Consider the following 115,343-nt stretch of genomic DNA (forward strand, 5'->3'; position numbering starts at 1 on the left):
CCGACGCGCTGGAGCTGGCCGTGGCCGAGCACGGGCAGTCCGCGGACGCGTACCACGTGGTCACGTACCCGCAGCTGGTCGAGATCTGGCCGGATCCGACGCTGCGCCTGGCGATCGACCCGAACCTGCCGATCGGCGCGTTCCTGAACATCGACGACATCGCCACCGGCGCCGACCTGCTGACCGCCGCGGAGCTCGGCGTGGCGTTCACGCCGTCCAACCCGGTGGAGGAGTTGTTGGCCGAGGCCGCGGCGGCGGGGGACTCCTCCGGCTTCCTCGACGCCCTGGTCGCCTCCGTCGTGCTGCTGCCGATCTCGCGGCCGCTGTCCGGGGTCGAGGACATCGAGAGCCCCGGGTTCCCCTGGCGGGACCTGCCCGGCGCGGCGGAGCCGACCATCGCGGTGTTCACCTCGCCGGAGCGGCTCGCGGAGGCATGGCCGGACGTGCCGCCATCGGCACCCGTCCCGGTGGTGCGGCTCGCGGACGCGTGGCCCGACGCGCGTTACCGCCTGGTCGTGAACCCGGGCTCGGTCCTCGAGGCGACCTTCGCGGGGGACGAGCTGCGGGGCCTCGTCGACTGGGGCCAGGACATGCTGAGCCGGTACGACGAGTCCCGGGCCTCCGTCCCACGGGCCGTGGAGCGGGCCGCCCCGCCCCTGGTCATGCTGCAGAAGGTGCTGGCACACGGCGAGGCGGACCACTACGTGCGCGGCGGAAGACACACGGTCACGGGTTTCGTGTATCCGTACGACCCGGTCGGGCGCGCGACCCCCGCGGGGCTGTACGCGGCGCTCGACCTCGGGCCGGACGACGGCTTCGACCCGGCCGATCCCGAGGTGCACCTGTTGCGCTGGCCGGCGCACCGCCCGGAGCTGTACCGGCTCGCCGTCGGCGGACCCGACGAGGCGACCCGGGCCGCGAACGACGGCTGGATGATCGAGCCGGCCCCGTTCCGTGGTGGCGGCGCGACCTCCGCCGGGGTCCCGCAGCTCAAGGCGGACAGCGTCGCGGTGCCGCACGACGCCGTGCTGGTCCGGCTCGGCGCCGACGGGGAGGAGCGTCTGGTGGCCAGCTACGACGCCGACCACGGCGCCTGGGTGCCGGTCGCGACCGTGGACCTGCGTTCCGCGCTGGTGGGGCCATGATCATCAATGGGTACCTGGCGAGGCTGGGTACGGCCGAGTACGAGGCCAGCCCCGACGGTGAGCGACTCGTGCGGCTGTACGCGGACGGGCCGGCTCCGGGATTCGAGCGGATCGCCCCGGACCGGTACCGCAGGCTGGTGCTGGTCGGCGACCTGGACTGGTTCGGTTACGCCCGGACCGTGGCGACGTGGCGGGAGCTGCCGGTGCTGGTTCTGGCGGAGGACAACGAGGACATGACCGTCGAGTATCTCGGCGGGATCGGGCCACTGGCGGTCGCGGCGGGGTTCACCCGGGTCGAGCCTGGGGTGTACCAGGGGGTCGTTCCCCGCTCCGAGGTCACGGATCAGCGGCAGGTCCGTACCTCCTGATCGGGCGGTGGTCCGGACTTGCGGGCCTTGGGTATCGTCAAAAAGCGTACGCCAACCGGCGTGGCCGGTCATCGGCGTCCAGGTGGGCGGTGGACGAGAGGAGAGCGCGGCATGGACAGGGAACGGCCGAACTTCTCCGGCCTCTACGACATGATGAGCGACCTGCGCAAGTCCCTCGGCGCCATCAACGACACCCATCGGCGGATGGCCGAGGTGTCCGCGGTCGCCTGGTCTGACGACCGCATGATCAAGGCCGTGGTCGGCCCCCGGGGGCACCTGATCAGCCTCGAGATCGACCCGCGGATCTACCGCAAACCGAACTCCACCGCGCTGGCGGCGACCATCGTGGCCACGGTGCGTCAGGCGGTGGAGGAAGCACTGGCCAAGACCCAGGAGATCGTCGACGCCGCGGTGCCGGTCGAGTTCCGGGCGAAGAAGGCCGGCGACATGCCGATGATGGACTTCATTCGCGCGCACGACGCGGATCTACCGAAGATCGTGGAGGGGGACCATGGGGACGTACGTTGAGATCACCGGTGACCCGGACGAGGTGCGGGGTCGCGGCCTGAACATGAAGGCGGCCGGCGAGACCTTCCACGCCACCGCCCAGGGGCTGATCGGTGACATCGAGGCGGCCGAGGGCTCGGCGCCGTGGGGCAACGACAAGTTCGGCCAGGAGTTCCTGAAGACCTACCACAAGGACTACGACGGCAAGACCTTCAACGACATCGTGAAGTCCACGCTGACGGAGACCGGGCCGAAGATCTCCTCGACGGGCCAGGCCATCGCCACCGCGATGAGTGACTACCAGTTCACCGACGCGTTGGGGCAGAGCGACATCAGCAAGTCCGTCAAGGAATAGCCTCATCGACCGCCGGCCGGGTCAGACCCGGCCGGCGTAGCCGTCGGCACCACAGGGGAGGAGGGTCGCGCGTTGGGTCTCAAGGACTGGCTGTTCGACTTCCTCGAATTCTTCAGGGAGCTGGAGGAGTGGCTGCCGGGGATCATGGGGGACGTCCTCGAGTTCCTGGTCGAGATCCCCGAGGGCGACGAGGAGAAGCTCTACACCCTGGCCGACCACTACGCCAAGGTCGCCGAGCACTACTACCAGCACATCGACGAGCTCGCCCCGCTCCTCAACGACATCTCCATGTGGGGCGGCGACGGCGCCGCCATGGCCGCGTACGAGCAGCTGAACGCCCACATCGAGGAGCTCGGCACCAACGGCGAGACCGCGGGCAACATGTCCGAAGCCGTGCAGACCAACGCGCTGAGCATCGAGACGACGAAGTGGATGGCGCTGGCCAGCATCGCGATGCTCGCCATGGGGCTGTACACGCTCATCGCGGCGGCGTTCGTGTCCTTCGGCGGCTCGCTGTCGGGCGCCCCTGCCCTCGTCTTCGCGGCGCGGCAGGCGATCAAGACCGCGGCGGAGGAGCTGCTCAACACGCTTCGCCAGCAGGGTCTCAAGGCGCTGCTGAAGAAGATCGCCGAGAAGATCGCCGAGACGGTCGGCACGAAGCTGGTCAACCCGCTGACCAACGCGGCCCGCAATGCCGCCGCCAACACCGTGCGGAAGCTGACCACCAAGGAAGGGCTGAAGCTCCTCGGCAAGGATCTGGGGCTCACGGCCCTCCGCCAAGGCAAGGGTTTCGTCAGTTTCACCCTCAAGCAGGAACTGGCCATCAAGGCGATCGAGACCCTCGAGGGCCACGATCCGAAGTGGTCCATGGAGGAGCTGGGCAAGCTGGCGTTCAGCAGCTTCCTGACCGGGGCGCTCGGCGCGCCGTTCGCTCTGGGTGGCAAGCGTGGTCTGTTTCGCGAGGCCGGCGCGATGGGGCTCGGCCAGGCGGGCTCCAACCTCGTCACGATGGGCATCGACGCCGGTCTGACGAAGTGGAAGGGCGAGAAGTGGGCCGCGGAGCACGGCTTCGGCACCAAGAGCATGTGGGACGGAGTCGGCCAGGCCGCCCTGTTCGGCGGGGTCATGGGCGGAATGGGCTCGATGGAGGGGAAGCTTGGCGGGGGCCATGCGGTCGATCCCGCAGCCAGCCACCTGAATGAACCCGCAGCCGGTCACCTGAGTGACCCCGCTGCCCGTCATCTGAACGACCCGGCGGGGCATGGCCTGGACAGCGCGGGGCGAGACACCGCCGGGCGTGAGGCCGGGGCCCACCGCGGCGTCGAGGCCCCGGGGCTCGTCCAGGACGGGGCGCGGCCGGGTGAGCAGGGCGGTTCGCGCGGCTCGGAGCGCGGCGGCGCCCAGCAGGAGCGCGGAACCAGCGACCGGCAGACCTCGTCCCGTACCGACCGCAAGGGCAACGAGAGCAAGGAGACCACCCCGGTCGCCGAGCACCCGACGGGCGAGCGGCCCGTCGAGCACGCGACGCACGAGACCGGGGAGCCCGCGCACACCGGCACCGAACGCGAGCAGACCGGCCACGAGCCGGCGACCTCGCAGCACGAGCCCGCCGCCAGGCACGAGCCCACGACCAGCCACGAGCAGCAGGGTCCCGGCGACGGCCCGCCGAACCGCCGGGTCGAGCAGGCCCCCCCGGTCGAGCACACTGCGCCGGCCGAGCGGCCCCCGGTGGAGCACTCCCCGACGACGGAGCACAACCCGCCCGCCGAGCGGACCCCCGTGGCAGAGCACGGCCCCGCCGCTGAGCACACCACGCCGGGCGAGCGGGCCACGGGCCCCGAACACACCACGCCCGGCGAGCGCGCGCCCGGCTCCGAGCACACGCCGCCGGCGGAGCACAGCCCCGTCGAGCACCCGACGGGTCGGGAGGGCGGGCCCGAGCACCACGCGTCCGAGCCGGGCGGCAGCCGTACCGAGCGCTCCGAGACCCCGGCCGAGCACCGCGAGCCCGTCATTCCCGAGCAGGTCGCGCCGGTCGGCGAGCGGCCGAGCGCCGAGCGCCCCGCCGAGCCACAGTCCCGGGCCGCCGAGCGGCAGCAGCGGCTCGGGGAGAAGCGCAACGAGGAGACCGAACCGGTCGAGCACCCGGTGATCGAGCCGGACAGCCTCAGCCACTCCCCGACCCGCGTCGAGCCCGAGACCGGTCACCGGGAGGTCGCGCCGGACAACGTCCGCAAGGGCCTCGAGGCGGCACCGGAGAAGCCCTCGCCGTCGGCGGAGCGCGTCAGGTCCACCCTGGACGAGCACTTCGGCGAGCCCCCCGGCCCCGAAGGGCCCCGGGGGATGCGCCCCGAGGAGATCGGGGGGAAGCTTGACGGGCTGCGCGAGGGCGTCCGCGAGGAGCGGGTCACAGCCTCGGAGCTGGAGGGCTTCCAGGGCCACGACGCCGAGGCTCCCCGGGTGCGCGAGATCAAGAGCTCGCTCAACGACGTCGTCGACTCGCTCAAGGAACACCAGCGTCACGAGAGCTGGTCATTCGAGTCGTTCAAGAACGGCAACCTCACGGTCAGCATCCATGGCAAAGGCCCCGAGGGCGAGCATTTCACCAAGAAGGTGGTCTTCGAGATCAGGGTCGGCGAGGTGGCGGAGGGGGCCGTCGCCGAGACCGGGCAGCCGCGGGACAACGCCAAGACCGGACGTACCCACTTCGACGTCAAGGTCTCCGATCGGATCGGTGTGACCGGTGACGCCCTCCAGCGGGTGGTCGGGCGTGCCGTCAGCCATGAGATCTCGGAGAACCTGCACAAGGAATTCGGCGTCAACCACCCCTTCGGCGAAGGCGGCGGCGACGGGCTCAGCTCCCATCAGCACGGTCGGCTCGCAGAGGAGCGGTATCTGCTGTCGGAGCGTGCGCACGCGGACCCGGCGGTCGAATCCGGTCGAGTCTCCGACATCAACCGCGAGCTCGACCAGCTGCACAGCCACATGCTCGACGAGCAGGGGCGCGCGCCACACGATCCGGTGCACACGGATCCGGTGCCCGGGCATCACGACGTGTCGGGATTGCCGCCGGAGCACCAGGCCAGCGCCCACCACGCGCTCAACGAGACCAACACCCCGCTGGAGCAGCACGGCGAGCGAGCGTCCCGGCTCGACGTCACCGACCCGGAGCACGTCCGCGTCGGGCACGACGGGCTGGTCAGTCACGTCAAGGTCGGCGACACCTGGAAGCCGGTCGGCGAGCATGTCTCCGACGTGGCCAAGGACCACAGCTCGCAGTACCGCGAGCTCAAGAACGCCGGGCACCCGGACTTCCTGGAGAAGCCGGTCGGCCCCTGTGTCTCGGTTGCTGTGGACACCCGGACAGGGCATGTGATCGAGGGCACGAACAAGCTGGGCGTGCCGGAGTCGGAGCTGCACCCGAAGCTCCAGGAGCGCATCAACGAGCTGAACGCCGAGAAGAACAAGCCCGAGAACGCCGAGAAGTGGAAGGACCAGAACCTCTTCCTCAACGAGCCGGGTAGCCATGCAGAGATCCAGGCGGTCAACAAGCTCCTGTGGCTGCGGGAGCTCGAAGGCATTCCGATCACGGAGCACACCTTCAAGGAACTCGTTGTCGACAACCGCAGTCCCTGGCAGAAGGCCTCGGAGTTCCCCGAAGGCGTGGCCAAGGACGGCGAGGTGCCGATGGCATGCTGCGCGCACTGCAGTCACATCATCAGTGACGTTCCCTCGCGGACCGGCCAGTTCACCCAGCCGGTGAAGCCCGGGGAGTTCGGCGTCCGCGAGGTGCGGCTGCCCAACGGCGAAGTCGTGCACATCGACTACCGGTCCGAATACGGCAACCACCCGTTCGAGCCCGGCGACACCGGTGGAGGGCACGAGCCCACTCACCGCTCCGAGCCGACGCACGACATCAACGCCACCGAGGTGGAGCACACCACCTTCCGTGCCGAGGGCCGCGAGCCGGGCAGGGCGGACCTGTCCCATCAGGAGATCGCCGACGCCGTCCGTTCCCTGCACACGGAAGACCTCGGGCACCGGGTCGCGGACCTGGAAGTCACCGTCGACGCGCACGGCGAGGTGCGGGTCGAGATGCGGCTGTCCGACGGCCGGGCGGTCGACGTGTCCGTCCGGATCGTCGACGAGCTGCCCCGGGCCGACCAGGTGGCGCACACCGAGATCCGTGGGGACCACGCCACGGTCGAGCTGAACCGCAGGATCGCACCCGAGCACGTCGCGCGGGCGTTGGGCCACGAGCTGGCCGAGGTGTCCCACACCGAACAGCCCAGTCGGCTGAGCCGCCGACTGGATCCTGAGGGTCAGCACGCGCCGTCGGACGCGCTGCGGCGCGGGCCGGCCAACGAGGCGGTCCGGGACGGGCGACTCAGCCCGCATGACCACGGCCGGCTGGCTGAGTTGCGGATCCTCGCCCGGGAGCATGCGGAGCTGCCGCCGGGGGAACGCGCGCGGGTCGAGCGGGAGATCTCCGGTCTCGTCGATCACCTGGGGCTGTCGGACGCGCCCAGCGAGCACTGGCGCGGCCTGGCCGACGGGGTCGAGGCCAGGCGGGAGCTGCTGCCCGAGGACGTCCGGCGGGTGCTCGACGACCTGCCCGGGGTGCACGACCGCGCGGCCACCCACCCGAACGGCGAGCCGCGGCTCGCGTTCGACACGCACGGCACGCCGCGCGCCGAGGCGATGCCCGAGCATCCCAACGAGGAGTTCGTCCGGTTGCGGGAGCGCTGCGACGAGATCGCCGCCGAGCAGCGCGCGATGGCCGAGTCGCTGATCGACCGGGAGCCGCCGGGGCCGCCGAGGGTCGACGGGAAGTACTGGTTCGCGCGGGTGTACGAGCACGTCACCACCCACGAGTCGCGCATGATCGACGAGGGTCGCTACGAGTACCCGATCATGAAGATGCAGGAGGTCGAGGCCTTCCACCAGACGTACAAGATGAATCTCGAGGCGTGGCGCGACGGCCGGTTCGGCGAGGTGGAGCCCAACTGGCACCGGGCGTTCGGGATCGCCGAGCGCGCCGAGACCATCCCGCACGGTCTGCAGTCCTTCGAGGTCCTGCACGAGCTGCTGCCGGCGATGCACGCCCACATCCGGTTCGACCTGGCCCGGGCCATCGCGGCGGTCTACCACGAGAACTACGCCGGCAAGGTCCCGCTGGAGACCTTCCGCGAGGACTTCGACCGGATGCAGCCCGTCTTCGACCAGGCGAGCCTCGACCTGCTGCCGGAGATCCGGTCCCGGACGATGGTGATCGACCCGGGTCGGTACGAGATCATGCAGCAGATCGGCATGAAGGGCATCTTCAACGTGCCGGCCGAGCGCGCCCGGACGTGGGAGAAGGCCGAGGAGATCGCCGTCGCGTACGGCGAGGGCGTCACCGACCCGGTCGCGATCCAGCGCCGGCTGGAGAACTACCGCGACGCGAACCACCTGTTCACCGGCCGCAACGACTTCAAGCTGTTCGGCAAGGAGGTCACCGACTACGACTGGGGCCACCAGCCCCGGGCGGGTTCCGAGCTGGCCGGACACGACCGGCCGCCGACCGGTGGCGACTACATCACCTCCAACGAGATGCCGGGGTACTCGGGGCACGGCGGCCCCTACCACCCGGCGGAGGTGCGCGGCGCCATCGAGCACGTCGCCGGGCGGCTCGGCGGCGAGCACGGGGCGCACGGGTTCCGGTCGGTGGAGTTCCACCCGGACGCGTACCAACCGCACCGCGGCACCCTGATCGTCGAGCCACACAAGGGGGCCCCGCGGGTCTTCGAGGTGACGATCGACCGGGTGCCGGACGGCACGATGGCCACCACCCACCCGCCGTTGGAGCGCGGCGGCCCGCACCGGATCACGGTGTCCGCCGAGATTCCGGCGACCGGTCGCGAGCTCGAGCACATCGTCGGCCGGGCTGTCAGCCACGAGATCGCCGAGACGATGCGCGAGTCGAGGGGACCGGTCTCGCGACTGCTGGACGTGGTGCGCCGCGGGAGCGTCGGCGACGCGCTGTCGCCCGACGCCGACCCGGCGGCGAGGCGGTTGAGCGCGCACGACCACGGCCACCTGGCCGAGCTGCGGTTCCTGTCCGAGGAGCGGATGCGGGCCCCGCTCGGCGAGCACGGCCCGATCGATGCCCGGCTGCGGCACCTGATGAACGACATGGGCCTGTCGGGTCACGGCCGCGAGGTCGAGCACCGGCTCGCCATCGTCGACCGGCACCTGACCCCGGAGGCCCGGGCGACCCTCGACCGGCTCCGGACCGACGCGGGCTGGCAGCACCAGCCGCCGTGGCACCAGCAGAACAGCTGGGGCGGCGCGCACACCCCGCCGGCGCACGAGCCCAACGGTTGGCACGGCCAGGAACGGTTCGGCCCCGACGGGTTCGGTCCCGAGCGCGGGGCGGAGCGGTTCGGCCCCGACCGGTTCGGGCCTGACCGTGGTCCCGGCCGGTTCGGGTCCGAGGGCTTCGGACACGAGCGCGGCCCTGGCCGGTTCGGCGCTGAGCACGGTTCCGGCCGGTTCGGCGCCGAGCACAAGTCGGGTCGGTTCGGGTCGGAGATGTCCGAGCACCTCGGCCGGGAGCACGGCGATCCGCACTCCGACCGGGTCGCCCTCGACCACGAGCCGTCCGGCCACCAGGCGCCCGTGCACGAGCCGGTGCGCGAGCCGTCGTGGGCCACCGAGGAGCACCGTCCCCGGCTGAGCGACATGGTCCCGCGCACCGAGCGCGAGGCCGGGGCCTGGAAGCCGGCAGTGGAGCGGGCCATCGCCAAGGAGCTGGAGGATCGCGACTTCGCCGGCCTGCGGGTGAAGTTCCGCGAGGCCGACGTCCACTCGTCGCGGGTCACCGTGTACATGGACGTGTTCCACCCGGACCGGGCGGAACCGGTCGGATCCATCACGCGCGAGCTGATCCGCGACGGGAACGTCGTCGAGGCCCAGCACGTGACCCTGAAGCTGGATGCGAACGTGCGGGGGGCCGGGTTCGCCCGCGCCTTCAACGACCACCTGGAGAACTGGTACGTCGAGTCGGGTGTCGAGCGGATCAGCCTGCGCGCCGCCATGAACGTCGGCGGGTACGCGTGGGCCCGCGAAGGTTACACCTGGGATCCGCGGTTCGGCGATCAGAACGCGCGCACCTGCCTGAGCCGCCTCGGCAAGGAACGCAACGCGGTGCAGGCGGACCTGGAGGGGCTGGTCTCCGGGCTCGGTGCCGGCGACACCGCCGGGGTCGAGCGGATCGTCGCACGGCACGGCGGGGAGGACCCGGCAGCCGTGGTCGCGAAGCTGCGCTCGCAGGTCAGGGCCGCCGACGAGCTGATCGCCCGGTCCAGGGCGACGTCGTTCGGATCGAAGGACTTCCCCACGCCGTACGAGATCAGCCAGTGCGGTCGCGCGGGGGAGCACGGCGTCGACGCGACCTGGGTCGGCAAGAAGGCCATGCTCGGCGCGGACTGGCGCGGGGTGAAGACCCCGGAGCCCCGGCCCGAGGCGCCGCGGATCACCGAGGTCGAGGCCGCGCCGCACGACGTCGAGTCGCGGCGCGCCGACGACGTCCGGCCGACGGTGCCCGAGCAGCGGGGCCCGCCGGCGGATCACCGCCTGCCCACGGACCCGGTGCGGGACGGGCACACCTCCGCCCCGCGCGACGAGACGCACGCGGCGTCGTCCGGGCGCGACGAGACGCACGCGTCCGTCGGGCGCGACGAGGCCCGTCCGACCGGCACCGACACGCCCGCCCCTGAGCACCCCGATCCTGAGCACCCCGATCCTGAGCACCCCGGCCCTGAGCGCCCCGGTCCCGAGCATCCCGGCTCGGACCACGATGCCGGCGGGCCGCACGGCGAACCGCGCCCGACCGACGGTGGCCCCGACCTGCGGCACTCGGCGCTCGGCCACGAGCTCGGCGGCGCGTATCTGCATGACGCCGACCCGGCGCGCACAGCCTCGGCCATCGAGAGCATTCTCGGCGACCGGGAGCTGCTGCCGCCGGACATGGCCGTGAGCCCCTCGGGGCATGAGGCCTGGGTCGCGCGGCCGGACGGTGGGGCGTATCCGGTCCGGTTCGAGACCGTGCCGGTGCACCCGGGCCACGCGGTGATGGTGGACGCGCACTCGTACCATCCGACGACCGCGGTGCGGTACCACGCCGATCACGCGGTGCTCTACGTCTCCGAGAACGCGTCTCCCGACCACATCCGGCAGGGCGTGTCCGGCACGCTCACCGAGATCGACGTGCAGGTCAAGCGCCAGTTGTCCGGAGAACGGCTGGACACGACCTCGAAGCTGGTCGAGAACTCGCGGCTGGACCCGGCCGTCGAGCACCGGCTGGCCGAGGAGCGCGCCGGCACGTCGTCGTCGACGCACACCCCGGACCGGGTCGAGCTGACCCCGAAGGACGCCGGGCGGGTGGCCACGATGCGGACCCTGGCGCACGATCTGGCCCGGGCCGAGAGTTCCGGCGACGTGGCCCGGGCGCAGCAGCTGCGGGCGGACGCGGTGGGCAGGGCCATCGCCTACGGTCTGGGCGAGCGCAACGGGGAGCCGGTGCACCGCCTCGGGGACAACCAGCCGGCCTCGCCGAAAGAGGCGGCCGACTGGCGTAGGGAGACTCTGAAGAGCGAGCTCGGAGCCGAGCACGCCCGTGTGGCCGACATCCTCGACACCGATGCGGGGCACCGGTGGGCCGACTCGATCCAGGAACTCCGGACGGAGGACCGGCAAGCCCTGCGGACCGGGGTCGAGCGGATGATCGAGGACCGGAACGCCGCCGACGCGGTGATCACCCGGCAGGTCGCGGAGGCGCTGGACGCCGGTACCCCTCATGTGTTTGATCGGTTGATCCTGGGGAACGGCTGGGCCGCGACCCTCGACTTCGTCCACCACGGGCCGACCGGCGGCGGTGAGCTGCCGCGGGTGATGAGCATCGGCGACCATGCCGAGCCGTGGCTGCCGCGGGGCGACCTGAAGTTGGGGCAGGTTCCCGGCGAGTTGGAGCTCCCCGGCATGCCGTTCCAACCGGGTCACTTCGCCGAACCGGGAACCGACTTCCTCCGCGCCGACCACTTCGGGCTGGCGGTCGGCGCCGCCCGGGCCATGTCCGACATGCCGACGTACCACGGCAACGCGCAGAGCGTCGTGGCCAGGCCGGAGGGACACGCGCCCGGTTGGCCCGACGGTGCCCAGTACAGAGTGACGGTCGACGGTCGAACGATGTACACGGCGGCCGTGGACGTGACCACCGGCCCGGGCCAGCCCCGGGTGGTGTCCTACGCCGAGAACCACGTCCCCCCGCGGATCATCGACCCGGGCAGCGGGTTCAGCGTGGAGGAATACACCTCGAAGCCGAAATTCTTCGACCGCGATCAGCAATCCGTGCCGTTCGAGCAGGTGCCGAAGGAGGCGCTGACCCAGTTCGATCTCAACGACAACGGCGCGGCCGGGAGGACCGGGCCGTTGGTGGCGGACCGGCAGGGCAGGCTGACCGACCCGCGGATCATCGACGTCCCCAGTGGCGTGACCGTCGACGGCAACACCCATCAGGTGTACGACCGCGACGGCCACCTCATCGACCGCGGCAGCGTCGACCCTGACGTGTTGGACCGGCTGGGCTTCCGGCCGGACGGCACCTTCGTCGACCCCAGACTCGTGGTGCACCCCTCGGGAACGGCGATGCACCCCGTCACCGGCGAGGTGCTGCGGGTCGAGGTGGACCCGGCCACCGGCAGGGTGCTGCGGATCACCGAGACGGGCGTCGACCAGGCGCGGGTGCACCCCGACGTGCTCCGTGAGCTGACGAACGAGGCCAGCACCCGGCAGGTGCAGTTCGGCGGGCAGAACCTCGCGAGCGACTACCGGCCGGGGGAGCGGGTCGTCGTCTACGGTGCCGGGGCTTCCGGGGCCTGGGACGTCGAGCAGGCCGCGCGTGCGTCGGCCATGCACGGTGATGCTGTTCCCGACCCGGGGAAGAGCAGTTGGATCGCCCGCCCCAACGAGAATGCGGGTGACCTGCACGATGTCCGTCAGCAGTTCGAGAACTCCGGTGGCTACAACCGGCGCAACACGCTGCCCGGGCTCGGAGCGTTCTCCGAGCACGCGTCACAGTACGTCGAGCGGCAACTGGGTACCCTGACGTCGGTGATGGCCACCACCGACGGGAAGTTCCGCATCACGTTCGAAGAGGGCCTGCCCGAGGTGTACGACCGCGTGGTGTTCTCCATCGGTCAGGAACCCACCTACCCGGGTGGCCCGGCAGACCTGGTCAGAGGGCACGATCTGCACCCGCTGTACGGCCCGGGCGGCGAGGTCAACGGGCTGCACGACGCGTCCGGTGGGCTCCGGGTGCTCGGTGCGGCCAGCACGCCCAATCCGGTGACGGGGAACGTGGTGCCCGCATTGCGGGACGTGGTGCGGGGCCTGGTCGGCGACCAGGCGGGTGCGCTGCCGCACGACTCGCAGAACATCCCGCCGAGTATCCGGCACACGGCGGGCCGGATCGTGCAGGCGAACATGCCGTTCGACGGCTTCGTCCCGAAGTCCGTCGCGGACCCGTTCGGACGCCTGGCCCCGGAGCAGTTACATGCCGCCGAGGGTCTGGCTGCGGCGGAGGGGGCGACCGTGCGCGGGCTGCCCGAGCTGCGCGACGCCAGCGGGTTGGGCCTGGTCAGACTCGGGCCGTCCGACCCCGGAACGGTGACGATGCTGCGTGAGTTGCCCAAGGGTGACCTTGCGGGCCAGGTCAGCGCAGTCGGACGTGCCTATACCAAGGCGGTCGAGGCCGAAGTGGGCGCAATCGTGTTCGATGGACGTCAGGCCGGGTTGACCGCAGCTCAGGCGTGGGCCGTGATGCACCAGCTACCGGGCGGTGCACACTCGGATGCGACGGTGAAGTTCATCCTGCGCGACGGTACGGTCGTGGCCGGCTCGGACCTCATGCCGGACGGCAGATAAGTGGTGGGTCCGTCATACGCACGGGAAGGCGGCACGTGAAGAACCAGGCAGACATCATCCTGCGGTCGGGGACGCCGGCCTACAGCGTCGCCACCAGGCTGAGAGACGAGCTCGGGTTCGCGTGGCGCCGCGACGCCGGCAGGCATCTGTTCCTGGAGCGGCGGGCGTTCACCGATCCCTCGATCACGGTCGGAATCGGCATGGCGGACTACCGGTGGGAGATGGACGGCCTGGATCTGGGATACGACATCCTCATCTGGGTCAATGTGCGCGGTGTGCGTGGCGAGCGGGAGGATGCCGAGGCCGAGGCCTTGTTCGCGGAGATGTGTCATTGCCTCGGCTACCCGGCCGTGCTGAGCGACGAGGGAACGCCGCTCCTCGCCTGGTCGCCCGAGCAGGGTGCGCGCCGGTTCCCACCCGGCACCAGCGGCACGGAACGCGACCGCGATCTGTGGGCGGACTACGCCTACCCGCAGGTGCCGGCCGAGGTGCGGATCGCCGACGGCGACGTGCTCGGCCAGTTGTACGCCCGGATCCTGGCCGACCCGGACTCCGACGACCTGCGGCTGGCCTACGCCGACGCGGTCGCCGACGAGCTCCCCGACTACGCGGAGCTGATCCGCCTACAGGTGGAGTACACCGTGCTGCGCCGGGCGGGTGACCCGATCGATCAGGACCGGTGGCAGCGGATGCGCCAACTGGAGCGGGCGGTGCAGGGCGATATCGCGCCCAGGAACGGCACCCCGTTGCCGAGACCGGGTCAGATGGGCGAGAACCGGCAGGTCAAGCGGGGCTTCATCGAGCTCGTCGCCGTGGATGCCGACTTCTTCTTCCGGAACGCGGATCGGATGATCGCCGGCATCCCGCTGCGAGGGGTGTACCTGTCGGGCATCACCGAGGAGAACGTCGGCAGGCTGGCCGCGATACCCCAACTATCCCGGTTGCGCGGATTGGCGCTGTGGGGCTGCCCGATCGGCGACGCGGGCCTGCGGACGTTCCTGTCCTCGCCGTACCTGACCCGGCTGCGGTGGCTGAACCTGGAGAAGACCGGCATCACGGTCGCCGGGGTCGAGGCGTTGGCCGCGAGCGAGGCGCTGCCGGAGCTGGGCTACGTGACACTGGACCGGGATCTGAACGTGAACCCGGAGCTGCACTTCGACTGGGCCGACACCTTCGCGGACCTCTCGGAGTCGCACCTGGGCCAGCAGTTGGCCCGGCGCTACGACCGGGCATGGCTGCGGTGGCGACCCAAGTACTACGACTCGCTCGGCTGGGATCCCCGGTTCGACGAGGTGTGAGCAGGTTCGGGGTGCGGATTGAGGCACATGAACCTCTTGCGGCATTGGGCTAGGGTGGCCCCGTGACAGTTTCGTACGCCCGCAGCAGCGAAGAGGCCCATATCTACATGGACCTGCACCCGTGCGCCTGCGGCGAGGTCCGCTTCGCGCGGGACTCGGCTCTGCTGGCCGGCGACGCCGGAACGCTGCGCCGGTACACGGGGGCGTGCTCGGGTTGCGGGCGTAACCGCGACTTCATGTTCCGCTGGCCGACGGGTCCGCAGCCCCGGATCGAGGGCGGCCGGATCTGGATCGGCGGCGACCAGCCCTCGGAGCTGGTCGACGCCGGCCAGTGGCTGCTGATCGCCGACTCGGCGGCCGAGCGGAGCGCCCCGCGCGGTGAGCCCGGTGACCGGGCCCGGGCCGTCGAGTTGCTGGACTACGCGCAGGCGGCCGTCGGCGAGGCGGCGAAGTTCGTCCCGCAGGGCGCTGACGCCGTGCCGGGCTCGGCCTGCTGGACCGAGATGGGCCGGCGGCTCTTCGACGCCCGGCCCGACCGGTTCCTGCTGTCGGGGCTCGGGGTGCTCCAGGAGCGCTACCGGCAGGAGTGGGCGCAGGCGGTGGGCGGCGACACGCCCCGCCCGGCGGAGCAGCCCGCGTCGCAGCCGGCGCATGAGGTCACCTTCTTCGCCTGGCTGCCGCCCGGCGGCAACGTGACGGAGCCGCGGGCGGTGCTGCGTCGGCTGTCCGATCCCAGCGGTCCGGTGGACGAGGCGCTGGGTCCCGACGGCGAATGGCAGTCCAGCGACATCCACGCCCGGGTCGAAAGGGGCGACCTGCCCGGCACCGTGACCGTGATCGCCGAGGTCTGGGCGAAGACCCTGGTCGACGAGGCCCGGGCGGACCATCGCCTGCTGCAGGACGCGCTGCGTCGCCAGGCCGAGGGCGGTGTCGCGCTCCGCCTGGCCGGGGTCGGGGCCCACCCGGGTCGGATCGATGATCCGTGGGACGCCGACGAGCGGAGGTCGATCGTGGCCTATCTCCGGGAGGCCCCGTCGTTTCGCACCGCGGCCGGCGAGCTGATGCGTACCGATGGAATGTGGGTGTGGTCCGAACCCGTCGCCGACGCCGCCGAGTTTGACGACGTGGCCCCCGAACCGGAATTCCTGTACCACATCCGGCAGCGCCGGTGCCAGTTCCCGGCCCAGCTGGAACCCGGGGTGTTCGACCGTGCGGCGCGCCTCGCGAAGGCTGGTCCGGATGGGACGGACGATCGGGTCCGCGAGACGGCCGCGCCCGGACAGGCGACGCCGCCGACCCAGGAGGAGCGGCTCCGGGCGCTGTCAGCATGGCACGCCGAGTGGTCCCGCCGGCATGGCGGCAGCACGCCTTTCCGGCCCGAGAACCACCCGGACGACGCCGACTACGCGCTGCACCACGTGGACATAGAGGCCAGCGGGGAAGCCGAGTGGGAGTTCACGAGGCGGGCCCGGGAGATCATGGGCCTGGATCCCGACACCGGTCGCCGGGTCGCGGACTGACGTATCATCGGCCGATGACGACCTTGGAAACGCTGCGCAGTGCGGTCGCCGCCGCCCGGGCGGGTGACCTCGCGACCGTGTCCGCCCTGGTGGACTGGGGTGTCTCCGGGGCCGGGCTGATCGCCGCCGCAGTGTCCGAGCTGCGCCCCGAGATCCGGCAGCGGTCGGCCTCCAGCGGGCTTGGCGAGATCGACAGGGCCGTGCTCGGCGATCCCGAGATCACGGAAGTGATGGTCCGTCCGTTCGCGGCGCGGCTGGCGATGACCAGGGATATCCGGCCGGCGTCCCCGGAGGTCCGCGAGACGCTGATCGCGGCGCTCCGGGTCCGCGAGGACCTGCCGCCGGAGCTGAGCCCGGAGCAGGTGGTCCGGCTGGCGGAGTTCCGGGCGCAGGTCGAGGCGATCGAGGACGTGTTCGTGCTCGTCATTGACGCCGAGGAGCTGCCGATCGCGGTCACGCCCCGCAACACCATCGCGTTCCCGGCCGGCGACGAGCGGATGACCGGCGAATGGTGACCGGATCGGACGAGTGTGACCCCTGCGAGAACTGGAGCTGAATCCGCGATGAGCCTGCTGCTGGCGCGTACGAACGCCGAGGCCCACCTGTACATGGAACTGCAGCCGTGCGGGACGTGCGGGGCGACGGAGTTCCATCCCCGCAGCTCGGTGGTCATGGCGGAGGGTGACCTCGCGAGCCGGTACCACGGGGCCTGCCCGAACTGCGGGACCGAGCGGGAGTACACGTTCCGCATCCCTGAGGACATCATCTTCCCCGAGGCCGACCGGGTGCGTTTCGGCGCCGACGAGCCGTCCGAGCTGCTCGACCCGGGCGACTGGCTGTGGGTGGCCGACCTCTACACCCGACACACGCCGGCCGACCCCGGTGGCCTGCCGGACGCCGACCGGGCACGCTTCGGCCGGGATCTGGCCACCGCCGTCGCCGCGATCGAGGAGGTGCTGAAGTTCGTGCCCGCCGGGGCGGACCAGGTGCCGCCGGAGGCGTTCTTCAGTGAGCGGGGCCGCGAGGTGTACGCGACCGAGCCCGGCCGGTTTCGCGCCGCCCGACTGAAGGCGGTCGAGTACGCGTACCGGGAGCTGGCCGAGGGCTTCCTCGGCTGAGCCGGGAGAGTGGCGGACCCGAGCACTGGCCGCCAACGACAGCCGGGCCACGCGACGAACGAAGCCAGGGCCGTGGAAACGAACAAGGGGCCGGGACCGTCAACCGGTCCCGGCCCCTCGCGAGCGTCGAGGCTAGTGCCCGAAACGCCCGGCGGCGGCCTGGTCAGCCGCCTGCATGTTCACTGCCGCGTTACCAACCGAACTCGACAGTCGCCGCAGCGTCGCGGCCATCGCGTCGGCCTGCTGGTGCCAGCGCTGACTGGCGCCGGTGAAGGCCTCCGCACCCTTACCGGACCAGCCGTTGGCCAGCAGGTTGCGGAACACCTTGTCGGTGTCCTCCAGCGTCTGGTTCATATCGCGGACGAACGTCTCGATCTGCCCGGAGACAGAGTCGATGGTGCCGAAATCGTAGACAAGCGCGCCGTCAGTCATAGGTGACTACTCCTTGGATGGTGCTAATCGGATCGCGGCTCAGTGACCGCGGAGCTGGTTTCCGATACCGGCGTAGCCGGCACCGTGCTCCTGCGCCACCTTCTGGATCTCGTTGGCGGCGTCCTCGTCGGTGGTGCCGAAGTGCCGGTTCGCACCGTGCACGTTCTCGGCCATCTCGTTCAGGGCCTTGAGCAGCTGCGTCAGCTCCTGGCCGAGCTCCCCGGTGACGTTCTGGAACGTCGAGCCGGCGCCTCCCTGGAAGCCCTTGGCCTGCGTCTCGATCTCGTACAGCAGGCGCGTGAGGTTCAGGGAGATGGTCTCGCCCGCGTTCGTTGCCGCGTTGCCGGCGTCCGTGAGCATCTGCGGTGTTACCTGAGTCAAGGTCGAATCCACCCCGCTTCTTTCATCCTGGCCCCCGCTGTAGCGAGGACAATCCTGTCGGCACGGCTCCGGTGGTGGATGACCGCGTCCAAAACCGAATGTAACCCCCTCGCGCAAGTGCTTCCACACGCGAGTTTTCTCAGCTGCCGCCCGGCTGGTTCCTGGCGACCGGGGTGAGCGCGTCGACGGGGTCGAGTGCCGGGCCTGCCGGGATCCGGTTCACCAGGCTCGCGGGCATCGGCACCGCGTCACCGGGCGCGTAGCCGAGCATGCCGAGCACGGCGTCGCTCACCGGGTACCGCACGCCGAAGTCGGTGACGACGCTGTAGGCGCCCGTGGTGGCCGACGGTGAACCGAGGGCCCGGACGAGGGCACCGCGACCGGCGGGCACGACGACCCGGTCGGCGAGGCTGGCACCCTGGGGCGAGGCCGAGCCGGTCGGGGTGCCCGGTCCGAGGTCCGCGAAGGCACCACCCACGGTGATCGCGGGTGCGGCCTTCGGATCGCCCGACTGCGCGCACACCCGCTCGGTGGCCGCAGGGGTGATCAACGGCTTGGGCGTCTGCGGGGGCAGCGCCGCGTCGCCGGCCGCCGGCCGGGCCAGCTTGCCGCTCTGCTTGGCCGCCGTCGCGTCGGCGACCGTGATGGTCTCCCCGTCGGGCGAGCCGGAGATCGCCCCGGTGCCGACGGCCAGGTCCTTCTGCAGCTCGCTGATCACGGCCAGTCCGTCGTCGAGCACCAGGTAGTACTGGGTGCCGGTGCCGGTGCGGGCCACGAGGAGGTTGCCGTTCTTCCGGGACGGCACGGCGGCCGAGCGTTCGCCCTTGCGGTCGACCGTGATCGGGCCGATGTCGGGGCCGGCCGCGAGGCCGTTGATCCAGGCTGCGCCGACGTCGACCGGGGTGACCTCGCCGAACAGCGCGAGGACGGCCTCCTTGGTGAGGATCTGGTACCGGAAGCTGTGCCACACCAGGTACGTCGTCTTGGCCTTGGCGTCGCGGACCAGCATGGCGCCGTTCTCGCCGACCGGACGCCCGCCGGTCACCGCGCGCCCCAGGACCAGGCTGGTCGTGGTGATGGCCTGGTTCGCGTCATCCTGGCCGGGCGCCGAGCACAGGGTCCACGGGGCCCCGATCAGGCCCCTGCGCTCCGGCAGGGAGGTGGGGGCGCCGACGATGCCCCGCATGATCCCGCGCGGCACGTCCCGCAGTGACGCCGCCGGCACCCGGAAGACGGTCGGTGGCTGTTTCGCGGAGGCCAGCAACGCCGACGTGTAGTTGAGCATCGGGTGCAGCGCGCCCATCCGGTAGAGGTAGGGGGCACCGGTCTCCTTCTCGACCACGACCGCCCCGTCGGTCTGCCAGCTGCCGCTGCCGACCTTGGCGAGCAGCCCGACCACGCCGAACCCGACGGCCAGCAGCACAGCGATCATCACACCGGCGAAGACCGCGCCGGTGCCGCGCCGGAGCGGGGCCTGCGCCGGGTCGGTCTCGCGCATCACGAGCGCGGAGATCACCCGCTGGAGCAGGAACTGGTACGACTGCAGCTGGTCGCGCCTGGATGCCATCGGGGCCGCCTAGCCGAACGAGGCGAAGAGGCCCTGGACGGCGGTGTACACGCCGAGCACCCCGCACGCCAGAGGGACGAGCGCCATGATCGCCAACACGTCGAAGGTGTCGGCGAGCCGCCCGATGTAGGGGGAGGGGGCGCGCTTGCTGTACACGAGGCCCCCGGTGAGCACCACGCCCGCGATCACGGCCAGCGTCAACGGCCCGAACAGCATGAGCAGGGCGTTGTCGACCGCGAACGCGAAGGCGAGGGTCAGCATCGCGACCCCGACCAGTCCCGAGACGATCAGCGGCACGCGGTGCCGGGCGGTCGGGAACAGCCGGGCCCGGAGCAGGAGGGCGGCCACCGCTGTCGCCACCAGGCACACCCCGGTCACGCCGCCGCTGGTGGCCAGGAAGGCCATCGCGATCGCGGACACCACCGCGGTACCCGTCAGAAGTCCGGTCAGGGTCTCGTCGGCGCGCACGACCGAGGCGTATACCTGCGAACGGGGCGGCACCGGCTTGTCGACGAGCATCTCCTCGGGCCGGCTTGGCAGCTCGGGCACCGGCAGCCGGCCCATCCGGATCGACAGCAGCGGGTACGCCGGCAGCAGCCCGATCGCGAGCGTGGCCGCCACGGCTGCACCACCGGCAGCGGACTGTCCGGTGTAGCCCGCGAGGCCGGCGACGGCCCCCGACAAGCCGGTCATCGCGCCGGCCACGAACACCCGGGTGCCGCCGCCGACGCCGAAGTAGCCGATCAGGGCCACGGCGAACAACGTGATCGAGGCGACCAGGAGATGCGGGACCCCCAGGCCGGTCAGCTTCACGTCGTCGGGCGCGGCGACGAAGAGGCCGCCCGCGAACGCGTATACCAGGGCCACCCCGCCGAGCAGGGTGCCGGCCGCCACGTCCGCCATCGCGCGGGCGGTGACGATGCCGGCCACCAGGAGGACGGTCGCCATGGACAACGCGATCACGCCGGGCACGGTCCAACTCGGACCCGTCACGACGAGTAGGGCCAGGCCGGCCAGCAGCAGGGTCGCCGTGGCGGCCAGGGCGCACGCCCGGGTCGCCGCGCCGCTCCACGACCGGCCGAACCGCCGGGCGCCGCTGGCGACGACCTCGACCACGTCGTCGTACTCGGGCTCGGGCCAGTCCGCGCGGCGCGGGGCGAGGTGCAGCACCTCGCCGTCCCGCACGCCCTGCGCGGACAGGTTGCGCTCGGTCTCCAGCACGGCACCGGTGGTCCGGCGGAGCATCCAGCCGCCGTGCAGCTCGCCCTCGTCGGCCGCGCCCTCGCCGGCGTGCCGGAGCACGGACGGCAGAAGCTCACCGACCGGGACATTTTCGGGCAGGGCAATGTCAATTCGACGTTTTGGTGATGCGACCGTCACCCGGGCAAGACCCAGGGAACCCGGAGTCGTCACGGGTGGCCACCTCCGCTGAGTCCACGAAACACGGCTCAACCTAACATAGGCGTGCTTCACGGCCGGTCCGCCGGCCAATGGGCCTCCCTGGTTAGGATGGCCCTCATTCGAGGCGTAGTGGACATGGGGGTGGGCGAGTGGGCCTGGTGATCGTCCGACGGCCTCCCCGACGCCCAGCGCCGGAATTGCCCAGCGGTGAGGTGGTTCTCGACCCGCCGCCGGAGGCACCTCCCGTCGCCAGCAAGGGCTGGCAGAAGATGCTCACCATCCTGCCGATGGCAGCGGGTACCGCCGCGATGGGGCTCATGATGGGCTCGTCCGGCCGAGCCGGCCCGATGATGTACGTCGCGGGTGGAATGTACGGCGTGTCCATGTTCGGCATGATCGCAGCCCAGTTCATGGGCCAGGGCGGACAGAGCAAGAGCGACATGGTCGAGGCTCGCCGGCAGTACATGCGGCGGCTGAGCGCGCTACGGGCCCAGATCCGCGGCACGCTGCGTCAGCAGCACGAGGCGTTGTTCTACCGGCACCCGGACCCCGGCTCGCTGTGGTCGACGGTCAGCAGCCACCGGCTGTGGGAGCGCCGGCGCGGCGACGGCGACTTCGGGGTCCTCCGGATCGGTAAGGGCCCCCAGGAGATCGCCACTCCGCTGATCCCCCCGCAGACCCGCCCCGTCGACGAGCTCGAGCCACTGTGCGCCGCGGCGCTGCGCAAGTTCGTCACCTCGTACTCCGTGGTCCAGGATCTCCCGGTCGCGATGGCCCTGCGCGATTTCTCCCATGTGTACGTCCGGGGCGAGGGCGACGCGCCCCGTGCCCTGGTCCGCGCGCTGCTGGCCCAGTTGGCCACGTTCCACGCCCCCGACGACGCGCTCGTCGGGCTGTGCGTGACCGACGTGGACCGCCCGCACTGGGAGTGGGCCAAGTGGCTGCCGCACGCCCTGCATCCGACGAAGCTCGACGACGTCGGGCCGGTCCGGATGGTGGCCTCCGGCATCACCGCCCTGGAGGCGATGCTCGACGACCAGCTGACCAGCAGGACCCGGTTCGGCACCAGCAGCTCCGCCGCGCTCGGGCCGCACCTCGTGATCGTGATCGACGGCGGCAGTACGGCCGGTTCCGACCACCTGATGACGGAGGGCGGGGTCGACGGCGTCACCATCATCGACCTGTCCAATCCCCCGCCCCGGCTGCTGGACGAGACGACAGTGGTGCTCGACATCGACGCCGCGGGCCGGATCTTCGGCTCCACGATGGACGGTCAGTCGGACATCGGTACCGCCGACGGTCTGAGCCTGTCCGACTCCGAGGTCCTGATTCGCGAGCTCGCCCCGCTGCGGCTGTCGGCGGCGTCGCACAACGACGCGCCGCTGGCCGCCGACAACAGTCTTGCCGAGCTGCTCGGCCTCGGTGACCCGCACGAGTTCGACCTCGACGACGCCTGGGCGAGCCGCCCGAACCGCGACCGGCTCCGGGTGCCGATCGGCCTGAGCCCCGACGGCCGCCCGATCGAGCTGGACCTCAAGGAGTCCGCCCAGGACGGCATGGGCCCGCACGGTCTGCTGGTCGGCGCGACCGGTTCCGGCAAGTCCGAGCTGCTGCGGACGCTGGTGCTGGCCCTCGCCGTCACGCACAGCTCCGAGATCCTCAACTTCGTGCTCGTCGACTTCAAGGGTGGCGCGACGTTCACCACCCTGGACCGGCTGCCGCACACCAGCGCGGTGATCACCAACCTGGAGGACGAGCTCCCGCTCGTCGACCGGATGCGCGACGCGATCGGCGGCGAGCTCATGCGCCGACAGGAGCTGTTGCGCGCCGCCGGTAACTACGCCTCGCAGCGCGACTACGAGCGGGCCCGGGCCGCCGGCGTACCCCTCGCGCCGTTGCCGTCCCTGATGATCATCTGTGACGAGTTCAGCGAGCTGCTGACGGCCCGACCCGACTTCATCGACCTGTTCGTGCAGATCGGTCGGATCGGACGGTCGATCGGCGTCCACCTGCTGCTGGCCTCCCAGCGGCTGGAGGAGGGCCGGCTCCGCGGCCTGGAGACCCACCTGTCCTACCGGGTCGGTCTGCGGACCTTCTCGTCCATGGAGAGCCGGGCCGTCCTCGGCGTGGCCGACGCCTACGAGCTGCCCCGCGCGCCAGGACACGGCTACCTCAAGGCCGGCACCGAGGACCTGACCCGCTTCCGCGCCGCGTACGTGTCCGGCGTGTACCGCCGGGGCGAGTCCGGCGGGGCGAAGCGTGCCGGCGGGTACCTGGACGCGGTCCGTCCGTACAGCACCTACTACCTCACCCCCCGGGTCACCGAGCAGCCGGACGAGCCGGTGGTTGAGGTCGACGAGGAGGCGATCGGCGACACCCTGCTGGACGTCGTGGTCGGCCGGCTGGAGAACCACGGGCCGCCCGCGCACCAGGTCTGGCTGCCGCCGCTGCGCGAGGCGCCGACCCTCGACCAGCTGCTGCCGAGGCTCGTCGTGGACCCCGCGCGGGGCCTGACCACCAGCCACTCGCAGCTGCTGGGCGCGCTGCGGGGCGTCGTCGGCGTGATCGACCGGCCGGCGGAGCAGCGCCGGGACCTGATGTGGATGGATCTGTCGGCCTCGGCCGGCAACCTCGTCGTGGTCGGTGGGCCGCAGAGCGGCAAGAGCACCCTGCTGCGCACCCTGATCGGCAGCCTCGCCCTGAGCCACACCCCGCGCGAGGCCCAGTTCTACTGCCTGGACTTCGGCGGCGGCTCCCTGGTCAGCCTGCGCGACCTGCCGCACGTCGGCGCGGTCGCCACCCGGCGCGACCTCGACCTGGTCCGCCGCACGATCGCGGAGATCCAGGCGCTGCTGGCCGAGCGGGAGCAGCGGTTCGCGGCGCTCGGGGTGGACAGCATCACCACGTACCGGCGGCGGCGGGCCAACGGCGAGTTCGCCGACGACCCGTTCGGCGACGTCTTCCTCGTGGTGGACGGCTGGGGCTCGGTCCGCTCGGACTTCGAGGACCTCGAGCCGCAGCTCGCCGAGATCGTCAGCCGGGGCCTCGGCTTCGGCGTGCACGTGCTGGCCAGCGCCGCCCGGTGGATGGAGATCAGGCCGGCGGTCCGGGACATGTTCGGGTCGCGGCTGGAGCTGCGCCTGGGCGACCCGAGCGACTCCGTGCTCAACCGGCGGGTCGCGGTCAACGTCCCCGAGCGCACCCCGGGCCGGGGTCTCACCCCCGACGGCATGCACTTCCTCGCCGGCCTGCCCCGGGTCGACGGCCGGTCCGACGCCGGGAGCCTGGGTGAGGGCGTCGCGGCGTTCACCCAGCTCGTGGCCAGCTCGTGGCACGGCGCGCCCGCACCCCGGGTCCGGCTGCTGCCGGAGGAGTTGCCGTACTCGGCGCTACCCGCTCCGGTACCGGGAAACCGTGCCATTCCCATCGGTATCGCCGAGACCGACCTGCGGCCCGTCTACCTGGACTTCGACGCCGACCCGCACTTCCTGCTGTTCGGTGACCTGGAGACCGGCAAGAGCGCGTTCCTGCGGGGGCTGGCGCGCGGCATCGCCGAGCGGTACAGCCCGGCTCAGGCCCGGATCATGGCGATCGACTACCGGCGCAGCCTGCTCGGCAGCGTCAACCAGGACCACCTGCTCGGCTACGGGACCTCGGCGCAGGTCACCACCGAGCTGGTCTCCCAGGTCGTCCAGGTGATGCGCGAACGGCTGCCCGGGCCGGACGTCACCGCCGAGCAGTTGCGGTCGCGGAGCTGGTGGAGCGGGCCGGAGCTGTTCATCCTCGTCGACGACTACGACCTGGTCGCCAACGGGCCGGGCGGACCGCTCGCCCCGCTGCTGGAGTTCCTGGCGCAGGGCCGCGACATCGGGCTGCACCTCGTCCTGGCCCGCCGTGCCGGTGGCGCGTCGCGGTCGCTGTACGACCCGCTGATCGCGCGGATCCGGGAGCTGGCCTCCCCGGGCGTGGCGATGTCCGCGCCCCGGGACGAGGGCGTGCTGCTCGGCAACATCAAGTCCTCGACGATGCCGGCCGGGCGCGGCTGGTTGGTCAGCAGGCGGAACGGGGCCCAGCTGGTCCAGCTCGCGTGGCTGCCGCCGACCCTCTAAAGAGATCTTCGGGCGGTTGCGCGGGGGTATTACTGTCGTAGCGAGGAGTTGTCGCGCGCGTCCGAGCGGGGGCGCCTACCGGAGACGAACGGGGGAGGTCCCATGAGACCCGACGAAGGCGACGGCGGCCCGGTCCGCCCCAAGCTGTTCGACGGTGAGTCCGAGCTGAAGACCAGCCCCGAAGGGCTCACGGACTACGCCGGCAACATCTTCAAGATCTTCATGAATTTCAGTACGGAGTCCGTCAAGGCCTTCGCCCACCTGCCCATGGTGCAGTCGAAGGCGCTGGTCGCGTTCCGGGGCGAGGCGGGCACGTTCGCCGAGGGCAAGATGGCGAACCAGATGATGCACAAGCGCGTCCTGGAGTTCCAGCGGTTCTTCGCCGACGTGGGCGTCGGGCTGGAGGCCATCGCCTTCGCCTCGCAGGCGGTCGGCGACGCCTACGGCGGCACGGACTCCGACAACGCCGCGACTCTGGGTGACATCTCCTTTGCCTTCGGCGATCGTGGGGCCACCCAGCCGAAGGGCTTCAAGGACGACATGTTCAGCAAGGACTACAAGACGATCGAGGACCAGCGGGCCGCCGCCATGGCCTCGGGCGGGACCTACACCGCGGCGATGGGCGGGCTGTACGGCGACTTCAAGGGCTCGCAGGCCTCCGACCCGCACGCGCCCGAGACGTACCGCTACCCGGACGGCAGCTACGTCCTGGTCCAGACCACGCGGACGCAGACGCCCTACGGCTATGTCGACACGACCACCCGCACGGTGTACGACAAGGACAACAAGCAGCTGGCCTCGCAGTCCTCGCAGGACTTCCACGGCGACAACACCGTGACCACCAAGCAGGGCGCCGTCACGGAGACCACCGTGACGCACACCAACCCCGACGGCAGCGTCACCTACACCACCACCCATGAGGTGAACGGCCAACAGAGCGCTCCTCGAACGACGACGGTGTACCCCAACCAGCACAACGACGCCGCCGGGAGCCAGGGGCCGGTGGAGGTCCAGGAGAAGGTGCTGGACAGCCACGGTGACGACTACCACGAGCGGCTGTACGGCAAGAGCTACTGACGGGGAGAGGATCAGCGATGGGTTACGGGGACAATCCCAGTCAGTACTACGGCTACAGCCCCGGCGGCAACGAGGAGCTGCAGAGGAATCGGCGGCTGGCGCGACACACCGGTGACGACGTCGACCACTACACCCCGGACAGCTCCGGCGACGAGTACGCGGCCACACCCAAGATCGATCACGGTCACATGCGCTCGGACGACTACGAGGGCATGAGCAAGATCGCGGGCAACAGCATCGAGAAGATCTACAAGCGGGTGATGGCCCAGGACTCCGGTGGGGTCCGTGAGGCCGCCTGGCAGTGGTCCGATGTCGAGGATCTCATCGATCACCTGTCAACCCAGATCCGCACCCAGACCGACACCCTCCGCGCGGGCAACGGGGCGGAGCATCCGGGTTGGCACTCGCCCGGCGCCGACGCGTTCCTCGCCCGGGGGCCGGGTGCCACCCTGATGTCGCTCAACGACTGGCACGACGCGGCGCGCAACAACTTCCTGGGCATGCTCTCCCTGGCCGGGAAGATCGACGAGTTCCAGGGCAAGATGCAGACGCTGTTCGACAGGTACAAGGCGGCGATAGTCAACGACTCCAAGTTGTTCTTCGCCAACGGCATGAACAGCTTTGAGGGCAGCCCGCAACCGCCGTCCGACTACACGAAGGTCGACGTCGCCGCGTGCCAGAGAGCGTTGACTGCCAGCAATAACTGGGCCGTGAAGGACAAGTACATCAGTTTCATGAGGGACACGGAGTTGCGGTTCACGGTCATGGCCCAGGACCTCGAGTACGAGATGGGCCAGGGCTACTGGCAGGTGATGAACAACGACCTGCGCGGCGGCACGGCGACGGTGTACGAGGGGCCCAACAACGCCGTGCGCACAGCCAACATGCCGGGGCAGAAGCTGATGACCCTCAGCGTCCCCTCGAGGCCGGGTGGGCCGCCGGGGTCGCAGTTCAACCATCAACCTCCGAGCCCGACGAAGGCGCCCGTCAAGCCGCCGCCGCAGGTCAAGCCGGACCTAGCCCATCCGCCGAGTGTCGGGGATCCCACGAAGCTGCCCGATCCCAACAAGCTCCACGATCTGGACCAGTTGCGCGACCCCAGTAAGGTGCTCGACCCGTCCAAGCTCCACGATCCGGGCAAGCTCCCGGGGATCGGTGAGCTGCCGGTGCAACCCCCGGGGCTGGGGCTGGACCAGCCCTCATTGAGCCTCGCCGGTGGTCGGCAGACGCCCACGGTGAAGTCGGGCCTGCTTGGCAGGACGCCGAGCGTGTCGGCGCCGCCCGAGGCGCCCGGGCTGGGTCGGAGCCTGTCGCAGACCTCCGGGGGCGCGCCGAGCGTGCCGCCGGCTATGGCCAAGGGCGGCGCGAAGGTGTCGCGGCCCACCGGTCCGCAGGACGCCGCGCGGCAGCAGGCGAACGGGCCGGGAATGCCGCCGTCCTCGGTCCTCGGGAAGTCCGGTCGCACCAAGCCGGGTCAGCCCGCCGCGCCGGAGGGGCCGGAAGGCCGGTCGCCGGGCGCGACGCCGAAGGGGACCACGCCGTCGGTGCTGGGCGGCCGCAGGTCGGGGGCGCGGGTCGGCCAGGACCAGACGGGCACCCCGGGATCGACCCGGCCGGGGACCAGCCCGTCGGTGCTGGGAAAGAACCGCGACCGCGACCGGCAGGGGTCGTCCGGCGGGCCGGGGGCGCCGCTGGAGGACGTGTTCCTGCGGCCCGTGACCGAGGCGGGTGCCACCGCCCCGGTGTTGCGGCGGTCCGGTGCGGTCGGCCGGCTGGTCGCCGACCTCGGCGAGGTGCCCGAGGGCCTGCGGGCCAGCAGGCCGGTCGTGAACAGTCCGGCGGAGCTGGCCGCGCGCAAGAGCGCGGCACAGGCCAGCCGGGAGGAACGGGACCGTCAGTCCCGTGACGATGACTACGACGCGATCCAGTCCATGCTCAGCGGTGAGACGCCCTGGACAGTGGAGACCCCTGGCGGTGCGGTCATCGCCAACACGCCGCATCCGGCGCCGGTGCCAACGCACGAGCCGAAGCCGGTGCTCGGCGGGCACTAGGCGTGATCGGGGCCGCCGGTGGGCGGCCCCGTGCGGCCCCTTGTCCTGCCATGCCGCAACGCTGCCGGGCTGTTGCTGTGCCACCGCCTTGCCGTGCCGTCGTCTGCAGGGGACGGATCGGGCCGGGGCGGCTGCCGGGTGCCTCTGAGCCCGTTGCGCGGTGCCCCAAGCCCGGGTCGTGACCGCATCCGGAGTGGATGGCTTTGCCGACGCGCCACCCCACCGAACAGTGCCGACACCCAGGCAGTCACCTCACGCGCGCGACGGCGTCAGCCCCAGGTGCTGGCGCTCCAGGTTCGTCGGCGTGACCCACACGTACCGGTCGGCGCCGCCGCCCACCAGCGCCAACATGTCGCCATGCAGTCGCTCCAACCACCCGGCGGACCGGGGATCCAGGCGCAGGATCGACGTGATCGCCTGCGCCTCCGTGCCGGACAGCCGGCTCATCATCACCAGGTTCGACGCCTGCACGGCGGGGAAGCCGCGGACGGAGAGCTGCGGTAGCACGGTGAGCTGGGTCTGCCATGGGCCGAGGCTCGGCGGGACGACGGTGCCGGCGTCGCCGAGTTCGTACACCAGGAGGGCCGGGGTCTGGGCGGTGCCCTGCACCTCCACCGGCTGTGCCGTGGGCAGGACGGCGAGCCGGTCGTTGTGCCCGGTGGCCCACTGGGCCAGGGCCTGCCAGGGGCCCGGGGTGTGGGTGAACACCACGACCCTGGCTCCCAGGGCCAGCGCCCGGAACACGAGCAGCTTGGTCGACCACGGCTGATCGCCGACGAGGGACACCCGGGTCGGCTCCGGCCGGAACATCCGGATCGACACGGGGGCGCGGTTGCGGTCATTCCCGAGGAGCAGGCCAGCTCCGGCGACGGGCACCCGGATCATGTCCAGGGCCTCCTCTGAGGCGATGTGCGCGCCGATCCGCAGGGGTGGCAGGGCCGGCGTCGCGCTGCCCTCCAGCTCCTGTGCGTCGCCGGGGGACTGGCGGGTGTAGACGGTGCCGCGGCTGACCGCGGCGGTGGGGGTGGTGTAGGCCGCCGCGGCCGCGGCCTGGGCGGCGTTGATCGCCGCGGCGCTGGCGGTGGCGGCCGCGGCGGTGGCTCCGGTGGTCGCCGCCGGACGGGCGACCACGCCACGACCGGCGTCCGGGGCGATCACGCCACGACCGGCTTCGGAGGCGACCACGGCCGAGCCGGCCGCATTGTGCCCCCCGATCCCCGGATCCGGAGCGGGAGCCGCCGCGCGGGCGCCGAAGACCGGCAGGACGGTGCCCATGCCGTGCGAGCCCGGATCGGCGAGCTCGTCCGGGTGCTGCTGGCCGTCGGCCTCCGGCCCCGGGCGGGCCGAGCCGTAGACGCTCATCGGGCACCTCCACCGGTCGGCGCGGAGGCGTACACCGCCGAGGCGTGCTCGCCGTCGAGCCGGAACAGTCGGCCGCCGGCCTGACTGGCGGCGGCCTGCACCGCCTGGGTCGCCTCGGCGAGCCGGGGCTCAGGGTTCGCGACCCGGACCAGGCAGCGGATGTCGATCCCCTCCTCTGTGGGCTGGAGGATGGTGGCCACGCTGGTCAGCGCCGCCGGGCTGGCGGCCATGCTGTCGAGCAGGGGCCCGATCTGGGTCGTCTGTGGCCAGTCGCGCAGCCAGAAGCAGGCGTGCGCGAGGCCCGCCGAATGCCAGGACTGCCACTGCTCCTGGGGCCGGGGGACGCCGGTGTCGTGGGCCGGGGGCTCCAGGTCCAGGGAGCGGACCATGGCGTCGAGCAGCCCGTCGGAGTCCAGGACCCGGTAGGGCACGCCGGAGCGCCGCAGCGCCTTGCCGACCCGGCGGACCAGGGCGAGGAGCAGCGCCACGGTCTCGTCGCCGCCGGCGGGGCCGTCGGTGGCCTCAGCGAGGAGCCGCGCGTCGAGTCGGACGGTCACCCAGCAGTTGCGGTCGGCGGGCACCCGCCCGAGGGTCTCGGTGAGTTCCCGGTAGGACTGGCTGGCGGGGCTGTGCCCCGGCAGGCCGCTGCTGGGGGTCGGCACGCTGTGGGTGACGACCTGGATGACGCCGCCCGGCTGCTCGGCCCCGGACAGCGCCCGGGCCAGGCTCGCCAGCGGCATGGTGGCCTGAGAGTCGCCGCGCATCCCACTGTCGGGCGTGGCGGTGATGACGGCGAACCAGCCGGAGCCGTCGTGGGCCACGCCGACCGGGCTGCCGGCGCTGTCGGGCACGGTGCGCACGGTCAGGTCGGGGACGAGCCCCGACAGGGCGGCCAGCCGCCGGTCCGGGGACGGGTGGGCGACGCTGGTCCGCCGCTTGCGGAGCTGCCAGCGCAGCCGCAGCCGCTCGGTCCACCAGCGGCCCTGTGACCGGCCGAACAGCACGACGAGCGCCACGGTGGCGACGGTGGCGCTGGCGAGGCCGACGATCAGGTTGTGCGTGAGAAGGACGAGGACGGTGGCCCCGACGACCTCCATGGCCAACAGCTGCAGCAGGCTCACCGGCCCGACATAGCCCGGCCGGCGTCGCGGGACGATGAATGGCGCGCCGGGTGTGGCCGACGGGACGGCTCCGACCCGACCCACGGCGCGCGTCTGGGGCGGCGCATCGGTCATGCCAGCAGCCTCCCTAAGCTCGGTCCGATGTCCAGCGGGAATGGGCGACACCGCTGTGCGGCAATCATGATAGGAGCCCGTGTCACTGTCACCCTATACGGACCGGATCTCGCCCGATGGTCCCTGATTCGGGGATGCGGGGAGCGATCCCGGCAATCCAGATATTCCACTGAAATCCAACCGCGACACGACCTTGACGGGTACCGGCTCAGCGGGGCCCCAACAGCAACCGGGTGGCCCCGTTCAGCGCGATCAGGCTCGACAGCCGGTCCCGGCTGGCGATCACGGTGAGGCTGCCCGGGTTGCTGGGCAGTAGCGGGCGCACCTGGTCGGGGTGCGAGGCGTTGTCCAGGACCAGGAGGACCCGCCGGTCGCCGACCAGGCTGCGGTACAGGTCGACGGCCTCGTCCACCCCGTCGGGGAGCGCGTCCCCGGCGACGCCCAGGCCTGCGAGGAGCGCACGGAGCGCCGCGATCGGCGACAGGCAGGCCCCGGGCCCGGCGTCTGGAACGGTGCTGCCCTGACCCCCGGCACGCGGCGCCGTGGCGGCCGGCGCGGACAGGTCCAGGAACAGTTGGCCGTCCGGGAATCTGGCCCGCACCCGGTGGGCCCAGTGCACGGCCAGCGCCGTCTTCCCCACGCCCCGGTCCCCGCTGATCACGACCGACGGCGGCCCGGCCTGCCCCGGCCCCGGGAGCAGCCCGTCGAGGAACTCCAGCTCCTCGCGCCGCCCGGCGAACCCCGGCTTCTCCGGCGGCAACTGGGCCGGAACGGTGCGCGGCACGGGCGCCCTGGCCGGGTCGAGCGCGGGGTCGCGGCGCACGATCCGCTGGTACAGCTCGTCGAGTTCGGCGCGCGGGTCCAGTCCGGTGGCGTCGACGAGCAGCCGGCGAGCGCGCTCGTACACGGCGAGGGCGTCGGTGCGGCGGCCGGCGCGGTAGAGGGCGAGCAGGTGCAGTTCGACGAGGCGTTCCCGGAGCGGGTGCACCCTGACCAGGGACTCCAGTTCGCCGAGCAGGCCGTCGTGGCCGCCGAGCGCGAGGTCGGCCTCGATCCGCAGTTCGGTGGCCGACAGGTTCAGCTCCTCCAGGCCCCGGCCGTACGCCGCCCGGATCCGGGGCGTGGTCAGCTCGCCGAGCGGCCGGCCCCGCCACAGCGCGAGGGCCGGGCCGAGCAGCCCGCGCCGGACGGCCGGGTCGGTGGCCTCGTGGCCCCGCCGGCACAGGTCCCGGAACCGGTGCGCGTCGACCCGGGCCGGATCGCCCTCCAGCGCGTACCCGCCGCTGCGGGTGACCAGCCGGAACCCGCGACGCTCGGCGTCCACGGCCGCCAGCCCGGTCCGCAGCCGGGACACGTGCACGTGCAGCGCGGCCCGGGCGCTGGCCGGCGCGTCCTCGCCCCACAGCAGGTCGATCATGCGGTCGATGCTCAGCGCGGCGTTGAGGTTGAGGAGGAGGAGGCCGAGCAGACAGCGTTCCATCCGGCGCCGGCCGAGGTCCACGGGCAGGCCGTCCACGAGCACGTCCACGCCGCCGAGCACCCGGAACTCCATTGCTGTGAGGCTAGTACCCGTGATCTTGTCTCGTGAGGTGGGCGGTTGCTCCGTGGGCGGTTCGGGCTAGGGTGAGGGAATGTCCGGGACCCAGGCCCTGCCCGCCGAGGCGACAGAAGTCGAAGAGGTCTTCGAGGCCGATCGCCCGTGGATCACGGTGGTGCACAACGACCCCGTCAACCTCATGAGTTACGTGACGTGGGTGTTCCAGAAGCTGTTCGGCTACTCGAAGGAGAAGGCCGAGAAGCTGATGCTCGACGTGCACCACAAGGGCCGCGCCGTCGTCTCGCACGGCGCCCGGGAGCGGATGGAGTTCGACGCCACCCGGCTGCACGGCTACGGACTCTGGGCGACGGTGGAGAAATCATGACATTCTACCGCAAAGGCGACGAGATCGTGGCGACCTTCCGCCCCGAGGAGATCGACGTCCTCCGGATGGTGGTCACCCAGGTCTCCGAGCTGGTCACCGAGGGGCTGCGGGCCGACCCGGTGTTCGAGCGGCTGTTCCCCGACATCTACCAGGACAACCCGGTCGCGGCGGCCGAGCTGCGCCGGTACACGGAAGATGATCTGAAGCAGGCGAAGGTCGACGCCGCCGCCGTCGTGCTCGACACCCTCGACGAGCACACCACGCTCACCGTCGAGCAGGCCGACGCCTGGCTGCGGGCCGTCAACGACGTGCGGCTGGCGCTCGGCACCCGGCTGGAGATCGGCGACGACTTCGACATCGAGGAGGAGTACGAGGACGCCGACGACGAGCGCGGCCTCCAGATCTCCGTCTACGGCTACCTGTCCTACCTCCAGGAGTCGCTGATCGACTCGCTCACGTAGGTGGGGCCCGCTGAGGGCGACGATGCGTGCGTTGTCGGCACGCCTGAATACGACACCGGTATTCAGGCGCACCTCCGCCTTCGCCTGCCCGCCCTCAGCGGGCCAAGACGTCAGATCAAGAGCGAAGCATCGCCGGGTCGGCCGCGTGACCCATGCCATGGAGACCTCCGGGGCTCCGAGCCGGTACGATGTGCGCGTGCTGACCATCGACCGTGCGATCGCCGACGCGATCGTCGCCCACGCGCGCCGGGACCACCCGGACGAGGCGTGCGGTGTCGTGGCAGGCCCGGCCGGATCGGACAAACCGCTCAGGCACATCCCGATGGCGAACGCGGAACGGTCCACGACCTTCTACCGCTTCGACTCGATGGAGCAGCTCCGGGTGTGGCGCGAGATGGACGACCTGGACGAGGAGCCGGTCGTCATCTACCACTCGCACACCGCCACCGAGGCCTACCCGTCGCGCACCGACATCAACCTCGCCGCCGAGCCGGGCGCCCACTACGTGCTCGTCTCCACCCGGGCGGACGACGAGACGGAGCTGCGGTCGTTCCGCATCGTTGACCAGCAGGTCACCGAGGAACCGATCCAGGTCGTCGATTCCGACGCGGTGCAGACGTACATGTTCGGGCAGACGCCGACGACGGTGGTCTACGACTGTTAAGAGACGGCTTGTCTCCAGTCCCTGATCAACCCTCGTTCACAGGAGTAGTCCGACCATGGCAATCGAAGTCCGCATCCCCACCATCCTGCGGTCCTACACCGGCGGCGCCAAGGCCGTCGAAGGCGCGGGCACCACGCTCGCCGAGCTGCTCACCGACCTCGACGGCCAGTACAACGGCCTGCGCGGCCGGCTGATCACCGACGACGGCGGCCTGCACCGGTTCGTCAACATCTACGTCAACGACGAGGACGTCCGGTTCACCGGCTCCCTGGAGACCAAGGTCGCCGACGGCGACTCGGTCACCATCCTGCCGGCCGTGGCCGGTGGGGCGTTCGGGTTCGCGGCGCTGGCGGCGCTCGGGTGGACCGGTGGTGCCGATCTGGCGCTGCGCGGTCAGGTTCTCGCGGCGCACTAGCTCGTCGCCGGCCGTTCCGGGGCCGGGACTCATCTCCCGGCCGTTCCGGTTCGGGACTCTTCTTCCGGCGTTCCGGGGCCGGAGCTCTTCTCGTGGCTTCGGGCGGGGCGCGCCAGCGCCCCGCCCGAAGCACCCACCTCACAGAGGAACCTGTCATGGCGAGATACGACTCGCTGCTGGCCGCCTGCGGGGACACGCCGCTCGTCGGGTTGCCCCGACTGTCGCCGTCCCCCCAGGTGCGGCTGTGGGCCAAGCTCGAGGACCGCAACCCCACCGGCAGCATCAAGGACCGCGCGGCCCTGCACATGGTGCGCGCGGCCGAGGAGTCCGGCCGGCTCAAGCCCGGCGACACCCTGTTGGAACCCACCAGCGGCAACACCGGCGTCGCGTTGGCCATGGTCGCCAAGCTCCGGGGGTACCGGCTGGTCTGCGTTCTTCCCGAGAACGTCTCCCCGGAGCGGGTCGCCCTGCTCCGGATGTACGGCGCCGAGATCATCTTCTCGCCGGCCGCCGGGGGCTCCAACCAGGCCGTCGCCAAGGCCAAGATCCTCGCCGGGGAGCACCCCGACTGGGTGATGCTCTTCCAGTACGGCAACGAGGCCAACGCCCGCGCGCACTACGAGACCACCGGCCCGGAGATCCTCCGCGACCTGCCCACCATCACGCACCTCGTCGCCGGGCTCGGCACGACGGGCACCCTGATGGGCATCGGCCGCTACCTGCGGGAGAAGGTCGACGGCATCCAGATCATCGCCGCCGAGCCCCGGTACGGCGAGCTGGTCTACGGCCTGCGCAACATCGACGAGGGCTACGTCCCCGAGCTGTACGACGCCTCCGTGCTCACCCGCCGGTTCTCCGTAGGCACCCAGGACGCCGTCCTGCGCACCCGCCAGCTCGTCGAGGTCGAGGGGCTGTTCGTCGGCTTCTCCACCGGGGCGGTGCTGCACGCGGCGCTCGCCGTCGCCCACGAGGCGGCCAAAGCCGGCCAGGAGGCCGACGTGGCGTTCATCGTGGCCGACGGCGGCTGGAAGTACCTGTCCACGGGTGCGTACGCCGGCACGCTCGCTGAGGCGGAAGCCGCCCTGGAGGGCCAGCTCTGGGCCTGACGCCCAACCACGGGCGTCCGGCCCAGCCAGGGGCCTGACGCCCGGGGCTGGGCCGCCGCGCGCCGGATCAGGGACGCTTCGTACCCGAAAAAGGGTTTCAGGCCGAAGCGGTGAGGATCGCGCCCACGATCAGGGTCAGGGTGCCGGCACCCAGGACCGCCCAGGGGATCAGCGCCCGGTTCACGGTCACGAATCCGGCGACGGTGAACCCCATCCCCAGGATCCCGACCAGGATGATCACCGGCTCGAACCAGCCGGGCGCGCCGGCGATGATCCGGACCAGCGCCGCCAGCCCCACCACGATCCCGCCCAGCGCCAGCACGAACGCCCAGACGGACACGGCGGCCAGGATCCGCTGCGGCGGAGGTGCGGAGAAGTCCCGCGCCCCACGGCGGCCCTCGCTGCCCACCGCGAGGGCGAGCCGGGTCCGGAACGAGGCGTTCGGGTCCACGGCCGGGGCGTCGGCGTCCGCCAACCCCAGGGCCGAACCGAAACCGGCGACGTGATCGGGCTCGTTGCGTTCAGTCTCACTGCTCACGCTGCACCATTCTTCCGTATCTGGGTGGCCGCCCGGCGCACGACCCGCGCACAGCAGTATCCCCCGTCGGGCGGCCGGGGCCTGCGGGCCGAAGCCGCTCGATGTCACCTTCGCGACATCTGACAGGAGATCGGCTGGCGGGACGGCTCCCACAGCGTAGGCTGCGCAGCGTGACGGACGCGCCCATCGGCATATTCGACTCGGGGGTCGGGGGGCTCACGGTCGCCCGAGCGGTCCTTGAGGCGCTCCCGCATGAGGAGCTGCGCTACCTCGCCGACACGGCACACGTGCCGTACGGCCCGAAACCCATCGCCGACGTCCGGCGGTACGCGTTGGGGTGCCTCGACCGCCTCGTCGACGAGGGCGTCAAGGCCCTCGTGATCGCGTGCAACTCCGCGTCGGCCGCCTGCCTGCACGACGCCAGGGAACGCTATCCGGTCCCGGTCATCGAGGTGATCCGCCCGGCCGTGCGACGCGCCGTCTCGGCCACCCGCAACGGTCAGGTCGGCGTGGTGTGCACGGTCGCGACGGCCAACAGCAAGGCGTACGAGGACGCGTTCGGGGCCGCCCCGCACGTCAGCGTGCACACCGTCGCCGCCCCGGCGTTCGTGGACTTCGTGGAGCGCGGCGTCACCACCGGCCGCCAACTCCTCGGCCTCGCCCAGGGCTACCTCGAACCTCTCGAACGCGCCGGGGTCGACACCCTCGTCCTCGGCTGCACCCACTACCCGCTCCTCGCCGGCATGCTCGGCCTCGTGATGGGGGACGGCGTGACCCTGGTGTCCAGCGCCGACGAGACGGCGCGCGATCTGTACAGAATCCTCACAGAACGTGACCTGCTACGGTCCGCCGACGCGCCGCCGCCGCGCCACACGTTCACCACCACAGGCGACGCTGCCGCCTTCACCAAGCTGGCCGGCCGATTCCTCGGGAATATTGAGGTCTCCTCATGAAGCTCACCGTTCTGGGCTGCGCTGGCAGCTTCCCCGGACCCCAGTCGGCCTGCTCGGGATACCTGGTCGAGGCGGCCGGCTTCCGGCTGCTCATCGACTTCGGCACCGGCACCCTGGGCGCGTTGCAACGCCTCGGCGACATGTACGGCATCGACGCCATCATCGTCACCCACCTGCACCCCGACCACATGCTCGACGCCGCGTCCTACGTCGTCGCCCGGCGCTACTGCCCGACGGGCAAACTCCCGGCCCTCCCGCTGTACGGCCCCTCCGGTGTCGCCCAGCGCCTGCACGACGTCTACGACCGCACCGACGCCCCTCTCGACGACGTGTACGACTTCCGGGAGCTCACCCCCGGGGAGTTCGACCTCGGCCCGTTCCGGGTCACCACGGAGCTGATGGACCACCCGGTGGAGACCTTCGGGCTCCGGATCACCCACGGCGGCCGCAGCCTGGCCTACTCGTCGGACACCGGCCCCTGCGACGCCCTGCTCAAGCTCGCCCAGGGCGCCGACGCGCTGCTCTGCGAGGCCAGCTACCTCGAGGGCGCCGACAACCCGCCGCACCTGCACCTCACCGGCAAGGACGCCGGCGAGCACGCCACCCAGGCCGGCGTGAAGCTCCTCCTGATCACGCACCTCGTCGCGGCATGGGGCGACGAGGACCAGACCCGCCGGGAGGTACGCGACGCGTACGCCGGCCCCGTCGACATCGTCCGCTCCGGCTCGGTCTACGAGATCTGAGCGGCCCGTTAAGCTCGGGGGATGTCACGCCCAGACGGCCGTACGGCCGCAGCCCTCCGCCCCGTGAACATCACCCGCGGCTGGTCCCGCCACCCCGAGGGCTCCGTCCTCGTCGAGTTCGGCGACACCCGGGTGCTGTGCACCGCCAGCGTCACCGACGGCGTGCCCCGCTGGCGGCGCGGCTCCGGCCTCGGCTGGATCACCGCGGAGTACTCGATGCTGCCCCGCGCCACCAACACCCGCAGCGACCGCGAGAGCGTCAAGGGCAAGATCGGCGGGCGCACCCACGAGATCTCCCGCCTGATCGGCCGCAGCCTCCGCGCGTGCCTGGACCTCAAGGCCCTCGGCGAGAACTCCATCGTGCTGGACTGCGACGTCCTACAGGCCGACGGCGGCACCCGCACCGCGGCGATCACCGGGGCGTACGTCGCCCTGGCCGACGCCGTCGACTGGCTGGCCGCCCGGCACAAGCTCGCCGCCAGCCCCGCCAAGGCGCTGCACCGCTCCGTCGCCGCCGTCAGCGTCGGCATCATCAAAGGCGAGCCCCGCCTGGACCTGAGCTACGCCGAGGACGTCAACGCCGAGGTCGACATGAACATCGTCTGCACCGGGGCCGGCGAGTTCGTCGAGGTCCAGGGCACCGGCGAGGACGGCGTCTTCGACCGCGACCAGCTCAACGCCCTGCTCGACCTGGGCGTCCTCGGCTGCGCCGAACTCACCGAGATCCAGAAGAAGTCCCGCGCCTGAGCCCGGACCCCGCGACCCGGGGCGATCGCCTGGTTCTCTCGGCCTGCCGCGACCATCTCCGGCCGGTGGCCTGAGACTGCCCGCCACGGCACCCGCACGACCGCCGCAACTCCGAAGGAGGCCAGCCAGTGAGGCTGCTGCTCGCGTCCCGCAACGCCAAGAAGATCACCGAACTCCGCCGGATCATGACCGACCTCGACATCGTCGGCCTCGACGACGTCCCGGCGTTCCCCGAGACCGTCGAGTCCGGCCTCACCTTCGAGGAGAACGCCCTCCTCAAGGCCCGCGACGGCGCCAGGGCCTCCGGCCTGCCCTGCGTCGCCGACGACTCCGGCCTCGCCGTGGACGCGCTCAACGGCATGCCCGGCGTGTTCAGCGCGCGCTGGTCCGGCCGGCACGGCGACGACCTGGCCAACCTCCAGCTCCTGCTGGGCCAGCTCGGCGACGTCCCGGACGAGTACCGCGCCGGGGGCTTCGTGTGCGCGGCCGCGCTCGTGCTGCCCTCGGGCGAGGAGCATGTCGTGCTGGGCGAGATGCGGGGCACGATCATCCGGGAGCCGCGCGGCACGGGCGGCTTCGGCTACGACCCGATCTTCGTCCCCGACGGGTACGACGTGACCAGCGCCGAACTGACCCCTGCGGCGAAGGACGCGATCAGCCACCGAGGCCAGGCCTTCCGCGAGCTGGCCACCCTGATCGCGGACCTGCCCCAGACCTGACGAAGCGCGAGCGGGGCCGGCTCGCTGAAGCCGACCCCACCGCGATCATGTAGGGCCGATGGGATTCGAACCCACCCTGTCACGGACCTAAACCGTGTGCCTCTACCGCTGGGCTACGGCCCCGTCGCAGTCGGTCACGATACCTTCGCTGCGCCCTCAGAGTCTACGGCGGCGCTTTCGGGCCCCGCAGGCTGGTCGTCTGTCCGTTTCCGCTTTCCTTTGCCGGCGTAGGTCGCGGTCTGACTGTGGCAGTTCGGGCAGAGAAAACGAAGATTCTCCAGTCGGCAGTCAGCGAAATTCGCGCTGATGTGATCCACGTGCAGGGTGAGGGGTCGGCCCTGCCATTCCGCGAGACTTCCGCACGTAGCGCATTCGTGAGGGATCCCGGATTCCAGCATCGCGCGGCGGAGCATCTCGGGTTTCGCGCGATTCTGGTCCGATCCTCGCTGGACCAGGATCTGCCGTGCGCTGAGCCGGTAGGCAGATTTCTTGCCCCGATTGTGGTTACTGCCCGTGAAGTGTGAGATGTCGATCCCTTCGCGGGTGATGCGACGCTTCAGGTGGGCATGGCTTCCGCCAGTGAGCCTGATTCCCAAGGCGCGCATCACGCCCATGACGCTCACCGACTCGGCAACGGCCTTCTCGAGCATCTCCCGGGTGTAGATCACCCGGCTCCACTTCGGACGAAGGTTCTCCATGGTGGGGACGTCAACGGCACCCACCGACAATTCAGGACTCCTCCGGCTCGTCCTTCTTCTTGCGGAGCTCGTCCTCCCGCCGCCGAAGATCCGCCTCCCAGTCCTTCAACAACTTTTCGTCATCCCGGCTCTGCTTCCCCAGCCCGCGTAGGAACTCCGGATCGTCATCCGGCGCGAGGGGCCGAGACCACCTGGGAGCCTCCGGGCCCTGACCTTGCGCCGCCACGCCCCCCGACGCCGGCCGACCCGCCACGAACCACGCGATCCACCCGGCCGGCGAGAACAGCAGGATCAGCAGGATCCACCCGAGCTTGGGCAGGTTGCGCACCTCGTGCGCCGGCGTCGTGATGCAGTCGATCGTCGAATACACCACCATGATGATGTCGAGGACGAACAGAAGAGCGTAGATGCGGGCCACGGCGGCATCATCCCCGATCGCGTGCGCCGCCGCAGCCCCGGGCCACGGTTAGTCCAGACCGAGGTCGCGGCGGAGCTTCGCCACGTGGCCGGTGGCCTTCACGTTGTAGAAGGCGTGCTCGATCTTCCCCTCCTCGTCGATGACGAAGGTGGAGCGGATGACGCCCATGCTGACCTTGCCGTAGTTCATCTTCTCGCCGTACGCCGCGTACGCGTCGAGCACGCTCTTGTCGACGTCGGAGACCAGCGGGAACGTGATCGCGTCGCGCTCGACGAACTTGGCGAGCTTCTCCGGCTTGTCGGGGGAGATGCCGACGACCTCGTAGCCCTGGGCCTTGAGGGAGGCGAGCGAGTCGCGGAAGTCGCACGCCTGCTTGGTGCAGCCGGGGGTCATCGCCGCGGGGTACGCGTAGAGCACGACCTTGCGGCCCAGCAGGCTCTTGAGGGCGAGCTGGCCACCGTCGGCGGTCGGCAGGGTGAAGTCGGGCGCGACGTCGCCGGGCGTGAGCTTCTCAGTCATGAACCGACCATATCCCGCCCCTGTGACACTCCAGAGCCGGTGGCCGCGCCCCGCCGTGACCAACGCCTGGTCAGGCGACCGGTGCGGCCCGGCCGGCCGGGCCCACCCGCCCGATCCGGTGACCAGCGGCCGCGGCCAGCCCGAGCCCGACCCCGACGCACGCCGCGACGGAGAACCGGGCCCACAACCCGTCCCACGGCACGGGCGCGATGGCGTGCTGGAACACGGCGGCCCTGGCGAACCCGCAGAGCAGCGCGAGGGCCCCGCCGGCCAGTCCGAGGGCGAAGTCGGCGGCGGGGCGGCGCGGCAGCGCGTACCCGGCGGCGGCGAGCATCCCGGCCCCGGCCGCGAACCCCCACAGGTCCTCTCGCTGGAACGTCCCGGCGTCGAGCACCCGCCCGGCGGAGTCGACGAGCGACAGGCCCCCGGCGACCACGGCGAGCACCACCGGTCCGAAGCGCCGGGCGGCCGCTAGTGTCGCGCCCCCCGCCGGACCAGCCACCTGTGCCGCGCCGGCGGACACCCGCCAACCGCCCAGCAGCGCGACCCCGAGCCCGATCACCACCACCCCGGCCCACCAACCCCACGCCTCCGGCCGGGGTGCCCAGTCGAGGGTGCCGGTGACGCGGAAGTCCCGTACCCCGTCACGCAGGGGGATGGACCACTCCCGGAGCCGGTGGGGCCGATCGGGCTGGCGGGCCGCGATGGGCGGCTGGGGTCCCATCCAGTGCGCCCGGTGGTCGTGCCACCGGACCACGGGCGTGCTCGACAGCTGCCGCCACTCGGGGGCCGCCGCGGCGTCCCCGCCTTCGGCGCCGCCGTGCAGGGTCTCGTTGAGGTAGGTGGCGGGGGACTGGGCGTTCTGCCGGACCCCGCCGGGGCTGACGCTGAGGTAGGGCTCCCCGGAGTAGCCGAGGACCTCGATGGTGGCCGGGCCGGTGTAGCGCAGTTCGAGGCTGGCCCCGGCGTCGACGGTGCGGATGGTGAGGCCGGGCAGGGCGGGGGTGATCGCGGTGACCGTGGTGCGGTAGTCGCTGGCGCCGGGGGCGTCCTGGGAATGCGCGGAGGCCGGGCTGGCGACGGCCAGCCCGGCCACGATCCCCGCGAGCACCGCCCGCCACACGTTCATCCCGCTATTTAACGTCAGTCACCATGCGCTTGAGGGCGTCGACGACGCTGGTGTCGCCCTTGCCCTTGTCGGCGACGACCTCGACGTCGTTCACGAACAGGGTCGGGGTGTGCTGGAGGCCGCGCTTGGTGAAGTCGTCGGTCACCTTCTTCGCCCAGCCCTTGTAGGTCTGGTCCCGCACGCAGCGGGCGAACGCCGGGTCGATCAGGCCGGCCGCGCCGCCGGCGGCGATGATGTCGTCGTCGGGGAGGCCGCCGGTGTTCTCGGCGGGCTGGCGGGCGTAGAGCTGCTTGCTGAACTCGTAGAGCTTGCCGCCGTCGGCGGCGCAGGCCGCGGCCCCGGAGGCCCGGGTGGAGTACTGGTTCGGCGAGGACATCTGGTCCAGGATCGCCACCGGGTGGTAGATCAGCGTGATCTTGTTGTCCTTGATCCACTGGTCGACCGTGGGCGTGATGGCGTCCTCGACCTGCTTGCACGCCGGGCACTGGTAGTCGAGGTAGATCTCGACCTTGGCCTTCCCGGTCGTGCCCGGGATGACCATGCCGTCCTTCTTCTCGGTGGCGGTGGCCGGCACGTTGTACTTGGTCGGCTGCTGGGCCTGCCAGACGCCGTACCCGATGGCCCCGGCGATCAGCACGGCGAGCGTGACGCCGATCGCGGTCCACATCACGCGGCGGCGCCGGTCCTCGGCGGCGATCTGTTCGCGGACGACCCGGGCGGCCGTCTTCTGATCAACTCGTTTGCTCACTTTTATCCCTTGCTCGTGTCGGGCCCGGAAGGGCCACCCAGAAGCACCCCGTCGAGGGAGAGCCAGGTGCGCGGCCGGAGGATCAGGAAACCGGCTGCCGCCAGAAACCCTATATCCCTCAAAGTCTCCCAAAAGTATGTGGGCGATTCGCCGGCGGCCAGTGCGCCGCCGCCGCCGAAGCAGCCGCAGTCGATCTGGAGTCCCCTGGCCCACGCCGAGGCGATGCCGAAGATGAACATCACGAACAGGCCGGCTGAGACGATCGCCGCCGCCCGGGTGAACAACCCGGCGAGCAGCAGCAGCCCGATCATGATCTCGATGAACGGCAGCGCCGATCCGACGATCTGGGCGGCGCCGTTGGGCAGGAGTTCGTAGGCGTTCACCGCCCGGACCGACGCGCCGAGGTCGGAGACCTTGGACCCTCCGGCGACCAGCCAGATCCCGGCGAGGCCGAGTCTGGCCAGGGTGCTGACCACCCTGGTGATGTGCCGACGTCGGCCGGATGTGGCCGTCCGTGGCGCTGACATGTCGATTCCCACGCTCATTAGTCGCACCGCCTCCGCGGTTGGTTCCGACTCAGCTGGTGAGCGCCGTCTCGACTGCCTCGACCAGATCTGCCCGGGCCCGAGCGACCCGTGATCTGATTGTCCCAATAGGTACTGATTCGATGTCAGCGGCCTCCGCGTACGACAGGCCGAGCACCTGGGTGAGCACGAACGCGCTCCGCCGGTCGGCCGGCAACCGCCGCAGCAGGTCCTCCCCGCTCACCCCGGCTGCGGGGTCGGGCTGGTACGCGGGCTCCTCGAAGGCGTTGTCCGCCCGGCGCTGGCGGATCATCACCCGGATGTGGTCCACGCACACCCGGCGGGCGATGCCGAGCAGCCAGGTCCGCACCGTGGAGCGCGCCTCGAACCGGGCGAGGGCCTTGAACGCCCGCAGGTACGTCTCCTGGGTCAGGTCGTCGGCCACCCGGGCGTCGGCCAGACTGGCGCACAGCCGCCACACGTCGGACTGGGTCTCGCGGACCAGGGCCGCCTGCGCGACCGGGTCGCCGTCCCGGGCCGCGAGCGCCCACTGCGTCGCGGAGTCGGGAGCGGGATTCACGAAGCTGACAATACGGGAGTGGCCCACGTCACGGGAACTGGAGACCGCCCGCCGACGACTACAGGGACATGACGTGTGGTGAGGTCCGGGCGGCGCTGTCGGCGCTCTTCGACGGTGAGGTGGCGGAGCTCTCGGCGCAGGCGACGGAGGCTCATCTGTCGGGCTGCGCGGCCTGCCGGACGTGGCAGGTCCAGGCGCTCCGGCTGCCGGACCTGGCCTGGACGGCTTCCCCGCCGGACCTCACGGCCAGGGTGCTGGCCGCCGTCGCCGAGGACGAGAAGGCCGCCCGGCGGGCCCGGTGGCAGATCCTGCGGTTCGCGGTGGGCGCCGCGGCGGTGATCCAGCTCCTGCTGGCCCTGCCGGTGCTGCTCGACGGCGGCTCAGGGCCGCACGCGAGCCGGGAGATGGCGTCGTTCGACATCGCGCTGGCCGTGGGCTTCCTGCTCGCGGCGTGGCAGCCGTCGCGGGCCCGGGCGTTCGTGCCGGTCGCGGCCGTTCTGGCCGGTTGCCTGGCGCTGACCAGCGGCATGGACGTGCTCAACGACTCCACGGCCCTGGCGCACGAGACCGGGCACCTGGTGGCCCTGGTCCAGGCGGGCTTGTTGTGGGCTCTGGGCCGCACATCGGTGCGTGGCGGTGCCCGTCCCGCTACGGTCACACCGTGAGAAAATCGGCACTCTTCATCATCGCGCTGATGGCGGGACTGCTCCTGCCCGCCGCGCCGGCCAGCGCGCACGCCGGGCTGCAACGGACCGACCCGCCGTCGGGTTCGATCGTGGCCCAGGCCCCGCGCCAGGTGACGCTGTACTTCACGGAGGCGGTCACGCCCGTCCCCGGCCAACTGCGGATCATCGGGCCGGACGGCAAGCGCGCCGACCGGGGCGAGCCGTCGGTCGGGGGCTCCCAGGTGTCGATCCCGCTGCGGGAGGGGGCGGGGCGGGGGACGTATCTGGTGTCGTACCGGATCATCTCCGACGACAGCCACCCGGTGTCCGGCGGTTTCGCGTTCTCGATCGAGGCCCCGTCGACGACGGCCCCCGGGGTGTTGGGCGGTTCGGGCGCCGAGGTGGACCCGGTGGTCTCGGCGCTGCTGCCGATCTCCCGTTACCTGGGCTACGTCGGCCTGCTGCTGGTCGTGGGCCCGGTGCTGCTGATGATCGGTCTGTGGCCGACCCGGCTGTCCCGGCCCGGCAAGCTGGTCTGGACCGGCGTGGGCCTGCTCGCCGGCGGCACCGTGCTGGCCCTGTACCTCCAGGCGCCCTACGTCACCGGCGGCGCGCTGTTCGGCGCGTCGGGCGCGGACCTGCGGGAGGTCCTGTCCAGCCGGTTCGGGTTCACAGGTCTGGCCAGGCTGGCTGTGCTGGCGGCGGCGGTCCCGCTGCTCCGCCGGGTGCTGGCGGCGAAGAACACGAAGAGCGACCAGATCATTCTGGGGGTACTGGGCACCGTCGCCGCCCTCACCTGGCCCCTGGCCGGCCACCCGAGCGCCTCGCCGGCCCCGCCGCTGACCGTGGCCGTGGACCTCGTCCACCTGGTCGCGATGGCTGTGTGGCTCGGCGGCCTGGTCGGCCTGGCCCTGCACCTGCTGCCCAGGGGCACCGACGGCGAGCTGCGCGCGCTGATGCCGGTGTGGTCGCGCTGGGCCGGCTGGGCGGTCACCGCGCTGGTCGTGGCGGGGGTCGCGCAGGCGCTGATCGAGGTGGGCACCCTGCCGGCCCTGTTCAACACCCGGTACGGGCAGCTCCTGATCGTCAAGGCCGTCCTGCTGGCCGGCGTGCTGGGCATGGCGTCCGTGGCCCGAAGGAAGGTGCTGACCGGGGAGCCGAAGGTGCGCCGGATGGTGTTCGGCGAGCTGGCGGTCACGGCCGTGATCCTCGCGGTGACGGCGTTCCTGGTGCAGCAGACCCCGGCGCGGACCGAGGCGGCGCTGCCGTCGGCCTCGGCGAACCTGCCGTTCTCGGCGACGATGAACAACTCCCTGTTCAAGCTGCAGGTGGAGCTGGATCCGGCGGCGGTCGGCAACAACACGATGCACATGTACGCCTTCACCCCGGACGGCAAGCCGATCAAGGTCCTGGAGTGGCAGGTCACGGTCGCGATGCCGTCGAGGGACATCGCGCCGATCGAGGTGGCCGTCCTCCAGCTCACCGATGACCACGCGGTCGGGGAGCTCACGCTGCCCACCCCCGGCACCTGGGAGCTGCGGTTCACGCTCCGGGTGTCCGACATCGACCAGGCGACCGTCAGCCAGACGGTGCAGATCAAGTAAACCGGAAGGGTTCCCCTCATGCGCAGCGTCCTCGGACGGAAGCTCCTCGTCGTACTCGGTGTCGCGTTCGTCGGTGTCGTGGCCCTGGCCGCCCCGGCGTCGGCCCACGTGACCATCGACGCGGGCACCACCAACAAGCAGGGCGGCTACTCCCGCGCCGTCTTCCGGGTGCCCAACGAGAGCGACACGGCGTCCACTGTGAAGCTGGAGGTGAACCTGCCCGAGTCGCAGCCGCTGTCCTCGGTGCGCACCATGCCGATCCCGGGGTGGAAGGCCGAGATGGAGAAGACGAAGCTGGCCACCCCGCTGGAGTCGCACGGCCGGAAGATCACCGAGGCCGTCACGAAGATCACGTGGACGGCGCTGACCCCGGAGGACGGGATCAAGCCGGGCCAGTTCCTGGAGTTCCCGGTGTCGATGGGCGCGATGCCGACGGCGGACCAGATGGTGTTCAAGGCGCTGCAGACCTATTCGGACGGTTCGATCGTCCGGTGGATCGAGGAGAAGACCGGGGCCGAGGAGCCCGCGAAGCCGGCCCCGGTGCTCAAGCTCGTGGCCGCCGACGCCTCGCCCGCCGCACCGAAGGCCGAGGCGAAGAGCACCGAGAACAGGGCCACCCTGCCGCTGGCGATCACCGGTGCCGTGGCCGGGCTGCTCGGCCTGGGGCTGGGCGCCGCCGCGTTCGCCCGTGGGCGCCGCGCGGCCTGACGGCGGCCGCCCGCGCGACTGCACGACCTGCGAGATGGAGGCCCCGCGCGGAGATTCGCGCGGGGCCTCCTGCCGGGCGGGGAGCCTCCCGGCGTCCGTGGAGTCGGGTGTGCGGAGGGTCACTCCTTTCTCGACTCGAGGTGTAGTCACCCTTCGTGACCATCACGCTATTCCGAGTTACCTAATCTAGCCAGACCTATATTTTTCGGACAAATCTTGGTATGAGGTGCGAATCGGTGCGCCCACGTACCGAAGAAATCGGTCTCTGGTGGATGTTCCGGACTGCGTGCAACCATCCATACGGGTCACAGCGTTTAATGTCACGAGCCGATGGGTTGCCGTCATGTGAGGCGGCGGGGGACCCTGGTTCATTGACTGTTCGGGAGTGATGAAAGGTGGCCACGATGTCGGACCGGTCGCGACGCGGAGTGCTCGGCGCCATAGCCGGAGTCGCCGCGCTGCCCCTTCTCGGCGCGTGTGGCTCGGACGACAAGAAATCCGGAAAGCCGGAGGGCGTGAAGGCCGAGTCCGGCGGCACCACCCCCACCCCGATCTCCGAGGCGACGATCACGATCTCCCCGGCCGACGGCGCCAAGGACGTCAGCCCCGGTTCCGTCTCGGTCAAGGTCGAGCGCGGCACCCTGGAGTCGGTGGTCCTCACCAACGAGGACGGCAAGCAGATCAAGGGCGAGCTGTCCGGCGACCGGACCGGGTGGACGGTCACCGAGCCCCTGGGCTACCAGCGCGCGTACACCCTGAAGGCCTCGGCGTTGAGCTCCGGCGGCAAGAAGGCCGAGGCGAGCAGCAGCTTCACGACGATCAAGCCGAACAACCAGACGCTGCCGTACTTCACGCCGACCGGCCCGGGCACCTACGGGGTCGGCCAGCCGATCGTCGTGCGCTTCGACGAGCGGATCCCGGACCGGAAGAAGGCCCAGGCCGCGCTGGTCGTCACCACGAGCCCGGAGACCGTGGGCGCGTGGCGCTGGTTCAATGACCAGGAGCTGCACTGGCGCCCCCAGGAGTACTGGCGGTCGGGCACCAAGGTCACCGTCACCGCGAAGATCCACGGTGTGGACCTCGGCAACGGACTCTTCGGCCAGGAGGACAAGTCCCTGTCCTTCGATATCGGCCCGTCGAAGATCGCGATCGCCGACTCGGAGAAGCACTGGATGCAGGTCTTCATCGACGGCGTCATGACCAAGGAGTTCCCGGCCAACCTCGGCAAGGGCGGCACCCGCCAGGTCGGCAACACCACGATCGACTACTGGACCCGGACCGGCCCGCACGTGGTGACCATGAAGGACCGTGAGGTCCGGATGACGTCGGCCAGCTACGGCGGCCCCTCGACCGGACCGGACTCGTACGACAGCAAGATCGGTTACGCGGTGCGGATCTCCGGCGCCGGCGAGTACGTCCACCTGCGCACATGGGACCTCGGTCAGATGGGCAAGACCAACGACTCGCACGGCTGTGTCAACGTGGGACCCGGCAACGCCGAGTGGTTCTACGACCACTTCGGCCCCGGCGACATCGTCGACGTCAAGCACGGCCCCCGGGTGCTCGATCCGCAGGACGGTCTGGGCGACTGGGTCATTCCCTGGAGCCAGTGGGCTAACTAGTCTGGACATATGCGCCGAACGAGCGTCATCCTCGTCGTCCTAGCGTCCCTTGTGGCCATCGCCTGCCAGTCCGGGGGAAACCCCGGGCCGGGCCCAGGCCCCGGTCCCACCCCGAAGGGCCTGCCCGGCTCGATGGTGGCGATCGGCGACTCGATCACCGTGGCGTTCGCGTCGTGCCTGCTGCCCCAGCCCTGTCCGCGCAACTCGTGGTCCACCGGGGACAGCGACCGCGACTACAGCCACTACGAGCGGATCCGCGCCCTGAATCCGGCGATCGGCGGGCACGCGACCAACCTCGCGGTGCCCGGCGCGCGGGCCGGGGCGATGGCCGGTCAGGCCCGCGCGGCGGTGGCCACGGGCGCGGAGTACGTGACGCTGCTCGTCGGGGCCAACGACGTGTGCCGGCCGGCGGTCGCGGACATGACGAGCGCCGCGGACTTCCGGGCCCAGGTCGACGAGGCGTTGCGGGTCCTCAAGGAGGGGCTGCCGAAGGCGAAGGTGTTCGTCGCGAGTATCCCGGACGTGTACCGGCTGTGGGAGGTCGGACACGGCAACGACACCGTGGTGCGGGTCTGGAACCAGGGGGTGTGCCCGAGCATGCTGGCCAACCCGACCTCCGACGCGGCGGCGGACCGCGCGCGCCGGGCGGACGTGCGCGACCGGGTGACCGCCTACGACTCGGCCCTGTCGTCGGCCTGCCTGAAGTACGGGCGGCTGTGCGACTACGACGGGGGTGCCGTGCACCGGTACAAGTTCGAGGTGAAGGACCTCTCGCCGGTCGACTTCTTCCACCCGAACGCCGGAGGGCAGCAGATCCTCGCGGAGGTCACCTGGAAGGCCGGCCCCTACGCCTGAACCCGGCCGGCCCTACGCCTCGACCGGTTGTTCCCGGCGCGGCGGCCCAGGCGCCGGCAGCCCGGCCGAGTCCGCGGAGAACAGCAACCGGTCCAGATGCTCGATCGCGTAGCTGACCGCACCCAGAGTCACCGACTCCGCACCCAACGTCGACACTTCGAGTCGGGGCATGCGCAGGCACAACTCCGCCAACGCCCCGTGCAGCGGCCCGGCGATCACGTCCCCGGACAGCGAGAACCCGCCCCCGAGCACCACCAGCTCCGGATCCAGGGTCAGCACCAGCGCCGCGGCCCCGACCGCCAGGTCCTGGGTGTACTGCCGCACGGCGTCCACCGCCACGGCGTCCCCGCCCCGCGCCGCCGCGAACACCAGCCGCCCGATGTCGTCGGTCGGGGTGCCCGCCGGCACCACGGGGCAGGCGAGCAGCTTCGGGGCCGCGTCGTCCCACCGGGTGACGGCCAGGGTGCCGATCTCGCCGGTGGCCCCGGAGTACCCGTGGTAGAGCGCGCCGTTGATCAGCATCGAGGCGGCGGTGCGCCGGCCGGCGTGCAGGTAGACCACGTCGCGGACCCCTGCGGCCACGCCCCGGACCTTCTCGGCGAGCGCGCCGAGTTTGCAGTCGTTCTGGACCAGCACCGGGCACGCGTACCGCGCGCCGAGGTGGGCGATCAGCGGTGTGCCGGCCCAGTCCCGCAGCGTGCCGGACAGCACGATGTTCCCGGCCCGGTCCACGAGGCCGGTCACCCCGGCGGCCACGGTCCACAGGTCCGCCGCCGTGTGCCGGGTCGCGGCCAGGCACTCGGCGGCGGCGGCGTCGGCGGCGGCCAGCCGGTCGCCCGCCGGCCACTCGGGCTCGACCTGGCGGTGCGAGGTGGCCAGCACTGTGCCGTTGAGGTCACCGATGGCGGCTCTGACATGATATGCGCCGATATCGAGCCCCAGGACGACGCCGGCCTCGGCCCGGAACCGGTACCGCCGGGCAGGGCGGCCCAGCCCGCCCTGCGCCGGAGGCTCGACGGCGGCCCAGCCCTGGTCCAGGAGCACCCCAAGCAGGTCCTCGCACGAGGGCCTGGACAGCCCGGTACGCCGGACCAGGTCGCTGACGACCTGTGCCGGTTGGCCCCGGAGCGCCCGGATCACATTGAGCGCGTTGAGCTGTCGAAGCCGGGTAAGGTCGCCGCCCAACTGCTCGTCCACGCCTGTCAACGTACCGGAAACCTACCTATCGGTGCATTGCTCGGGCGGTTGGCCACTGATCGTGAGGGGAACCGCCCGCTGGTCGCCCGGGGTCCGTAAGATTCCATAGCCCCACTGGTGAGTGATCGGAGCTGCGTTGTCAGACATCCCGTCGACCGTCGAGACCGAGATCGCCACGGAACAGGAGTACGTCGACCGCGTGTACCTGCGGCTGGAGCAGCTGCGCGCGGAGGCCGTCGCCAACGAGGCGGCCGGCTACCGGCAGTCCGACGCCCGGGTACCCGGCGCGCTGGTCGAGCGGGACGCGTTCGTCTACCACGCGGCGAAGCGGTTGCGCACCCTCGACAGCGAGTACGAGGGCCTGGTCTTCGGCCGCCTCGACCTCGCCGAGGACAAGGTCCGCTACGTGGGCCGGCTCGGCCTGCGCGACCAGCAGATGAACGCCCTGCTCGTGGACTGGCGGGCCCCCGCGGCCGCCCCGTTCTACCAGGCGACCCCCGAGCACCGCGAGGACGTGATCCGTCGCCGGGTGATCCGGTCCACCGGCTCGAAGGTGATCGGGATCGAGGACGACCTGCTCGACCCGGAGCGCGGCCAGGGCATGGTCGTGGTGGGCGACGGCGCGCTGATGGCGGCCCTGAGCCGGGCCCGCAGCAACCAGATGCGCGACATCGTGGCCACCATCCAGGCGGAGCAGGACAAGGCGGTGCGTGCCCCGGGCAGCGGCGTCACCCTGATCACGGGCGGCCCCGGTACCGGGAAGACGGCCGTGGCCCTGCACCGCGCGGCCTTCCTGCTCTACTCCGACCGCCGCAGGTACGAGGGGGGCGGCGTGCTGGTCCTCGGCCCGTCCGCGGTCTTCATGACGTACATCGAGCGGGTCCTGCCGTCCCTGGGTGAGAACGCTGTGACCCTGCGGTCGCTGGGCGGCGTGTTCGACGGGGTGGAGGCCGACGAGCACGACGATCCCAGGTCCGCGGCCCTGAAGGGTTCGCTGGGGATCCGGCCGCTGCTGGTGAAGCTGGTCCGCCAGCCGCCGCCGGACGCGCCGACCGAGCTGCGGCTGACCTACCGGGGCGAGGTGCTCCGGCTGGAGGCCGACACGCTGCGGGCGGCGCGGGCCCGCGTACACGAAAAGGGCATTCTTCCTAATCATGGCAGGAACCGGGCGGCGGCGGCGCTGATCGCCGACCTGTGGCGGCTCTACCGCGACCGGCTCAACGAGCCCACGGTCGAGGAGCGCGACTCCTTCGTCGCAGACATGAAGGAACGCACGGAGCTGCTGGAGTTCGTCACCCGGTGGTGGCCGCAGCTCACCCCGCTCGACGTGCTCGGCTGGCTGCGCGACCCGGCCATGATCCGCCGGCTGAACGGGCCCCGGGCGCTGCGGTTCAAGGCATTGCCGACCGTCCAGGACGTGCCGCTGCTCGACGAGCTGCGGATGCTCCTCGGCGAGCCGCCGAAGCCGAAGCGCACCGACCCGTTCCACGTGATCGACGGGATCAGGGAGCTGACCACGGTCGCCGACCGCGAGTTCGCGTCCCGGCAGAACGTGGTCCGGGGCGAGAACTACGACGAGTACGCGCACGTCGTCGTCGACGAGGCCCAGGACCTCTCGCCCATGCAGTGGCGGATGCTCGGCCGGCGCGGCAAGTACGCGAGCTGGACGATCGTCGGCGACCCGGCCCAGTCCTCGTGGGACGACGCCGCCGAGGCGCGCCGGGCCCGCGACCAGGCGGTCGGCCGGACCCGCCGGCACAGCTTCGAGCTGACCACCAACTACCGCAACTCCGCCGAGATCTTCGAGCAGGCCGCGGCCGTGGCCCGCCGGGGGCTGCCCGGGATCGTGCTGCCCACGGCCGTCCGGCGGACCGGGGTGGCCCCGTCGCACCGGGTGGCCGGGGACCTGCGCTCGGCGGTCCGGGAGGCGGCGTCGGAGCTGCTGGACCGGCTCGAGGGCACGATCGGGGTGGCGTGCGTGATGTCCCGCCGGGACGAGGTGGCCGGCTGGATCTCCGACCTGGCCCCGGGCCGGCTGCACGCCGTCGGCAGCCTGGAGACCAAGGGCCTGGAGTACGACGGCGTCGTGGTCCTCGAACCGGGCGACATCGCCGAGGAGTCACCGGCCGGCCTGCGCACCCTCTACGTGGTCCTGACCCGCGCGACCCAGGAGCTGATCACGGTAGCGGCCACCGCCGACTGGCAGAAGCTCTTGACCTGACGTCTTGGCCCGCTGAGGGCGGCGAGGCGAAGGCGGAGGCGTTTCTGCATACCGGTGTTGGGCCCCACCCACTAGAACCGGAACGCCGCGGTGATCGGCCGGTGGTCGCTGCCGGTCCCGGCCAGCACCGTCGCGTCCGTGACCGTCAGGCCCCGGGACAGGATGTGGTCGAGCCGAACCATGGGCACGGCTCTCGGCCAGGTGAAGCCGAAGCCGCTGCCGGCCTTGTCCTGGGCCTCGGTCAGCTGGTCGGTCAGCCCGGCGAGGCTGCGGTCGGTGCTCGCCGTGTTCAGGTCGCCGGCGAGGATCAGCCGTCGTGCCGGGTCGTCCTCGATCGCCCCGGCCAGCGCCTTGAGGGTGGCGTCGCGGCGCTGGCTGGCCAGGCCGTCCGCGCCGAACCGGATCGAGGCGAGGTGCACCACGTACAGGGTGACCGGGCCCTTCGGGGTGTCCACGATCATCTTCAGCGCCCGGACCCAGCCCATGCCGACGTCCACCGGCTGCACTTCGCGGAGCGGGAACCGGCTCCACACGCCCAGGGTGCCCCGGCTCTGCCGGTTCTTGTAGGCCGCGTCGAGCGTGCCGTGCAGCTCTCCGGACGCGTCCCCGGCGATCTCCTGCACGGCGACGACGTCGGCCCCGGCGTCGCGCAGCGCGCGGGCGGTGCCGGCCGGGTCGGAGTTGGCGGCGAACATGTTGTGCGAGAGCACCCGCAGGTCGGCGGTGCCGCCGGGGCCGCGCGACACCAGGGTCGGGCCGAACATGCCGACCCAGGCGAGGACGGCGCAGCCGGCGGCGATCAGGCCAGGCCGGCTGCGGAGCACCGCGGCGGTGACGCCGAGGAGGGCCAGCGGCACGCCCAGCCAGGGCAGGAAGCTCTCGACCAGGGAGCCGAAGCCGTTGCCGTTGGGGATGAGCCGGTGGCCGAGGAGCAGGCCGGTGACCAGGAGGATGACCAGCGCGAGCACGAGCCCGCCCGGCGTGGTCCCCGACCCCTTCGCCGCTGTTCTGCGGACCGGGGGTGCGGTCGTCACGGGCGGGTTCTGGGGTGTGCTGATCCGGCGAGCCATCCTTCTCAGCTTACCGAGCGGCCGGCTCCGGGGTCCGCACTCGTCCCCGGAAACGGAGGATTCCATCCAGAATCGCGCAGAACACCAGGAGGATCGCGAGGGCCCACGGCCATGCGGAGTAGTCCGACGGCGGGGCCGCCAGGTACCGGTCCTGGAGCCAGACGCCCAGGTAGGCGCCGGCGACCCCGCCGAGGGCCGCTCCGTAGAGCCGCGCAGCCGCCGGGAGGAGGAACGCGCAGTCGACGGCGACCGCCCCGACCAGCAGCAGGTACGGCACCGTGGAGGGCGGGAAGCCGGTGCCGACGAGCACGAGCCAGATCACCGAGCGGTACGCGACGTACGCGCCCGCCACGGCCGTGGCAGCCCAGGGCAGGCCGATGAACCGCCGCGCGCAGATCAGCACGAACATCGCGGCGAGCGCGGCGTAGAACGGGTAGAGCCAGTGCCCGACCGGCATCGCGAAGTGCAGGACGGCGACCCGATCGACGGGCCGGCCGATCTGGTGGGCGGCGAAGGCGAGCAGGCTGGGCTCCGCGTACGGCTCGCCGCGGTCCCACGCCCGGATCGACAGCACCCCGTACTCCTGGTGCTGGTTGGGGAAGAGGACGTTCTCGAAGAAGAACAGCCAGAACGCGATGGCCAGCACCGGGCGGTTGCCGGCGAGCCACCAGCCCCGGATCACGGCGGCGATCATCAGCGCGGTGCCGGAGTACAGCATCGCGTGGCTGTAGCTCCACGAGGTGATGTCCAGGCCGTTGATCGCGTGGTTGAGCAGGTCGACGGGGATGGCGACCAGGAACAGCGCCGTGCCGGCCTGGGCGACCCGCAGGGCGAGGGTGTCCATCCCGAATCTCGTGTAGCTGTGGAACACCACCAGGGCGACGGCGAGGACGGTGCCGACCGTGTTCAGCAGGTGCGGGGGTGCGAGGTCGTCGCGCAGCCACTTGAAGTGCCAGGACACGTCCCAGGACGCGCCGAGCATCTTGAGGAGGAGTGCGACAGCCCAGAGTCGGTAGACGAGCCGGATCATCGGCTCGCGCTGGGCCGGGTCCGGCCCGCGCCGGGCGAGCTCGACCCAGGCCCGGACCTGGTCAATCACGTTCACTGCCGTTCCTCCCATGGTGTGCGAGGAAACAGTGTCACCCACCCGGGGGTAAAAAGACATCCGGGGAAGCCCCGATCCGGCGGGGGTGCCGTAGTCGCATGATCACCTTACGCGACCGTTTCTGTCAGATCGCTGACAGTCCGGAGAATAGTTCTCACTTTTCGGACTTAGTGGACTCCGTGATTCGCCCGGACCATTGTGTTATCCGCTGCGCACCCGGCAGGCTGCCCGGCGGGACGCCATATCGACGTCCCTGAGGCCCGAGGGCCACGGGCACCGGGCCGGCGCTGTACATCGCCGCGTCGGGTGCCGCGGACCAGAGGGCCCCAAAATCGCAGTCCGTTCAACAGGGGGTTCCTATGGCAGTACCCTCGCGCGGCCGTTACACCCGGCTGATCCCCGCCCTGGCTGCAGTTCTCGCAGTCGCGGCGGTGCCGGCAGCGGCCGTTGGCGATCCCGGCAAGGGCGAGGTCGGCGCACAGTCGCCGCTGTCGTCCTACGGAGACACCGCTAAGGGTGAGTTCGGGGAGACGTACGACGCGCGGACCGCCGTCGGCAGCCAGAAGGCGCTGCAGGCCAAGGCCGCGAAGCAGGCGGCTGCGCCCCGCGCCGGTCTCCAGGCCCTCAAGGCCGAGCTGGGCGTCGAGGGCGTGGTCGAGACAGACCTGCTGACTGGTACCTTCCGCCAGGTCAGCAAGCTGGACGGCTTCCTCACCTCCGCGAGCAAGGCGGCTCCCGAGAGCATCGCGCTGAGCTTCCTGAGCGATCACTCGGCCGCTCTCGGGCTCAGCGCCCGCGACATCTCGGGCCTGTCCCTCCGCAAGGCCTACGTCGACACCGAGCAGACGACGCACCTGTCGTTCGTCCAGTCGGTCAACGGCGTCCCGGTCTTCGGCAACGGCTTCAAGGCGCACATCGCCAAGGACGGCCGACTGATCTCGATCGACGGTTCGCCGGCCACCGCGCTGCCGACCGGTTTCGCGGTCAGCAAGCTCGACGCCGCCGGTGCCCGGGCCAAGGCCGTCGCCGACGTGCGCGGCGACGCCGGAGCCTCGGCGGTCGCCAAGAGCGACGGCGCCGACCAGCAGACCACCTTCGCCAACGGCGACCACGCCCAGCAGGTCGTGTTCCTCACCGTCGGCGGCCCGCGGCTCGCGTGGCAGACCATCGTCGTGCCGAGCAAGGGCGAGCAGTTCATCCACGTCGTCGACGCGGAGAGCGGCCAGACCCTCTACCGGCGCAGCCTCGTCGAGCACGAGGCCGACCCGGAGGCCACCGGCGCCGTCTGGGACTACTACCCGGGCTCGCTGCGCGGCGGCGACAGCCACAAGGCGAACCTGTCGGGCCTGAGCAAGGACGCCACCAACCTCAGCGGCCTGTACGCGCACGTGTACGCCGACCTGGACAACAACAACATGTCCAGCCCCGACGAGGAGATCCCGGCGGCTGGCGCTGGCGGCAACTTCGAGTACCCGTTCCAGAACTTCATCAAGGCCGACGGGGCTCCCTGCAGCAGCCACTACCAGTGCTCCTGGAACCCGAACGTCGCCGGTTCGTGGAAGACGAACATGAACCAGACCGGGGTGCAGCTCTACTACTTCCTCGGCAAGTTCCACGACCACCTCGACGCCGGCCCGATCGGCTTCACCCGGGCGGCCGGTAACTTCGACGCCCGCGACGGCGACGCGGTGCGCGGCGAGGCGATCGACGGCGCGAACAGCAGCAACGGCATGCCGGGCGGCAACTCCAACAACGCCAACATGTCGACGCCGCCGGACGGTCAGTCGCCGCGGATGCAGATGTACCTGTTCTTCAACGACGGCAACTTCCCGTGGCTGTCCTCGAACAGCGGCGACTCGGCCGACATCGTCTACCACGAGTACACCCACGGCCTTTCCAACCGGCTCGTCGTCGACGCCATGGGCAACTCGACCCTGTCGGGTCAGCAGTCCCGCTCGATGGGCGAGGCGTGGTCGGACTGGTACGCGCTGGACTTCCTCACCAACGAGGGCTTCCAGAGCGACCGGAAGAACGCCGCCGACGAGCTCGTCGGCGACTACGTCGGCCACGGTATCGACGGCATCCGCAGCCAGCGGATCGACTGCAAGGTCGGCAGCACCGAACCGGCCTGCCACGGCACCGCCGCGGCCGGCCCGGGCGGCTACACCTTCGGCGACTTCGGCAAGATCTCCGCGCGTGGCCCCGAGGTGCACGCCGACGGTGAGATCTGGGTCGAGACCCTGTGGGACCTGCGCTGTGAGCTGGGCAGCAACGTCACCGAGTCCCTCGTGACCCGGGCGATGGAGCTGTCGCCGAGCAACCCGTCGTACCTGGACGAGCGCAACGCGATCCTGCTCGCGGACACCGTGGTGTTCGGCGGGGCGTACCACGACAAGATCTGGAGCGTCTTCGCCAACCGGGGCATGGGCTTCTTCGCCGCCTCGAACACGGCCGCCGACATCACCCCGGCTGAGGACTTCACGGTCCCGCCGCCGGCGGGCACCCCGACCTACTCGGTGTCCGGCAAGGTCACCAACGCCGCGTCGGGCACGCCCGTCGCTGGTGCTGTCGTCTCCTTCGCCGGTCACCCGGCGGCGGCCGGTGGCAGCCTGACGGCCGTGACCGACGCGAACGGCGACTACTGGGTCGGTGGCCTGTACGCGGGCAACTACCCGAAGTTCAACGCCAACGGTCCCGGCTACGAGGGCGCCAGCACCACGCTGGTCGTCCCCGTCGGCGGCACCACCTCCGCCAACTTCGCCCTGGTCCGCAACTGGGCCTCGGAGGCTGGCGGCAGCAAGGTCGAGAGCTTCAACGGCGTCGACTTCGACTCCGACGGCTGTGGCGCGCGGGCGATGCTCGACCAGTCGCAGGGCACGGGCTGGAGCTCGGACGCGGTGTGGACCGCCGGCACGATGGCTTCGCGGTTCGCCGTGATCAAGCTGCCGAACCCGGTCAACATCTCGGACCTCAAGATCAACCCGTCGAACACCTGCGGTGACCCGGGCAGCTCCTCCACCGGGCACTACACGCTGGAGACCTCGGCCGACGGCGTCACCTGGGCCATGGCCACGAACGCGACCTTCGGGGTGGCCAACCGCAACAAGATGAACAGCGTCCCGCTGGCGGCCGGTACGGCGTCCGCGGTGCGTTACCTCCGCTACACCATGCTGACGAGCCAGGCACCGACGTGCCCCGGCCCGTTCGGCGGCTGCCAGTTCGTCGACACCGTCGAGCTCGCGGTCTACGGCACGGCCAGCTAGTCACGCAATAGCACGGCAAGAAGGCGGGGCCCATTCGGGTCCCGCCTTCGCTATCGTTGGCGGTCGATAAGTCCTTCTCCTGTGGAGTGTCGACTATGCGCAAGATCTTCACGGCGGTCGCTGTCGCCGCCGTCCTGCTCGCAGCGCCCGGAGCTGCGGCGGCCGGTGGTCCGGGGGCGACCCCGGGCTCGTCGGGCCTGGGTGACACCTACTATCCCGACTACGGCAACGGCGGCTACGACGTCGGGCACTACGACCTGAACCTGTGCTACCAGCCCGCCACCGACCACCTCGACGGCACCGCGACCATCACGGCGACCGCCACCCAGCACCTGTCCCGGTTCAACCTCGACTTCGCCCTCGACGTCGCCTCGGTGACGGTGGACGGCGCCCCGGCGGCGTTCGCCCACGAGGGCGCGCACGAGCTGGTCGTCACCCCGGCGGCCGACATCAAGCGGCACGCGGCGTTCACGGTCGTGGTGACCTACTCCGGCGTGCCGTCCAGCGTCGTCGTCAACGGCTTCACCTCCTGGAAGCGGGTCTCCGACGGGGCCCTGGCGGTGAACGAGCCGGAGAGCGCCTGGTGGTGGTACCCGAGCAACGACCACCCGCTGGACAAGGCCACCTTCGACGTGTCGATCGCCGTCCCGGACGGCACCCAGGCGATCAGCAACGGCGTCCTGAAGACCGAGCCCTACTCGGCGGGCGGCTTCACGCACTGGGACTGGCACAGCACCAAGCCCATGGCCACGTATCTCGCGTACATGGCGATCGGGCAGTACGACCTGGTGAAGAGCACCGCGCCCGACGGTCAACCCGTGATCAGCGCCTACGCGAAGAACCTGGGCACGTTCGGGGACAACGCCCGCGCGTCGATCGGCCGGACCGCGGAGATCATCGCGTTCGAGGAGACGGTGTTCGGGCCGTACCCGTTCGAGGCCCAGGGCGGGGTCGCCGGCCCGATCGACGGCATCCGGTTCTCCCTGGAGACCCAGGCCCGCCCGGTGTACGGCTGGCGCGCGTGGCGCAAGGGCCCCAACACCTCGGTCGTGGCGCACGAGCTGGCCCACCAGTGGTTCGGCGACAACGTGTCAGTGCACAACTGGACCGACATCTGGCTGAACGAGGGCTTCGCCTCCTACGCCCAGTGGCTGTGGTCGGAGCACGAGGGCATGGGCACGGCGCAGCAGGTCTTCGACCAGACCTACGCGTTCTACCCGGCGGACTCGGACTTCTGGCAGGTGCTGCCGGGTGACCCGGGCGCGGAGGACCCGTTCGACAACGCGGTCTACGACCGGGGCGCGATGGCCCTGCACCAGCTGCGGCTGGCGGTGGGCGACCGCAAGTTCTTCGCGATCCTGCAGGGCTGGGGCAAGCACAAGCGGTACTGCGACGGCTCGATCGCCGAGTTCCGCGCGTACGCCGAGCGGCTGTCCGGCCAGGATCTGTCCGCTTTGTTCACGACGTGGCTGTACACCAAGGGCAAGCCCACTGTAGCGACGTCGCCGTCACTCTCCGCTCCGATCAAGCCCGCATCCTGGGACTTCATCCAGATGGCCCACGAGCGGTAGGTACACGATCAGTCACGTGGGGTGAAAGGGGTCGCCAGCTATTGGGGGCCCCTTTCACATGGGATAAGTTCTATGAATGTCGTCTCGGCTCCGGGTACCACTGCTGATCGCCCTGTTGCTCTTCGTGATCGCAGGGGGTGCCGGCTTCTCGATGTTCGCCGGCCACGGCGTGACCGAGAAGATCGACGCGGCCGGCAGCGCCGGGCACGCCGACGACCTGGTCGTGGAGGTGCCGCGCGGCGAGGCCCTGGCCGCCGACGAGTCGGTCACCCGCGGCGCGGCCCGCGCGCCGGGCGACTCCCGCGAGGCCCAGGTGCTGACCCTGGTCAACGCCGAGCGCAAGACCGCCGGCTGCCAGGCGGTGACCGCCGACTCCCGGCTCGCCGTCGCGGCCCGGATGCACTCCGCCGACATGATCAAGCGGAACTTCTTCGACCACACCAACCCCGACGGCAAGTCCCCGGGCGAGCGGATCGCCGCCGCCGGATTCACCGGCCCGGCGTGGGGCGAGAACATCGCCGCCGGCCAGCGCGACCCGGCCTCGGTGATGAAGGCGTGGATGAACAGCCCCGGCCACAAGGCGAACATCCTGAACTGCAAGTTCAAGTACCTCGGGGTGGGCGTCGCCGAAGCCGCCGGCAGCAAGTACGGCATCTACTGGACGCAGAACTTCGGCGGCTAGATGGACCAGTCGGTCGGAGCGCGGCTGCGTGCCCTCCGCCTGACCCGGGGCCTCACCCAGCGCCAGCTCGCCGAGCCTCACTACACCCGCGCCTACCTGTCCATGGTGGAGGCCGACCGGGTGCCCGCCTCCGAGGACCTCCTGGCGTATCTGGCCGGACGGCTCCAGATCACGATCGGCGAGATCACCGGCGACGCCACCAGGTTCGACGGCCTCCGTCGGGCCGGAGAGACCCAACTCCTCCTCGGGGGGTACGCCGAGGCGGCGCGCCTGTTCGCCGCAGCCGCCGAGCTGCCGGTGGCCGACCGGGACACGGCCACCTGCCGCCAAGTCACGGCCCTCGCCCTCGCCGGGGACACCCACGCGGCCGTCCGACACGGCGAGGCTCTGGTCGCCGACCGCCCCGGCCCCCGCGCGTACGCGGCCCTCGTCATGCCCTACACCATCCTCGGCGCGTCCCGCCGGGTCGCCGACGCCGCCGCGCACGCCCTGGACACCCTGCCGCCCGACGCCCCCGACGAGCTGCGGATCTTCGTCTACCGGGCAGTCACGCACTCCTTCATCGGCCAGCACCGGTTCCCCGAGGCGGCCAGGTACGCCCACCGGGCCCTCGCCCTGTGCGCCCCTGACTCGCCCGACGCCGGCCTGTGCCGGCTGTCCCTGGCCTCGGCCCGGATGGAGGCCCTCGACTGGGCCCCGGCCGCCGACGAGCTCCGGCTGGCCGTGGCAGCCCTGACCGGCACCAGCTACCAGCTACAGGCCCGCACGATGCTCGCCGAGGCGCTGCACCACCTGGGCGACGCCACCGGGGCCCTCGCTGCGCTCCCCGAGCCGGGGGAGCTGGCCGGCTGGCTCCTGGGCTACGCGTACCGGATCAGGGGTCTGTTGGGTCCCGACGAGGCGGCGCTGCGGTCGTCGATGGACGTGTTCGAGGCGCTGGGGGCGGCCCGGGAGCTGGTGGAGTCCGGCCGCTGCCTGGGCCGGCTGCTGGCCGCCGAGGGCCGGTTGGCCGAGTCGGTGGCCGCCTACCAGCGCGGCCTCGCGGCGACGACCCCGCCGACCCACGCTTGACCCGCGCGGACGGCGCCCGCCCGTTCCCGTCGCGCCGGACCGCCGTGTGGCGCGTCGTCGACCGGCGGCGCGCGGGTGTCGTCGGTGCGCGGATCGGGAGTCAGGCCCCGGGGAGGCCGAGCATCGGCAGGCACGGCGCGAGGCCCTCGACCGTGACCGGGACCGTGCGGTGCCGCTCCCAGGCCTCGCGGCCCAGCCGCAGCCGGCGCGTGACCGACACCCCGCCCCGCACCACGTCGCGGTCGATGCCGTCGAGCTCGTAGCCCAGCTTGCGCGACACCGCCAGCGACGACGGGTTCGTCTCGAACGCCGCCGACCGGGCTGAGACCACGCCCAGCCCCTCGAACGCCAGGTGCAGCACCGCCGCGCGCATCTCCGTGCCGATGCCCTTCCCGTGGTGGCGGCGACCCAGCCACGAACCGGTGCCGACCTCCCGGCGGACCGCCAGGTTCTTCGCACTGATGTCCTGCTGGCCGACCACGACGCCGTCGTGGAGGACGGTGAGGGGCAGGCCCCAGTTCTCACGAGTGTTGGCGCCCAGCCGCGTCCAGTGGAACTGGATCACGCTCAGCGCCCGCTCGGCGGGAGCCAGGTCGGTCCATGGCGTGGTGAACGGCATCTCGGCGGGGTCGTGCACGCCCTCGGCGGCGACGTCGGCCAGGGCGGCGAGTTCCTCGGGCCCGGGGAGGCGCAGTTCGAGCCTCGGCGTCCTCAGGCGTAACCCGACCAGGGGAAAGTGGTCTGTGAGCATGCCCCATCCTGAACCGTTGGCCCTGCCCCGTCACCCGAATTCCCCCGCGCCCCGGGTCGGCGACTCATGGCCCGCGGCACGTACCCCGCTACCCGGCGGCCCGGGGTGATCTGACCCCCGGCGCCGGGCTCAGCACGACCGCGCACGCGCGTTCCAGCACCTCGATCGCCTCCCGTAGCCGACCGGCCTCGGCGAGCCCCCGCGCCTCGGCCGTCAGCTCCGCGATCTCGTCCACCGGCGGCGGGGCCAGCAGCCGGAGCAGCGGCCACCGGACCAGCAGCGCCAGGGCCCGTTCCGGCACCCCGTGCGCGATCAGCATCGCCGCAGCCGGCCCCGGTTCGGCCCCGGTCCCGGCGAGGAGGAGCGCGCGAGTGCGGAGTGCCTCGGCCTGACCGGTCGCGCCGAGGGCCCGGTACGGCTCCTGGAGCGCCGCGCACAGCCACACCACCCAGTCGGGGTCGGGATGGGCGGGCAGGCCGGCCAGGGCCCCCTCACCGAGGTGCGCGGCGTACTCCGGCTCGCCGGCCGCCGTCAGGCACCCCACCCGGCGGGCGGTCGCGTAGTGCGCGACGGCGTCGGGGAGCCGGGTGGCGTCGGTGAACAGCTGATCGGCCTGGGCCCACCGGCCGGCTTCCAGGGCCTGCTGGGCCTGGCCGCACACGTCCCAGAACGTGCCGCCGGTGAAGGCCGCGCCGTGCGGTTTCAGCCAGGCGCGGGCGAGCCGTAGCGCGCGGTCGTGGGCGGCGTCGGGGACCGGGCCGGTGCGCAGCTCGGCGACGGTCAGGCCGAGCGTGGTCGCGAAGTGTTGCAGCAGCTCGGCGGACGGGGCGGCGCGGTCGGCCTCCACGGTGGACACGTAGGCGCGGGAGCACGCGTCCGCGGCGAGGGCCTGCTGGGTCAGCCCCCGGGCGGTACGGAGCGCTCGCAGGCGTGTGCCAAACGTTTCCATCCCGAAAGTCTAGGGCCTGGCCCCATTGACCACTGTCACTCGCCACCGAGATACTTCGAGCCGGGTAAACCATTCACTTACCTAAGTATTTCGATCTTTTACCTTGCAGGGAGGCAACGGTATGAGAGCAGGCAGACTCGTTCTGGGGGCCGCGCTGGTCCTCGCGGCACTGGCCGCGCCGACGGCCGCCGAGGCGCGCGGCCCGGGCGGCGACCCGACCGGCCACGGTGGCACGGTGGCCGCGATCCCCGATTCCCCGGCGGCCCAGGCCCGCCGTGCCGGGGCGGTGGCCAAGTTCCGCGAACTCCACCAGATCCGCGCGACGGAGAAGGCCCAGGGCGCCGCCGCGCAGCAGTTGCACCACTTCTGGGGCGTCGAGCCCACCGCGTCCTCGGGAGACGGCCTCCAGGCCACCCAGTCCGTCGTCACCAACTGGAGGACGAGCAAGGACGGCGACTTCATGTACACGCCGACCATGAAGCCCCCGGGCGGCTCGTGCATCGAGATCACGACGGCGTACTGGCGCTACGGCACCACCCTCACCAACGAGGTCTGGGCCTGGGACTGGTGTGGTGGCGACGGCCCCAAGAAGGAGGTGAACATCGACAGCGCGTTCCTGGCGAAGTACACCACCACGGTGGACGGGCGGCCGGCGTACACCGTGAAGGTGGAGAAGACGAACGCCGCGAACAACACCTGGACCGCGTACCTGCTCAACTACCAGACCAACGCCTGGGACACCTTCTACGCCAAGGGCGGCTCCGACACGAGCGGCCTGGACTACGGCTGGGACATCTTCGAGTTCTACGCCTCGAAGAACCCGGCGACCGGCCAGGCGTACTACTGCGCCGACATGCCCAACAACGGCTTCGACTCCAGCGCGATCAAGCTCCGCAAGAACGGCGTCTGGAGCCCGGCCACGGCCGCGAACTCGCCCTGGGAGCCCTACGTCAACCCGACCGGCAGCACCTACTGGTGCAACAGCCTGAAGTTCCAGAAGGTCGGCGCCAACGACCACTGGACGGTCCGCAAGTAGCTCCGGGAAGCGCCGGGGCGGCCCGGTTCACGCGCCGAGGACCAGGCGCGCGAACCGGGCCGCCCGCTCGTGGTCGACGAGGTCGGCGGGCGTGAACCCGTGCCGGGTCAGCAGCAGGCCGAGCGACTGCCGGCTGACCAGTGCGTCCCCGGTCCGGCTCAACCGCAGCCGGCCGCCGTCGCCCCGCGTGATCCGTGCCTGGCTGCGGGCGGGATAGGCCGCGAGACATCTCGTGAGGTGTACGAGGTCCACCAGGTCCATCCAGTCCGGCCGCTCCTCGCCCTCGACCACCTTGACCCGGTGCCGCCCGGCGAGCACCCCCGGCTGCCGGCGCCACACGGCGAAGATGGCCATGGCCTCGCAGTTGCTCTGCACCGTGGCGAACTCCAGCACGACCTCCCGGTCGGCGGCGTCCCGAGGAATCAACGTCCGGATGACCTGCCAGTAGCGACCCATGTCCTCACGGTGACACGGATCCGGGGAAGTCCACAATATTGTGGCTCAAGATTCTTTTTGGCGTGTCTTGAACGTTGTGCTGCCCTGGTGGCACGATTGTCGGGTGGCGAAACGGGACAAGACCAAGGACATCCCGCTGCGTGCGCAGTGGCTGGGCGCGGCGCTCTACGAACTGCGCGACACGGCGTGCCTCACGCTGTCGGACGTGTCGGACTACCTCGGCAAGAACGCCGGCACGATCAGCCGGTTCGAGTCCGGCGAGTATCCAATCCAGAGCCCGGACCTGCTGAAGCTCCTCGACCTCTACCGCGTCACGGACCGCAAGCAGCGTGGCAACCTGCTGCACCACTGCGAGGAGATCGGCGTTCGGGGCTGGTGGGACGGCTACGCCACCTACTACGACCGGACGTTCATCGACCTGGTCTGGCTAGAGCAACGTGCGGAGGCGATCCGGCAGTTCAGCCTGCTGAATATCCCTGGCCTTCTCCAAACCCGGGGTCACATGGAAACACTCTTCCGCAACGGGCCGCATCGCGATGACGAAGAGCTGAACCAGCGCGCGATCGAGCTCCGCACCAGTCGGCAGCTCGTCTTCGAGAAGCCCAACCCGCCGCGCCTCGACGTGATCCTGCACGAATCAGTGCTCCACCATCGGGTCGGATCGACCGACATCGTGCGTGAGCAGCTGAACCACTTGGCCGACCTGCCGCCGCATTTCAGGGTGAGGCTCCGGGTGCTGCCGCTAGCCGACTGGGAACCCAGCAAAGCCGGAGCTGTCGGCCCGTTCAGCTTCTTCGAGTTGGTCGCGCCCTACCCAGATGTTGCCCAGGTCGAGACGCTCAGCGGCAACCTTTATGTGGAATCGCCGGAATCTGAAAAGTTCGATGCCGTATACGATCAGATTTGGCGCGTGTGCCTCGACGAGGCGGCGAGCCGAGACCTGATCAGAGAGACGGCGGAGGGCCTCACCGATGACGGAGACCGGTCCGGTCATCCGGGCAAGCCAGCTCGGAGACCAGCCGTGGCGAAAAAGCACGCGTAGCGGCGGCACTCCAGACGGATCGTGCGTCGATGTCGCCCCGTTGGCGGACGGCAAGGTCGCGGTGCGCCACAGCCACCACCCGGACGGCGCGGCGATCGTCTACAACGCCGACGAGTGGGCCGCGTTCATGGCCGGGGCCAAGTCGGGCGAGTTCGACTTCTGACCGGCCCCGGACTCACCGACGCTGCCGGGGACGCCCCACTCGTAGCCGTCTAATGGTTTCGGGTGTGCCAGGCGCGGAGCAGCGTCGTCTCCTCTTCCGGGGTGAGGCCGGCGGCCAGGGTCGGCTCGGTCTTCTGGCCGTGCCACCAGTCGAGGGTCGTGCGGGCCGTCTCCGCCGCGCTGCGCACCGTGAGGCCGGCGGCGATCGCCGGGGTGGTGTCGCGGCTGAGCATGCCGGCGTACTCCCGCCACACCCACAGCGGCAGCGAGTGCGGCCCGGCCCACGGCTCGACGCCCCGGTCGAGCAGGAAGTCGTGGTCCACCCAGGTCAGTTTCGCGTTGGAACCCACGCCCTCGGCGATCTCGGTGAGCAGCTCCCCGAACGGGCGGGCCGGCCCGGTGCCGTCGAACGTGCCCGTCTGGCCCTCCAGGACCGACCGGACCAGCCAACTCGACAGGTCGGCGACGTCCACATACTGCACGAGGCGCTCCGGCTCGCCCGGCACCAGCACCTCGCCGCCCTTCGCGAGCCGCAGCGGCCAGTAGGAGAACCTCGGGATCGCGTCGCCCGGGCCGACGATCAGGCCGGCCCGGCAGATCAGCGCCGGGACCCCGCTGCCGCGCACGGCCTCCTCGCAGGCGACCTTGTTCGGGCCGTAGCCCTCGTCGTCCGGGTCGTGTAGCGGTGTCTGGTGGGCGAGCTGTCCGGGAACCGACTGATCCGCGTACGCGGAGACGCTCGACACATACGTCCAGTGCCCGACACGCCCGGCGAGCGCTTTCACCGCCTCCCGGACATGGTCGGGGTTGCTCGACACGTCGACGACCGCGTCAAAAGTCTGGTCGGCCAACGGATCGAGCCCCACGGACCGGTCGAGCTGGACAAACGTCGTCCCGGCCGGCGCCGTCCCGCTCTTTCCACGGGAGGCGCAGGTCACATCGTGGCCGGCGGCGATGGCTTGACCGGCGATGGAGCGGCTCAGGAACACGCTCCCGCCGAGGATCAGCATGCGCATCCGGCAAGTATGCCCCGTGGAGTGCCACGAGGTGGGCCTCGGACGCCTAGGCTATGCATCGTGAGCGAGCTTCTTGTCTGGATCGACTGTGAGATGACCGGCCTGGATCTTGGGCGTGACGCCCTGATCGAGGTGGCGGCCCTGGTGACCGACCCCGAGCTGAACGTGCTCGGAGACGGGGTCGACATCGTCATCAAGGCCCCCGACGAACTGCTGAACGGCATGGTCGAGGTGGTCCGCAAGATGCACTCCAAGTCTGGCCTGACGAAGGAAGTGCGTAACGCCACGGTCACCGTGGGTCAGGCCGAAGAGATGATCATGGAGTACGTGACGCAGCACGTCCCCAACCCCCGCACCGCCCCCCTGTGCGGCAACTCGATCGCGACCGACCGGGGCTTCATCGCGCGGGATATGCCCGTGTTGGATGCACATCTGCACTATCGGATGATCGACGTGTCCTCGATCAAGGAGCTGGCGCGGCGGTGGTACCCCCGGACCTACTACGGGCAGCCGGCGAAGGGGTTGGCGCACCGGGCCCTCGCCGACATCAAGGAGAGCATCCGCGAGCTGGAGTACTACCGGCGGACGCTGTTCGTGCCCGGGCCCGGGCTGGACGTGGACGGGGCCAAGGCGGTGGCGGCGCAGGTGGTCGCGGAGATGCCGGTCGGGGAGTAGGGATCCGCGCCCCTCGGGTGCCGCGCGGGGTTCGCTTGTTGGGCTGGGGCTGTCAGTGGACCCGCCTCGGCCCGGGACGGGGCTTTGTGGGTGCCGGGCCGACCTGGCCTGGCACGACGCGGCTGATCTGCGCGGCTGGGCGCGACGTGACTGACCTGCGTGGGGCTGGCCGGGAAATGCGAAGAGGCCCGATCCGAAGATCGGGCCTCTTGCTCTATCAGGGTGACTGACGGGACTCGAACCCGCGACCCCCGGGACCACAACCCAGTGCTCTACCAGCTGAGCCACAGCCACCATGCGCCCCATTGCCTGGGGCGACGACCCATCATAGCCGGATCCCGGGGGGATCGCGCCAGCGGGTTCGCCGGTTCGTGCCGCCACCCCCGGATTGGCACGCCGGAGGGGGTGCGTGTTAATGTTCTCTCCGTTGCAAGCGAGCGCCGCTAGCTCAATTGGCAGAGCAGCTGGCTCTTAACCAGCGGGTTCGGGGTTCGAGTCCCTGGCGGCGCACAGCAACTAGGCCCTGACCTGGGGAAACTCGGGTCAGGGCCTTTTTCGTCGCTACAAACCGCGACAAGTTTGTCGGGGTTTGCTCCCGAGCCGCCATGGCTCGATTGCCATTGATCCCTTGTGGGCTGAGTGTTTCGCCTGGTCAGCAGTGATTTCCAGGAGTTCAGCGGGTTTGGGGCTCAAGTCCCAGGCCCACTTCTGCACAGTCCTGGAGGCCCACGCGTCTCAGCTCTCATTGGCCTCTCTCAATAAGGCACTACTTACAAGGGCCTGGACTCGATGGCGTCGAGGCCACCAGTGGATGTAGGTGCTCCAGGTGGTCTCCAACTTCGCGTGACGGAGTTCGTGCTGGATCTCGGTGGGCTCGGCGCCCTCTTGGATCATCGTGGTGGCGAAGAAGTGCCGCAGGCTGTGAAAGGTGCCCTCCTTCGGCCAGCCCGCCTGCTCACGCCAGGAACACCAGAGCAGTGCCCAGCGCCGGTCATGCAGAGGGCGTTTCAGGTGGTCGTAGAACAGTAGGTGCGCCGTTCGCATGTCCGCTGGCTTGCCTGGGTCTGGCATCCGCAGGGAGATGTCCGGGAGGAGGATCTCCACAGGTGGAAAGTGCCGCAGGTGTTGCTCTGTGATGGAAGCCACGGTGGGGTCGAGGTCGAGTCTGCCTACGCTTCCTGACTTGGGTGGGCACAGGTAGAAGCCGCCGTAGGCCCGGGTGTGGAAGCGCAGTTGCTGGATGACGTGAAGTGTCTGGTTCGCGGTATCGATACAGCGGGCTCCGGCCTCCAGGCCCATCACTTCGGCGAACCGCAGACCATGCCCGACCCCGTACCAGATCGCGGCCTTGTACTGCGCTGGAACGACCTCCAGTAGCCGAACAGTCTGGCGACGGTCGGGAACCCACTTCGGAGTCTTGCTGATGCCCTTGAGGGCTTCGCGGAGGTTGATCGCCTTGCAGGGGTTCTTGGGGATCACGCCGTCGGCCTCGGCGGCGTTGAGAATCGCGTTGAGCAGGTTGAAGTAGGTCTGGAGGCTGCTGTGCGCGCATCTGCGCCCGAGGCGGTCAACGAGCCACTCCAGTACGAGTGTGGTGGTGACCTCCTCCATCGTGAACCAGGTGAAGAAGGGGTAGATGTGGGTGAACAGGTGTGACTCGACGTGCCGCTGGCGCTCCAGCGAGTGGAGCAGCCGCCGAGATGACCGCCACCGCTCCGCGTAGGCACGGAAGGCACAGGTCTGGCCTTTGATGGGCCGACCCCTGGTCGGCCTGAACGCCGCGGTCTGCTCTGCCCGCTTGGCCCGCCGGTCCATCGCCGACCGACCGGTGTTCGGCGCGCCGGACATCATCGGGGCGTTCGGGGTTTGGTCCAAAATCGGCTCGGTGCGCGGCGCCGCAGATGTCGTCATGCGAGCTTGGGTTCCTGTCAGGCCGGCGACTGCCAAGGCACGAGCCAGCCGCATGGCCTCATCGACGGTGACCTGGCTGGCCGCCATGAGAGCGTCAAAGACTCGTGCCTGCTCCTCATCGTGGAACGCCTTCGTGGCCGGGCGTCCGTCCGGCTGGCGGAAACGCACTCTCCAGCGGGATCCCTTACCCCAGGCTTTCGCCCTAGCGTGCTCGCTGTCCCCAGCCCAGCTCTTGAGGTACCACAGATCATCAATAGGCACATTTACCTCCTAAAACGCTCAGAAGTGCGTAACTGACGATGAGTACGTGCGTACCTGCTCGACAAGCTCTGGTTTTTTGGTCATACTTTTGGTTATGACGATCACGGTGCCGTTGGGTGAGGTGAAGACCCGGCTCTCAGAGCTGGTCGGCCAGGTGGCCGAGCAGCACGAGCGGGTCACGGTGACTGTGCACGGCCGCCCGCAGGCTGTGCTGGTCTCGGTCGAAGACTTGGAATCGCTGGAGGAGACTCTTGCGGTGCTCTCGGACCCTGAGACGCTGCGCCGGCTGGCTTCCTCTGAGAAGGAGATCGCCCGCGGGGAGACCTACGGTATCGATGACCTCGAGGTGCTGATGGCCGCTCGCCGCGGATCGGCGGCGTGACCCCACCGGGCCAGCATGAGCGGTACGACTTGCGCTACACCGCCACGGTCCGCCGTGCGTTGGCCGAGCGGCTTCCGGAGGCGGTCGTGGCGGCTGTGTACGAGTTCATCACCGGTCCCCTGCTGGACAATCCGCACCGCGTTGGCAAGCGCCTGATGCCGCCCTTGGATGACCGACACTCCGCACGGCGCGGCACGTACCGAGTCCTCTACCGAATCGACGAGGACAAGCACACCGTCACTGTCGTGGACATCCAGCATCGCCGTGACGCCTACCGTCCGCACTGAACCGACTTGCTTGCGGTACCTACCGCAGGCGACGGAGATCGCAAGGCAGTAGGCCTTGGGACGTCAAGAGATCCCGACTGTTGCCCTGGATCCAGGATGAAGGATTCTCGGCCGGCAAGAAATCATTGACCCAGCACCAGGACGGCAGCCAGGATACTTCGCTCACCTCCGGCACCGCCCGATGGCAGGGCCCGATCGACCGTGACCGGAACCTTGCCAAGCGAGACCCGTCACTGAAGTCCGCCCGTTGCTCGACTGTCCGCCCCTGCCAGGTGCTCACCTGGCTACGTGGACTTAGCTAGCTAAGGCAAGCCGGCTCGGAAGGCTCCGGATCATACTGCACAGGCGTGCCCGCTACTTGCTCGTCGTCGGCATCAAGGTGATCGAAGTCCACCGTCCCCGCCAGCCCCAGTCCACCGAGGCAAGACCGGCGCGGCGCCAGGCCGCAAACCACAGGACAAGCCATGCGTGCCACCGCCATCCAGCGGCCGAGCACCGCGACCTCATCATGTCCACATCAGACCTGTTGCGCCCAGCTCCCCACACGATCACGCCTGTGCAGGTAGGGTTTCTCTACTGACCTCTATAGTGGAGCTGGCATGGCAAATTACGAACCGCAGATAGTCGAGCGGGTGCTGAGGGAGATCACTTCGGTTCCAAGGCGCTCGTTGCCTACGTCGGCAACCGACGTGGGAACGCTCCAAGCCCACGGCCAGGCCGATCAGACAGACAGCGCCGCCACACTCGAAATTGATCTGGGAATCTTGAGCTTGTTGATCGATCAAGCCTTCGAGGAAGACGCTGCTCTTCAAAAGCTGGTGGCTCATGCGATTCACGATTAAGTCGGAATGTCGACGCGGACTGCGTATCATTGAAGAAATTCCTGACATCGGTCTTTGTCGCATTGAGGGGCACAATGGAATCGGAAAGAGCACGGCGCTAAGGCTATTGCAACTGTGCACAGGATTCCAGCCATATGAGCGCGAACATCAGGCATGGAGCACGCTGCGGCAACAATTGACCGCTGCGAACATTGTCGTGACGGACCTTCGCGGCGCCAATCGAATCGAATGGGCTATCGACACGTCTAGGTGGCCTGCTGCCCCAGGCTTCCTCGGAGATCAAGTCGGTCGAATCAAAATTGATGGTAAGAACTCCAATATTTCAGACGTACGTGAGCTACTTCAGGTACATCGGCTTGTTGGGCACGAGTCCCTTATTGACACGATGTCTGGGCCTGTGGGAGACGCTGCTCTTGCAGTTGGCAATTGGATGTCAACCGGCGGGCAGGGCTGGGAGCGCCGAGCTGCCTTGGATCACTTGCTAGCAGAAATCCAGGAGAAAGCAGCTGGTTACGACCTAGCTAGCTACCATGGCGATCACCGCCGCCTGAAAGTGGCAGAGCTTCGCACGATAGATCTTGACAAGCAATTGCGGGACTCCAAAGACAGATTAAGCCTCTTGGAGGAAGCTCTTCTGACCTCAGTTCAGCTTGAAGAGGTTCGGGGCTTTATGCCGGGCCTTGAAGAGCAACTAACCGAGCTAAACGGTGAAATTGCCAAGGTTGAGGATTCGATCAAGGGCCTCGATGAAGAAATCACGCATGCCTCTGAGCGAACACAACGCGATCAAGATGCACAGAAGGAATTTGTTCGCGCGCAAAAGCATCTCGAACAACGAGAATCAGCCCTAACAAAGGCAGTCGCTGCGTTCAGCTCCCTCGCTCAGGCCGCAAAAGTTGATACTGAAGCAAGTGAGATCGAATCAGCTTTAACAGGTGCGAGCCAAAGATTAGACAACCTTGTTGCTGAACTGCCTCACGTTCACGCTACGCCACTCGTTGTAGCGCTGCTTCGCTCTTTGACTGAGTGCTTGCGAGAAGCGGAAGAATCTGGCATTTCAGATCAGGTAGTTTTTGCTGTGACATCGTTGAAGGATCCTTGGACCGTTCGCACACTTCGTACTTCCTTGGAAGGCGAACTTGCGAAGCGCGTGAATGAGCCGCCGAGCATGTCAGCCCTGCAGGTCGAAGCTCAAATCGTGCGCGCCAGAGACCGTGTTGGGCAGCTGTCAAGCCTAGCCATGCAGAGCGAGGCAGTCAATGACCTAAGCCGGAAGGTCAAACAGGCGCGGGGTCGTCTCGAAAAGGCGGCTGCAGAACTTCCGGAAGGTGCGGCAATCACCGTACGTGACCTCTTATCTCGACGAGCTAGCGACGAAGAGCACATTCGTAGTTTGCGAGCTCGCGAGCAGCAGGTTCTGCAAGCGCGATCGGTTCTGGGCGGAGGCAAAACTGAACAGGATCTAACTCAGCAGCTCGCGGCGCTTTGCCGGAATGCTAACGTCGATCAATCGAGGCTTCGTTCTGAACACGACGCCGCACAGGCTCAAATGCAAAGCCTTCAGATAGAAACTCCGCTAGCCCAGTCTGAAACCACAAGCCTCAAAAATGCCTTGAACGAAAGAGTGCGAAATATTGATTCGGTCGTCGCATCGTTGCGCGAAGCGAAATGGCTGCCTGGATCTCTTGCAAAACTACTTGAGAACCCAGGAACAGGCGTTGAGAGTCAATTGCAGATACTGACACGCCTGCATGAGGCGGCAGATTCAGCAAGGGAGCGCTTGGGCCTGTTCGTGAACGACGTCCAGGCGATAGGCGAGGCTTTGGGTAGCTTGGCGAAGCAATTTCAGGGTGGCCCCCGATACGGTGAGCAGCGATGGGCTGCGCAAGTGCAAGGATGGTTAGCCAGCGAAGTCAATCACTGGTTTGAACACCCAGAGGTCCGTGATGCACTTTTTGATGGCGGGACCGATGTCGCACTTGACCTCCAGACTATGGAAGTTTCGTGGAGCGTAAACGGGCAGCGACTAGGACGTCCACTTCAAGCATTTTCGAGCGGGCAGCAGGCACTTGCATATACCCGTGCGCGGTTATCCCGATTGGACCGGACCGATGAACATGCCCAGAACCGTCTCATCGCCCTGGACGAATTCGGCGCCTTCATTGCAGCTGACGGCATGCGGAGCCTCACGGGTTATCTAACGGATCGTCGCAAAGCTATTCCTCAGGATCAGATCATCGTCGTTCTTCCTCTGTCGGAGGACCTGCGGACGCCGATATCTCAGCCAAGCGATAAGGTGGCAGCATCCCGTCTCCGTCAACTACAGGACCGAGGCTACTTTGCAGAGGAGCTCGTGCGTTGACATCACAACGACACGCCATTTTTGGCGTGCCTGCCATTCAGACCTCTGGTGAGACATCGTCCCTACGGCGCGTGATTCTGAACTTGTGGGAACACGTGTATGGGCAGCCGATCGGTGAACTTGAAGACGATATTGCATGCTGTCGTCTTTACTTCGACCCAGTTGCTCGTGGTCATAAGCTCAGAGAACGACTGGCTCAATTGGAGCCTGTGCCTCACGAGCTGCAGTCGGCGGCTGCCCGGCTGGGTGATCCACTAGTGGTTGACGCAGGCGGCGGCAGGTTTCTTGTTGGGATTGAAGCTCGACTCCTGTTGGAGCTCCTCAATGTATACACGGACGGGCAAGGTCGCTTCCTTGCACCGATTGAGGCGATTCACGATTTCGACCGTGCAGCGCTGAATGTATACCGTACCTGGACTCGGCATCGGTTGGATCAGACCCTCGCGCTGAAAGACGGGCGAGGAGATGAGGTAATGCAGGCGACCAGTGTCGGTATCGTGCTTGCTCTACTTGTCAATCGGTCCAATACTCCGGAGCGTGCGATCGGGCGGCTGCGGCGCGTCGATGAAGTAATTCATCTAGCTGCAGCTGCATTCGCCGACAAAATATCCACAAGCCGGCGACGATCGGAAGACGAGCAGCGACTGAAAGGAGGGTACTGGCTTACCGAGGCTCGCCGTCGGCTAGCCGATCGTCTCATCGTTACCGACTCATCCCGCAGTATCACTAGCTTGGTATACGTGCCAGTGCGGCATATTCACGATGTGGTTGAGTACCTAGGCCGAGACCTCGCCCGTCGGGCAAGCATCTCACCTTCTGCTATTGAAATTGGTTTTGATAATCTGGTCGACGCATTTCGAAGTCGCTCCGCTCTGCTTGCTAGTGAAGGTATGGCGTTTGAGCGACCGGCCGACACTGTGAGGTTGAAAACACTATTGGTGGAGCAGTTTGAGAAAGAAAGGGCTAGGCAATAATTGGCCCGTTAGGCCATTTTTGGCGAGGGCTACCACCTGTCGCCGCCTTCAGTCGCGCCGGAAAAGTAGTAGGCGCTCCGTAAGCTCAATGTCGTGTCGCATGCCGGTCGAGGCCCAGCGTAATCCGCGCTGTCTTAGTGCCAAGTCCTCTTCGACGCGAAATCCCAAGTGCTCGGCAATCTCTCCGATAAGAGCTGGAGTATCGATGTAGACCCCGTAGGGGGCGCTGTCCCCAATGAGCCAAACGCTAGGAGCTCCTGACTCTAGGACTTTAGCTAGTCGGCTGAGCACATCCAAAATGCCAAGAAAGTAGTCGGGTACGACTCGGTCGTACTCCTTTCCGCGCCCGCGCGATTTTCTCTGTATTTCGAGTTCTGATGTGATGTCCTCAATGCGGGTAAAGGTCTTACCCAATTGAGCCAAGCCGCTACTCGCTGTTGATGCGGCGTTAACGCTACTTTGCTGCGTTGTAGCTGTAACCATTCCGGATCGAACGGTCTTGCACATCTCGGCCCAACTTGTCACATCACCCCAGAAGTACAACTCGAGCCTTGTTGCATCCGCGTAGTCAAAATTATTGAGATACGGAGGAGAAGACAAGCAGCCATCGATACTCCCAGGTGAAATACTCTCCCAAGCTGTATCGGTTCGGGAGTCGCCACAAATCATGGAGGCCGACGTCCGTGCTTCGAGTTTAGCGGACTTGCTCAAATCATCTTGCATGAGTCTTATGCGCGCGATGAAGCGCTGCATTGGTTCATTGTAGCGTTGTTTGCGTTGAACGCCGGGCCTCTGGTACGGCCATCCAACCTTGACCGCTGCCAGGTCTCTGAGGGAGGCCAGAAGCGCCCATTTTAGATACGGTGACCAGGGGGCCGAGTAGTTTTTCTTAATAGCGTCTCGAAGTGCCACTAGCTGCTCGAGGTCTCCAGGGGAGAAGCAGCGCTGAACCAAATCTGGTTGCTTCGCTGCCGCTGAACGTGCGCCTTGCCTGCGAGAAACAAGCTTATTGGCGGCAATCACAGTCTCGGCTGCCGCGCTACCTAGATTTGTCGAAGGCCCGGGTGGGTGCGACAGTTTTAGTTCTGCGAGTTCTGCGATCAGTGGATGCGCTTCGATCCCAACGAACCCCAGTCCGATGCTTCGTGCGGCGGTACCCGCGACACCTGATCCTGCGAAGCAATCCAGGATGGTTCCCCCGCTGGGGAGGTTCAAGTAGCCGAGGAGTGTGGTTGCATAGTCCGAAGCAAATCCCGCGGGGTACCTGAACCATCGATCGAAGGGCTGGCTGTTGCTGGTCCCGTGTCGGCGTCCACGACCTGAGGTTGGCGTAATGGGGGCAAAGGGCACTCGCTCTGTCAGCGGAACGATCGGCTCGGTCATGTCCGAACCGTGCGAGCTGAGTTCCTCGGGAACAGACTGTACGGTTGAGATGATGGGCACAATGACTATTTCACCACATGCGACTTCTGATCAAGACGGGGCCCGGGGTAAGGGCTAGGAGGAGTTCTGTGTGACCAGCGCCGTTCGGAGGGTCACACTGCGAGGCTGCCATGACGGTGACTGATGATGGTATTCAACCGCGCCGGCCGCTCGAAGTGCTTGTGCCATTGCCTGCCCGGCTTTCTCGTCGAGGCGCTCCAGCCAGCTTTCGGTACGTATTTTCTGCCTTGGGCTGTTCCAGTGAAGCTCAGCCCTGAAGTATTCTTCGGCGACGTCTTCTCCGAGGCCATATCGTGCATTTGATAAGAGCACCTTCAGGATAACAAGTACAAAGTTCAGCGGAGTGTTCGCATAGTCGCGGTCTCGATTATCCCAGTCCATAGATACTAGATGGCGAGCCATGTTCTGCGCGAGGGCCGATGCGTTTGTGGACTCCGCAGCCGCCCATACTTCAAGCTGGGCCGACGGGATTCGTGCCAAGTGATCGATGTAGAGAAGGCTGCTTTCGCGATGTTCTAATGCAAGGTCGACAATCGCCGACAGATCTTGGCCTTGCTGGATTATGAAATCATCTATTAGAACACGCATATGCTCTGTGGGCATCACGCTAGGCTGAAGGAAAACTGCGTCCAGTCGCTCTTTCACTGCAGCCATACTTGTTGGCCTACGCGCTATTTCACGAGAGGTGCAAGCTCTAACGAAGGCCCGCCAATGTTGCTGAGGGCCTTCTGGTAGCAACTCCTCATTCCCCGCAGGTTCCTGGTTGCAGATAAACCACGCAGCCACCCTTCCCAAGCTGTAGACATCTGCTGGTGCAGTCGCGACATGGCCGTTCCACCAGGTTTCGGGTGCCGCGTAGCCGTATGTTCCCAACGCGGCTCCAGTTTTTGTGAGGCGTTGCGAAACCTGACTATCAGGCTGCCTAACCAACCCCCAATCCGCAATTACCCAACGAAGATCGCCGTCGACTGGATTTTCCAGCGCAAGGATATTCTTCGGTGTAATATCTCTATGAAAGTATTTCGCCTCGTGTGCTACGGATAGAGCATCCGATATCACATGAATGAGAGTGGCAAGGTCTTCTTCGTTGAGTTGGTTGCGGAGTTCGTGCAGGTTTCCCTTAGCTAGGGGCATTGTGAACCATCGGGAATCCGGGTCGAATTCCAGGATGGGCATAATGTGAGGATGGGCGAGCTTACTTTGGACATCAATCTCCCTGCGAAGACGTTCCCGCCCTAGCGAGACGTCCCGGGACTCCTTGAGTGCGACGATTTCGCCATCGGCCTTGCGTTTAGCTTTCCAGACTCTGGCAAAACCGCCAACGCCGATGGGGTCGCCCATCAGTCGATACAGTTTTTTGTGGTCTACCAAGATCCTAGCCCTTCCTTTGGAAGGTCAGTCTACTAGCTCGAGGTGTGCCGTGCCGTCTGCAATGGACGGACGTTTCATTCGCCCGTCTGGATCTTTCGGCCAGTCGGAAGTAGCCATGTCCAGGCGGGCCGCCGTCGGCGCCAGCGCCGACGGGCAACGCGAGGTCCTGAGCCTGAACGTGACGTCTATGGAGGACGCGCGAGCTGGTTGGTGGTTCCTGCGCGGTTTCGTCTCACGCCGCCTGGGCGCAGTCAGTCAGGTTATCGCCGACGCTCGTGTCAGCCTCATCCAAGCGATCGTCGGCCCTGCCGGGTGCCGGCTAGCAGTAATGCCGCACCCACTGCCCGCGCAACCTGCACACGAAAGTCCCGAAGTTGGAGCAGGCGTGGGTCGCGAGCCGGGTTCGCACGATCTTCGACCAGCCCGATGCCGTGACGCCCAGTTCGGTCGGGTAGTCGACTCGATCGCCGAGAAGTTCCCGGCTGCCGCCGAGCAGCTCGATGAGGCCCGAGGCGACTTGCTGTCGTTTGCCTCGTCCCCTGAGAGGTCTGGGTGACAGATCTGGTCGAACAACCCGCAAGAACGTCTCAACAAGAAGATCCGCCGCCGCACCAACGTCGTCGGGAACTTTCCGAACCGGCCCTCTATCTTCCGACTCATCGGCGCGATCCTGGCCGAACAGACAGACGAATGGACCGAGCGAAGGCGCTACATGGAACCTCATTCCGCCCACTCCGACACCGCCAGCGACGCCCCCGTCCTTGGCACCCGCCATATTGCATCCACACGGATCACTCGGAGATCGCCCCTGCCTGGATGAGGTCTCCTGTCGAAGTACGGAAGCTTGCGCGTCCAGCCCCGCCATGCTGTCGGCGCGTTGCTCTCAACCTGCCTCGCATGACTCGAAATGATATGACTCACGCTTCGTCCGGACTTCTGGCCTGATTTGGGCTGGAGGCCCAAACCAGGCCCACTTCTGTCTTGGTGGTTGTAGGTGGAACTAGACGGTCCTAGACGAAACTGGCGGACGCCCTGCTGGTCAGCGACCCAAAGCGGCTTGTTGTAGATCGTTGTGTTCAGCCATGGGGCTTTGGGGTTCGAGTCCCTGGCGGCGCACAGCAACGAACTGGCCAGACACTCAGGTGTCTGGCCAGTTTTGTTTCACCTGGCAGTTGGTTGCCCGATGGTCGCCGCCCGGTTAACCTGCTGCGGATCTGCCATTCTATTAATCACGGGGAATGTCTTGCGTACTTTACGCACAATTACGGTCATTGCCGGGGTCAGTGCTGGCATGCTGCTCACCGCCGGCCCCGCGCTCGCCGCGCCACCGGCCGCGCCGTACAACTTCCTGAGCATCAGCGAGGCCGGCCGCAACGTCGTCGTGAGCACCTCCAACAGCGTCTCCGTCTCGAATGGCGTGTCGGTGCAGCCCGTCGGCGACGGCATCACGTACGTCACAGTCACACCGCCGAGCGGCCAGAAGTTCCACGTCGGCGCCTACCAGACGCTCCAGACCGCCGACGACACCCGGGCCGGGCTGGACGTCGTCCAGCACGAATGGGGCTGCGGCCAGAGCAACACCGCAGGCACGCTGAACATCGGCGAGGTGAAGTACGACGGTGACGGTCGCCTCAGCGCCATCGCGGCGTCGTACAACTACGACTGCCGGGGCGGTCTGGCCGGCGAGGTGCGGTGGAACTCGACCATCGGCTACCGGACGACGTCGGCCTCCACCGGTGAACTGAGCTGGGGCGGCACCGAGAACGGCCAGCTCTCCCCGGCGCAGCGGATCACCCTCACCGGCCAGGGCCCCCAGCCCACCCACTTCGGCGCCGCGGCGCTGACCGGGGCGCAGGCCACGAGCTTCCAGGTCACGGCCGAGGACTGCAAGGGCCGTGACCTCGGGTACGGCCAGACCTGCTTCGTCGAGGTCGCGTTCCGGCCGAAGGCCAAGGGGGCGGCCACCGCCACCGTCGAATTGACGAACGACACCCAGGCCGGGCGCGTCGTGGTCAGCCTCCGGGGCGAGGGCTTCGTGCCGGCCAGGGGCACCTACTACCCGGTGACACCGACCCGGATCCTCGACACCCGCAACGGCGGTGGCACCTACGGACCGGGCTCGGTGCACAACCTGCAGATCACGGGTCAGGCTGGTCTGCCAGCCAGCGGCGTGTCCGCCGTCGTGGTGAACCTCACTGTCGTCGACCCGTCGGCACCGAGCTTCATCACGGCGTACCCGAAGGGCATCGTCCGGCCGCAGGTCTCCAGCCTCAACTTCGCTGCCGGCTGGACCGGGGCCAACTCCGTCACGGTGCCGGTGGGCGCCGATGGCCAGATTTCCCTCTACCAGCACGGGGGCCAGGCGCACGTCCTCGTCGACGTGCTCGGCTTCTACGCCGGGTCCAACGAGGTGCTTGCCACCCGGGGCCTCGGCAGCGACTACCTCCCCGTCAAGGTCGAGCGGCTGTTCGACTCGCGGGAGGACCTCAAGCGCCCGGTGCCGGGCGGCTACCAGGTCACCGTCCCGGTCGCCTACACCGACCTGACCGAGCACATCACCGCACTGGCGCTGAGCATCACGGCCGTCGACCCGACCGGCCCGGGCTACTTCACCGCCTGGTCCGGGGACGGCCCGCGTCCGCAGACCTCCACCCTGAACTTCGCGGCGCACCACACGGTGCCGAACATGGCGATCGTGCCGACGTCGAACTGCGCGCCGCAGTGGTCGTGCCTGCCGACCACGCGGGTCACCATCCACAACTTCGGCTCCGACGCCCACATGATCGTCGACATCGTCGGGATCTACGTGGACGCGAACCTGGAGCGTGGCCTGCGCTTCAACCCGGTGCAGCCCGTCCGGATCACGGACACCCGCGAAGGCCTCGGCGCCGGCCAGCTCGGCCCGCAGACCATCACGACTATCCAGGCGCCGCCTTCGGTCGCGGGTACCAACACCATCGCCCTGTCGGCGAACGTCACGGCGGTGAACTCGACCGCGTCGACGTTCCTGACCCTGTGGCCGGCGCTGAACGGCGACCCGGCCCGGCCGACCGCGAGCAACCTCAACCCGGCCCCCGGCCAGACGGTCGCGGTCGCCACGATCACCGAGATCGGCGAGACGAACAAGTTCAACGTCTACCACCACGCCGGGTGGTCCCACCTGCTCGTGGACGTGAACGGGACCTTCGAGATCCCGTGGTACAAGACCCTGGCCGTCAAGGGTGGGGCTGGCGGGCGGTCGGTGTCGGCGGTGCCGGGGCGGCAGGCGCCGGCGCTGTCCGGGGACAGGCCACAGTCGGTGCTCGCCGCCGGATAGCGGCCACCATCCGCTAGAGAGAGTCCCTGATCCGCAGACGCGGGTCAGGGACTCTTTCGTGCCGGCCTGCTGACCTTCCGGGACCACCGCGCTGGCCCGCACCCCGGACTGGTGGGTGCGGACCAGCGACGGTCAGACGCGCTGCCAGAGGGCGGGCACGTTCGGCGGCTCCCACCCGACCATCGACGTGTGCCCCTGCAGGCACCGGTAGTTCAGGCCGTTGTAGGAGACCTGCGCCCCGGTCGCGTACGCCACCCCGGCCCGCCAGGTCCCCTGCGGCGGCGCGCTCGTCGGCGGTCGGGTCGTGGGCGGGGCCGTGGTCGGCGGGGCGCTCGTCGGCGGGCGGGTCGTCGGGGGCGCGCTGGTCGGCGGGTTCTGCGGCACGTTCAGCAGGAAGTCGAAGGTGCCGTTCTTGGCCGAGCCGACCTGGGTGACGTTCATGACGAGTACCGGGTCGAAGATGGTGTCGGAGGCGTTGCGGGGCTCGTTCGGGAAGTAGAGCTGCGTGGTCAGGACGCCGCGGCCGGGGGCCTGCACCTTGACGTGGATGTGCCGGGTACGCCCCGGGTAGAGCCCCGGCACGATCGTGGTCAGGGTGAACCTGCCCATCGCGTCGGTGAACTGGTGGCCCCGGAACCCGTTGCCCGCGTTGTCGTAGACGCCGCCGTTGTCGCACTGCCAGAAGTCCATCAGCGCGTTGGGGATCGGGGTGCAGGCCAGGCCGAACACGTAACCGGTGACGGTCAGGCGGGTGCCGACCGTGCCCGGCTCCAGCAGCGAGGTGCGCAGGGGGGAGTTGGGCTTGAAGTACGGGCCCTCGGTCTGCGCCGGGGTCACGTGGTCGCCGTCGTCGCAGAACGGGGTGGGGGTGAGCGGCTGGCCGTGGGGCGTGGTGCCCTCGGCGACGGACGGCAGCGCGCCGATCAGCAGCGGTACCGGCAGGGCGAGCAGTGCCGCCTTGAGTAGGGTCTTGCGGCGGATGCCCTCGGGGGGCGTGTCGTGCGTGGTCATGAGGGGTGCCTCCTGGGGCTGGCCGCGCGCGGCGGCTACCGGTGGACGGATGTTCGCCGCACGCTGCGGCGACGCCCATCGTCGGCCCAGGAGGCCTTACCTATCAATCCGTATCGATACGGTGAAAACAGGCGGCCGGGTACTCAGACCCGGCCCTCCCAGATCTCGATGTTCGAGAACGCCACCCGGCTGACCGGGATCGTCTCCGCCTCGGTCTGGAACACGCCGAGGATGACCCGGCCGCTCGTGAACGTCGACGCCGTGAAGCTGCCGATCTCCTGGCCGTCCCGGTAGATCCGGATCGTGGAGCCCTCGGTGACGACGCCGATCCGGGTCGTGGTCCCGGTGTCGAGCGGGGTGGCGAGGGGGTAGGTGCGCATCGGGTTCACGGAGCTGCCCTCGGGCTTGCCGTGCGTGACGAGCTGCAGCTTGTCCCGGCAGACCCGCAGCGCGTAGCCGGACTCGTTGCTGAACCGGAACCACACGCCGGCGCAGCTGCCCTGCTCCAGGAGGGTCACGTCCACGAACACGCTGACGTTCTCGATCGAGTAGTTGGACGGGCCGAGGCAGCGGTAGGAGCCGGGGGCGTGCCGTTCCACGACGAGCTTGCCGTTCTGGAACGCGCAGGTCGTCTTGAGGGCCGCCGTGTCGTCGCGGGCCTTCCACTGGCCCTCCGCCTGGAGCGGGTCCGTGAGGAACACCTTCGCCCCGGCCGGGATCAGGCCGGTCGGGGTCGGCGAGGGGCGCGGGCTGCCGGAGACGTCGGCCACCGCCGTCGGTCCGGTCTTGGGCAGGTCCACGACGCCGGTGATCACGCCGACGACGGCCAGAGCCATCACCAGCATCGACACGGCCAGGATGCCGCGCAGCACCAGGCCCAGGCCGCCACCGCCGCCCCGGGGGGCCGTCACGGTCGTGGCCGCCGGCGGGGTGGCCGGCTTCACCCGGGTCGTGTCGGACACCGGGGCCCCGCCGTGCAGGGCGGCGACCGGGCGGCCGCCCATGCCGCCGCCCGTGTCGGAGACCGACAGTCCGCCGGTGACCGGGTCCGGGGTGATCAGCTTCTCCAGGTTCAGCGCCCGGGTCGGGCCGCCGGCCAGCAGCCGGTCGACGAGCTGCCGCGCCGTCGGCCGGTCCTTCGGGTCCTTCGCCAGGGCATCCTCGACCAGGTCTCGCAGCGGGCCGGAGAGCCCGTCCAGGTCCGGAGCCTGGGTCATGATCTTCGCGACGGTACCGGGCATCGAGTCCCCGACGAACGGCAGCCGTCCCGTGCCGGCGTAGGCGACCACTGCCCCCCACGCGAATACGTCCGCTGCCTGGGTGACCCCGCCGCCCTCCGGCCCGAACCGCTCCGGGGCCATGTACGACACGCTCCCGACCACCTGGTCCGGCCGGGTCAGGCTCTGGGTGACGTCGACGGCCCGCGCGATGCCGAAGTCGATCACCTTCGGGCTGCCGGGGGCCAGGAGCACGTTGCCGGGCTTGAGGTCGCGGTGGATGACGCCCGCGCCGTGGATCGCGGTGAGCGCCGTGGCCACCCCGATCGCGAGCCCGTGCAGGTTGGAGGGGGTAAGCGGGCCGTGCTCGCCGATCACGGCCGCCAGGCTGGGCCCGTTGACGTACTCCACGACCAGGTACGGCGTCTCATGCTCCGGGTCGGCGTCGAGCACCTCCGCCGTGCAGAACGGCGGCACCTGCTTGACCCGGGTGACCTCCAGGCTGAACCGGCGGCGGAATTCCGGCTCCCTGGCCAGGTCGGCCCGGATCACCTTGAGCGCGACGGGCCGGCCCTCCGGGGGCTGGGCGAGGAACACGCTGCCCATGCCGCCCTCGCCGAGCCGGCCGATGATCCGGTACGGGCCGAGCTGCTCCGGGTCGCCCGACCGCAGCGGCTGCGCGTTACCCGCCATGGATCCTCACTCTCACTGTCCTGTCCGCACGTTCAGGTGCACATCCTGCACCCCGTCGGCACCGACCACCAAAGCGGAATCCGCACCGTCGGCGAACCGGCCGCCGAGCGCGGACACGAGCGCTGCGGTCCGGCGCGCCGGCCTGCCCGGGACGTGCGCGAGCAGCTCCACCGACCGGGCGGCGGCGAGCGTCGCGCCGAGCCGCAGCGCAGCCTCCCCCGCGGCCCCTTCCGAGGCCCTGACCAGCACCGAGGTCCAGGTCTCCGGCAGGTTCTGGCCGACGGTCACGACCAGCCGGGCACCGGGACGGTCACCGTCGGCGACCGGGGGCGCGGCGAGCCCGACGGCCGGGGCGGCCCCAGTCCCGGCTACCAGCGGGCCGGACCCGGCCGGTGGAGCGCCGGACCCGACGCGCGGATCCGTGGCCGGGACGACCAGAATGTCCGGGGCGATCGTGGCGACCTGCTCGGCGAGGTCGCGCGCCGGGTCGGTACTGAACCGGGCCAGCGCCGGAGCGCCCAGTCCCCGCTCCCGGACCGGCGCGGCGAGGGCCTCCAGTTCGGCCATCGCCCGGGTCATGTCGAGGAGTTCCCCGGACAGGCCGGCGCCGACCTCCACCGGGGCCCGGTAGGCGACCAGGCGGCTCAGGACGACCTCCGCCGGCCGGTGCGCGTGGGCCAGGTCCGCGGCCAGGGCGACGACGGCCGGGTCGGGGCTGGTGACCAGTATCCGGAAAGCCTCGGTCTCGCCCAAGGCGGCCTTCTCCGCGGCGGCGATGTCGCGGTCCACCTGCCGGCGCGGGTAGATCCAGGACAGCAGCGGGCCGGCCATCACCGTCGTGACCAGCGCCATTACCACCATCATCGAGAACAGCGGCCCGTCGAGCAGGCCGAGCTGCAGGCCGACGGTGAGGATGATGATCTCGGTGAGGCCCCGGGTGTTCATCAGGGCGGCCAGCGCCCCGGCCTGCCGGGCCGGCACCTTCTGGGTCCGCGCGCCGACGAACGCCCCGACGAACTTGCCGCCGATCGCGACGGCGAGGATCAGCCCGAGTTCGAGCAGGCCACGCATGTCCATCGTGGATAGGTCGACCTTCATGCCGGACAGCACGAAGAACGCCGGCAGCAGCAGGAGCACGCTGACCTGCTCGAGCCGCTCGAGGATCTCGTGCCGGAGCGCCTCGGCGCCGACCCGGGGCATGACGGCCCCGAAAATGAAGGCCCCGAAGATCGCGTGCACGCCGAGGTACTCCGTCGTGAAACACGACAGCAGCAACCCGACCAGGATCACGCCCAGCACGTTCGGGGTGAGCCGCCCGGCCCGGTCCCTGGCGGTGGCCAGCCGCTTCAGCAGCGGGCGCACCCCGAGGAACATCACCAGCGCGTACGGCACGGCGAGCAGGATCCTCCAGTCCGTGGCCCCCGTGCCGGCGAAGGCCACGATGAAGGCGAGCCCGGTCCAGGCCACCACGTCGTCCACGGCGGCGGACGCGAGCGCCAGGCCGCCGACCTCGGTGCGCTGCATGCCCCGGTCGGTGAGGATCCTGGCCAGTACCGGGAACGCCGTCACCGACATCGCGGCCCCGATGAACAGCGCGAACGGCAGCACCCGGGTCACGCCGTGGTTGGCGGCCAGCCAGACGGCCAGCCCGGCCCCGAGCGCGAACGGCACCACGATCGAGCCGATCGACACCGAGGTGGCGACCCGTTTGCGGCCCCGGACGAGCGCGGTGTCCAGTTCGTACCCGACGATGAACATGAACAGGACGAGCCCGACGTTGGCCAGCCCGGACAGGGCCGGTCGGATGTCGGTGGGCAGCACGTGGTCGGTGACGACCGTACCGAACAGGGTCGGCCCGATCAGGACCCCGGCGAAGATCTCGCCGATGACCGGCGGTTGACCGATCCGTTTGGCGACGGCGCCCAGCACGCGTGCGAGGGCGATGATCGCCGCGAGCGCGAACAGCAGAAGGCCGACCTGGTGCGCGGTCACCGGCGTGCTCCTAGTCGCAGGACGCTCACCGCAGTGCGTCGATCCGGTCGGCCACCGTCTCGGCGCTGGGCCGCTCGACGACCGGCCCCAGGCAGTCGCGGACGAGCGCGGCCACCGGCTCCGGCAGCCCAGCGGACACCACCGGCGCCGTGGACAGGATCCGGCGGAGCACGAACAGCCCGTCGTCGGCCGGCAGCTCGCCGTACAGCCCGGTGCCGGCCACCACCCGGTGCAGGAGCACGCCCAGCGACCACACGTCCCCGGCCGGGCCCGGCGGCTCGCCGTGCAGGACACCGGGGTCGGTGTACTCCGCCGACGCCATCGACCCCATCCCGGTCAGCGTCACCCCCTCGGCGAACACGTGGGACAGCCCGAGGTCGGACACCTTCGCCCCGTCGGCGTGCAGCAGGACGTTGCCGGGCTTGATGTCGCGGTGCGCGATCCCCGCCCCGTGCAGGGCGGCGGCGGCACGTGCGGCGTGCGCGACGGCCCGCAGTCCGACGCCCGGCTCGACCGGGTCGGCGAGCGAGCCGCCGTCGAGGTACTCCGTCGCGTAGTAGAAGATCCCGTCGTGCTGCCCGGCGTCGTAGGGCGCGACCAGGTACGGCGACCGCACCGCCGCGAACGCCGTCAGCTCCCGGGTCGCCCGTCGGAACGCGGCGGAGGTGGACTCCGCCGCCAGCACCTTGACCGCGACGTGCCCGGCCTCGACCGGCAGCCGCGCCGGCGTCGTGGCCAGGTAGTAGTGCCCGTGGTTGCCCGAGCCCAGCGGCCGGACGAACGTGTAGTCGGCGATGCCCCGCACCGGGGTCACTTCCCTTCGCGGTGGGACTCGTAGCGCAGCCAGCGTTCGCCGACCGTGATCCGGGAGCCGGGCCGCAGCACGACCGGCTCGCCGGGGACGGCCCGGAACCGCTCCGAGCCGGGCAGTTCGATCCAGGTGCCGTTGGCCGAGGCCAGGTCGAGGACGTGCACGGCCCAGCCGACCAGGGCGATCCGGCAGTGCTGCCGGGACATCGAGCCGTCCGGGTCGAGCAGCCGCAGCGCGCGGGCCGAACCGGCGGCCACGAAGGGGTGGCGCTCCGGGTTGCGGCCGACCACGTAGTCGGCGTCGAGCCGGTACGTCGCCCCGTCGTCGCACAGCAGCACCCCGAGCGGGGGCCGGGGGCCCAGGCGGGTGACCAGGGTGAGCTGGACCATGCCGATGCCGCACAGCTGGCAGTACCGCGCCGACGGGTCGTTGAAGTGCTCGTTCTTGCAGCTCACGCCCTCGACGAGCACCCGGTCGTCGACGAGCTCCGTGGCCGGCTCGACGGAGGGGGCGTGCCCGGGGACGAGGAGGACGGCCTCGAACGCCGTGTCCGGGTCGGGTTCGCGGACGCTCATCCGATCCGTCCGCCCCGGAACCGCCAGCGCAGGAACGGCACCCGCATCGGCCCGTTCGCGACCAGCCAGACGACGAGCCACACGACGCCGAAGTGGACGGCGAAACCGGCGAACGTCGCGCCGTGCGCGCCCGGCACCAGGTCGAGCCTCAGCAGGACCCAGAGCAGCGCGCCCTCGGGCAGCACGGTGAGCAGCCCGAACAGCGACGGCCAGTCCTTCTCCCACCGGAACTGCATCAGCCCGTGGTACAGCACCTCCCAGCCGACGCCGAGCACGGCGACCGCCGCGAGGACCGCGAACGTGGCCCGGTAGCCGGGATCGCCCGGCAACAGGGGAGTGATCAGGGCCGTGACCAGGCCGCCGACGAGTGCCAACAGGAACAGCCGGGTCTGGATCCGGCCCGACAGGATGGGGACCATTGTTCTCTCTCCGTCAGACCGGCCGGCCGAGCAGCCACCGGAACCACTGCGAGGTGGAGCGGACCGGGCCGATCCGCGCGCACCAGCCGCGCCGGGCCAGGTCGTCGGCGATCTCCTGCGCCGCGACCTGCAACCCGAGGAACGTGTCCACGCCGGGGAAGTAGCCGCCGAGGGTGGTGGCGCCCGACGCGTACAGCGCGCCGTCGCCGCTGCCGGTGCCCTTCACCTCGAAGTGCCGCTCGACCTCCAGCCGGCCGAGCGGGTTGCGCCCGGCGCCGGAGTGCTCCAGCAGGTCGGCGAGCACCCGGTGCTCGGAGATGTCGGCCTCCAGGCCGGTGCAGTCGATGACGAAGTGCGACGTGAGGACCCGGCCGTTCACGGTACTGGCGAGCAGCCCGTGCGGCGCCGGCTCGACCTTCTCGACGGTGCCCTGCATGGCCTCGTACCACCCGGCGGCCCGACCGGCGGCCATCTGCCGCTGCCAGTGCCCGCGCTTCGGGGTGTTCGTGCCGCCCATCCGCTTGTACAGCGCGGCCCGCTCCTCGCCGTCGAGCTTGCGCATCTGTGCCTTGAGCTGCCCGCCCCACACCGACTTCGGGTAGTTGAAGCCCTGGTAGGCCCAGCCGTGCCCGCCCCGGCGGCGCATGAACACGCTGGTGCCGTGCGAGCCGGTGACGAACGTGCGGAAGATGTGCACGATCCGGGTCTGCAGGCCGTGCTTCTCCCGGTCGTCCATCAGCCGTTGCAGCACCCGGGACGCGACGATCCCGCCGCCCCGGACGATGACGGTGCCGGGCCGGGTCTTGAGGAACTCGTAGACGTGTTCGTGCGGCTCGTAGGCGTTGACGACGTGCTGGTAGTCGCGGTACTTCTCCCGGAACTCCTGCAGGTCGGGGAGGAACCGCAGCCCCGGGTACCCGACGGCGAGGTGCACGAACCGGGACCGGTAGGCGACGCGCCTGGGCCCGTCGGGCGGGGTCAGGATCGTGAAGTACCCGCCGCCCTCACGCCGCCGGACCATTCGCACGGCCCCCTTGACCAGCATCTCCGGGTACGAGATCCGGGCGCTCTCCCGTTCCAGACCCGCGAACACCGTGCCGGCCCTGGGCGTCCAGTAGTCGGAGAAGATCGGTTCGGTGAGCACCTGGGCGAGGTGGCGCAGCGACCTGTCCCGCCACGCCTCGCTCAGCGCGTAGGACGGGAAGCCCCAGATGTTGTCCGGCCGCGACGAGGAGTCCGACCGGATCCGCTGCGATCTCGGGATCTGCGACACCCGGGTCAGGTACTCGTACGTCTGCCACGGGTGGTCGATGTTGGACAGCACCCGGATCTGGTCGGTCGGCACGCCGGCGATCCGCAGGTAGTCCACTGTGACGAAAGACCCGATTCCACCACCGACGCTGACGAACGGGACATCCTCGACCGGGATGCCGGCATCGGCCAGCATGCCGTCCGTCCAGATCGCGGCGTTCAGTAGCGCCGGGTTCAGGTCGCCAGCGGGTGTGTTCATGATTGTCCCCAGATCCCCGTGCCCACCAGCGGAGGGGAGTCCGCCGGCCACCGTGCGCGCACAGGCTATCCGATGCCGTGACGTGCTGGGAAGCGCGGAATTCCGACGCAACCTCACCCGTCGCCGGCACGTGTCACAGGGTCGAGGTCTGGGCCCGGATCTCCGGCACGGCCATGGTCTCCCACCACCGCCCCCGCCGCAACGGGCCCACCGTCCAGATCTCCCGCGAGGCCGCCCCGTCGCGCCCCAGGAGCATGCCGTCGTCGTCCACGTCGAGCCCGAGCCGGTGCCGGTCGAACCGGGCCAACCCGTCGGCGACCAGCGCCCGGACCAGCGGATCACCGGTCCGCCCCGCGCTCCCCGGCCCGGTGCAGTTGATCACGGTCCGGCCGGGCAGCGTCCGCCCGTCCGTCAGCGCCACGCCGCTCGCCGTGGCCTGGGCGACCTGCCCGGCCGTCACCGTGAACTCGCCGGAGTCCAGCAGCCGCTCGACGGCCGTCCCCACCACAGGGGCCATCCGGTGCCGGTGGATCTCCCAGTACCGCGCCACGTGCCGCAGGAAACGCGCCTGCTCCTCGTGGGTCAGCCCCCGCCACAGCGCGTCGACCCGGGGCCGGAGCGCGTCGACCACCGGCCGCCAGTCCTCCGCCGTCTCCATAGCCTCCCGGGCCATCCGGAGCAGCTTGCCGAGCGACTCGCCACCGGTCGGCAGGGAAAGAGGAGCCACCGCCAGGTCACCCGGCCGGGCGGTGTGCGCGCGCGGCAGCAGCCCGTGCCGGGACACCGCGTGCACGCCGCCGTAGTGCCCGCGCCGGGCCAGCGACAACGCGACGTCCACGGCCGTCAGGCCGGTGCCGAGCAGGATCACCGGCTCCTCTGCGCGCACGGATTCCAGCGCGCCGGCTGCCCACGGGTCGCGGACGTATCCGGGGGAGCCGACGGGCGCGCCGGGCGGGTCGGCGGTCGGGGAATGGCCCAGGGCGAGGGCGGTCCAGTCGGTGGCCAGCCGGGTGCCGTCGGCCAGTTCGACGGAGCCGGGGGTGACCCGGACGGCGCGTTGGTGGATGACCCGCAGCCGGCCCGGGTGGGTGGCGGCGGCGTGTTCGAGGGTGGCCTCCAGGTAACGGCCGTAGGCGCGGCGCGGCAGGAAGTCGTCCGGACCGCCCCGCAGTCGCTGCCAGGTGCACCACCGCACGAAGTCGTCGGGTACGTCCGCCAGCGCGCTCATCTTCCCCGCCCGCGAGTTGAGCAGGTGCCATGCGTCGTCCGTGTCGTACGCGACGCCCCGCCCGAGGCGGTCGCGGGGCTCGACGAGCTGGACCGCGCCGTCCCGGGTCCGGAGCAGGTGCGCGGCGACGATCGCGCCACTGCAGCCGCCGCCCACGACGGTCATCACTCTTCGGCTCATCCGGAAACCTCCCGCGCCGCTCTGCGTAGTCGCAGCCTAACTCCTATCTCTACTAATCCGATAGGAAAAGCTGGCTTGAGATTGTGCTGGACAATGACCTCATGATCCGCGTGACAGCCCCGACCGAGGGCCGCAACCCGAGAACCCTGGACCTGGACCTGCTGTCGACCCGGGACCTGCTGGCCACCCTCAACGCCGAGGACGCGACGGTGCCCGGGGCCGTGGCCGGCGTGCTCGACGCCCTGGCCGGGGTCGTCGACCGCGCCGTGGCGGCCCTGGCGGCCGGCGGGTCGGTGCACTACTTCGGCGCCGGCACCTCCGGCCGGCTCGGCTGCCTGGACGCCGCGGAGATCCCCCCGACGTACGGCGTCCCGGCGGGCTGGTTCCAGGCGCACCTCGCCGGCGGGCCCGGCGCGATGTGGCACGCCGTGGAGAACGCGGAGGACGACTTCGAGGCGGGCGAGGCCGAGGCGCTGGCCAGCGTCCACCCCGGCGACGTGGTGATCGGGATCGCCGCGAGCGGCCGGACGCCGTACGTGCTGGGCGCGCTGGCGGCCAGTACCCCCGACTGTTTCACGGTGTTGATCTGCTCGAACCCGGCGGCGATCGCGCACGTCGACGTGCTCGTCGCCCCCGACACCGGCCCGGAGCCGGTCCTGGGCTCGACCCGGATGAAGGCCGCCACCGCCCAGAAGCTGATCCTGAACGCCTTCTCGACGGCCACCATGGTCCGCCTCGGCCGGGTCTACTCCAACCTGATGGTCGACCTGTCGGCCGCCAACGCGAAACTGCGCGGCCGGCGCCTGAGCCTGCTGATGGAGGCGACGGGAGTGACCGAGGCCGTGGCGACCACCGCGCTCGCCGAGGCCGGCGACGAACTGAAGGTGGCCCTGGTCACACTGCTGGCCGGAGTGACGACAGTGCAGGCCAGAGCGGCTTTGATCACATCCGAGGATCAGGTCCGAAAGGCGCTTGTACTCCTTACATCCGGGGCCTAGTGTCCGCACTATGCAGCGTGGAAGTGTGTTTCGGCTCGCCGGTCTGGCCCTGATCTGGGGATCGAGCTTCCTGCTGATCGCCCTCGGGCTGCGCGGCTTCGCCCCGATCCAGATCGTGTTCGGCCGGCTGCTCTTCGGGGCGGGGGTGCTGCTGCTGTTCGTCCTGTTCACCCGGCGGAGCCTGCCGCGCGACCCGATGCTGTGGCTGCACCTGGGCGTCGTCTCCGTGATCGCCAACGTGGTGCCGTTCCTGCTGTTCGCTGTGGGCGAGACCGAGGTGTCCTCCGGCATCGCCGGCGTGCTCAACGCGACGACCCCACTGTGGACACTCCTCGTCGGGTACGCCAGCGGCCACGACCGCCGGGTCACCGCGCTGCGGCTGGCCGGCGTCGTCCTCGGCTTCGTGGGCGTCCTGCTGATCTTCTCGCCGTGGCGCTCCGGCTCCGAGGCCGCGAGCTGGGGCGGCCTGGCCTGCCTGACCGCCGCGGCCCTGTACGGCGTCACCTTCATCTACATGGACAGGTTCATCGTCCGGCGCGGCGTCGAGTCCGTGGTCCTGTCGGCCTCCCAGCTGGCCGTCGGCACCCTGCTCACCCTCCCGCTGCTGCCCTTCCTCGGCGGCCTGCGCGCCCCGCACTGGCACTGGGCCCCGTTCCTGGCGGTCGCCACCCTGGGCGCGGTCGGCACCGGTGTCGCCTACGTCCTCAACTACCGCCTGGTCGCCGACGAGGGCCCCACCGCCTCCGTCGTGACCTACCTGCTCCCCGTCGTCGCGGTACTCCTGGGGTTCCTGTTGCTGGGGGAACCCCTGAGCCTGCAGGTGATCGGAGGCATGGCGATCGTGCTCATCGCCGTCTCCCTGGTCAGAAGGCCGACCGTTCCGGCCGTACAAACGAGTACAAACAGGGCATAACATATGGTTACACGCCGTGTCCGATGACACAGTGGGAACCAGATGCCCCTGCTCAAGCGTCCTACTACGTGTGACCACTCGCGGCACCGTCACAGCCGCGAGTTACCTACGTCTCACGGCCAGATGCCTGGTCAACGGAATGGTCAGGCGTCCTCGCTCGTTATGACAGTGACACGTCAAGCACGGGAGGTTCGGCGCGCGTGGAGAAGACTCGGGTTTTGCGAACGGCAGACGTGGCGGAAGAGCGTGACCTCGTCGGTGTCTACCTGCACGAGATTTCGAAGACGCCGCTGCTCGCCGCAGCGCAGGAGGTCGACCTGGCCAAGGCCGTAGAGGCCGGGCTGTACGCCGACCGACTGCTCACGGAAGACAAGGCCCCCCAGGGCATCGCGGCCGACGAGCTCGCTGAGCTCGTGTCCGAGGGGCAGAAGGCGAAAGACCAGTTCATCAAGGCCAACCTGCGGCTCGTCGTCTCCATCGCGCGGCGGTACGTGCGCAGTGGCATGCCGATGCTCGACCTGATCCAGGAGGGCAACACCGGCCTGGTCCGCGCCGTCGAGAAGTTCGACTACGTCAAGGGCTTCAAGTTCTCCACGTACGCGACGTGGTGGATCCGCCAGGCCATCAGCCGGGCCATCGCCCAGCAGGAGCGCACCGTCCGACTCCCCGTCCACCTCGTCGAGGACGTCAACCGGATGCGCAGCATGGCCCGCCAGCTCACCCGCGAGCTCGGCGGCGAGCCCGAGGTCGAGCAGCTCGCCAACGCCCTCGGCGTCCCCGTCGAGCGGGTCAACGAACTCAAGCGCTGGTCGCAGGACACGGTGTCCCTGGACACCCCGGTCGGCGACGACGGCGACACCAGCCTCGGCGACCTCGTCTCCGACTCCGACGCGCCCAGCCCCGAGGACATCGTCCTCGCCGGCCTCGAGCGCGAGCGGATCGACTCCATGATTGGCCACCTCGACGACCGCTCCGCCGGCATCGTCCGCGCGCGCTACGGCCTGGAGGACGGCCGGGAGCACTCCCTCACCGAGGTCGCGCAGCGGTTCTCGTTGTCGAGGGAGCGGATCCGGCAGCTGGAGATCCAGGCGCTCGGGCGGCTGCGCGAGCTGGCCCGCGCGGAGGGCATGTCGGTCGCGGCATAACAGGAAACGAGACGACAGGGCCCCGGCATCAGCCGGGGCCCTGTCGCATGCCTGGGGCTAGCCCGGGTCGGCGGTGTCCCCGGACGGCGGGATGCCGTCGGCGGGCCCGGGGCGGCGGCTGAGTTCGACGGCCAGCGCCCAGAGACGCTCCCGGCCGGCCTCGATCACCGCCGGGTCGGGGTCCGGGTCGAGCGCCCTGCGCTCCTCGAGGAACGCGAGCGTGAACGCGGCCGCGGCGGCCCGGGACAGCAGGACGTGCTCCCCTCTGTGGAACCGGGCGGACAGCCGCATGGCGAGCATGATCAGTCCCAGGAAGAGGAGGAGCACCGCCACGACGCCCGTCACGATGCCCGACGTGACCGAGCCGTCCGCGATCAGCCGGATGCCCACCACCAGAGCCGTGACGGCCAGCGCCGTCAGCACCAGGCCGACCCGGAACATCCCCTTGATCGTCCGCCGTATCTCCGGATCGAGCGGGATCGGCGGTGCGGACCGGTCCCCCGACAGGGGGTGCAGGAACACGACGGCGGTGCCGTCGGCCCAGGCCTCGTACTCGAGCTTGCCCAGCTCACCGTCTGACATGCAACTCCCCCGACCGGCCCTGGTGCGACGTCGCGAAGACTAACCGCTGGGGGCCGTGCGCGGAGCCCCGTGCCCGGTTGGTCGGCCAGGTCGGGGCCGAATCCCGGTCGACCGGCCCTGCGGGGCTGGGTAGGGTGCCCGGATGACGTCAGCACTGCGCCTTGTGGCGGTCACCCCGGACAACATCGACGCCGCCTGCGCGGTGGCGGTCCGGCCCGATCAGGACCGGTTCGTGGAGTCGGTCGCGCGCTCCCTCGCGGAGGCGTACGTGCACCCGGAGATGGCCTGGCCCCGGCTGATCCTCGACGGGGACCAGCCGGTCGGCTTCGTGATGGCCTTCCTCGACGTCCACTTCTCCGACACCGACCCGCCCGAGCTGCTCCGCTCCGGCCTCTGGCGGCTGAACATCGGGGCGGACCAGCAGGGCCGGGGGTACGGCCGGTTCGCCGTCGAGGCCGTGTGTGCCGAGATCCGCCGCCGGGGCGGAACCCGGGCGACTGTGACCTGGGCGCCCGGCGAGGGCGGCCCCGAGGGCTTCTACCTGGGACTGGGCTTCCGCCCCACCGGCGAACTCAGCGGCGACCAGGTCGTCGGCGAGCTGGACCTCACCGCAACGGCGCCGGTCGCCGCCTGACGGGACGAAGCCCGCTAGCGTCCCGGGTGCGGGTCGGCGGGGCGGACGAGGTCCTCGTAGCCGGGAGGCACCGGGATACCGGCCGACAGCATCCAGTGGATCCGGCTCGCGCCGGTCAGCGCCAGGGTCGTGCGGTAGCCCAGCAGGACCTCTCGCGGGTCGAGGCGACCGGCGGCACCGGTCAGGTACGCGTCGACCAGGGTGTCATCCATCGTGCTCAGGGCCAGGTGGGCGAGGTCCGCGCCGGCCGGGCCGGTGCCCAGGGTGCCCCAGTCCAGCACCACGGTGGCACCGCCGGCCGCGATCAGGTTGCCGGCGTGGAAGTCGCCGTGGCTGAGGACCCCGGGGACGCCGCGCAGCTCGGCGAGTAGGTCGTGCCGTCGGGCCCAGAGCGCGGCCAGCCAGGGGCGGGCGTCGACCCGGGTCCAGTCCAGGTCGCTGACCGCGATCCGCTGGGCGAGCTGGTGCCCGGCCAGCCACGGTACGGCCGGGACCGTGGCCGTGGCCTGCCACTCGCCCAGCCGGGCCGCGGCGAGCCGGGGGGACTCGGCAGGGCCGGTGACGTCCTGGAGGTAGACCACGTCGTCGAGGACGCCGTAGCAGGGCGGGGACGTCAGACCGGGGCCGGTGGGCAGGGCGGATACCGGGCCTCCGGTCAGCGCCGCCTGGTAGGCGAGGGGTTCGCGGCGCCAGTATGCCCAGTGTCGGGGGTCGGTGGCCGCCTCCGCGTGCCGGCCGGTGGTCACGGGCCGGAACTGCTTGCGGATCAGCGTGAAGGGTCGCTCCCGGCCGTTGACGGCGGCCCGGCCGACGAGCCGGGTGACCCCGGCGGTGGCCGCCCCGGAGCTGCCCGGGATCGGCTCGGCGGCACAGGACACGACGACGGCTGCCGGGCTGCCGACGGCGTCGGCCACGACGGACGCGGGGATCAGGTCGGACACCGTCTGACCGTAGCCACCGACCAGCCACCCCGCACCCGGGATTCACCGCTGGAACCAGGATCAGTGACGCGCCGTAAAAAATAATGGTCTAAAAGGTTTTGATCTAAGGCGAAGTGGCCCGCTGAGGGCGGGGCTGGCAAGCGTCGTCCTCAGCGGGTCCTCACTCAAGCGCGCACGCGGCCGTAGCCGTAGAGGCCGCCGATCTGGTTGATGCTCGCCAGCTGGACGTTCTGGCCCGGCTGCGGGGCGTGGATCACCTGGTTGTTGCCCACGTAGAGCGCCACGTGGCCGAGGCCGTTGGAGAAGACCAGGTCGCCGGGCTGGAGGTCGGCGCGCTGGATGTGGGCCGTGGCGTCCCACTGCATGGCGGCGTTGTGCGGCAGGGAGACGCCGGCGACCTTCCAGGAGGCGAGGGTGAGGCCCGAGCAGTCGTAGCCGTTGGGGCCCTCGGCGGCGAAGATGTAGGGCTTGCCGACCGCGCCGTATGCGAAGTCGACGGCCTTGCCCGCCGTGCCCGGCAGGTGGGGCGCCGGGAGGCCCGCTGAGCTACCCGAGCCCTGGCCGGCCTTCTGGCGCTGGTCCTGGAGCTTCTTCAGATCCTCCTGGATCTTCGCCTTCTGGGTGGCGAGCTCCTTCTCCTGGGCCGTCTGCTCGTTGAGGACGCCGTCGAGTTTGGTCTTCTCGCCGTCGTAGGCGGACTTGGCCTGGTTGTAAGCCGCGATTTCCTTCTGCTGCCCGTACGCGAACTGGTCGAGGACCGTCAGCTGTTCCATGAGCGCCGTCGGGTTCTGCGAGCTGAGCAGGGCGCTCATCGAGGACACGCTCTGGCCCTTGTACGCGGCGGCGGCCACCTGGCCGATCCGGCCCCGCGCGGCGTCCACTTTGTCCTGGGCCGGCTTGAGCTGGAGGTTCAGCTTGTCCACGGCCACCCGGGTCGCCTTGAGCTGCTCGTTCACCTTGTTGTAGGACTCGATGACCTTCTCGAGCTCCTCGGACGCCTTGTCGATCTGGGCGTTGAGCTCCTGCGGGGTGGGCTCGGCCTGTGCTGGTGCCGCACCCAGGGTGGCGGCGACGGCGATGACGCAGCCGATGGCCAACACGCGGAGGGGTTTCCGGCTGACGGTGGTCAACGCAGCACGACCCTTTCATAGGCGACAAGCCGCGCCCACGTTACCCGCCTTGTTAAACGCATGCCACCTTCGGGAAATGCCTACTACGCAATGAAAACAGCCCACCACCCAAGGTGATGAGCTGTTTTCATCGTATTGCGGGGTTACGCGCTGACGCGGCCAGCGCCGTCGTAGCCGCCCATGTCGTCGACGTTGGAGAGCTTCACCGACTCGCCCGGCTGGGGCGCGTGGATGACCTGGTTGTTGCCCACGTAGATGCCCACGTGGCCGAGGCCGTAGAAGAACACCAGGTCACCCGGCTGCAGTTCACCGCGGTCGATCCGGGTGGTGGCGGCCCACTGCGAGTTGGTCAGGTGTCCGCCGATGCCGACGCCCGCCGCGCCCCACGCGGCCATGGTCAGGCCGGAGCAGTCGTAGGAGCCGGGGCCCGCCGCGCCGAAGACGTACGGCTTGCCGAGCTGCGCGTAGGCGAACTGCACGGCGACGCCAGCCTTGCCGGAGACGTTCGGCGGCGGGGTGTTCGAGCCCGAGGAGCCCGAGCCCGAGGAGGTGGACCGGCTGGCCCGCTCGGCGGCGGCCGTGGCCTCCTGGCGCTCCTTGACGAGCGCGGCCGTCGCGGCCTCGACCATGGCCTTCTTCGCGGCCAGGGCTGTCTCCTGCTGGGTCTGCCCGGCGATCAGGGCGTCCAGGCGGGTCTTCTCGGCGTCGAGTTCGCCCCGGGCGCTGGCCATGTCCTGCACGCTCTCGGGCGCGGGACGGCTGGGGGCCGGAGTGGCGAACGGGGCCGGCTTGAGGGTGAAACCGAGCGGGTCGGCCGTCGCGGCCAGGGGCGCGAGCTTCGCGGCGACCGTGTCGGCGATCAGCCGGGTGCTGGCGAGTGCCGCGTGCACCTTGTCGTACTCACCGGAGATCTGGGCGACCTCGCGGGTGTTCTGGTCGATCGTGCTGTCGGCGCCGGGATCGGCGTGCGCAGCGGTCAATGGTCCGGCGACGGCCAGCACGGAGACGCCCACAACAGTGAGCGCGGCGCGCAGCAGCCCCGGCACGGTATTCGGTGCCAAGGAGGACTCTCTTCCCTCGTCTGCCTACACGGGCAGCACACCGCCTACCGGGTTAGCTGACGGGTTCGGACGGGAAGAAATGTGCGCCCTACCGCGCACTGCGCGGATTCACCCCGGCGGAGGGAGTCGCACCCTCCGCGATGGTTCCCCGGCTCACCGGTCACGATGACTCGGCGGCCCGTCCGGCGCTCCCCATCAATGGGTGGCTGACTCCCGGACCGGACTGACGCTACCGGGGATCCGGGGCATCGCAACCCTGAGTGACGAGCCAGACGAGGACCCTACCCCGATGAACCGCAGCTCAGGGCAGGGTCTAGGCTCCGCGCGACTACCCTACGTGCGCGTTCAGCCACTCCTGCAGGGTGTCGAAGTAGAGCTGGCGGGCCTCCTCCGCCGACAGGGCCAGGTCGTGCAGGCCGTCAGGAACCTCGATGAAGGTGACGTCCGGGCCGAGCGCGCGGGCGAACTCCGCGATGTGCTCCACGTCGAGGACAGCGTCCATCCGGGTGGCGTCGTCGCTCCACTCCGGACTCTTGTAGCTCGCGGTGGACGCCGTCACGAGTACCGGGATGTCGATGTTGAGGCCCTTGCGGAGCCGGCGCTGGGCGTGCGTGATCGCGACGAGCCAGCCGAGCCGGGTCGGGATGCCCTCCAGCGGCTTCCACGCGGTGTCGAACCGCCAGCTGCCCTTGCGGTCGATGTGCAGGCTGTCGCCGTAGACCGTGCTCAGGCCGGCCGGCACCACCCGCATCGGCTGCCGGCGGCCCACCGGGGCCAGCACGACGGGCGCGACCCTGCGCAGGAACCAGTTCGCGTTGAGGTCGAAGAACGGGCTGTTCAGGGTGAGCGCCGTGATGATGCCGGTGCCCTGCAGCTTGTGCGCCCACAGCGAGGTGGTCAGGCCGCCGGTGGAGTGCGCGTTGACGACCAGGATGTCGTGGCCGTCCTCCTCGCGGATGATCCGGGCGGCCTCGTCGAGCTCCGTGAAGTACTCCGACACGCTGTCCACCATCGACGGTGTCTGGCCGGGGCGGAGACTGCGCCCGCTGCGCCTCAGGTCGAGCGCATAGAAGGTGTAGCCGAGGCTGACGAAGAAGTCGGCCAGGTGGGTCTGGAAGAAGTAGTCGTTGTACCCGTGGACGTACAGCACGGCACGGGTCGACTGTCCGGCCCTGCGGCGCACGAGAGTCGCCACCAGCTCGCCGTGCTCGTCGTCCGGCAGCGGCAGCGTGCGCGCCTCGTAGGCGTCGCCGAGGATGTCCTTGACCCACATGGGCACATCATCGCAGGTGGTCGAGGATGTCGGGCACCGCCAGCAGAATTCCGGCCAGTCCGGCCACAATCACAAAAAACGGGCGGAGGAAGCCCCGTTCGAAGCCCCCGTTCACCTGAACGGCCATAAAATTCGGTACGCCTATCTCCCGCCACACCCGACCGGCCAGGGGCAGCGGCCACAGCACCGGACAGCCGGCCCGGGTGATCATGTCGCCGAGGGTGTGGATGACGCCGCCGAACGCGATCGCGAGCCCGAGCAGCGGATAGCCCCGGTCGGCGGGCAGCCACAACCACGCGCCGTACGCCGCGCCGGCCGACAGCAGGGTCACCACGATCCAGCCGCGCTCCTTGGCCCAGTCGGCGAGCAGGCCCCGGATCGCGAGCCCCAGGGTGAAGAACAGCAGCCCGATCACGAAGGGTTTGCCCCAGTGCCCGGCGAGGAACGCGACCAGGCCGCCGAGGGCCACGTTGAACACCCAGGTGTGGGTGAGGGTCCGGTGGCCGTTCTTCCGTTTCGGGTCGTGTTTGGCCCGGGTAACCGTGTAGACGGCGAGGGCGAACTTCTCCACGCACTCGGCGAGGAACAGGGAGGCGACCCCGAAGGTGCGGGCCACGGTCGCCCCGCCCTTGTTCGCGGTGACCCGGCCCGAGCAGTCCAGGTCGGGCAGCAGGGCGGCCCCGGCGCAGACCGCCGCCCCGACGACCAGCTCGGCGGGGCGCTGGTGCAGACCCATCCACTCCCCGAGTGCCCACGAGCCCGCCAACCACGCGGCGGCTCCGGACATTGCGTGCGTCGGCCCCATCACCATGCCGCCGAGGGTCCCGGTTCGTGCCCGGGTGGGCGACCGCGACACGCGGCCGTGACCAGATTGTTGCCGGGGCCACGTTTGGAGCCGTCAGGCCGGGGTAACGAGCCTCGTCTGGTGGGTGCTCACGGCCGCGAAACCGTAGCGGTGCGCGGGATCCAGCCAGTCCAGCACGTGCCAGGGATCGAACCGAGCCCTTTCGGGGGTACCGGCCGGCACGTGCGCCGGCAGCCCCGACAGGTCGGTGTCCCGCAGCCGCCCCAGGCTCGCCGCGCCCACCTTGATCAGGGCCTCCTTGCGCACCCACTGCCGGATGAACGCCGCGCGTGGGTCTCCAGCGTTCCTGACCGCCTCGAGTTCCCCGTCCGACAGCACCTTGGCCATCAGGCCGTCGTCGAGCTGCCGGCCGATCGCCTCCACGTCCACGCCCACCGGGGCCCACCCGGCGGCCGCCGCGACCGCGCCCCGGGTGTGCGACAGGCTCACGTGCACCTCGGGCCGGTCCTGCACGTACGGGCGGCCGTGGTCGGTGGCCCCGCAGCCCGCGCAGCGCTGCCGGAGCACCACGTCGCCGGCCGGCACGTCGAGCAGCGCCGCCACGCACCGGCGGACCAGGACGTGCGCGGCCACGTAGTCGGCCCGGTCGACCTCGCGCCGGTACGCGCCGGCCCGGGCGAGCTCCGCGTCGGTCAGCAGCTCCCCGCCGCCGTGGGCGAGGACGCCGGCCGTGTCGTCGACCATGGCCAGGGTCGGTGGGGGCGTCGTCACGCCGTGAAGGGTAGCCGCGGGTCGCCGGTACCCTGAATAACAAGTCCGTTATAGGGGTTTAGAGGCTTCTCGGGTGGTTGTTCGACGAGTACCTTCACTCTGTGCAGACAGAGACCGCGCCCCGGGCCGCCGCGCCGCCGCGCGCGAAGAAGCGCTGGTCGGTGCGTTCCGTGGAGGTCCTGGCCGTCCTCCTCGTCGCGGCCATCGCGGCCCGGGGGCTGCTCGCGGGGGCGATGGGCACGCCGCGGTTGCAGAGTTGGTCGACGGTGTTCATCTCGATCGTGATTCAGGCGATGCCGTTTGTGGCGTTGGGGACGTTGTTGTCGGCGGCGATTGCGGTGTTCGTGCCGCCGGCGTTTTTCACGAGGGCTTTGCCGAAGAACAAGATGTTGGCCGTGCCGGCCGCTGGTATCGCTGGCGGCATCCTGCCGGGTTGTGAGTGTGCGTCGGTGCCGGTGGCCGGCGCGCTCGTCCGCCGAGGCGTCACCCCGGGGGCGGCGTTGGCGTTCCTGTTGTCCGCGCCGGCGATCAATCCGGTGGTGATGGTGTCGACGTATGTGGCCTTCCCTGGTCAACCGTCGATGGTGTTCGCCCGGTTCGGCGCGAGCCTGGGGGCTGCGGTGTTGATGGGCTGGTTGTGGCTGCGGGTCGGCCGCGATGACTGGCTGCGCCAGCCGAAACACCACGATCACGCCGGTAAGGGCAAGGTGATGGCGTTCGTGGCGGCGGCGCGGCACGACATGACCCAGGCTGGCGGGTACCTGGCGATCGGCGCGTTCGCCGCGGCGACGCTGAACGTGACCGTGCCGCCGTCGTGGCTGCGGGCTGTCGCGGACAATCCGGTGCTGGCTGTGCTCGCGCTGGCCGTGTTGGCTGTGGTGTTGTCGATCTGTTCGGAGGCTGACGCGTTCGTGGCGGCGTCGTTGACCCAGTTCTCGCTCACGGCGCGGTTGGTGTTCCTGGTCGTGGGCCCGATGGTCGATCTGAAACTGTTCGCCATGCAGGTCGGGGCGTTCGGCCGGCGGTTCGCGCTGCGGTTCGCACCCACCACCTTCGTCATCGCCGTACTCGTCGCCGTCGGAACAGGAGCGCTGCTGTGGTGAGACAGGCCACCCGGTCGGTGATCTTGCTGCTGGTCGGCGGCGCGATCCTCAAGACCACGGTCAGCGGGAACTACGTCCGCTACGTCAAGGAGGGCATGTGGCCGCTGCTGTACCTGGCCGGCGGCGCGATGGTCGCCATCGCCGTCCTCGGGATCGCCGGCCTGTTCCGCAAGACCGCCCACCAGGGCCATGACCACGAGGGCCATGACCACGACGGGCACGAGCACGAGCACGGCGGCCGGTTTGACGCCGCGTGGCTGCTCATGGTCCCGATGCTCGCCGTGCTGCTGCTCGCCCCGCCCGCCCTCGGCGGATTCTCCGCCAACCGGACCGGCTCCGCCCTGGGCACCGCCCCCGCCAACGCCGACTACCCGCCACTACCCGCCGGCGACCCGGTCCGCCTATCCGTCCTGGACTACGCCAGCCGCTCCGTGTTCGACGGAGGCCGCACCCTCAGCGACCGGACCGTGAAACTCTCCGGGTTCGTGATGACCGGCCCCGACAACCGGATGTACCTGGCCAGGATGCGGATCACCTGCTGCGCCGCCGACGCCCGCCCCGTCAAGATCGGGCTCAGTGGGGCTCTGCCTGACGGGCTGGCCCCGGACAGCTGGATCGAGGTCGTCGGCAGGTACGACCCGCGGACCGACGTGGACGAGGTGAGCGCGGAGAAGGTCCCGTACCTCACCGTGGCCACGGCCACCCCGATCCCGGCCCCGAAGAAGGCCTACGAGTCCTGACAGGTCGGCCCGGGACCGGCGTGTGGTCCCGGGGCGGCGACGTACCCGTCAAGCGGTCCGGCTGTTCGGGGCGCGGAACGGGTCGTGCTCGGTGAGCAGCTTGTCGAGGCGCGCCTGGTCCACCCGACTGACCACCTCGGTCGTCTCCTGCTTGTCCCGGACGCACTTGGCCAGCGTGAAAGACGCCGTGACCACGTAGAGCAGCCCGAGGGCGAGGAACGACCGGATCCACGGACCCACCGGCAGCAGGGCCACGGCGATGGCCATCGCGGCGAGCGATACCCCGAACGAGATGATCGACTGGACGTAGAACGCTGCGGTGTTCTTGGCCTGCAAGGGGGTGTTCATTGCATTAGTCTCGGGTGTTCTGGCAGGTCAGGGCATGAGTACAGGTACTCAACCCGCGTTGATGAGTTCCTCGGCCGGCTGGCGCATCGCCGGGGTGCCCGGCCGGGGCGTGACCCGCTCGGAGACCCGCAGGTACGGCAGGTTGGTCAGCGGCTGGCCCTGGTAGAAACGGATCATCATGTCGGCGACCTCGGCACTGCGCTCGAGGAAGCTCAGGTGGTCGGCGTCAGCCACCGTCGTGAACCAGGCGTCCGTGCAGGTGGTCGCGACGACCCGACATCTCTCCGGGGTGGTGAACGGGTCGTGCTCCCCGGTGGACACCAGAGTCGGGACCCCCGGCGGGATGCTGGTGTCCATCGACTCGTGCAGCAGCAGCCGGCTCGTGTTGGCCCAGCACTTCTCCACCTCGTCGTCCGTGATCGACGCGAACCGGCTCTGCAACAGCCGGTTGATCGCCGCGTGCCGACGCACCTTCACGTCCGGGTCCTGGGACATCATCAGGGCGACCGACTCGGCGGCGAACTGCGCCATCTGCCCCGCCTGCACGAGTTCGAGCATGTGCCCGAGGCGGACCCGGAGGTCGTCCGGGAGGCAGCTCATCGCCCCCAGCAGGATCAGCCGGTGCAGCCGGTGCGGGTGGAACTGCGCGAACCGGTAGACGATGGAGGTGCCGTAGGACCCGCCGAAGAGGTTCACCCGGTCGAGGCCCAGCTCGTCGAGTACCCGCAGCAGGGTCGCGGTGAGGAAACTCCCGTCGTAGGAGTCGGGCAGCGTGTCGGAGTCGCCCCAGCCGGGCAGGTCCACGGTCACCACGTCGGCGACCGGGAGGATCGCGCTGGCGAGTGGACCCCAGGTCTCCTTGCGCTGGAACGCGCCGCCGACCAGGACCACGGGCGCGAGCTGCGGGGTCGGTGACGCGGCGATCTGGGAGGTGAACCGGAAGCCCCCCCAGTGGTGCTCGACGACGCTGATCTGTTTCGCGGGAACCCCGGGGGCGAGGTTGGTGGACATGAGCAGCTCTGCTTTCCGCCCCGCCACTGTGTCGGCGGTGGAGGGCATGACGAAGCAGACGGCTGGGGGGACCGCAGCCGTCGCGGAGAGTTCGTGAACGCCGAGACCCTACCCGACGAGTGTGTCGAAACTCGACATATGCGGGAATACTAGCGTGTCTTGGGTGATGTGCGCATCTTGGGACGTTGAGGGGTCACGCGGGGGCGGTGGGGAGCCCCGGTCGGGCTCGGCGATCTGGTCGCGGACCGCGGCGGCCGCCTGGATCCGGGGCGGGCGGGCAGGATACGCGCGGAACCACGCGATCGACGGCCTTGACCGTCAACCGGACACCCGCGACATGGTGGTCGGAAAGATGGCACACCGGGTCGAAGGCTTCCCTGAACGAGAGGGTGCGCCTGGTAGGGATCGAACCTACGACCAACCGCTTAGAAGGCGGATGCTCTATCCACTGAGCTACAGGCGCGTCGAACAGAGGTTACCGCCTGGGAGGGAGGGTCAGAAACCGGTCTGCTCGGTTGATTGCTGAAGGGCGAAACGCCGGATAGGTTCGCCGTGTGCAGGTGACCCACACCACATTTCTGCCCCTCCTGCGGCGAGCGAAGGATCCTGGCGACGTCGTCGCGGACGACTTCGGCGCGGGGCTCGTCGTCGCGTACACCTTTGGGCCGCCCTATGGTGAACGTGCTGTGACCTGGGAAGATGTTGATCAATTAGGGCTGACGCACTGTCGGTTGCGCACCGAGGCGGCCGACAATCTCGCCCGCAGACTCGACCGGCTCCGGGTGCACGGCTCCTCGCCGGCCTTCATGCTCTCCTTCGATGGCCTCGAGTCCAGCCTGCTCGCCGCCGACCACGGAATCTGGGACCGGCTCGCCGAGTCGGTGACCGGGGAGCTGACCGTCGGGGTGCCCGCCCGGGATGTGGTGGTCGTGACGGGCACGGGCTCGCCGTCCGGGCTGGACAAGGCGCGGCGTACCGTCGACCGGGTGTTCTTCGCCGGCGACGAGAACCTGCTCAGTCCAGACCTGCTCGTCCGCCGGCCCGGAGGCTGGGAGCCGCTCTAGGTGAATGATCTCGTGACCGCCGCCCGGGCGACCCTGCTGGGCGGCGCGCTCGGCGACGCGCTGGGCGAGCCGGTGGAGTTCCTGTCCCGGGCCGCGATGCCCGCCGACCTGCGCCCCGGGCCGCACATCTCCGACGACACCCAGATGACGCTGTTCACGGCGGAGGGGCTGATCAGGGCCCGGCTGGGCGGCCTTCCCCGGACAGGGGAGCTGTTCGCCGCGTACCGGCGCTGGCTGCTGACCCAGGATCGCGAGTTCTTCGACGCCGCCGACGGCTGGCTGCTCGGCCAGCGGGACCTGTGGGCCCAGCGCGCGCCCGGGCTGACCTGCCTGTCCGCGCTCCGGCGTGCCGAGCCGGGCACGGTCGAGGAGCCCCGGAACAACAGTAAGGGCTGCGGCGGGGTGATGCGCGCCGCGCCGGCCGGGTTCCTCGCCGACCCCGAGACCGCCTACCAGGTCGGATGCGACTCGGCGGCTCTCACCCACGGCCACCCGTCCGGGTGGGTCGCGGCCGGGGCGCTGGCCATGGCCGTGCATCTCACCGCCGTCGCGGGCCTGTCGCTCGGGGCCGCGTTGCCCCTGGTCACAGAACGGGTCGCGGCGACACCCGGGGGTGAGGAGGTGCTCGCGGCCCTGCTGTCGGCCATCCGGGCCGCTGAGGACACACCCGCTGATTTCCGGGTACTCGCGGGGCTCGGTGAAGGCTGGGTCGCCGAGGAGACCCTGGCCATCGCCGTGTACTCGGCCCTGTCGCACCCCGCCGACGCCCGCGCGGCGCTCCTGCTCGCCGTGGCCCACGACGGGGACTCGGACTCGACCGGGGCGGTCGCCGGCAACCTGCTGGGGGCCTCCGGCGCGGCCCTCCCGGCGGACTGGCTCGCCGGGCTCGAACTCGCCGACGTGATCGGCCGGGTCGCCGAGGACCTGGTGGCGGCGCTGCACGGCTCGCCGCAGGGCCTGATCGTGCGCTATCCGAGTTATCCACAGGCCGGGTAGTTATCCACACAACCACGCACTACTAGATCTAGTGATGATCTAGAGCATCTGTACTAGATGTAGTGTGAGGTGGGTGGTTATCCAACTGAATAGGGAAGCGGGGGCCAGGATGGCGCGGGAGTATGTCACCCGGAGGGCAGTACCAGTGATCTACTCCATCCCCCTCGCCGAGGCGATCGACGAGTACACGTCGTCGAGCTTGTTCTCTCGACTGGCGGCATCGACTCGGCGGCACCGCCGGTACACCCTGTCGCGGTTGCTGGCTGTTGCGGCGAACATCAACTCGACTGACTTGTCGGTTCGTCACGTTGATCTGTGTTTGCAGGATCTCGAACAGGGCGACGCGCATCTCGGCGGGCGGCGAAAGGGTAAGTCGCAGCGCAGCCTCAACAGCGACCGCGCGTCGCTGGGCATGTTCATCGAGTGGATGCGGTCGTCTCGGTCGTATGTGTCGCCAAGCTTCAATCCGGTCGCCGAGTTGAAATACTCGAAGAAGACAACCGCGCGCAAGATGCTTCAAATTCCCGCCGTCCGCCTGCCCGAGGTGTTCGCCGCCGCTGGGGCTCGGCACCCGGTCGAGCGGATGGCGTGCGCCCTGGGTTCCTACCTGGGTTGCCGGCCCGCTGAGGCTGCGATGCTCCGGATCGAGAGCGTCGATTTCGCGCGGCTGGAGGTTGAGCTACTCGTCGAGAAGACTCACCAGCGGTTGACGATGCCGATGTGTGTCGAGCTGCGCGACGAGCTGGTCGACTACTTCCAGTGGTACAAGCGGGCGATGGGCGTGACAAAGCTGTCGCCGGGCTGGTACCTGCTGCCGGCGCGGCTGACCCTCGGGTCGCCTCAGATGCCCCGTGGGCTGCGTGGAGTGCCGGGCGCTACCAAGATGACTCCCGGATGGCCGGTCGACCCTGCTGCGCCGCTAGGGCGGGCTGGGATCGGTAAGGCGGTCAAGGCCGCCGCCCGCGCGGTCGGCTACTCGGGGTCTGAACTGGATTGGGTGGGCGGGCACACGTTGCGCCGGTCGGCGGCGCGGGCATTGTATGAGCGGCTGCGCGACCACGGCCGCGACGACGCGCTCGTGATGGTGCAAACCCTGCTCGGGCACGCCCAGATCTCAACCACGATGGCGTACATCGGCGTCGACACCCAGAAGGACCGCTTGCGCGGGCTGCTGGCTGGCCAGCGGATGTACGACGCCCCCGTCGCGGCCAAGGGCGCCGACGTGGTGGACCTGGACACCTGGCGGCGCGCGGCCTAGGTAGACCTGACGAAGCGGCCCCGGATGACTGGAATTCACCCGGGGCCGCGCTCAGGTTACGACACGGCCAGGGGGACGCCAAACCTTGCGGCTAATAGATGCTCTTCAGCCCTCACGCGGCCCCCGCGGTCGCGTCGAGCCTCAATGGTCAGTGCGTCGAGGGTGCGGCGCTCCCGGAGAGTGAGCGTGTCCACCCGCGCCCGCACGGTGGACGGCAGCACGCCGAGCACCTGCCCCGCCGCTTCGATGCCGCCGCCACCCGCGACGAGCGCGACCGCCAATTCGGCGAGCGGGATGAGCCGCGCCGAGGCGAGCCGCGCGGTCGCTGTGGCCAGATCCGAGACCGCAGCGCCGGCCAGCTCGGCGCGCGCCTGCGCGTGCGTCAGGGTGTCGACGAACGTCACTGAGTCGCACTCGGCCGGCATCAGGTACACACCCTCACTCGGCGCGTAGCGCGCCCGGTGGGCCGAGAGTCCCGGCACCCACAGGATGTGACGGCGGTGCGCACCAGCGACGCGCATCGGGTCGTAGTGGTCGTGACTGAAAAGCTCCATTTCCTGATCCTCCGTCCCCGGAGCAGCGCAAACACACCACCCCGGCCGATCGCTCGAACAAGCGTTCGAACGAAGGTCCCGAGCATACGGGACCGCCCCCAGCTTGGCGAAGATTCGCAGGAACGACCCACCCGCCACGGTCGTTGCACACGCAATCTTCACGACGGGCAGAAGATCAACCCGTTCGGCTGAGGGCGGTACATGTTCACATGCTCGACAAACGGACGCACTATGGTTTACCGAGTCGGTCCAGTATGGATCGGACGTTATCGGGCGCCTTGGGTGCTGGTGTCCCGTACGTGAGTGACAGCGCCGCGCGCACCGCCGCCCGGATCGCCTCGCGGCTCGGCTCGGGCAGCTCGTCGACCTCGGGCGGTAGCCGCCGGGCCCACTCCGATTGCGGACCCTCGTACACGGGAAAGCCCAGACTTGCCGCCGTGGCGAGGACGACCTCACGGGGTGCCACGTCGAGTGCGCGGGCGAGGCCCTTGATCGTGGCGACCCGGGGAAACTCCGAGTTCTCGCCCTTGGCGAGTCGGTGCACTGTCGTCGGCGAGTTGACCCCGACCTCGCGGGCGATCTCGGCGAGCGTCCGCCCGGCTCTGAGGGTGGCGATCAGCGCCGCGAGCGTCGGCGGCGGGTGCGCGCCGTAGGGCGGGGGGGTCGGTTCATACCGTGCGACGCCCAGCCCGACCGCGACAAGCTCCCAGGTCAGATCGAGGATGGCGCCGAGCAGCGCGTCGGGTATCTCGTCGACCTCGGGCGGCAACTCTGCGGCGAGTGTGCGCCAGGGCGTCTCGGTGAGCCCCATGTCGATGCCGACCCCCTGCGCCGTGGCGCGCACCGCGCCGAGCTGGGTGACGCCGAGCGCGTCGGCGAGCGCCCGAATGGTGGCCGGTAGCGGGAACTCAGTGTTCTCGCCGTCGCGGAGCTTGCGCAGCCCCTTCACGTCGCCGCCGAGCGTCGCCGTCAGTGCCTCCGGGGAGTGGCGCTGTTGATACTCGGCGATCAGCTCGGCCAGGGTCAGCATTCATGCGCCCAGGTCAGCATGGGTCTGTGTCCTTCCGTATGTACGGGTCGCTCTCCCGCACCGCTCTTTCTACACCGCCGCCCCTAGTCCACAGTGAGCCGCGTCTCGAACGGCCACACTAAGCCTTTCAGTTTGAATCGCTGGCAGGTGATCTTAAAGTGTTGACGGTCCTGGGGTCCGAACGTAGGTTCGAGGAAGCCGCCAGGGCGCCTGACCTTTGAGAACTCCACAGCGTCGCAACACCAGCCCGCCTCGCCAGCGGGCCGCCCTCGCCCGACTTCAGGTCGGCAGCCCGGTCGCGCCGGGCCGAGGCGCGCGAAGCGGCGGGCGAGTTGAACCGTGTCCGCCGTTTTCAATCTAAACCTGATCGTTACAACTTCAAAGTGGAGGGGCTCACGTGATCGAGCTACTCACCGACACTCGCCGCGAGGTGCTCGCCACCATCGCCGGGTACACCCGGTCGCACGGGTACCCGCCGAGCCTGCGCGAGGTCGCAGCCTCGACCGGCCTGTCGACGACGACCACCGACTACCACCTCCGGCGCCTGGCCAACGGCGGATACGTCCGCCGTGACTACGGCCGGTCCCGGTCGCTGGTGCTCACCGACCTCGGTTCGGCGGTGGCGCTGTGACCGACTACCGACTCAAGCCCGAGCCCGTCGCGCTCGACGACCTGGCCGCGACGGTCGAGGCGTACCGCAAGTTCCGGGCCGAGGCCGACCGCTGGGCCGACGCCGCCGCCGAGCTGCGGCGCGTGATCGAGGCCCGGCTCGCCGACTCCGATGTCGGCACCGTCGCCGGCCGCCCGGTTGTGCGCCACACGAGCTACGTCGAGCGCCGGGTCGACATGGCCAAGCTGCGGCTACTGAGTCCGGCGGCACTGGTCGAGCAGTGCACCAACGTCACCGAACGCCGCCGGTTCTCCCTCGTCGAGGGCGAGGCGATCGAGTGAGCCTGTTCTCCCCACCTGCCGGGGCCGACCCGCTCGGCTCGACGATCCAGGGGGTTGTGCGTGCCGCCTCCGCCGGGGCACCCCGGTCGCGGCAACGCCGCATCGGCCCGAGCAGCGCCGGGCACCCGTGCGCGCGCCGGGTCGGGTACGAGCTGGCGGGCACCGAACATGTGAACGCCGGCTCGGACCCCTGGCCCGCGATCGTCGGCACCGCCGTACACGCCTGGCTCGCCGACGCGTTCGCCCGGCACAACCGCGAGCTTGACCGTGAGCGCTGGCTGATCGAGCAGCGCGTCGCCGTCACCCCGACCATGAGCGGCACCGTCGATCTGTTCGACACCCAGACGGGCACCGTGATCGATCACAAGGTGTTGGGCGCCGACTCGCTCAAGTCCATCAAGCGCGACGGGCCGGGCGACCAGTACCGCACACAGATCCACCTGTACGCCTACGGGCTGGCCCGCGCCGGGCACGAGGTGCGCCGGGTCGCCCTGGCCTGCTACCCCCGGTCCGGGTGGCTCGACGGACTGCACGTGTGGAGCGAGCCGTACGACGACGCACTCGCCGCCGACGCGCTCGCCCGCCTGGCCGGGGTCGCCGAGCTGTCCCGGCTGCTTGACCCCGCGAGCCTCCCGGCTGAACCCGGGCCGACGTGCACATGGTGCCCGTTCTGGCGTCCCGGCAGCACGCCGGACGCGACCGGATGCCCCGGAGCATCCGCACCGTAGCCCACCGCCCGACCGTCCATTCGGGGCGGAACAACTGAACAACAACTCAATAGGGGAAACACCATGTCTTTCGCTGCACCCGCCGCCAGCGGCGGCGACAAGCTCGCCGAGCGCGACGTACTCGGCCACCTGCTGATCGTGCGCCCGGTCGAGTACGTCGAGCAGATCACCACCGCTTTCGGGGACAAGGACGCCGTGCGCGTGTCCGTCGTCGACCTGGACGCCACCGACCCGGACACCGGGCAGCCCGGCCACCGGTTCGACGACGTGCTCTGGTTCGGCGGGCGCCTGGTCGGCAGCCTCAAGCGCCAGCTTGGCGACACGATCCTCGGGCGCATGGCTCAGGGGACCCTCAAGCCCGGCGCCACCGGCAAGCCGCCCTACGAGCTGTCCGACGCCACCTCAGACCCGTCCGCGGTCGCCCGCGCCGAGGCGTGGATCGCGGCGAACCCCCGGTTCACCGCACCCGCCAGCACCAGCCCGGCACCGGCCCCGGCGGCGAGCGCCGCACCGGCCCCGGCCGCCGTGCCCGAGGCGCTGCTCGCCCAGCTCGGCCCGGGGCAGCGGGCGCTGTACGAGAAGCTCGCCGCCCAGGGCTAGCCGTGCCGCTGCATCACGTGAGCCTGTTCGCGGGCGTCGGCGGGTTCGATCTCGCCGCCGCCCGCGCGGGGCTGACCCCGGCGCTCGCTGTGGAGATCGACCCCGCCGCCCGGGGCGTGCTCGCCGACCGGCTGCCGTCCCTTCCCTTGCTGTCCGACGTGCGTGAGGTATCCGCCCGTGACCTGGCAACAGCCGTCCCTGATCCCGCCGACTGCTTTCTCACCGCCGGGTGGCCCTGCCAAGACCTGTCCACCGCAGGCAACCGCGCCGGACTCGACGGCGAGCGGTCCGGACTGTTCTTCGAGCTGCTGCGCATCCTCGACGGGCTGCGCCCCGGCTGGTTCCTGCTGGAGAACGTCCCCGGGCTGCTCACCAGCAACGCCGGGCGGGACATGGGCACCGTCGTCGGGTCGCTGGCCGACCTCGGGTACCGCCTGGCCTGGCGGGTACTCGACGCTCAAGGTTTCGGAGTTCCCCAGCGACGCCGCCGCCTGTACTTTCTCGGCCATCGCGGCGCGGGAGATCCCGCCGCAGTACTACTTGAGCCCGAAAGCGGCGGCGGGCGCGCTGCGCCGTATCGACCGCCGGGGCCGCCGACTGCCGCCGGACCTGCGCGACGCGCTGGCCCTGCTCGCAGCGACACCGAACCCGTGATCGTCGGCCCCTTGCAGACCAGCCGCAGCCCGCGCGGTCACGGAACGGCCGGAGTCAATGACCAGTACGTGTTAGCCGGTCACGTGCGCGTGGCCGGTCCCGCCGCCGTCCGCCGCCTGGTGCCCGTCGAGTACGAGCGCCTACAGGGCTTCCCGGACGGATGGACCGCCACCAGCTACGGCAACCCCCAGGGGGACGTGCCGCGCTTCACCCAGCTCGGCAACGCCGCGCCCGTGCCCGTCGCCGAGTGGATCACGCGGCGGCTGGTCGCACACCACAACTCAACAACAGGAAGGAGTGACCCGCCTTGTTCGACCGCGAAGAGGTAGAGAACTGGCTCGCGCTGCTACACGGCGACTCCCCGGGGCTGGTGCACCTCTGCGGCACCGACGCATGGGCCGGACGCACCTTCACCCCCGACCGGCTCGCCGACGCCGCCGACTACGCCGCCCAGCTCGACGCCGAGGGCCGCGCCGGAATCTACGTCCGGATGACCACCGTCACCCGCGCCCCGAACCGGGGCGAGCGCGGTGGGGCGAACCTGTCGGCCAGCCTGCCGGCGCTGTGGGCCGACCTGGATATCGCCGGCCCCGGCCACAAGGTGGCGCCCGGGTCGCTGCCGCTGCCGCCGACCGAGACCGCCGCCCGCCAGATCATCACCACATCAGGACTCCCCGACCCGACACTGTGGATTCACTCCGGCGGCGGGCTGTACCCGATCTGGTACCTCAGCGCGGCGCACGTCATCGACGGCGACCTCGACGAGCTGGGCGCGCTGTCCGCCAAGTGGCAACACATCATCGGGGCTGCCGCTGCCCGCCTCGGCTGGCATTACGGCACCGGGGTCGGGGACCTCGCCCGGGTGCTGCGCGTGCCGGGCACCGTCAACCGCAAGACGAACGACCCGCGCCCGTGCCGGATCGTCGAGGCCGAGGGCAGCGCGTTCACCCTCGCCGAGCTGCTCGACGCTGCCGCCGCGATCGAGCTGCCCGCCCCGGTCGCGGTCGCCGTCGCCCCCACCGCGCCCCGCGCCCGCGACCTCGCCTCGCGGTTCCGGGCACCGGGCGGCGGGCTCGGCCCGTTCGACGCGCTCGCCGAACACGCCACGTGGGGCGACATCCTCAGCCCGCTCGGCTGGTCCCTTGTGGGACACGAGCGCGACGGCGCCGAGCTGTGGCGCCGGCCCGACGCCACCTCGGCATACTCCGCCCGCGCCAACCACGCCGGCACCCCGACGCTCGTCGTTCACAGCGACGCCGCCGGGCTCCCGTCCGGCCCGGGGCAGCGCCTCACGATGGGCCGAGTCTGGGCGCACCTGCACCACCGGGGTGACGAGCAGGCCGCAGCCCGCGACCTGGCCGCCGCCGCTGCCGGTACCGCCGGGGCGTCGGCCGCCGCGCTCTCGCTGCCGGGCACGGTCCTCGCCGCTGTCCGGGGCACCCGGGGCGCTCGTATCCCGGCACCCCGTGCCAGCCCCGAGCAGCCAACCCCGAGGGCGGCCCCCTCGACCGAAGCGGCACCCGCCGCGCCGGTCGAGCGCCGCCTCGCCCTAGTCGACGGCACCGCCGCCCGCGCCCTACCTGCGCCGGACCCCGAGCCGGTCGCGTCCGGGGCGCTGCCCGTCAGCTTCACCGACGACGGAAACGCCCTCCTGCTCGCCGACACCATCGGGGCCACCACCCGGTACGTGCCCGAGCGCGGCAAGTGGTTGGTGTGGGATGGCGGGCGCTGGGCGTGGGACGACGCCGGGACGGTCATCGAGCGCGCCCGGGTCATGGTCCGGGCGCTGCCCGCAGACGACGACGCCGCCCGCAAGCACCGCACGCGGTCGCTGTCGAGGGCGGGTATCGACGCGATGATCGCCCTTGCCCGCACTGACCGGCGGCTCGTCGCCCCGGCGGCGCTGCTCGACGGCGACCCGTTCGCGCTGTGCACCCCGGGCGGGGTGGTCGACCTGCGCACCGGAAACACGCGGCCCGCCAACCCGGCCGAGCTGCACACCCGGTCCACGCTGGTCACCGCCGATGCCGGGCACCCGGTCGAGCGTTGGTCGCGGTTCCTCGCCGACACGTTCGGGGACGACCCGGACCTCGCCGGGTACGTACAACGCATGGTCGGGTACGCCGCGACGGGCCGCGTGGCCTATCACGTGCTGCCGTTCCTGTTCGGTGCGGGCGGCAACGGAAAGTCGGTGTTCCTCGACGTGGTGCGCCGGCTGCTCGGCGACTACGCCGGGTCGGCCCCGGCTAACTTCCTGATGGCCGGCGCCCAGCAGCACGAAACCGAGGTCGCCCGCCTCGCGGGGCTGCGGTTCGTGATCTGCTCCGAGGTCAACCAATCCGACCGGTTCGACGAGGCGCGCATCAAGCTGCTTACTGGCGGCGACGCCCTGACGGCCCGGTTCCTGCACCGTGATCACTTCACGTTCGAGCCGTCGCACACCCTGTTTCTGATGGGCAACCACCAGCCGAGCGTGCGGTCGGGCGGCGTGAGCTTCTGGCGCCGGTTGCGGCTCATCCCGTTCACGAAGGTCGTGCCCGAGGAACGCCGCGAGGAAGGTCTCGCCGACCGCCTGGTCGACACCGAGGGGCCCGGCATCCTCGCGTGGATCGTCGCCGGGGCAGTCGACGCCCTCGCCGGGGGGCTGCGCGACCCCGACAGCGTGAAGGCCGCCACCGACGACTACGCCGCCGAAGAGGACTCGCTCGCCCGGTTCGTGGACGACCGGTTGCACATCGGGGGCGGCGACCTGGTGCGCACCGCCACCGCCGAGGTCCGCCAGGCGTACGAAGCCTGGTGCGCCGAGGAGGGTGAGCGCGCCATCTCGTCGCAGATGTTCGGCCGCGAGCTGCGGTCGCGCTACGGGGTGACCGTCGCCCGGTCGCACGGTCGGCGCTTCTACACCGCCGTCACGCTGCTCGACGGGGTGCCCGATGCGTAGCCCGGATGCGGCACCGGAACGGGCACCCGAACGGGCACCCGGGCCGCACGGCACCGGGACAGGCCGCCGCCGGGTGCCCGATACCCCCTCGCGGGTGCCCGTCTGGTGCCCGATTTTCGAGGCGACGGGCACCCGCCTTTCCCCAGCTCATCCATAGCGGGTGCCCGATGGTGCCTGAGTTTCAGCGGTATTGGTTCTCACACGCACACATAAGAGAGAACAACCCCCGCCGCGACCGTCACCATCGGGCACCCCCGACCCACGGGGTTCGCCATGTCCGATCACATGATCACCACCCAGGTACTACCCGGCCCGTGCCGCCGCTGCCGCTCCCTGGTCCTCACCGGGGTCGCCGAGGGCGTGCCCGTCAACGCCGACGCGCAGCCCCTCGACCGCGACGGGGTGTTCGCCGCCCTGCTCGGCGGGCGCTCGACCTACGTGCTCCAGCGCGGCGAGCTGGTGCGCCTCGACGCCACCCGTGCCGGGCTCACCGGCCCGGTAGTGGCGGATCACCGATGCGGGGAACCGCTCCCGGCCCCGCCGCCCGCACCGCCGCCGAGGGCTGCCCCTCCGGCCGCGGTTCCGTACATCTCCCGCAACGCGAACCGGGTACGCGAGCACCTGCTCGCCCACGGCCCGGACCTCACCACCGGGGTCGCGGTCCGGCTGGGGCTGTCCGTCGAGACCGCCGAGAACTTGCTACGCCGCCTGGTCGCCGCCGGGCAGGCCGAGCGCATCGCGGGCGTGATCCCCGCTCCATGGCGCGCTGTCGCCGCCGAACTCATCCCGCCGTACTAAGGAGGCACACCCCTTGTCCGAACTCATTGCCTC

At 70.1% G+C, this 115,343-nt stretch carries 102 protein-coding genes, 4 tRNA genes, 1 pseudogene and 1 riboswitch (2 of these 108 only partly in view); of the genes and pseudogenes, 60 read left to right on the forward strand and 47 right to left on the reverse strand.

Annotated features, from left to right (window positions below; all coding sequences use genetic code 11):
* From IW245_RS33410 to IW245_RS33450, 9 genes are all read left to right on the forward strand, one after another.
* Positions 1-1,145: the 3' portion of an SseB family protein gene (locus tag IW245_RS33410; protein WP_197007100.1), read on the forward strand. Its footprint begins 208 nt before the window's first position; 1,145 of the gene's 1,353 nt are visible here — the last part of the coding sequence; its start codon lies beyond the left edge, outside the window; the stop codon is at positions 1,143-1,145.
* Positions 1,142-1,513 (forward strand): hypothetical protein, encoded by a 372-nt coding sequence (locus IW245_RS33415; RefSeq protein ID WP_197007101.1) that lies wholly within the window; start codon positions 1,142-1,144, stop codon positions 1,511-1,513. Before IW245_RS33410 ends, IW245_RS33415 begins: the two co-directional genes overlap by 4 nt.
* A 111-nt stretch (positions 1,514-1,624) precedes the next feature.
* Positions 1,625-2,041: a YbaB/EbfC family nucleoid-associated protein gene (locus IW245_RS33420; protein ID WP_197007102.1), complete on the forward strand. Its 417-nt coding sequence runs from the start codon at positions 1,625-1,627 to the stop codon at positions 2,039-2,041.
* On the forward strand, positions 2,025-2,375 hold the full coding sequence (locus IW245_RS33425; RefSeq protein ID WP_197007103.1) for a hypothetical protein: 351 nt from the start codon (positions 2,025-2,027) through the stop codon (positions 2,373-2,375). The genes IW245_RS33420 and IW245_RS33425 overlap by 17 nt, the downstream gene beginning before the upstream one ends.
* A gap of 72 nt (positions 2,376-2,447) precedes the next feature.
* Positions 2,448-13,340 carry a DUF5995 family protein gene (locus tag IW245_RS33430; protein ID WP_197007104.1) on the forward strand — a complete coding sequence of 3,631 codons (10,893 nt, stop codon included), beginning with the start codon at positions 2,448-2,450 and terminating at the stop codon, positions 13,338-13,340.
* A 35-nt stretch (positions 13,341-13,375) separates the two neighbouring features.
* The gene (locus IW245_RS33435) at positions 13,376-14,638 is read left to right on the forward strand and encodes a TIGR02996 domain-containing protein (protein WP_197007105.1); all 1,263 of its coding nucleotides are present in this window, start codon (positions 13,376-13,378) and stop codon (positions 14,636-14,638) included.
* Positions 14,639-14,700: 62 nt separating this feature from the next.
* A complete protein-coding gene (locus tag IW245_RS33440; RefSeq protein WP_197007106.1) occupies positions 14,701-16,158 on the forward strand; it encodes a hypothetical protein in 1,458 nt (485 codons plus the stop codon).
* Positions 16,159-16,172: 14 nt separating this feature from the next.
* Entirely contained in the window at positions 16,173-16,673 is a 501-nt protein-coding gene (locus IW245_RS33445; protein ID WP_197007107.1) for a hypothetical protein, read from the forward strand.
* Positions 16,674-16,721: 48 nt separating this feature from the next.
* Positions 16,722-17,276, forward strand: coding sequence for a hypothetical protein (locus IW245_RS33450; RefSeq protein WP_197007108.1), 555 nt, complete (start codon positions 16,722-16,724; stop codon positions 17,274-17,276).
* A gap of 132 nt (positions 17,277-17,408) precedes the next feature.
* Here the strand turns inward: IW245_RS33450 and IW245_RS33455 are convergent, their stop codons facing one another.
* From IW245_RS33455 to eccD, 4 genes are all read right to left on the reverse strand, one after another.
* Positions 17,409-17,708: a WXG100 family type VII secretion target gene (locus IW245_RS33455; RefSeq protein ID WP_197007109.1), complete on the reverse strand. Its 300-nt coding sequence runs from the start codon at positions 17,706-17,708 to the stop codon at positions 17,409-17,411.
* A 39-nt stretch (positions 17,709-17,747) separates the two neighbouring features.
* The gene (locus IW245_RS33460) at positions 17,748-18,089 is read right to left on the reverse strand and encodes a WXG100 family type VII secretion target (protein WP_197007110.1); all 342 of its coding nucleotides are present in this window, start codon (positions 18,087-18,089) and stop codon (positions 17,748-17,750) included.
* Between the two features lie 139 nt (positions 18,090-18,228).
* Positions 18,229-19,656: a type VII secretion protein EccB gene (gene eccB / locus IW245_RS33465; RefSeq protein WP_197007111.1), complete on the reverse strand. Its 1,428-nt coding sequence runs from the start codon at positions 19,654-19,656 to the stop codon at positions 18,229-18,231.
* 9 nt (positions 19,657-19,665) lie between these two features.
* A complete protein-coding gene (gene eccD / locus IW245_RS33470; RefSeq protein WP_307788932.1) occupies positions 19,666-21,129 on the reverse strand; it encodes a type VII secretion integral membrane protein EccD in 1,464 nt (487 codons plus the stop codon).
* A gap of 77 nt (positions 21,130-21,206) precedes the next feature.
* On the opposite strand from eccD, the gene eccCa reads away from it, so the two are divergent.
* From eccCa to IW245_RS33485, 3 genes are all read left to right on the forward strand, one after another.
* The gene (eccCa, locus tag IW245_RS33475; protein WP_197007113.1) at positions 21,207-25,166 is read left to right on the forward strand and encodes a type VII secretion protein EccCa; all 3,960 of its coding nucleotides are present in this window, start codon (positions 21,207-21,209) and stop codon (positions 25,164-25,166) included.
* Between the two features lie 102 nt (positions 25,167-25,268).
* The gene (locus IW245_RS33480) at positions 25,269-26,243 is read left to right on the forward strand and encodes a hypothetical protein (RefSeq protein ID WP_197007114.1); all 975 of its coding nucleotides are present in this window, start codon (positions 25,269-25,271) and stop codon (positions 26,241-26,243) included.
* A gap of 17 nt (positions 26,244-26,260) precedes the next feature.
* A complete protein-coding gene (locus IW245_RS33485; protein ID WP_197007115.1) occupies positions 26,261-28,294 on the forward strand; it encodes a hypothetical protein in 2,034 nt (677 codons plus the stop codon).
* Between the two features lie 252 nt (positions 28,295-28,546).
* Here IW245_RS33485 and IW245_RS33490 read toward each other — a convergent pair whose 3' ends face one another.
* The 3 genes from IW245_RS33490 to IW245_RS33500 all read right to left on the reverse strand — a co-directional run bounded on the left by IW245_RS33490 (position 28,547) and on the right by IW245_RS33500 (position 32,443).
* Positions 28,547-29,656 carry a hypothetical protein gene (locus IW245_RS33490; protein ID WP_197007116.1) on the reverse strand — a complete coding sequence of 370 codons (1,110 nt, stop codon included), beginning with the start codon at positions 29,654-29,656 and terminating at the stop codon, positions 28,547-28,549.
* The gene (locus tag IW245_RS33495; protein ID WP_197007117.1) at positions 29,653-30,777 is read right to left on the reverse strand and encodes a type VII secretion protein EccE; all 1,125 of its coding nucleotides are present in this window, start codon (positions 30,775-30,777) and stop codon (positions 29,653-29,655) included. The genes IW245_RS33490 and IW245_RS33495 overlap by 4 nt, the downstream gene beginning before the upstream one ends.
* A 322-nt stretch (positions 30,778-31,099) precedes the next feature.
* A complete protein-coding gene (locus tag IW245_RS33500) occupies positions 31,100-32,443 on the reverse strand; it encodes an AfsR/SARP family transcriptional regulator (protein ID WP_197007118.1) in 1,344 nt (447 codons plus the stop codon).
* Between the two features lie 79 nt (positions 32,444-32,522).
* Here IW245_RS33500 and clpS point away from each other — a divergent pair, with 79 nt between their 5' ends.
* The 5 genes from clpS to IW245_RS33525 all read left to right on the forward strand — a co-directional run bounded on the left by clpS (position 32,523) and on the right by IW245_RS33525 (position 35,459).
* On the forward strand, positions 32,523-32,813 hold the full coding sequence (clpS, locus tag IW245_RS33505; RefSeq protein ID WP_197007119.1) for an ATP-dependent Clp protease adapter ClpS: 291 nt from the start codon (positions 32,523-32,525) through the stop codon (positions 32,811-32,813).
* Positions 32,810-33,274 (forward strand): DUF2017 domain-containing protein, encoded by a 465-nt coding sequence (locus tag IW245_RS33510; protein WP_197007120.1) that lies wholly within the window; start codon positions 32,810-32,812, stop codon positions 33,272-33,274. Before clpS ends, IW245_RS33510 begins: the two co-directional genes overlap by 4 nt.
* A gap of 196 nt (positions 33,275-33,470) precedes the next feature.
* Positions 33,471-33,938 (forward strand): M67 family metallopeptidase, encoded by a 468-nt coding sequence (locus IW245_RS33515; RefSeq protein ID WP_372445283.1) that lies wholly within the window; start codon positions 33,471-33,473, stop codon positions 33,936-33,938.
* A gap of 55 nt (positions 33,939-33,993) precedes the next feature.
* Positions 33,994-34,353, forward strand: a complete 360-nt coding sequence (locus IW245_RS33520; RefSeq protein ID WP_197007121.1) for a MoaD/ThiS family protein — start codon at positions 33,994-33,996, stop codon at positions 34,351-34,353.
* Between the two features lie 155 nt (positions 34,354-34,508).
* Positions 34,509-35,459, forward strand: coding sequence for a PLP-dependent cysteine synthase family protein (locus IW245_RS33525; protein WP_197007122.1), 951 nt, complete (start codon positions 34,509-34,511; stop codon positions 35,457-35,459).
* Positions 35,460-35,556: 97 nt separating this feature from the next.
* Here IW245_RS33525 and IW245_RS33530 read toward each other — a convergent pair whose 3' ends face one another.
* On the reverse strand, positions 35,557-35,997 hold the full coding sequence (locus IW245_RS33530) for a hypothetical protein (RefSeq protein WP_197007123.1): 441 nt from the start codon (positions 35,995-35,997) through the stop codon (positions 35,557-35,559).
* 170 nt (positions 35,998-36,167) lie between these two features.
* Between IW245_RS33530 and murI the strand changes: the two genes are divergently transcribed.
* From murI to rdgB, 4 genes are all read left to right on the forward strand, one after another.
* Entirely contained in the window at positions 36,168-36,950 is a 783-nt protein-coding gene (gene murI, locus IW245_RS33535; protein WP_197007124.1) for a glutamate racemase, read from the forward strand.
* A complete protein-coding gene (locus tag IW245_RS33540; protein WP_197007125.1) occupies positions 36,947-37,693 on the forward strand; it encodes an MBL fold metallo-hydrolase in 747 nt (248 codons plus the stop codon). The genes murI and IW245_RS33540 overlap by 4 nt, the downstream gene beginning before the upstream one ends.
* Before the next feature lie 21 nt (positions 37,694-37,714).
* A complete protein-coding gene (gene rph, locus IW245_RS33545; protein WP_197007126.1) occupies positions 37,715-38,440 on the forward strand; it encodes a ribonuclease PH in 726 nt (241 codons plus the stop codon).
* Between the two features lie 128 nt (positions 38,441-38,568).
* Positions 38,569-39,159: an RdgB/HAM1 family non-canonical purine NTP pyrophosphatase gene (gene rdgB, locus IW245_RS33550; protein ID WP_197007127.1), complete on the forward strand. Its 591-nt coding sequence runs from the start codon at positions 38,569-38,571 to the stop codon at positions 39,157-39,159.
* A gap of 50 nt (positions 39,160-39,209) precedes the next feature.
* Here the strand turns inward: rdgB and IW245_RS33555 are convergent.
* From IW245_RS33555 to IW245_RS33590, 8 genes are all read right to left on the reverse strand, one after another.
* Positions 39,210-39,282: transfer RNA gene (locus IW245_RS33555), tRNA-Leu, on the reverse strand.
* An 11-nt stretch (positions 39,283-39,293) separates the two neighbouring features.
* Positions 39,294-39,857: an HNH endonuclease signature motif containing protein gene (locus IW245_RS33560; RefSeq protein ID WP_197007128.1), complete on the reverse strand. Its 564-nt coding sequence runs from the start codon at positions 39,855-39,857 to the stop codon at positions 39,294-39,296.
* A gap of 31 nt (positions 39,858-39,888) precedes the next feature.
* Entirely contained in the window at positions 39,889-40,275 is a 387-nt protein-coding gene (locus IW245_RS33565) for a PLD nuclease N-terminal domain-containing protein (RefSeq protein WP_197007129.1), read from the reverse strand.
* A 48-nt stretch (positions 40,276-40,323) separates the two neighbouring features.
* Positions 40,324-40,794 (reverse strand): thioredoxin-dependent thiol peroxidase, encoded by a 471-nt coding sequence (gene bcp / locus IW245_RS33570; protein ID WP_197007130.1) that lies wholly within the window; start codon positions 40,792-40,794, stop codon positions 40,324-40,326.
* A gap of 70 nt (positions 40,795-40,864) precedes the next feature.
* Positions 40,865-41,923, reverse strand: coding sequence for a hypothetical protein (locus IW245_RS33575; protein WP_197007131.1), 1,059 nt, complete (start codon positions 41,921-41,923; stop codon positions 40,865-40,867).
* Positions 41,924-41,927: 4 nt separating this feature from the next.
* Entirely contained in the window at positions 41,928-42,671 is a 744-nt protein-coding gene (locus IW245_RS33580) for a DsbA family protein (protein WP_197007132.1), read from the reverse strand.
* Between the two features lie 2 nt (positions 42,672-42,673).
* Positions 42,674-43,198 carry a MauE/DoxX family redox-associated membrane protein gene (locus IW245_RS33585; RefSeq protein ID WP_197007133.1) on the reverse strand — a complete coding sequence of 175 codons (525 nt, stop codon included), beginning with the start codon at positions 43,196-43,198 and terminating at the stop codon, positions 42,674-42,676.
* A gap of 49 nt (positions 43,199-43,247) precedes the next feature.
* Positions 43,248-43,775 carry a sigma-70 family RNA polymerase sigma factor gene (locus tag IW245_RS33590; protein ID WP_233472676.1) on the reverse strand — a complete coding sequence of 176 codons (528 nt, stop codon included), beginning with the start codon at positions 43,773-43,775 and terminating at the stop codon, positions 43,248-43,250.
* Positions 43,776-43,843: 68 nt separating this feature from the next.
* On the opposite strand from IW245_RS33590, the gene IW245_RS33595 reads away from it, so the two are divergent.
* From IW245_RS33595 to IW245_RS33615, 5 genes are all read left to right on the forward strand, one after another.
* Positions 43,844-44,440: a zf-HC2 domain-containing protein gene (locus IW245_RS33595; protein WP_197007134.1), complete on the forward strand. Its 597-nt coding sequence runs from the start codon at positions 43,844-43,846 to the stop codon at positions 44,438-44,440.
* Positions 44,437-46,044, forward strand: coding sequence for a copper resistance CopC/CopD family protein (locus IW245_RS33600; protein ID WP_307788933.1), 1,608 nt, complete (start codon positions 44,437-44,439; stop codon positions 46,042-46,044). The genes IW245_RS33595 and IW245_RS33600 overlap by 4 nt, the downstream gene beginning before the upstream one ends.
* A gap of 18 nt (positions 46,045-46,062) precedes the next feature.
* Positions 46,063-46,752, forward strand: coding sequence for a YcnI family copper-binding membrane protein (locus tag IW245_RS33605; protein WP_197007135.1), 690 nt, complete (start codon positions 46,063-46,065; stop codon positions 46,750-46,752).
* 404 nt (positions 46,753-47,156) lie between these two features.
* On the forward strand, positions 47,157-48,374 hold the full coding sequence (locus IW245_RS33610; protein WP_197007136.1) for a L,D-transpeptidase: 1,218 nt from the start codon (positions 47,157-47,159) through the stop codon (positions 48,372-48,374).
* 9 nt (positions 48,375-48,383) lie between these two features.
* Positions 48,384-49,229, forward strand: coding sequence for a GDSL-type esterase/lipase family protein (locus IW245_RS33615; protein ID WP_197007137.1), 846 nt, complete (start codon positions 48,384-48,386; stop codon positions 49,227-49,229).
* 12 nt (positions 49,230-49,241) lie between these two features.
* Here the strand turns inward: IW245_RS33615 and IW245_RS33620 are convergent, their stop codons facing one another.
* A complete protein-coding gene (locus IW245_RS33620) occupies positions 49,242-50,426 on the reverse strand; it encodes an ROK family protein (protein ID WP_197007138.1) in 1,185 nt (394 codons plus the stop codon).
* A gap of 136 nt (positions 50,427-50,562) precedes the next feature.
* Between IW245_RS33620 and IW245_RS33625 the strand changes: the two genes are divergently transcribed.
* Complete coding sequence (locus IW245_RS33625; RefSeq protein WP_197007139.1) at positions 50,563-52,647, forward strand: HelD family protein; 2,085 nt, start codon at positions 50,563-50,565, stop codon at positions 52,645-52,647.
* 71 nt (positions 52,648-52,718) lie between these two features.
* Here IW245_RS33625 and IW245_RS42470 read toward each other — a convergent pair whose 3' ends face one another.
* Both IW245_RS42470 and IW245_RS33635 read right to left on the reverse strand, forming a co-directional pair.
* Positions 52,719-53,681, reverse strand: a complete 963-nt coding sequence (locus IW245_RS42470; protein WP_197007140.1) for an endonuclease/exonuclease/phosphatase family protein — start codon at positions 53,679-53,681, stop codon at positions 52,719-52,721.
* A 46-nt stretch (positions 53,682-53,727) separates the two neighbouring features.
* The gene (locus IW245_RS33635) at positions 53,728-54,822 is read right to left on the reverse strand and encodes a hypothetical protein (RefSeq protein WP_197007141.1); all 1,095 of its coding nucleotides are present in this window, start codon (positions 54,820-54,822) and stop codon (positions 53,728-53,730) included.
* 359 nt (positions 54,823-55,181) lie between these two features.
* Here IW245_RS33635 and IW245_RS33640 point away from each other — a divergent pair, with 359 nt between their 5' ends.
* The 4 genes from IW245_RS33640 to IW245_RS33655 all read left to right on the forward strand — a co-directional run bounded on the left by IW245_RS33640 (position 55,182) and on the right by IW245_RS33655 (position 61,409).
* Positions 55,182-58,085 (forward strand): M36 family metallopeptidase, encoded by a 2,904-nt coding sequence (locus IW245_RS33640; protein WP_197007142.1) that lies wholly within the window; start codon positions 55,182-55,184, stop codon positions 58,083-58,085.
* A gap of 95 nt (positions 58,086-58,180) precedes the next feature.
* Positions 58,181-59,656 (forward strand): M1 family metallopeptidase, encoded by a 1,476-nt coding sequence (locus IW245_RS33645; protein ID WP_197007143.1) that lies wholly within the window; start codon positions 58,181-58,183, stop codon positions 59,654-59,656.
* A gap of 76 nt (positions 59,657-59,732) precedes the next feature.
* Positions 59,733-60,338: a CAP domain-containing protein gene (locus tag IW245_RS33650; protein WP_231399021.1), complete on the forward strand. Its 606-nt coding sequence runs from the start codon at positions 59,733-59,735 to the stop codon at positions 60,336-60,338.
* Positions 60,339-61,409: a helix-turn-helix domain-containing protein gene (locus IW245_RS33655; RefSeq protein WP_197007144.1), complete on the forward strand. Its 1,071-nt coding sequence runs from the start codon at positions 60,339-60,341 to the stop codon at positions 61,407-61,409.
* Positions 61,410-61,509: 100 nt separating this feature from the next.
* Here the strand turns inward: IW245_RS33655 and IW245_RS33660 are convergent, their stop codons facing one another.
* Together IW245_RS33660 and IW245_RS33665 are read right to left on the reverse strand one after the other, a co-directional pair.
* Positions 61,510-62,160 (reverse strand): GNAT family N-acetyltransferase, encoded by a 651-nt coding sequence (locus IW245_RS33660; RefSeq protein WP_197007145.1) that lies wholly within the window; start codon positions 62,158-62,160, stop codon positions 61,510-61,512.
* Between the two features lie 88 nt (positions 62,161-62,248).
* Positions 62,249-63,109: a helix-turn-helix domain-containing protein gene (locus tag IW245_RS33665; RefSeq protein ID WP_197007146.1), complete on the reverse strand. Its 861-nt coding sequence runs from the start codon at positions 63,107-63,109 to the stop codon at positions 62,249-62,251.
* Between the two features lie 121 nt (positions 63,110-63,230).
* On the opposite strand from IW245_RS33665, the gene IW245_RS33670 reads away from it, so the two are divergent.
* A complete protein-coding gene (locus IW245_RS33670; RefSeq protein WP_197007147.1) occupies positions 63,231-64,145 on the forward strand; it encodes a carbohydrate-binding protein in 915 nt (304 codons plus the stop codon).
* Between the two features lie 27 nt (positions 64,146-64,172).
* On the opposite strand, the gene IW245_RS33675 is transcribed toward IW245_RS33670, so the two are convergent.
* Entirely contained in the window at positions 64,173-64,601 is a 429-nt protein-coding gene (locus IW245_RS33675) for a hypothetical protein (RefSeq protein ID WP_197007148.1), read from the reverse strand.
* A 103-nt stretch (positions 64,602-64,704) separates the two neighbouring features.
* Here IW245_RS33675 and IW245_RS33680 point away from each other — a divergent pair, with 103 nt between their 5' ends.
* On the forward strand, positions 64,705-65,643 hold the full coding sequence (locus tag IW245_RS33680; RefSeq protein ID WP_197007149.1) for a helix-turn-helix domain-containing protein: 939 nt from the start codon (positions 64,705-64,707) through the stop codon (positions 65,641-65,643).
* Between the two features lie 40 nt (positions 65,644-65,683).
* Positions 65,684-65,806 (forward strand): DUF397 domain-containing protein, encoded by a 123-nt coding sequence (locus IW245_RS42865; RefSeq protein ID WP_497939820.1) that lies wholly within the window; start codon positions 65,684-65,686, stop codon positions 65,804-65,806.
* 49 nt (positions 65,807-65,855) lie between these two features.
* Here the strand turns inward: IW245_RS42865 and IW245_RS33690 are convergent, their stop codons facing one another.
* Positions 65,856-66,821, reverse strand: coding sequence for an NAD-dependent epimerase/dehydratase family protein (locus tag IW245_RS33690; protein WP_231399023.1), 966 nt, complete (start codon positions 66,819-66,821; stop codon positions 65,856-65,858).
* Between the two features lie 60 nt (positions 66,822-66,881).
* Here IW245_RS33690 and orn point away from each other — a divergent pair, with 60 nt between their 5' ends.
* Positions 66,882-67,496: an oligoribonuclease gene (gene orn / locus IW245_RS33695; protein WP_267919928.1), complete on the forward strand. Its 615-nt coding sequence runs from the start codon at positions 66,882-66,884 to the stop codon at positions 67,494-67,496.
* A gap of 221 nt (positions 67,497-67,717) precedes the next feature.
* Here orn and IW245_RS33700 read toward each other — a convergent pair.
* A tRNA-His gene (locus IW245_RS33700) sits at positions 67,718-67,790 on the reverse strand.
* Between the two features lie 143 nt (positions 67,791-67,933).
* Here IW245_RS33700 and IW245_RS33705 point away from each other — a divergent pair.
* A tRNA-Lys gene (locus IW245_RS33705) sits at positions 67,934-68,006 on the forward strand.
* A gap of 225 nt (positions 68,007-68,231) precedes the next feature.
* Here the strand turns inward: IW245_RS33705 and IW245_RS42475 are convergent.
* Positions 68,232-69,575 (reverse strand): tyrosine-type recombinase/integrase, encoded by a 1,344-nt coding sequence (locus IW245_RS42475; RefSeq protein ID WP_233472674.1) that lies wholly within the window; start codon positions 69,573-69,575, stop codon positions 68,232-68,234.
* A 187-nt stretch (positions 69,576-69,762) separates the two neighbouring features.
* Between IW245_RS42475 and IW245_RS33715 the strand changes: the two genes are divergently transcribed.
* From IW245_RS33715 to IW245_RS33735, 5 genes are all read left to right on the forward strand, one after another.
* Positions 69,763-70,050, forward strand: a complete 288-nt coding sequence (locus IW245_RS33715) for a type II toxin-antitoxin system Phd/YefM family antitoxin (RefSeq protein WP_197007152.1) — start codon at positions 69,763-69,765, stop codon at positions 70,048-70,050.
* Between the two features lie 29 nt (positions 70,051-70,079).
* Entirely contained in the window at positions 70,080-70,337 is a 258-nt protein-coding gene (locus IW245_RS33720) for a type II toxin-antitoxin system RelE family toxin (protein ID WP_197007153.1), read from the forward strand.
* Positions 70,338-70,936: 599 nt separating this feature from the next.
* Positions 70,937-71,179, forward strand: a complete 243-nt coding sequence (locus IW245_RS33725) for a hypothetical protein (RefSeq protein ID WP_197007154.1) — start codon at positions 70,937-70,939, stop codon at positions 71,177-71,179.
* On the forward strand, positions 71,163-73,541 hold the full coding sequence (locus IW245_RS33730; protein WP_197007155.1) for a coiled-coil domain-containing protein: 2,379 nt from the start codon (positions 71,163-71,165) through the stop codon (positions 73,539-73,541). The genes IW245_RS33725 and IW245_RS33730 overlap by 17 nt, the downstream gene beginning before the upstream one ends.
* A gap of 71 nt (positions 73,542-73,612) precedes the next feature.
* On the forward strand, positions 73,613-74,515 hold the full coding sequence (locus tag IW245_RS33735; RefSeq protein WP_197007156.1) for a hypothetical protein: 903 nt from the start codon (positions 73,613-73,615) through the stop codon (positions 74,513-74,515).
* Positions 74,516-74,563: 48 nt separating this feature from the next.
* Here the strand turns inward: IW245_RS33735 and IW245_RS41195 are convergent, their stop codons facing one another.
* Both IW245_RS41195 and IW245_RS33745 read right to left on the reverse strand, forming a co-directional pair.
* Positions 74,564-75,268: a hypothetical protein gene (locus IW245_RS41195; RefSeq protein ID WP_231400883.1), complete on the reverse strand. Its 705-nt coding sequence runs from the start codon at positions 75,266-75,268 to the stop codon at positions 74,564-74,566.
* A 744-nt stretch (positions 75,269-76,012) separates the two neighbouring features.
* Positions 76,013-77,299 (reverse strand): serine/threonine-protein kinase, encoded by a 1,287-nt coding sequence (locus tag IW245_RS33745; protein WP_197007158.1) that lies wholly within the window; start codon positions 77,297-77,299, stop codon positions 76,013-76,015.
* Positions 77,300-77,459: 160 nt separating this feature from the next.
* Between IW245_RS33745 and IW245_RS42835 the strand changes: the two are divergent.
* Together IW245_RS42835 and IW245_RS33760 are read left to right on the forward strand one after the other, a co-directional pair.
* A pseudogene (locus IW245_RS42835) lies at positions 77,460-78,149 on the forward strand (transposase); the annotation flags it as partial.
* Positions 78,150-78,620: 471 nt separating this feature from the next.
* The gene (locus IW245_RS33760) at positions 78,621-80,645 is read left to right on the forward strand and encodes a hypothetical protein (protein ID WP_197007160.1); all 2,025 of its coding nucleotides are present in this window, start codon (positions 78,621-78,623) and stop codon (positions 80,643-80,645) included.
* A gap of 132 nt (positions 80,646-80,777) precedes the next feature.
* Here the strand turns inward: IW245_RS33760 and IW245_RS33765 are convergent, their stop codons facing one another.
* The 8 genes from IW245_RS33765 to IW245_RS33800 form a co-directional block, all read right to left on the reverse strand.
* A complete protein-coding gene (locus IW245_RS33765) occupies positions 80,778-81,656 on the reverse strand; it encodes a dioxygenase family protein (protein WP_197007161.1) in 879 nt (292 codons plus the stop codon).
* 143 nt (positions 81,657-81,799) lie between these two features.
* A complete protein-coding gene (locus tag IW245_RS33770) occupies positions 81,800-83,566 on the reverse strand; it encodes a protein kinase domain-containing protein (RefSeq protein ID WP_197007162.1) in 1,767 nt (588 codons plus the stop codon).
* Between the two features lie 12 nt (positions 83,567-83,578).
* Positions 83,579-85,558, reverse strand: coding sequence for a cation:proton antiporter (locus IW245_RS33775; RefSeq protein ID WP_197007163.1), 1,980 nt, complete (start codon positions 85,556-85,558; stop codon positions 83,579-83,581).
* 25 nt (positions 85,559-85,583) lie between these two features.
* Complete coding sequence (locus tag IW245_RS33780) at positions 85,584-86,363, reverse strand: protein kinase domain-containing protein (protein WP_197007164.1); 780 nt, start codon at positions 86,361-86,363, stop codon at positions 85,584-85,586.
* A 5-nt stretch (positions 86,364-86,368) separates the two neighbouring features.
* The gene (locus IW245_RS33785) at positions 86,369-86,944 is read right to left on the reverse strand and encodes an FHA domain-containing protein (RefSeq protein ID WP_197007165.1); all 576 of its coding nucleotides are present in this window, start codon (positions 86,942-86,944) and stop codon (positions 86,369-86,371) included.
* A complete protein-coding gene (locus IW245_RS33790) occupies positions 86,941-87,363 on the reverse strand; it encodes a hypothetical protein (protein WP_197007166.1) in 423 nt (140 codons plus the stop codon). Before IW245_RS33790 ends, IW245_RS33785 begins: the two co-directional genes overlap by 4 nt.
* 13 nt (positions 87,364-87,376) lie before the next feature.
* Positions 87,377-88,873: an FAD/NAD(P)-binding protein gene (locus IW245_RS33795; protein WP_197007167.1), complete on the reverse strand. Its 1,497-nt coding sequence runs from the start codon at positions 88,871-88,873 to the stop codon at positions 87,377-87,379.
* A gap of 133 nt (positions 88,874-89,006) precedes the next feature.
* Entirely contained in the window at positions 89,007-90,281 is a 1,275-nt protein-coding gene (locus IW245_RS33800; RefSeq protein WP_197007168.1) for an FAD/NAD(P)-binding protein, read from the reverse strand.
* A 101-nt stretch (positions 90,282-90,382) separates the two neighbouring features.
* Between IW245_RS33800 and IW245_RS33805 the strand changes: the two genes are divergently transcribed.
* From IW245_RS33805 to IW245_RS33815, 3 genes are all read left to right on the forward strand, one after another.
* Positions 90,383-91,279, forward strand: coding sequence for an N-acetylmuramic acid 6-phosphate etherase (locus tag IW245_RS33805; protein ID WP_197007169.1), 897 nt, complete (start codon positions 90,383-90,385; stop codon positions 91,277-91,279).
* 10 nt (positions 91,280-91,289) lie between these two features.
* Complete coding sequence (locus tag IW245_RS33810) at positions 91,290-92,192, forward strand: DMT family transporter (protein WP_197007170.1); 903 nt, start codon at positions 91,290-91,292, stop codon at positions 92,190-92,192.
* Positions 92,193-92,392: 200 nt separating this feature from the next.
* Positions 92,393-93,337 (forward strand): sigma-70 family RNA polymerase sigma factor, encoded by a 945-nt coding sequence (locus IW245_RS33815; RefSeq protein ID WP_197007171.1) that lies wholly within the window; start codon positions 92,393-92,395, stop codon positions 93,335-93,337.
* Between the two features lie 57 nt (positions 93,338-93,394).
* On the opposite strand, the gene IW245_RS33820 is transcribed toward IW245_RS33815, so the two are convergent.
* Entirely contained in the window at positions 93,395-93,919 is a 525-nt protein-coding gene (locus IW245_RS33820) for a hypothetical protein (protein ID WP_197007172.1), read from the reverse strand.
* A 142-nt stretch (positions 93,920-94,061) separates the two neighbouring features.
* Here IW245_RS33820 and IW245_RS33825 point away from each other — a divergent pair, with 142 nt between their 5' ends.
* Entirely contained in the window at positions 94,062-94,553 is a 492-nt protein-coding gene (locus IW245_RS33825; RefSeq protein WP_197007173.1) for a GNAT family N-acetyltransferase, read from the forward strand.
* 14 nt (positions 94,554-94,567) lie between these two features.
* On the opposite strand, the gene IW245_RS33830 is transcribed toward IW245_RS33825, so the two are convergent.
* From IW245_RS33830 to IW245_RS41870, 6 genes are all read right to left on the reverse strand, one after another.
* Complete coding sequence (locus IW245_RS33830) at positions 94,568-95,494, reverse strand: aminoglycoside phosphotransferase family protein (protein WP_197007174.1); 927 nt, start codon at positions 95,492-95,494, stop codon at positions 94,568-94,570.
* Positions 95,495-95,658: 164 nt separating this feature from the next.
* On the reverse strand, positions 95,659-96,624 hold the full coding sequence (locus IW245_RS33835; RefSeq protein WP_197007175.1) for a C40 family peptidase: 966 nt from the start codon (positions 96,622-96,624) through the stop codon (positions 95,659-95,661).
* Between the two features lie 143 nt (positions 96,625-96,767).
* Positions 96,768-97,685: a C40 family peptidase gene (locus IW245_RS33840; RefSeq protein WP_197007176.1), complete on the reverse strand. Its 918-nt coding sequence runs from the start codon at positions 97,683-97,685 to the stop codon at positions 96,768-96,770.
* A 41-nt stretch (positions 97,686-97,726) separates the two neighbouring features.
* A riboswitch (cyclic di-AMP (ydaO/yuaA leader) is annotated at positions 97,727-97,861 on the reverse strand.
* 152 nt (positions 97,862-98,013) lie between these two features.
* A complete protein-coding gene (locus IW245_RS33845) occupies positions 98,014-98,958 on the reverse strand; it encodes an alpha/beta hydrolase (RefSeq protein ID WP_197007177.1) in 945 nt (314 codons plus the stop codon).
* Between the two features lie 7 nt (positions 98,959-98,965).
* Complete coding sequence (locus tag IW245_RS33850) at positions 98,966-99,766, reverse strand: metal-dependent hydrolase (RefSeq protein ID WP_197008814.1); 801 nt, start codon at positions 99,764-99,766, stop codon at positions 98,966-98,968.
* 90 nt (positions 99,767-99,856) lie between these two features.
* Complete coding sequence (locus IW245_RS41870) at positions 99,857-100,534, reverse strand: 4'-phosphopantetheinyl transferase family protein (RefSeq protein WP_197007178.1); 678 nt, start codon at positions 100,532-100,534, stop codon at positions 99,857-99,859.
* Between the two features lie 101 nt (positions 100,535-100,635).
* Between IW245_RS41870 and IW245_RS33860 the strand changes: the two genes are divergently transcribed.
* Positions 100,636-101,637 carry a permease gene (locus IW245_RS33860; protein WP_307788936.1) on the forward strand — a complete coding sequence of 334 codons (1,002 nt, stop codon included), beginning with the start codon at positions 100,636-100,638 and terminating at the stop codon, positions 101,635-101,637.
* Complete coding sequence (locus IW245_RS33865) at positions 101,631-102,377, forward strand: TIGR03943 family putative permease subunit (protein ID WP_197007179.1); 747 nt, start codon at positions 101,631-101,633, stop codon at positions 102,375-102,377. Before IW245_RS33860 ends, IW245_RS33865 begins: the two co-directional genes overlap by 7 nt.
* 48 nt (positions 102,378-102,425) lie before the next feature.
* On the opposite strand, the gene IW245_RS33870 is transcribed toward IW245_RS33865, so the two are convergent.
* From IW245_RS33870 to IW245_RS33880, 3 genes are all read right to left on the reverse strand, one after another.
* Positions 102,426-102,725 carry a YiaA/YiaB family inner membrane protein gene (locus IW245_RS33870; RefSeq protein ID WP_197007180.1) on the reverse strand — a complete coding sequence of 100 codons (300 nt, stop codon included), beginning with the start codon at positions 102,723-102,725 and terminating at the stop codon, positions 102,426-102,428.
* 48 nt (positions 102,726-102,773) lie between these two features.
* Entirely contained in the window at positions 102,774-103,736 is a 963-nt protein-coding gene (locus IW245_RS33875; RefSeq protein WP_197007181.1) for an alpha/beta fold hydrolase, read from the reverse strand.
* Positions 103,737-104,126: 390 nt separating this feature from the next.
* A tRNA-Arg gene (locus IW245_RS33880) sits at positions 104,127-104,199 on the reverse strand.
* Positions 104,200-104,290: 91 nt separating this feature from the next.
* On the opposite strand from IW245_RS33880, the gene IW245_RS33885 reads away from it, so the two are divergent.
* The 3 genes from IW245_RS33885 (at position 104,291) to IW245_RS33895 (ending at position 107,054) form a co-directional block, all read left to right on the forward strand.
* Complete coding sequence (locus IW245_RS33885; protein WP_197007182.1) at positions 104,291-104,800, forward strand: DUF1444 domain-containing protein; 510 nt, start codon at positions 104,291-104,293, stop codon at positions 104,798-104,800.
* The gene (locus IW245_RS33890) at positions 104,801-105,796 is read left to right on the forward strand and encodes an ADP-ribosylglycohydrolase family protein (protein WP_197007183.1); all 996 of its coding nucleotides are present in this window, start codon (positions 104,801-104,803) and stop codon (positions 105,794-105,796) included.
* Between the two features lie 145 nt (positions 105,797-105,941).
* Positions 105,942-107,054 (forward strand): tyrosine-type recombinase/integrase, encoded by a 1,113-nt coding sequence (locus IW245_RS33895; RefSeq protein ID WP_307788937.1) that lies wholly within the window; start codon positions 105,942-105,944, stop codon positions 107,052-107,054.
* 56 nt (positions 107,055-107,110) lie between these two features.
* Here the strand turns inward: IW245_RS33895 and IW245_RS33900 are convergent, their stop codons facing one another.
* Both IW245_RS33900 and IW245_RS33905 read right to left on the reverse strand, forming a co-directional pair.
* Positions 107,111-107,608, reverse strand: coding sequence for a hypothetical protein (locus IW245_RS33900; protein WP_197007184.1), 498 nt, complete (start codon positions 107,606-107,608; stop codon positions 107,111-107,113).
* Positions 107,609-107,837: 229 nt separating this feature from the next.
* Entirely contained in the window at positions 107,838-108,638 is an 801-nt protein-coding gene (locus IW245_RS33905) for a helix-turn-helix domain-containing protein (protein WP_197007185.1), read from the reverse strand.
* A 397-nt stretch (positions 108,639-109,035) separates the two neighbouring features.
* Between IW245_RS33905 and IW245_RS33910 the strand changes: the two genes are divergently transcribed.
* The 8 genes from IW245_RS33910 to IW245_RS33945 all read left to right on the forward strand — a co-directional run.
* Complete coding sequence (locus IW245_RS33910) at positions 109,036-109,269, forward strand: LexA family protein (RefSeq protein WP_197007186.1); 234 nt, start codon at positions 109,036-109,038, stop codon at positions 109,267-109,269.
* On the forward strand, positions 109,266-109,589 hold the full coding sequence (locus IW245_RS33915) for a hypothetical protein (RefSeq protein ID WP_197007187.1): 324 nt from the start codon (positions 109,266-109,268) through the stop codon (positions 109,587-109,589). Before IW245_RS33910 ends, IW245_RS33915 begins: the two co-directional genes overlap by 4 nt.
* Positions 109,586-110,317 carry a PD-(D/E)XK nuclease family protein gene (locus IW245_RS33920; protein WP_197007188.1) on the forward strand — a complete coding sequence of 244 codons (732 nt, stop codon included), beginning with the start codon at positions 109,586-109,588 and terminating at the stop codon, positions 110,315-110,317. Before IW245_RS33915 ends, IW245_RS33920 begins: the two co-directional genes overlap by 4 nt.
* A 63-nt stretch (positions 110,318-110,380) precedes the next feature.
* Positions 110,381-110,917, forward strand: coding sequence for a hypothetical protein (locus IW245_RS33925; protein WP_197007189.1), 537 nt, complete (start codon positions 110,381-110,383; stop codon positions 110,915-110,917).
* Positions 110,918-110,934: 17 nt separating this feature from the next.
* On the forward strand, positions 110,935-111,900 hold the full coding sequence (locus IW245_RS33930) for a DNA cytosine methyltransferase (protein WP_197007190.1): 966 nt from the start codon (positions 110,935-110,937) through the stop codon (positions 111,898-111,900).
* On the forward strand, positions 111,879-114,512 hold the full coding sequence (locus IW245_RS33935) for a phage/plasmid primase, P4 family (RefSeq protein WP_197007191.1): 2,634 nt from the start codon (positions 111,879-111,881) through the stop codon (positions 114,510-114,512). Before IW245_RS33930 ends, IW245_RS33935 begins: the two co-directional genes overlap by 22 nt.
* Before the next feature lie 273 nt (positions 114,513-114,785).
* Positions 114,786-115,310, forward strand: coding sequence for a hypothetical protein (locus IW245_RS33940; RefSeq protein ID WP_197007192.1), 525 nt, complete (start codon positions 114,786-114,788; stop codon positions 115,308-115,310).
* Positions 115,311-115,323: 13 nt separating this feature from the next.
* A protein-coding gene (locus IW245_RS33945) for a RusA family crossover junction endodeoxyribonuclease (protein WP_197007193.1) crosses the window boundary here: on the forward strand, positions 115,324-115,343 show its 5' portion. The gene runs 418 nt beyond the window's last position; only the first 20 of its 438 coding nucleotides appear in the window; the start codon lies at positions 115,324-115,326; its stop codon lies beyond the right edge, outside the window.

The sequence above is a fragment of the Longispora fulva genome (assembly GCF_015751905.1).
GTDB classification, from domain to species: Bacteria; Actinomycetota; Actinomycetes; order Mycobacteriales; family Micromonosporaceae; genus Longispora; species Longispora fulva.

What these genes read in the sequence shown, in the direction of transcription:
- IW245_RS33675 (WP_197007148.1), bottom strand. Translation starts at nt 64,601, where the DNA reads ATGGGTCGCTACTGGCAGGTCATCCGGACGTTGATTCCTCGGGACGCC.
- IW245_RS33905 (WP_197007185.1), bottom strand. Translation starts at nt 108,638, where the DNA reads ATGCTGACCCTGGCCGAGCTGATCGCCGAGTATCAACAGCGCCACTCC.
- IW245_RS33765 (WP_197007161.1), bottom strand. Translation starts at nt 81,656, where the DNA reads ATGACCACGCACGACACGCCCCCCGAGGGCATCCGCCGCAAGACCCTA.
- IW245_RS33730 (WP_197007155.1), top strand. Translation starts at nt 71,163, where the DNA reads ATGCGATTCACGATTAAGTCGGAATGTCGACGCGGACTGCGTATCATT.
- IW245_RS33870 (WP_197007180.1), bottom strand. Translation starts at nt 102,725, where the DNA reads ATGAACACCCCCTTGCAGGCCAAGAACACCGCAGCGTTCTACGTCCAG.
- IW245_RS33500 (WP_197007118.1), bottom strand. Translation starts at nt 32,443, where the DNA reads ATGGAGTTCCGGGTGCTCGGCGGCGTGGACGTGCTCGTGGACGGCCTG.
- IW245_RS33655 (WP_197007144.1), top strand. Translation starts at nt 60,339, where the DNA reads ATGGACCAGTCGGTCGGAGCGCGGCTGCGTGCCCTCCGCCTGACCCGG.
- IW245_RS33810 (WP_197007170.1), top strand. Translation starts at nt 91,290, where the DNA reads ATGCAGCGTGGAAGTGTGTTTCGGCTCGCCGGTCTGGCCCTGATCTGG.
- IW245_RS33900 (WP_197007184.1), bottom strand. Translation starts at nt 107,608, where the DNA reads ATGGAGCTTTTCAGTCACGACCACTACGACCCGATGCGCGTCGCTGGT.
- IW245_RS33540 (WP_197007125.1), top strand. Translation starts at nt 36,947, where the DNA reads ATGAAGCTCACCGTTCTGGGCTGCGCTGGCAGCTTCCCCGGACCCCAG.
- IW245_RS33795 (WP_197007167.1), bottom strand. Translation starts at nt 88,873, where the DNA reads ATGAACACACCCGCTGGCGACCTGAACCCGGCGCTACTGAACGCCGCG.
- IW245_RS33845 (WP_197007177.1), bottom strand. Translation starts at nt 98,958, where the DNA reads ATGTGGGTCAAGGACATCCTCGGCGACGCCTACGAGGCGCGCACGCTG.
- IW245_RS33715 (WP_197007152.1), top strand. Translation starts at nt 69,763, where the DNA reads ATGACGATCACGGTGCCGTTGGGTGAGGTGAAGACCCGGCTCTCAGAG.
- IW245_RS33690 (WP_231399023.1), bottom strand. Translation starts at nt 66,821, where the DNA reads ATGCGCATGCTGATCCTCGGCGGGAGCGTGTTCCTGAGCCGCTCCATC.
- IW245_RS33925 (WP_197007189.1), top strand. Translation starts at nt 110,381, where the DNA reads ATGTCTTTCGCTGCACCCGCCGCCAGCGGCGGCGACAAGCTCGCCGAG.
- IW245_RS33480 (WP_197007114.1), top strand. Translation starts at nt 25,269, where the DNA reads ATGAGACCCGACGAAGGCGACGGCGGCCCGGTCCGCCCCAAGCTGTTC.
- IW245_RS33490 (WP_197007116.1), bottom strand. Translation starts at nt 29,656, where the DNA reads ATGAGCGTCTACGGCTCGGCCCGCCCGGGGCCGGAGGCCGACGGCCAG.
- IW245_RS33875 (WP_197007181.1), bottom strand. Translation starts at nt 103,736, where the DNA reads ATGTCCACCAACCTCGCCCCCGGGGTTCCCGCGAAACAGATCAGCGTC.
- IW245_RS33415 (WP_197007101.1), top strand. Translation starts at nt 1,142, where the DNA reads ATGATCATCAATGGGTACCTGGCGAGGCTGGGTACGGCCGAGTACGAG.
- IW245_RS33585 (WP_197007133.1), bottom strand. Translation starts at nt 43,198, where the DNA reads ATGTCAGCGCCACGGACGGCCACATCCGGCCGACGTCGGCACATCACC.
- IW245_RS33645 (WP_197007143.1), top strand. Translation starts at nt 58,181, where the DNA reads ATGCGCAAGATCTTCACGGCGGTCGCTGTCGCCGCCGTCCTGCTCGCA.
- IW245_RS33650 (WP_231399021.1), top strand. Translation starts at nt 59,733, where the DNA reads ATGTCGTCTCGGCTCCGGGTACCACTGCTGATCGCCCTGTTGCTCTTC.
- IW245_RS33940 (WP_197007192.1), top strand. Translation starts at nt 114,786, where the DNA reads ATGTCCGATCACATGATCACCACCCAGGTACTACCCGGCCCGTGCCGC.
- IW245_RS33745 (WP_197007158.1), bottom strand. Translation starts at nt 77,299, where the DNA reads ATGGGCGACCCCATCGGCGTTGGCGGTTTTGCCAGAGTCTGGAAAGCT.
- IW245_RS33595 (WP_197007134.1), top strand. Translation starts at nt 43,844, where the DNA reads ATGACGTGTGGTGAGGTCCGGGCGGCGCTGTCGGCGCTCTTCGACGGT.
- IW245_RS33825 (WP_197007173.1), top strand. Translation starts at nt 94,062, where the DNA reads ATGACGTCAGCACTGCGCCTTGTGGCGGTCACCCCGGACAACATCGAC.
- IW245_RS33820 (WP_197007172.1), bottom strand. Translation starts at nt 93,919, where the DNA reads ATGTCAGACGGTGAGCTGGGCAAGCTCGAGTACGAGGCCTGGGCCGAC.
- IW245_RS33760 (WP_197007160.1), top strand. Translation starts at nt 78,621, where the DNA reads ATGCTGCTCACCGCCGGCCCCGCGCTCGCCGCGCCACCGGCCGCGCCG.
- IW245_RS33770 (WP_197007162.1), bottom strand. Translation starts at nt 83,566, where the DNA reads ATGGCGGGTAACGCGCAGCCGCTGCGGTCGGGCGACCCGGAGCAGCTC.
- IW245_RS33425 (WP_197007103.1), top strand. Translation starts at nt 2,025, where the DNA reads ATGGGGACGTACGTTGAGATCACCGGTGACCCGGACGAGGTGCGGGGT.
- IW245_RS33575 (WP_197007131.1), bottom strand. Translation starts at nt 41,923, where the DNA reads ATGAACGTGTGGCGGGCGGTGCTCGCGGGGATCGTGGCCGGGCTGGCC.
- IW245_RS33445 (WP_197007107.1), top strand. Translation starts at nt 16,173, where the DNA reads ATGACGACCTTGGAAACGCTGCGCAGTGCGGTCGCCGCCGCCCGGGCG.
- IW245_RS33610 (WP_197007136.1), top strand. Translation starts at nt 47,157, where the DNA reads ATGTCGGACCGGTCGCGACGCGGAGTGCTCGGCGCCATAGCCGGAGTC.
- clpS (WP_197007119.1), top strand. Translation starts at nt 32,523, where the DNA reads ATGTCCGGGACCCAGGCCCTGCCCGCCGAGGCGACAGAAGTCGAAGAG.
- IW245_RS33455 (WP_197007109.1), bottom strand. Translation starts at nt 17,708, where the DNA reads ATGACTGACGGCGCGCTTGTCTACGATTTCGGCACCATCGACTCTGTC.
- IW245_RS33605 (WP_197007135.1), top strand. Translation starts at nt 46,063, where the DNA reads ATGCGCAGCGTCCTCGGACGGAAGCTCCTCGTCGTACTCGGTGTCGCG.
- rph (WP_197007126.1), top strand. Translation starts at nt 37,715, where the DNA reads ATGTCACGCCCAGACGGCCGTACGGCCGCAGCCCTCCGCCCCGTGAAC.
- IW245_RS33485 (WP_197007115.1), top strand. Translation starts at nt 26,261, where the DNA reads ATGGGTTACGGGGACAATCCCAGTCAGTACTACGGCTACAGCCCCGGC.
- IW245_RS33670 (WP_197007147.1), top strand. Translation starts at nt 63,231, where the DNA reads ATGAGAGCAGGCAGACTCGTTCTGGGGGCCGCGCTGGTCCTCGCGGCA.
- IW245_RS33420 (WP_197007102.1), top strand. Translation starts at nt 1,625, where the DNA reads ATGGACAGGGAACGGCCGAACTTCTCCGGCCTCTACGACATGATGAGC.
- IW245_RS33660 (WP_197007145.1), bottom strand. Translation starts at nt 62,160, where the DNA reads ATGCTCACAGACCACTTTCCCCTGGTCGGGTTACGCCTGAGGACGCCG.
- IW245_RS33805 (WP_197007169.1), top strand. Translation starts at nt 90,383, where the DNA reads ATGATCCGCGTGACAGCCCCGACCGAGGGCCGCAACCCGAGAACCCTG.
- IW245_RS33725 (WP_197007154.1), top strand. Translation starts at nt 70,937, where the DNA reads ATGGCAAATTACGAACCGCAGATAGTCGAGCGGGTGCTGAGGGAGATC.
- IW245_RS33640 (WP_197007142.1), top strand. Translation starts at nt 55,182, where the DNA reads ATGGCAGTACCCTCGCGCGGCCGTTACACCCGGCTGATCCCCGCCCTG.
- IW245_RS33560 (WP_197007128.1), bottom strand. Translation starts at nt 39,857, where the DNA reads ATGGAGAACCTTCGTCCGAAGTGGAGCCGGGTGATCTACACCCGGGAG.
- IW245_RS33450 (WP_197007108.1), top strand. Translation starts at nt 16,722, where the DNA reads ATGAGCCTGCTGCTGGCGCGTACGAACGCCGAGGCCCACCTGTACATG.
- IW245_RS33800 (WP_197007168.1), bottom strand. Translation starts at nt 90,281, where the DNA reads ATGAGCCGAAGAGTGATGACCGTCGTGGGCGGCGGCTGCAGTGGCGCG.
- IW245_RS41195 (WP_231400883.1), bottom strand. Translation starts at nt 75,268, where the DNA reads ATGCAGCGCTTCATCGCGCGCATAAGACTCATGCAAGATGATTTGAGC.
- IW245_RS33785 (WP_197007165.1), bottom strand. Translation starts at nt 86,944, where the DNA reads ATGAGCGTCCGCGAACCCGACCCGGACACGGCGTTCGAGGCCGTCCTC.
- bcp (WP_197007130.1), bottom strand. Translation starts at nt 40,794, where the DNA reads ATGACTGAGAAGCTCACGCCCGGCGACGTCGCGCCCGACTTCACCCTG.
- IW245_RS33520 (WP_197007121.1), top strand. Translation starts at nt 33,994, where the DNA reads ATGGCAATCGAAGTCCGCATCCCCACCATCCTGCGGTCCTACACCGGC.
- IW245_RS33510 (WP_197007120.1), top strand. Translation starts at nt 32,810, where the DNA reads ATGACATTCTACCGCAAAGGCGACGAGATCGTGGCGACCTTCCGCCCC.
- IW245_RS33615 (WP_197007137.1), top strand. Translation starts at nt 48,384, where the DNA reads ATGCGCCGAACGAGCGTCATCCTCGTCGTCCTAGCGTCCCTTGTGGCC.
- IW245_RS33665 (WP_197007146.1), bottom strand. Translation starts at nt 63,109, where the DNA reads ATGGAAACGTTTGGCACACGCCTGCGAGCGCTCCGTACCGCCCGGGGG.
- IW245_RS33790 (WP_197007166.1), bottom strand. Translation starts at nt 87,363, where the DNA reads ATGGTCCCCATCCTGTCGGGCCGGATCCAGACCCGGCTGTTCCTGTTG.
- IW245_RS33525 (WP_197007122.1), top strand. Translation starts at nt 34,509, where the DNA reads ATGGCGAGATACGACTCGCTGCTGGCCGCCTGCGGGGACACGCCGCTC.
- eccB (WP_197007111.1), bottom strand. Translation starts at nt 19,656, where the DNA reads ATGGCATCCAGGCGCGACCAGCTGCAGTCGTACCAGTTCCTGCTCCAG.